We start from the raw sequence: 115,343 nt of genomic DNA, 5'->3' as shown, positions 1-115,343 counted from the left end.
GAAATTGTTCTTTGATTATGGTGATCGCTCCTTGATTTGGTAGCTGCTTGGCGATTTGCTGTGCTTGGCGATATTGTTGCTCTAACTTACGGTTAAAAAATTGACTGCGTTGTTTATCTTCTGGATTTAACCATCCTGTCAGTTCACTAATCAGGGTTAAAGCTGTTGCGGGTTGATTATCCCTACCACCTCTGCCCACTTCTTGAATATATTCCGTAAGTAATTCTGGTGCGTGATAGTGAATTACCCAGCGAACATCTGGTTTGTCGATTCCCATACCAAAAGCCGAGGTACAGACTACAAATTGGGTTTTCCCCGAAATCCAATCTTGTTCAATCTTTCTTCTTTGGCTAGTAACTAATCCTGCATGGTAAGGAGCAACGGAGTAATTTAAAGATTGAAACCATGCTGCTAAAGTTTGGCTATCTTGACGCGAACGCACATAGACTAATCCGGATTGATTGGCTCTCGCTTGAATAAACTTTAATGTCAACTGTTTTCTGCCTCTGGGAGTCCAAACTGTTTGGATATTTAAACTCAGATTAGAGCGGTAAGGACTAACTAGAAAAGTTTTTGGTTCCTTTAATTCTAAAACTTGAGCGATCGCCTTTTGGGTTTGGGGATCGGCAGTAGCAGTAAAGGCGGCGATCGCAATTTTAGTACCAGGGGGTTTATGTTGTAATAAACTGCGACGTACTGCGCCCAAACGACGATAAGCAGGACGAAAAGTAGTTCCCCACTGAGTTAGACAATGAACCTCATCTAAAACTAAGCCCGTAATTTTTATTTGAGGTTGAGAGATGAGTTCCCAGATTGGTTTACTGAGTAAAGTTTCGGGAGATAAGTAGAGTAATCTAAATTGCTGTTCTGCTATTCCCCTTAAATTCGCCTGCTTTTCGTTTCGAGATAATTCGCTGTGCAATAATGTTCCTGGTAAACCAAGCTTTTTTAATTGATTAACCTGATTTTCCATTAAGGCTACTAAAGGAGAAACCACGATAGTCAAACCCTGTTGTAATAATGCCGGTAATTGAAAGCAAATCGACTTTCCTCCACCCGTCGGCAAAATAATCACAGCATCTTTACCTGTTAAGAGGGTATGAATTATTTCTCCTTGAGGCGATCGAAAATCTTCATAACCCCAAATCTGTTTGAATTTCTCTTTAACTTCCTGCCAAGCAATATTCATCAACAAATATATCGATAAAAAAATTATCAAATACTTGTTACAACATAACCTTTGCTGGGGCGATTCGCGAATCGCTCCTACATTAAACTGATTGTCGAATTTTAAGCCACATATCGCGATATTGCTGTTCTGTTTCTGATGTAAGAGGTAATAAAAACTCGCTAGCTGAAGAATTTAAAATTTCTGAATTAAGAAAAACATTCTCTTGGAGATCTTGAGGTATGTCTTCTGACTTAAGTGATGACAAAATTGGTGAAATTCCGTTAGTAAAAAGAGATATTTGTTTAGCTGCTTTCGGTTGCCAGCAAAAGTTAATCCATGATTCAATTACAGCTTTAGATTCATTGCTATTTGTTGGTTCTGTTGAGTTTTTTGATACCTGAGGTTGAACCCAAATATCTGCCCATAAAGATGCTCCCGATTGAGGAATGATAAATTTAAGATCGGGATAACGTTTAAGTAAAGGTAAGATGTCTGTTGACCAGGCAACAGCAACCCATGTATCACCTAAAATAAGTGGTTCTAAATAATGATCTAAGCTATATAACTTTGCTTGTTGATGTAGAGCTAATAATTCCGTTTCTAGATTCGGTACGGAATCTAAATTTGCAGTATTGTAAGAATGTCCTAGTTTTTTCAAAGTTAAGCCAATAACTTCTCGAGGAGAATCTAATAAAGAAATGCGATCGCGTAAACTCTCTTGCCAAAGATCGCTCCAATCTGAGACATTTATTCCCTGCTGTTCTAGCTTATCGCTTCGATAAGCAATTACCGTACTACCCCAACGATATGGCGCACCCCAAATCATACCATTTGCTGTTAATTTTCCTTGAGGATTGCGCCGAACCAATTGTTGCCATTTAGTTGGTAGGTTTTGCCAACTAGATATGTCCTTGATCGATAAAGGTTGAATCAGATTTTGTTTGATTGCCGACTGTAACCAAAAATCTCCTAAAGTAGTCAAACCATGATTAACTATAGATTTATTAAAGATTTTATCGAATAACCCTTTGGTCTGTTGAGCTGTTTTTTCACTTTGCTGCCAATTAAGAAGAGAATCAAAGATTTGATATATTTGCGTTTGAGGTTTAAATTTAACTTGATTTTCTTTACCAATAGTCCTGCTAAAATCGCTAATTAACTGTGCTGGGATAGAATCTTCGAGAAATAATATTTGGGAAATTGTACCAGTATTGCTACAACCTAACAATAGTTGTGTCAACGCTATAGCAGCAGAAGTAGATAAAAAGGAACGACGAGATAGCTGGTAATTCATTACAGATCAAAATTAATTATTTAAAGTAGATATACCTAGGTTTAAATCAGTAGTTTCACTAACGTCAGAAGACATATTTTTACAGCTAAATCATGGTAAATTTTGGCTTAAAATTGGCTTTTATAAGTAGTATTAATATATTTACAAAAATAAGTTGAGCAATTATTAAATGAATCAGGAATAGTAGTTATTTTTGAGCATAATGCTTTTAGCATGAAAGCACAGGATAATTGATTGGTTAATAAAAATCTATGGATACATTACAGGTACAAATTATTGAGCTACGGGATAAAATAGATCGCCTGCACGGGCTAATTGAGCAAATTAGTAATCAGGTTAAAGAATTAAGTTCCCAAGCTCCGAAATGTTCAGAGCAAGATACCTATTCACTACCTAACTTTGCTTCAGGGCACTCCTACTATAAAAGTCATGACGGAGACTCAGACTATCAACTAACTCATAAAGATATTTTGGTAGATGATAATAGTAGTACTAGTAGTGCCAATTCTAGCAGCGAAAATCTCTCCCCCGATACCCAAATTCGTCGTTTAACAGCACAGCTTACTGCTGCATACAATCGTATTGCTGCTCTAGAAGAACAATTATTGACCTATAGAATTCATTCTTAAATGGCGATAACGAGCAAATAGAGTTTCGATGACAGTCAGCAAGCGAGTGGAAGTCCAATTTAATTTAAGGTGAGCTGCGATCGCGCAGCCTCCAGCTCCTACTCCTTCTTTGACATAACCTTGGGAATAGGCTCGAAAATTAGTATATCGAGAAGTAGCAAAACTAAGTCTAGTAGCCAAGAGAGGGACCCTACCGATACGTTTTGCCAAACCAACTGTATTGCCGGTAGTATCTTCTGCTACCCATCTAGTTGTACCTACAACAATCTGAGATAATTGAGCTGATACGTGATGATAGTTTATGAGCGCTTCAATTAGAGCATAAACTGCTAGCATTTGTGTACCACCTGCTAACAATACTCCCATATGTTTACTGGCGGTGATTGCCATGCCTGCTGCGACAATTTGCATCGGATCGCCGATTGCTGCCACTAACTTTAGGGGATCATGGAGATCGTTTGGCTGAGATGTTAATAAGTCTGCCTGCAATAGTCCAGTCTGAACCACCGACCATTTTTGGGTATGATTGCAACTAGGATGACTACTATTAACCATTCCCCTAGACTCAATTCCCAATGCCATCAATAGAGCTAGAGCCGTGGTTGTCCCCCCAACTACACATTCTCCAATAATCAAATAATCAGTCGTATTTGCCAGTTTTTCCCCCCATTTCTGACCTTGTTTAAATAGGTGTTGTACCGTCTCTAGGTGCATCGCTCGACCAGTAGTGATACAAGCAGCAGGAATTCCCCGCAGATCGATAGTATCTACCGTTGGCTGATGGGGTAAACCAGCATTAAAAATGTAGGTAGGGATCTGCAAAGCCTCTACTACTGCACGAGAAATAAACGTTGGCGATACTCCTGCGGTAAGTATTGGTAAAGGATGGTGATAATTTGCTTGTACACCTTGAGCCAAAAATTCCGCATCGGCGATCGCTGTATATTCTCGATCTTGAGGGGTTGCCCCTGCTGCGGAAATACCTGGAATTAATCCCGTAGCGGTAAAACCTAAAATACAAGCAAAACTAGGATTAGCACCACTATATTGTCTTAACCAACGAAATCCTGATTGTAACTGACTGTAAACGTAAATCATATTTTAAAGCTCTAAGCTTATGGGTCGCGGTATCCTCTAGGACTAAGTTCTAAGACGGGGCATATAAATTCTTGAGGCGACCTCAAGAAACAGCTACTCCTCTAAGCTTTTTATCTTAAAGCTTTTAGCCTTTAGCCTTTAGCCTTTAGCCTTTAGCTTTTAGCCTTGGTTTGACTGCTAAAAGCGTAATTGAGTTTAAGACTCCGACCTCTTAGGTCGTCGACAATCAGGTAGAGTTTAAGACTCTATTTGATTGAAGCTCTTAGCTAATAGCTAAGAGCTATTAGCTACGGCGTAGCCGTTTCTTTATTAGTAATCTAGTAAAACTCTGACCCATTCAGGAGGTCGCGAAATGGGATTATTCAAGCGATCTAGCAATATTAAGGCTACCAAGTGAACTGCAAATAGATAAACTAAATTATTAATAATAATCAAGCCAAAAGCCAGTAATTGAATCAAGAAAAAGTTAGGTTGTGCTAAGATTCCCAGCTTAAAAAATAACCAGTCTGTTACTTCAGTAATTTGAGTAATCACATATACCCATAAATTTTCTCCTACTAAAATAGAGGTTAACCAAAAACGAAAAAATATCCCTAGAGAACCAATCGCCGACCCCAACAAAATCGAAATTGACCAACTGACCTTACGCTGCCAACAGGCTCCTAACAAAACTCCCATAAGACCATAAGGCATCAAAAAAATAATACTTCGAGTAGGTCCCATCAAAACTAATAACAGTAATCCTGAAACAATCGCCGCCATCCAGGAAGCTCGATTACCTCGTCTCAAATAAATCAGGGCGATCGGAATGGGAAAGAAAATTTTTAAGACAGGTCCAAACGGAAAATAATAATTGATTAACCATACTAAACTAGCAGCACTAGCTAAGAAAGCAGTTTCTACCATGACTACTGTATCGGTAGGAACTTTAGTATCTTTTTTAGGTGTTCTTTTTGAGGATGTTATAGGGGAATTAACTAACTCGGAATCCTCCTCATCAACCCAGTTGATATCATCATCATCAATCTGTTTAGCAGTATCAGACAATGAATGTTTTCGATCTTCTGTAGCCATAAGCAATTTAACTTGTTAAATCAACTAAGATAATTAGGAGGTCTGAGTATATTAGCAGATAGTATCTTCTAAAGCAGGCACGTCAGGAATACGCATCGAGTCAGCATCTCTTTGAATTAAACCTTTTTTTTCTAACTTGGTTAAGACTCTGGTTACGGTTTCTCTAGCCAACCCGCTTAAACTACTAATTTCTCGATGGGGTACGTTAGGAATTTCTGTACCTTGAGCACCTTCCTTTCCTTGTCCCTCCACCAGGAATAGAATTGCATCTGCCACTCTTGAAATACTGCTTGCCTCTCGCAATTGAAGTCGTCGATTGACTTGACGTAAACGCTTGGCCATTAATTGCACCAGACGAACTCCTGCCATCGGTTCAGTATTAATTAGGTTGACAAAATCTTCTGCTGGTATTCTACCAATTAAAGTCTTGGTCAGGGTAATAGCATCTGTCGAACGAGGCATTTTATCCATAGCCGCCATTTCCCCGAAAAGTTCTCCTCTCCCCAGAATGTTGAGGGTAACTTCTTTTCCATCAAGATTGTAAGTACGAATTTTTACCCATCCTTCTAGGATGAAATATACTGAACCTCCCCAATCATTTTCTAGGAGAAGTACTTGATTAGCAGGATGAGATAGAGTCACAAAATGACCAGCAATTTTGTGAGTACTATCTTCCGGTAGTCCAGCCATAAATGGAACTAATTCCATCAGTTCTTTATGATTAATGTTGGACTCTAGATATCGAGATTGGTCTTCCATATGTAAGTCGAGCTTCAATTGATTATTAATATCTCCTTTGTATCATCTAAAAAAGCTAAGTAATGAAATTTAAATCCATTTAGAGATCAAATAGATTTTTTACTCAGCTAAAAATCTTACAAATTTTCGGCAATTATTATGAAAAAGTATTATTTTTAAACTATTTAAAAAGGTGGTTTGACTGAAATTTTCTGATTAAAAAAGCCACAACTAACAAAAATAATAAAAATACTTTTTGATTGGCAAATACTTTCAACTGGCTTATTTTATAACATCATTTAATTATTTTTTGAGAATAAAGAACTTAATTAAAGATGAGCTGTATATATAGCCGTACAAAGTTACGTTAGGACAAGTTTATTTGATTGCTCGTAAGTAATGAGTAACGAGTAACGAGTAATGAGTGTCCTAATAAAAGTTCGTATTGCTATAAAAGCTTTAAAGTTACTATTTTTTTTCTAAAGATTCAGTAAAGAGAGTCTTTGTTTATAGCTATCTAGGTTGTGAACCAAATAAGATTGCATAAAGACCATAATCAAACTGTATTAATAATTAGACCTGTTTAAATTTAGATTTATATGACTGCACCTATTAATCTTCAGCTAAGGGAAATGAAAGTTCTGCCATTACATATTGGACATCAAGTTCATCCCTCAGTAACTAGCAGAGCGAAAAGAATGTTAGACATATTGGGAGCAATTGTTGGTTTGGTAATCACGGGAATTATTGCTCTACCAATTGCGATCGCGATGCAATTTGATGATCCAGGTAATCTTTTCTATAGTCAAACTCGCTGTGGTCTGGAAGGAAAGCCTTTCAAAATTTGGAAATTTCGTTCCATGATTACCGATGCAGACCAGAAAAAGCATTTAGTAGAAAATAAAGCTAAAGGACACATCTTTAAAAATGACAAAGATCCTCGTATTACTAGAATAGGTCGTTTTCTGCGCCGCACTAGTCTAGATGAGTTTCCTCAATTTTGGAACGTTCTCCAAGGTGATATGAGTTTAGTTGGGACTCGTCCCCCAACTACTAATGAAGTATCTATGTACGACGACCACCATTTTCAGCGTTTAAAAGTTAAACCTGGTATCACTGGAGAATGGCAAGTTAGAGGACGTTCAGCAGTTCTCGATTTTGAAGATATTGTGCAAATGGATTTGGATTATCAAAAAAGATGGTCTATAGCGTACGACATAATCCTAATTGTACAAACAATTGTAGTAGTGTTGACTCGTAAGGGTGCTTGTTGAAGATTAGATCTGGAAAACACTATGATTAAGTGCGCCAGTTCCTCTTTTCAATTATTTCACTCTATTTCTATGAATCTTCCGACTTGGATAACTTTATCTCGTCTATTAGGACTTCCTTTAATTCTCTATTTACTCCAAAACCCCACTCCAGAAAATCGTTGGTTCTGTGTGGGGATTTTTGTCATTGCAGCAGGGACAGATTGGGTAGACGGCTATTTAGCTCGCAAATTAGACATGGTAACGGAATTGGGTAAGTTTCTCGATCCTTTAGTAGATAAGCTTTTGGTTTTGGGCTCATTACTAGCTTTGATTGAGCTACAGATAGTTCCTGCTTGGGGAGTATTTTTAATTTTAACTAGAGAATTAGCGATCGCAGGCTGGCGTGTCAACCCTAAATTAACAGGTAATACTAGCATTGCAGGGGCAAATATCTGGGGAAAACTGAAAACCGTAGTACAAATTATAGCGATCGCTTTTTTAATTGCGCCCCTATCGTCTCAGTGGGATACCCCAACCATTATTTTATTTTGGCTAGCAGTGGCAATAAGTTTAATCTCGGGCTGGATTTATATTTTGCCTAATATCTCTTCATCTAAAGCAAAGTCAATTTCTGATTGATCTCTACCCGATGCCAGATAATCATTTTGGAAAGAGTCTTTTAAGCCAGAGACTAAATCATACTTAGGTTGCCAATTAAGGTCTGTTTGAGCCTGGTGAATATCAGCAAAGAAATGTTGTTGACGCATCGGAAAAGCTTTTCTTTTGCCAAAGTCAAACTTAGCAGGATTGTAATGCTCTAGTTTAATATCTTCAGAGGATTTACCCGCAGCCTCAGCACAAGCATAAGCCAAACCGTTAAAAGTTACATAGCGATCGCCTGAAATGTTATAAATTTTCCCAATCGCAGTCTCGTTTCCTAAAACACTAGCCATCGCTGACGCTAAATCTTGGACATGACCAAACTGAGTAATATACATCCCATTCCCAGGTATCGGTAGAGGACGATTACGAACTATACGGTCAAAAAACCAAGCTTCGAGATCGTTATAGTTTTGAGGACCATAAATATAAACTGGGCGAATAGAAGTCCAAGGAATACCCGACTCAGCTAAATAAGCTTCGGTATGATGTTTACCCTTATGACGACTATTAGGATCGACCGCATCTCCTTCACGGTGAGGCATTTGGTGCGATTTTAAGTAGACTCCTGCCGAACTTACATAGACAAAATGCTTGACCTTACCATTGAAAATTTCTACTAAAGGTTGAGTATCGCTCAATTCCCGACCATTGTTATCAAAGATGGCATCAAAACTTTCTCCCGCCAGCTTCTCTTTAAGTTGACTTGCATCCTTGCGATCACCTTGTATCTGACTTACTCCCTCTACTGGAGCAGGATTGTTACCCCGATTAAATAAGACAACTTCATGCCCCTGGTCTACTAAAACCTTAGTCAGATAAACTCCAATAAAGCGAGTTCCCCCCATCATTAAAATTCGCATTGCCGATCCTCTTAAATATTTTTATCGTAATTTTCTCACCAACTTTCATCCTAAAACTTATCGGTGATCGGTAATCAAGAGTTTGTAGGATGTATTTCCTTGTTTGTGAGAAATCGCATTGCTTCTTGTTGTTGTGATTATAAACTTGTCACGAATGGTTCAATATGGCTTTGATTAAAACTTTTTCTTCCCTAGTTCATCTCTTTTCGATTTTAAATTGATATTCAGACAACTGATTTTACCGATAATCCTTTCACGGCGAATAAATGCGCCCGTTTTGAATTGAAGACCCATTCAAAAATACGGGCCGTGATTTCTCCCGCGTGCTTTTAGGTGTAAACCAGCCTAAACCCTGATGCTTATCGATTGTATTTGCTACAGCTACTAAAAGCCTGCGCTCACCACTCACCAAGTAGAGAAGTGTAGGTAGTTTACCTAACTTATGCCCAGATGAATGTCCTGTTTCAACAAGTACTATGACACAACTTTCTAGTTCTATTGATGTTCCTCAACTGACCAGACTAAAGGTGGAACATCACCACCATCATCATGGCGATTATACCCACACCCACGGGGTCATAGATCCGGAAATCGCTAGTTCTGCCCGAGGAATCTGGGCTGTGAAATGGTCTTTGGTGGGCTTGCTACTCACGGCCATTGTACAGGCTGCGGTATTCTGGCTTTCTGGTAGTGTTGCTCTCCTGGCCGATATGATTCATAACGTAGGGGATGCAATGACCGCCGTACCTTTGGGTGTGGCGTTTCTAGTATCCCGACGAAAGTCAACACCAAAATTTTCCTATGGCTTTGCTCGATTGGAAGACTTGGCAGGGGTAATGATTGTGGCAATTGTATTGTTGAGTGCAATCATTACCGCCTATGAGTCTGTAGAGCGATTTTACCATCCTCAGCCCCTGCATCATTTGGGAGCCTTAGCCATCGCTGGCTTCGTCGGCTTCATCGGTAACGAAATTGTGGCTGTTTTCCGCGTTCGGGTAGGGCGGGAAATTAATAGTGCTGCCTTGATAGCCGATGGCTACCACGCTATGGCAGATGGTTTGGTAAGTCTGGCGGTGTTACTCAGTGCCGTGGGTGTTAGTTTGGGCTATTCCTGGGCCGATCCAGTGATTGGTTTAGCGATCGCCGCCGTGTTGCTCAAAATCGTCTGGGAGTCGGGACAGACTATTTTTAGTCGCTTGCTCGATGGCGTGGAACCAGAGGTACTAGAATCGCTCCACCATGCAATCAGTCATGTGCCTGAAATTGAAACTGAAGCGATCGCCAATCTGCGGACTCGCTGGCTAGGGCATCGGCTCCATGTGGAGATGGATATTATGCTACCGCCTAACCTTTCCCTCCAGGAAACCCAAGGGATTACTGATACCGTAGAAAAGCAACTGAAAGCCCATGTGTCTTATCTAGGTTTAATAGTGGTTAGAGCTGTACCTTCTACCTGAGTATTCTCCTGGGGAATCTGTCAGGAAACAGCATTTAACCATGTCAAACACCTAAATGGGTAGTGTCATATTTATAGAATCACCATGCAGGAAATAGTAACAACACCGATCAATCGAGAAACTCTGCCGTCTGCAATCCTGGTTGATACTGACAATCAACCCAAGCCACCGATTCGCATCTTGCGAGAACCATTGCTGCATTTCCTAGTTTTGGGTGCCCTGCTATTTGGGCTGTATTTTTGGGTTGGCAGTCCTTCAATGATATCTACTTCCGCCAAACAAATTGAAGTCGGAGGTCCTGTAATTAGCTCTTTGCAAGCAACTTGGCAGTTGCAGTGGGGCAGAAAGCCAACGGAGCAACAGTTGCAAAAGTTAGTAGATAAGTATATTCACGATGAGGTTTTGTATCAGGAAGCCCTGGCATTGGGGTTAGATGATAAAGATATCATTGTGCGGCGACGACTCATTCAAAAAATGCAGTTTTTGGTGGAAAATGTGGCAGGTATACAGGAGCCGTCGGATGAAGAATTGCAAAGTTATTTAGACGCTCATGCCGATCGCTATACTATTCCCGGACGTTTTAGCTTTCAGCAAGTCTATTTCAGCCAAGAACTACATAGCGATAAGCCCGTAGGGCATGCGCTTCGCGATCGCACTGATGCCGATGCTGAAAATCTTCTGACTCAGCTACAAACCGACCCCAACGTGGTTCAACCCAAGGGCGATCGCTCCATGTTGCCTAAAACCTATACCCTGGCCTCGGCTCGAACCATCAATAACACTTTTGGGGGAACTTTGGCGACTGAGATCGCTGGAGTGACTGAGAAAGGTTGGCAAGGCCCCTTCCATTCTGCTTATGGTAGCCATCTGGTTAACGTCACTGAAATTGAACCCGGCCATCCAGCAACCTTGGTAGAGGTGAGAAAGAATGTGCGTCTGGACTACCTGCGAAAGCAGAAGCAAAAGCTGGATCAACAGTTCTCTGAAAAATTGCGTGATCGCTACACAATCTCGATTGATCGGGATGCCCTAAACCAAGCACTTCAGGAGGGCAAATCATGAACTGGATACGACGCTGGCTTGGCGTGATTCTCCTGATTGTTATAACTCTGGGATTTTCTCCCACTCCGGCTAAAGCTCATGGCTTTCAAACCGCTTACCTGGAATTAAGAGAACAACCCTCTGGTCAAATCAACGTACTTTGGAAAACCCCACCAACTTTTGGTTCTGGGGATGATGGCTATGGACCGCCAATCGACATTCGCCCAGTTTTCCCCAAACACTGTACTGTGGCGATTACGCCTGAAGCAATTGCCACTTCTGTTTCCCGATGGACGTTGGATTGTGGCGACAAAGGATTGGCTCAATCAACAATTGCTTTTCCTGGACTGGTGAAAAACTTTGTGGAGGTGCTGTTGCGACTGGAGTGGGCAGATGGGCATTCCCAAACGACCCTGTTGCCCAGTGGACAAGAAACCTTCGTCATTCCGGAAAAAACCACTGTATTTGCCGTTGGGCAGACTTACCTCAAACTGGGAGTCGAACACATCTTGAGTGGCATTGACCACTTGCTGTTTGTTTTGGGGCTGGTGTTGATTATTGCCCCCTCTTGGCGTTTGGTGAAGACCATAACTGCCTTTACCCTGGCTCACAGCCTTACCCTGGGGGCAGCGACCTTGGGTTTTGTGAATGTACCTCAAGCGCCTGTGGAAGCTGCGATCGCCCTGAGTATTTTGTTCTTGGCTTCAGAATTAGCGCACAGTCAGATGGGAAAACCGGGACTGACGGAGCAATATCCCTGGCTAGTCGCTCTCACGTTTGGGCTATTACATGGCTTTGGTTTTGCAGGCGCATTGACTGAGGTGGGGTTACCGCCCCAAGACATTCCCCCGGCACTGTTGTTTTTTAATGTTGGGGTGGAGATGGGACAACTAGCCTTTGTGCTGATGGTGGTTGCGTTGATGGAAAGCTTAAAACGATTTAGTTCCCAGAGCTATCCGCGCTGGTCGGAATGGGTGCCTACATACAGTATTGGCACTATGGCATCCTTTTGGTGTATTCAGCGAGTTGCTGCATTTTGGGGATAAAGCCGACTTGGCATCTCACAATTGAATGAGTGTAAGTCCAGCGAGCGCAACTAAAAGTGAACCAGCAGACATTTTATCTGGAGTTCAACAATCGAAAAAAAATAATTCCCACAGGAGTTAATCAACATGAATCAAAGGTTTTTGCGAATTCGCAAACTGTTTATCACAGGCTTGTGTATTTGTTTACTGATGGGGAACATTCTCATTCCCTCCAACAGTGCTTTAGCATTATCTTCCCTACCCCCTGGAGAGTACGACTTTCTTGAGAAACAATCCTCGACCCCTTTACCTGAAAGAGATTGCCGCTTTGACCCCAATAGTAAGTGTTACTCGCCCTATGTAGAGCGACCCCAACAGGTGTTATGGGGCGATACCCACCTGCACACCATTTATTCCTTTGATGCAGGAGCTGCTGGAACTCGTTTGGGACCTGCAGATGCCTATGAATTTGCTCGGGGCAATGAAGTCATAACCGATGCAGGACAACCCGTGAAGCTTTCTCGCCCCTTAGATTTTTTGGTTGTTACCGATCACTCAGACGGGTTAGGGGCTTTTTCAAAGTTTTTGTTTAATACTCCCACAGATTGCGGTGCCGCTCAAGAGCAGGTTGATACCTGGCATGAGATGGTTGTGGCGGGTGGAAATAAGGCAGTTAAAGCTTCATCAGAAATTATTGCAGCTTTTTCCCAAGGGAAATTACCCTCATGTCTGTCTCCCTCTGCCGAAGAGTTCCAAACTTTCTGGCAGGAAATAATTGATACGGCAGAAGCTCATAACGATCCGGGTAATTTTACCGCAGTGATTGGTTATGAGTGGACCTCGCTGCTGGGTGGCAACAACTTACACCGCAATATCATCTACCGTGATAATGGGGACAAAGCCAACCAACTGGTTCCCTACACCACAAACCAAAGCAGCAATCCAGAATACCTTTGGAACTGGATGCAAAACTATGAGGATAAGACGGGTGGGGATGTGCTAGCAATTCCCCACAATGGCAATATCAGCAACGGTCTGATGTTTGCGGAAATCGATCATAATGGTAATCCCTTGACCGAGAACTATGCCCAACGGCGACAGCTTTGGGAACCCATCTATGAAGTCACCCAGATTAAAGGCACCAGTGAAACTCATCCGGAGATATCTCCGGATGATGAATTTGCTGACTTTGAGGTTGCAGGTTGGGATTTAGGCAACCTAGATATGAGCTTCCCAAAACCCAGTGACCCCGAAGCCCGCAAAGCGATGTTTGAGCATGAGTATGCTCGTCCGGCTCTGAAAAATGGACTGAAATTTGAAGAAAGCCTTGGTGCTAACCCCTTCAAATTTGGTCTGGCGGGTTCTACAGATTCTCATATTTCCGTGTCGGCGGTGGAAGAAAATAGCTTTATGGGTAAATTCCCCAATCAGGCTCCCAGTACTGAACGAGCAATAGAGAAGGTCGGTCGTTTGGGATGGCAGTATGGAGCCTCTGGCTACATGGGGGTTTGGGCTACCGAAAATACCCGTAAGGCTCTATTCGATGCCATGGAGCGACGAGAAGTGTATGGCACCACCGGACCGCGTATGGTTGTTCGCTTCTTTGGCGGTTGGGACTTCAACGACTCGGATTTAGACCTGGATCTGGCTGAAGTGGGCTATGACAAGGGGGTTCCCATGGGTGGCGATCTGACCCCTATTCCGCCAGAAAAAACACCTACCTTCTTGGTGGCTGCCTTAAAAGACTCCTTGGGAGCAAACCTCGATCGCATTCAAATTATCAAAGGTTGGCTGGATGCTGAGGGCAACACCCACGAAAAAATCTATAACGTCAAGGGTTCGGACGGTCGCACCCCTCGTCCTATCACGGGCGATTTACCTGATGTTGGCAACACCGTGGACACCGAAACGGCAACCTATACCAACACTATCGGTGACAAGCAACTGGAAACGGTTTGGACAGACCCTGACTTCGACCCCAGCCAACGGGCGTTTTACTATGCCCGAGTGTTGGAAATTCCCACTCCCCGTTGGACGGACTACGATAAAGCTTTCTTCGGCGATGAGTGGTGTGCCAAACCCAAACGTCCAAAAGTTTGTAATCGTATTCCCCTAACCTTACAAGAGCGGGCGTATACTTCTCCCATCTGGTATTCTCCAGCTACGGTGGCGATGGAACCCACGTCCGAGTCTGCCCGGTCTGTTGAAAATGTGGGTCACTAAGAACTTTGAGACGGAATCATTTAGCAGCTCGAGAAACATTATTCAACTAAGCAGATGAAGTAAATCTATAATCCTAAGAAATACGATACAACTCGCGAAATGTGGGTTCAAGCTGCAGGAGGAGAAAATTGGCTAATTTAAAAGGCGAATGTTTATGTGGCAAAATTCGCTATGAATATAACGGTGCAACAGGAAATTTAGTTCACTGTCATTGTTCTAAATGTCGCAAGTGGCACGGAGCAGCGTTTAGAAGTCGTATGGTAGTCAAACAAGATGGCTACAAGCTAATCCAAGGAGAAGAGTATCTGGCTCAATATCAAGCTACACCCAATGTAATTCTGACTTTTCACGGTATCTTGGGTCGAAAAAAAACTAGGTAATAATGTTCGCTAACTTTTGTTCAATCTTGAGGTTTCCTCAACCAAATCTGACAAACCCATTGAAAGTGTACTCATCCCTCGCTCCAAAGCTTCAATTCGACCACGACGTGATAGAGCTTCAACCGCTTTCAAATAAGCTTGACTTCCAGCTTTATAGTCATTCTAAATAGGAAACATATGAAATAATATAAGCTAGATGAGAAATCAATCAGGTTAGATGACTTATAGTGTAGATTTGCGAAAGCGGGTAGTGGACTTTGTAGCGGCTGGAGGCTCCAAAGCCGAAGCATCAAGAAGATATGAGGTAAGTCTATGGTGTGTGAATGATTGGTGTCGAAGAAAGAATTTGACTCCAGCACCACAACTTGGAAGAAAGCGAAAACTAGACTCTCTAGCAATTGCCCAACATATTCAAGAAAATCCAGATGCTTTGTTAAGAGAAAGGGCGCAATATTTTGGAGTGCATACGAGTGCTATTGGGTATGCCCAGAAGCAAATGAAGTTAACTCGTAAAAAAAACGCTGAAATACACTGAACGTAAGCATAGTGAGCGAATCAGCTTTCTGAGAAATTTACGTAAAATTGTCATTCTTGACGGATCAAGCAATTTAGTTTACTTGGATGAATCAGGCTTTGAAGAATATGTCTATCGTCCTTATGGCTGGTCAAAACGAGGACAAAAAACTTACGGCGATTGCCCGAAGGGCAGTGGCTTCGCCAATCGCAATGGTAAAAGAGGAACAAGAACAAGTCTGATAGCTGGCAAAAGAGGCAAAGAGTTGTTAGCACCAGTTCTTTTTAAAGGAAGTAAATGGTGCTTTATGGTTTAATCAATGGCTCGAAGAGCATCTAATTCCCGAATTGAAACCAAACTCCACTCTAATTCTTGATAATGCGGCATTTCATCGCAAGGATGATGTGTTTCGCATTGCCGAACAAGCGGGTCACAAAGTTTTGTTTTTACCACCCTATTCACCTGATTTTAATCGTATCGAACAAGACTTTGCGACGCGAAGCTAATCCTTTAGGGCATCCTCAAAAAAAGACGTATTTATTCCGCTCCTGGTACTTCCTTGGATGACATCGTTAAATCATACGGAAATTATTTAGAATGACTATACCTAAATATTGATGACGAGAAGGATTGCCATTTTTGGTGACAAAAATCGGCTCATGGGACATCCATTTGTAATACCAATAACGACCACCCTTTTTTCCTTTAGCTTGGTAGCGCACAATCCAACAACCAGACGGAGCAATTTCACCTTCGTCCCTTATGTCTTGAATATCTTGTTGGAGTTGTTTAATAAGATGTTTAAGTTCATCTAGACGAGTGGCTAGATCCTTCTGTTGACGGGCATTAGCCATAGTTCAGCTCAGAAATAATCGGATATAGTTGTGTAACAAAGTTCGCCAACTATATTCTCATTCTAGTCCTCTCCAAAGTTACAATCAACTCGCTTCTAAACTTCAACCAGGGGAGCGTAATTGCCATCCTTCACATAAAGATTGCAGCTCTAAAAAGCCACGCCATAACACCGTGATGCCAATATTACTCTTTCGGCGATGACTCAAGTAACCGCCCAAACGAGCTACAGCTTGTATCGCCCAAGCTACCGTTAAATCTACTGCGGTGACTGATTTTCCAAATTTGGCAGCTAAAACCTCAATTTGTACCTGATTTAAAATTGAAGATGCAGGTGCATCTGGTTTGGTTCGATGAACATAGGTCATTTTTAACAATTGTGCAGCGATATTCGTTAAAAATCCCAGTAAAACTTGCATACTATCTCCAGATAGACGATAGCTTTCCGCTTTACACCCTGACTTGAGAATTTTATGATATTCTTCAATTCGCCAACGGTAAGTATACCATCGTAAAATGGTTTGTGCTTGTTCCCCATTGGTAACGGGTTCGGAGGTCAAGATCATCCATTCTACGGGTTCACAGCCTTCTGGGGGGTCAATTTCTACGGCATAAACCCCATAAACTTCAAAATATTCTGGTTCTTTCATTCTGGCAGGACTGCGAAGTTTGATGGGTGCATATCTAATTGCCAGAGTAGCGGTTCGCTCTTTTCGATTTGGGGTTTTGGCTAATTCTACTGCTACTTCCATCTTGATAGATTGAGATGGGAGCCATGACCATAAATAACTGTTTGACTCTGATAATGCCCTATTATGTGCTGCTCTTACCACTAACCCTGTATTTGCGGTTTGACTGACTTGTTCAAAGACTTCCGCGATATCTCCTTCTCGGTCAAATACATGAATTACTTTGGTGCTAATACTCTCTGGTTCGGATTTTTCTAAGAGTTTCTGGACGGATTGGAGAGCTTCTATCCATTTATAAGATTCTTTTTGTTCAATCGGACGTCTTCTTGCTTCCGCTTGCTTTTTCTGCTTCTGTTTCTGAGTTAAACTCTTACTTTCTTCATGATTTCGATGCCACAGTTTTTCTGTTAATAATCCTATGGGTTGTCCATTCTCCCCATTTACAGCTAAGGTGCTATGTAAAATTAGTCCATTCCCACCATTGCCAATGGGTCCATATTCGGCTCTTTTTTCGCGGATTTTCTTGTAATCGAGATAGGTTGTATCTCCTACTGCTAATACGATTGAGAGTTCTTTAATCTGCTCTGCTGTTTGAAGATGATAGGGTTGGCACACACTGTTTAGGCTAGTTTTCGGATTGGCAAAGAATTCATAAGCTCTTTTCAGGTCACTTGCTCTCTCAAAAATCGCGGAGAGTGGTTTGCCATATTTTAACGATAATCTCGATTCGATGAACATAGCCCTTTTGGTTAAACGCTGATCTCCAAAGTCACATTTTTCGGTTATTAAATTTTTGGTCTGATTCATTCACCACTCAAAATCTGCTCAATTATTTTGCTCTATCGAGAGGGCAGATTTCTCGAAATGGATAAAATTGTTAGCGAATATTGTTACACAACTTATATACCCTTCAAAAGATGCCGTGAAAAGTCAGAATGTAATTAAGACCTTTTGTAAAAATTGTGGTTCAAGTCTAGCGACTATTTATCCCTTGCGAGATAATTTACTCGGTTTGCCCATTGCAGGGTGTGAAGGAAAATTAGATCGCTATCAAGAGTTCCATATTTATACAGATTCCAAAGCTCAATGGTGGCAGATTACTGATGATTTGCCTCAGTATGAAAATATGCCCACAGATAAAGCGATCGTTCACTGCATTAACGAGTAAACAAGGATAAACTTTATTAATTTTGAGAACAAAGTGCAATTTGATTACGATTTGGTCAAAAGTTCTAGCAATAAGGTCAAGCATGGAATTGATTTCAATGAAGCACAAATATTATGGCAAGACTCTCAGCGAATTGAAATTAAAGCTCGCACTACTACGGAATTTCGTTTTATAGTTATTGGTAAAATTGATAATAAGCATTGGTCAGCAATCATTACTTATCGAGAAAATAAAATTCGCATAATTTCCGTTAGAAGGTCTAGAGATAACGAGGTAAAGTTATATGAAAGCTGAAGAATTAGATAAAAAGTTTGATGAAGGTGAAGATATTATTCAGTATCTCGATTTATCTACTTTAAAAAGACCTGAATTAGAACAACAACAAGTTAATGTCAGTTTCCCTTCTTGGATGATAAAAAAATTAGATCAAGAAGCCCAACGTTTGGGGATTGAACGTCAATCTTTAGTTAAGTTTTGGATTGCTGAACGTTTAGATAAACTTGCAACTAGATAATCTACCAAAAGGTAGCAGCTAACACCCATTAAGTAGGTAAGGGTAGAAAAGCTCACGTAGGTTTCAAAATGTAAACATAGCTAAATCCTATCTAGGACAAGTACTTTGACTCGGTTTACAAAAGTAAACGTAGTTGATTATTTCAAGCCCGACTTACTTAATAGATGGATTTTGTGCCAATTTAGAGCCTTTGATGTTTTAATTTCTTTGTTATCAGCTAGATGAGAACTTCACTTTGCTAAATTTTGAGAGCTGACAGCTGAGAGCTGACAGCTTAAAGATAGATATCTGAACCTTGACAAGAGATATAATATCTTAAACAGTTGTTGCTCCAGTAATTAATACTCAATGCCCGCAGAACTTCAGACTGAAATCGAACAGGCTGTATCCAGTCGTCGTAATTTTGCTATTATTTCCCACCCTGACGCGGGAAAAACAACCCTGACAGAAAAGCTCCTACTCTACGGAGGTGCAATCCACGAGGCAGGGGCGGTTAAGGCTCGTCGAGCACAGCGCAAAGCTACTTCGGATTGGATGGAGATGGAACAACAAAGAGGTATTTCGATTACTTCAACCGTGTTGCAGTTTATCTATAACAATTTCCAGATTAATTTACTTGATACCCCCGGACACCAAGACTTTAGTGAAGATACTTATCGTACTCTTGCTGCTGCGGATAATTCGGTGATGTTGATTGATGCTGCCAAGGGTCTAGAGCCACAAACCCGCAAGCTGTTTGAAGTATGTCAGTTACGATCGCTGCCAATATTTACTTTTGTCAATAAGTTAGATCGTCCAGGAAGAGAAGCTTTTGAACTAATTGACGAAATTGAGCAGGAATTAGGCTTACAGACCTATGCTGTAAATTGGCCGATTGGCATGGGCGACCGCTTTAAGGGAGTATTTGATCGCCGTGAACGGAAAATACATTTATTTGAACGTCGCTCTCACGGTAGTAAAGCAGCTCAAGATACTGTGATTGAATTGGGAGATCCTCGCATTGAGGAATACCTCGAACAAGAGCTTTACTATCAGCTCAAAGAAGAATTAGAAATACTGGATGAGATTGGCGCAGAATTCGACCTAGAACAGGTTCATGCAGGGAAAATGACTCCAATTTTCTTTGGTAGTGCCATGACTAACTTTGGGGTCGAGTTATTTCTTAAAGCTTTTTTAGAGTATGCTCAACAGCCAGAATCTCACAAATCTTCCATCGGCGTAATTGAACCTACCTACGAAGAATTTACGGGGTTTGTATTCAAACTTCAGGCAAATATGGACCCCAAACATCGCGATCGCGTGGCTTTCGTGCGAGTCTGTACGGGTAAGTTTGAAAAAGACATGACAGTACAACACGCTCGTTCTGGTAAAACCGTGCGTCTTTCTCGTCCACAAAAACTATTTGCTCAGGGGAGAGAATCCCTAGATGAGGCATATCCAGGGGATATCATTGGTTTAAATAATCCTGGGGTATTTGCGATCGGGGATACGATTTATAACGGCAAAAAAATAGAGTATGAAGGAATTCCCTGTTTTTCTCCTGAAATATTTGCTTATCTCAAGAATCCTAATCCTTCAAAATTTAAACAATTCCAGAAAGGGATTACCGAATTGCGTGAAGAAGGTGCGATCCAGGTCATGTATTCCACCGATGACTTTAAACGCGATCCCATCTTGGCTGCGGTAGGACAATTACAGATCGAAGTAGTTCAATTTCGTTTGCAAAACGAATACAATGTTGAGACGAGAATTGAACCATTACCCTATAGCGTAGCTCGCTGGGTTCATGGGGGCTGGGATGCCTTAGAAAAAGCGGGTCGAATTTTTAATGCGATCGCTGTCAAGGATAATTGGGGTAGACCTGTACTGCTATTCAAAAATGAATGGAATCTCCGTCAGATTGAACAGGATATGCCTGAGCTGAAACTAAACTCTATTGCTCCTGTAGGTTCTGGTTTACAGCCAGATTGATTAATGAAAAAATGATTGACCGATGATTCATGGCTATCAGCTATCAACTGTAAATATCAACCAATGAGTAAAGTATAAGAAATACTGTATGGATATAGATTGTGTATCTATTTTGCTTCATTTAATGTGTTAAAGGTTTAAAAACAATCTTTATTTTGCAAGGTATTACCTTTTATGTTTGACTGTATTATTGTAGGTGCAGGTCCTGCTGGAGCGAGTGCGGCTTATCACTTGGCCAAAAAAGGACATTCGATTTTAGTAATTGAAAAAAATTCTTTTCCCCGTGCTAAATCTTGTGGTGGTGGAGTTTCCCCGGCGATCGCTGAATGGTTTGATTTTGATTTTTCTCCTGTAGTGCAAAATAACGTCTCTGAGGTTAAATACACTTTTAAGATGGGCGATCCTGCTGAAGTGCGGCTGAAAAATGTGACCCCAATGTGGATGGTACAGAGAGATCAATTTGATAGCTTTTTGATGGAGCAAGCTACAAGTCAAGGAGTTGAATTTAAAGATGGCACAGAAGTAACAAATGTCACTTTACAAGGAGATAGTTGGCAAGTTGATACTAACAATGGAGCATTTACAGGTAAATATTTAATTGCGGCAGATGGTGCTAATAGTATGGTGGCAAAATTACTGGGATTTGATGCTCCTCAAACAATTGCAGCCGCAAGTTTACAAGTGCCTGGAGAAGTTAGCGATCGCCGCAAAACCATGGCATTTTTTGATTTTGGTTCGCTGAAAAATGGTTTTATGTGGTGTTTTCCCAAAGCCGATGGTTATTCCTTAAGTGCAGCTTATGTCCGTAATCCGAAAGGTAAAGCCGATGAACTAAAAAAGCAATTAACTAAATATGCAGAACTATTTGATTTAGATCCTAGCCAGGGTCAATATACAGAACATCCTCTCAACCTATGGCAACAAGATCGTATTTTACATAGCGATCGCGCTTTATTAGTTGGGGAAGCAGCGGGAATTGTCGATCCCTTAATTGGAGAAGGTATTCGACCAGCTATGTTTACTGGAATTAAAGCAGCAGAAGCAGTTAGTAGTGCCATTACAGGTAATGCCGATGCTCTAGGAGACTATACAGAGATTATTCAACAAGAATGGGGAAATAATCTTGCCAAAGCTGATTTTCTTGCCGGTTTATTTTTTAAAGCACCTAAAATTGCCTATAAACTTGGGGTAAAACGCCCTGCTGCTGGTCGATTAATGGGTAAAATTCTCTGTGGAGAACTAAGCTATGCTCAAATTGCCGAGACAGCCACACAAAAATTGAAGTTTATTCCTGGAATAGGCTAAAAAATGATTACTGATTACTGGTTACTGGTTATCTATAGTCTTCAGTCCTAAGTACTCCTTGAGTGAGTTTCGCATCACTGACACGGGAGGTGGCTGCTGTAACCAAATTTCTAGGGCAGCTACTCCCTGTTGAACCAGCATTTCTAGCCCATTGATCGCTGTTGCCCCCTGAGCTTGGGCTAGTTTAAGAAACTGGGTGGGGTTGGGAGTATAGATTAAATCATAAGCGATCGCCCTAGATTTCAATTTCTGCATTAAATTGGCATCAATCGGCGAAGCATCTACATGGGGAGACATTCCCACTGGAGTGGTATTAACTAATAAGTCCGTAGCAGGCAGTAAACTACTCAAGTTATCCCAATTATGGATTTTGAGGATAGAACGAATGGCAGGGGCATCTTGCCAACTTTCATAGAATCTGGCTAGCCTATCCGGGTTGCGTCCCACAACGTGAATTTCTTGACACCCCAGATTAACTAAACCAGTAACCACTGCTCTGGCTGCGCCTCCATTGCCTAGAATTACGGGGGTTAACTTAGACCAATCTTGGGACATAGTTTTTAAGGGAGCAACAAATCCTACTACATCAGTATTTGTTCCTTTCCAACCTGAAGCAGTACGCCAAACTGTATTAACAGCTCCAATATTGGCTGCATCATCGGAAATTTCCGTCAGCAGAGGAATGATATCTTGTTTGTGGGGAATAGTGATGCTGAATCCTACTAAATCAATAGCACTAAATCCGGCGATCGCTCTTTCTAAATCTCCCTTTTTTACGGGCAGAGGTACATAAACATAGTCTAAATTTAAGCTGGCGATTGCTGAATTATGCATCACAGGAGATAAAGAATGTTCTACTGGATCGCCAATAATTCCTAAGAGCTTAGTTTTGCCTGTAATTAACTGCATGCAAGTAAAGTATGTTAACGGTTAAAATGATTTAACTTTATCATTCTACGTGAGAAGACCCTCGCGTCCCGCGCAGGGATGAATCACGGGTTAGTTGTAAGTTAATCTTACTTTGTTTTACAAAACGGACAAGTATATTGTAAAATGACTAAACAATATAGCATCTTGGTCGAAATGCTTAATCTTACATACAACTACAAAATACAGCCAACAACCAAACAAATAGAAATAATTGAACACAATTTAGATGTTTGTAGAGCGGTCTGGAATCATGCGTTGTATGTGCGTAAACTTTGGTATAACAGTCGTAGCTGTAAGGTAAACCAATGTTCTCTGTTTCATGAGTATATTGTTGAACCATTTGATTACCCTAATTATCATACTCAGTCGGCTGAGTTAACTAAGGCTAAGAAAGCCAACGCTTTTCTGAAATCAGGTAATGCTCAGGCTATGCAACAAACATTGCGAAAGCTAGACAGAGCGTTCAATGATATGAAGAGCAAGGGTATGGGTTTCCCTCGATACAAGAACAAAGCCCGATCTTTTAACATTTTGGGCAAGATATCAGTAGAAGATAAGTACCTCAAGATGCCTTTGCTTAAATTAATTAAGTTTAGAAAGTCAAGAGATATACCAGAAGGATTCAAAATTAAGCAAGTACAAATTATTAAAAAAGCTAGTGGTTACTATGCCAATTTAATGATTGAACTAGATGTGGATATTGTCAAACCAATACCTCATGGTCATGCTATCGGTATTGATGCGGGTATTGAGAGCATGATTTCAACTTCCGATGGGCTAGTACTTACTCGACCCTCATTCTTAGATAAAGCTCTGCGTAAGATTAAATTACTACAAAAAAAGCTAAAGAATAAGAAAAAAGGTTCTAATAAATGGAAGCAACTAAACCATCGTATTGCATTACTTCATGAAGCTGTAGCAAACAGACGAAAAGAATATCACTTCAACTTGGCATATCAACTATGTGATGGAGTCGGAATGATATTTGTCGAAGATATTAACTTTGTCTTATGGAGTAGAGGCTTGTTTGGCAAGCAATCTTTAGACATGGGATTAGGTCAATTTTTCAAGATTCTTGAGTATGTTTGCTTGAAAACAGACACCTATTTTGCCAAAGTAAATAAAGATTTTACATCTCAAATATGCTCCAATTGTGGAACTCATACAGGAAAAAAGGATTTGAGCGTAAGAATACATTCTTGCCCTGAATGCGGATACGTTCAGAACAGGGATGTGGCAGCAGCAGAAGTAGTGAGAAATAGAGGTTTAGAAAATATCGCGGTAGGAACTACCGTAATTAAACAGCCCAGTGATGGCGTTCTGGCGGGTGCTTCGGCATAGTCGTGAGTCTATATGGGAATCCCTCGCGTCCCGCGATGGGAGGTTCAATAAATACTAAATTGTCTATGTCTGGGATGAGCCTTGCTGGTTAACTTATCGAAGGACGTATTTTATCTAAATTTACTAAAATTGCTTCCCCAAACCAATATTGCTCGAAATCACGATAGGTTTTGATTTGAATGCCATAGAGTGGGTTGCCAATTAAGATCAATTCTTTTTGCGGATTAATCGATAAGAAAGCAACAGCGTGAGAAAATCTGACACCTTTACCAGTTTTCTTTTTCTCTTTAACATGCAACAAAGCAGGTTTATTTAGAGCAATTAAATCATCGATAGTCAAATTATGGCGATATTGAGGATTTAAGCCTAACTTGGACATCGCTCTGATTTCCGATAGAGTAGTTGTGCCAAAACGATTCGTTTTCGTTAACTTTACTACGTTTTTCTCCGTGAGATTAGGATATCGTTTCGTATAACGAGCTAGGGTGGCAATACTGGCAGGAGAGCAAGTGTAGGGAGTAGTTTGCATTACAATGCCATTGATTATTTTTGGTTGAGCAACAAGTGCTTGCACAGGCTGAAGAAAAAAGAGCAAAATACTGAGGGAAAAAGAGATTGCGGCAACTGCGGTTAACAATTGAACCATTTTTGGTCGAAAACGTTTATTTCCTAGTTCTAAGAATAATAACAGTCCTAGAAAGAAACATCCCATCCCCACAATAATTTCGTGGAAATAACCTGCCAAATAAATCAATATTGTGGGTGGAAAAATCTTTGGTAATAGAAAAGTAAGATGAAATTTATCGAGAATTACTAATATACCTAAAACAGGCACGATCACGATTAGTAAGCCCACCAAAAGCTTTTGATGATTCTTGAGAGCATTATCGGATGTAATTCCAATAGCTGCAAGATATTTACCAGAAAATCCGCCACTAGCAAAGGCTAGGGCACATACTAAACTCAAAATAATCATTAATTATAAACAGGTATATAAATCGACCCTGCCCGAATTGTCTCGCTCTAGTATGGAATGGTATAGTACGTTATCGCTGTGATCGCTCGCTATAAATCTTCTTGTACCAAAATTGCTCTAATATTTAGAAAATGCTTTCATTTGAATATCCTAGAGTGGGTAGTAATTCTCCCAAAGCGCGACAGATATCTATAACAGTAATAATACCTGCCAGCTTACCAGCACTAATAATGACTGCAGCACCTATCTTACGCTTGGTCATTTCAAAAATTACAATTTTTAAAGGTGTATCAATTTCAACAACATAGGGATTAAGAGTCATGACATTACGAACGGGAATTTCTTCAGTAATAGGCACCACAGTTGCCGAATTATCTAACCTACAGAGATCTCGTTCTGAAATAATGCCTACAACACTCTCATTTTGCATGATCGGTACATGACGAATATTGTGGCTTTTCATCAATTCTCGAATCTGCACTACTGAACTATCGGATTCAGCAAAGTAGGGAAATGGCTGCATTAAGGCAGCAACAGAGGGCGTTTGTTTATAGTCTAATAGCTTCATTAGTGACAATAATTGGTTGAATAAAAATATGTGCCATAAATAACTATTCAACCTTAATTATCAACACTATTATTCTTGTGTGATCTGAGGCAGATTGACTAACTGATGTTACGCAGCTAAAAAAGATTTTAAGAGTTTTAGTAACTGGGTAACATCAGTGATTTTAAAAAATTACCGAAATAACTTTCAAATGCTTTTGGCAAAATACTACAGCGATCAATAATCTTAAAGTTACTCGGGTTCTACCCAACGATCATCAGCCTTAATTAGATTAATTAATTCTTTAACCCCCTGGTCTTCAGGGACTTTTTTAATTTCTTCGCGACCACGGTAAAGAGAAATATAGCCAGGTTGTTTACCTACATACCCATAGTCAGCATCAGCCATTTCTCCAGGACCATTTACAATACAACCCATAACGGCAATGTCTAAACCTGTCAGATGTTTAGTAGCTTCACGGACTTTGTGTAGCACTTCTTCCAAATTAAAGAGAGTACGACCACAAGAGGGACAAGCTACATATTCCACCATAGTTTTACGCAGTCCCAAAGCCTGGAGAATGCTATAGCAGACAGGAATTTCTTTTTCAGGAGATTCGGTCAATGAGACACGTATAGTATCGCCAATGCCCTGAGCTAACAAGGTACCGATACCAGCAGTAGACTTAATTCTGCCGTATTCACCATCTCCAGCTTCGGTAACGCCTAAGTGCAAAGGATATTCCATGCCTAATTCGTTCATTCTTTGTACCATGAGACGATAAGCTGCCAGCATTACAGGGACGCGAGAAGCCTTGAGCGAAAGAACGATATTGTAAAAATCAAGAGATTCACAAATTTTGATAAATTCTAGTGCTGACTCTACCATTCCCTCTGGAGTATCTCCATAGGTAAAGAGCATTCTTTCAGATAAAGAACCATGATTGACCCCGATTCGCATTGCTTTACCTTGGTCACGTAAGGAAACAACTAATGGTTCCAGAGTCTCGCGAATTTTATCGCCAATTTCGGCAAATTCAGTCGGAGTATATTCAGTGCGATCGCTTTTGGGTTTTTCAAAAACATATAATCCTGGATTAATCCTTACTTTATCAACGTGCTTGGCAACTTCCAAAGCAATTTTCATCCCATTGTGATGGACATCGGCAACTAAAGGAACTGGCTGATACGTCTGAGCTAGTTTTTGTTTGATTTCTGCCAAAGCTTTGGCATGAGCCATACTGGGAACTGTCACCCGCACAATTTCACAGCCAATCTCATGCAAACGCCGAATTGCTGCCACTGAGCCATCGATATCTAAAGTATCTTCATTAATCATCGACTGCACTACCACAGGATTGCCACCGCCGATAGTTATATCACCAACTTTGACAGCACGAGTTTTTCTTCTGTGAATAGTAGTATCAAAAGCTGTCGTATTAGTAAGATTAGGAGTATCCAGAGTTTGCATAAGGACTAACTATTGCTTAAAGCGAAAATTTTAGATTTAAATTTATTTACTATTTTACGGGCTAGATGTTGTCTAGCCCCAGAAAAAACTTACCATTTTAAAGTTCCGGCATTGTCTCCCTGCTCGCGCTTGATTTTGCTATCGTTTTCAAACCATTGAATAATTTGATGATGAGTTAGTTCTTCTACTGAAACTTGAGAGTCTTGAGCAATCTTCTGGAGTAGTCTTTGGGAAGAGATGGTCAAACGAGTGAGAAACTTCTCGGAAGATGAGAGCAAAGCAGCATCTACATCTGCAGATTCTTCTGGTGAAAGATATTGGTCAGGTGATTGGGACATTGTTCGGCTATTGGTATTTGATATGTAGTTATTTCTGATTAGCTTTTCTACGTTGAGCATCGGGACAAGGAGGGGAGGCTAAAGAGCCATCTAGCCATCCCACAGCCTGATTGAGACGTTCTAAAGCTTCTTGAGGTTGATCTTTTAATAAAAATACTAGTGCAGAAGCTAATTGTTGTTTAGCCTGTGCCTTACGATTTCCTTTCAGCCGATGCCAGTCTTGGTGAGCAATGAGATTTCTTTCTACTAAAGCCTGAGCAAGTTCTAGATCGGTTAGATCCACGGGAACTTTACTTTTGCTGCTCGATAAGGGCGTTACTTCAAACATAGGTTAATATCGTGACGATCTAAAAATTGCTTTATATTTAATTTTAACGATGTCATCCCCTAAACCTGACGATACGAAAGAAAATGATCTAGAACAAATTTTATTTGATGTAGAGCGATCGCTTAAACAATTGCAGAAGCGTTATACCCAAGTTAAGCAGGATCTAGAAAAGCGATCGCAAATAAAGGAGCGTCAGCAAGAATTAAAACAGCAACAAAAAGATAAATCTCTTCCCAATCCCTTAAAAACCGAACTACGTAGTCTACAACAAGAGTTAGATCAACTTGAGCTGAACTTAGAAAGTGTTCTTTTGCCTGATATTTTTTGGCAGGTTGTGCGCTTTGTTTTCCTAGGTATTGTAATTGGCTGGTTTCTAAATATTTGGGCAACTTGAAGCGGTCGCTCCTCACATCATATTGTAAATCAACAAACTGGGAGACAGTTTAAATGATACTGTTGGCGAAAGTAATCAGCAGGAGCTTCAAACGTAATATCAAGCAGGATGATTAGTCCAAAAACTCTATAAGACAGGAGGCAAATTCTCAACTAGGTGGGCTAACTATTCACACAAAACAAGAATACATTGCGCTTCACCATCGCCGTGAAGTTCAAAATACTCCTAAATTTTTGAAGACTTATAATCAGAGGGCAGGAATTGAAGGTACTATATCTCAAGGAGTTAGACGGTCAGCTTGGCGTCAATCTCGGGATCTTGGTTTAGCCAAAACTCACTTACAAAATAAGTCAGCCCTAGTTATACTTAGACATTCCGAGGCAATTCCCAATTCTTTCCAGGTACTGTCGGTTAGTCTAAGGGAAGGTACTTGACGGTAATCCGTTATTCAGCACCACCAGATGAAATCTTGTTGCATACCAATAAAACCAAGAATAATTTATGTCTGAGATACAAAACAAAGTCGTCATCATTACAGGAGCAAGTAGTGGTTTAGGTGAAGCTACTGCCCGTAGATTAGCCAAAAATGGAGCTAAATTGATGTTAACGGCAAGAAGAGAAGAACGTCTTCAGGAATTAGTAGCTAACATTGAGCAAGAAGGCGGTACTGCCAAATATCAGATAACAGATGTTACAGAGCGCTCGGCAGTAGAAGCCTTAGCCGAAGCTACCAAAGAAGCTTATGGACGCATTGATGTTTTAGTTAACAACGCAGGATTAATGCCCCTATCTCCCCTAGCAGCAACTAAGGTAGATGAGTGGGAAAAAATGATTGATGTCAATATCAAAGGAGTATTATATGGAATTGCGGCGGTAATGCCCCTAATGCTCCAACAAGAATCGGGTCATATAATCAACATCTCTTCTGTAGCAGGACACAAAGTATTTCCTGGAGGTGCAGTTTATTGTGCGACAAAATTTGCTGTCAAAGCAATCTCTGAGGGAATTAGACTTGAATCTGACGGAAAAATTCGTTCCACTAATATCTCTCCAGGTGCGGTAGATACTGAATTAACTAATACTATCTCTCACGACGAGACAGCAAAAAACGCAGACAAAATGTATGACGTAGCTATCAATGCCGATGCGATCGCCCGTGCCATTACCTATGTCATTGAACAGCCTGGAGATGTAGATGTCAACGAAATGATTATTCGTCCCACCAAGCAAGAACTTTAAAAACAAATTACCCTCAAACATTTGTTCAAGGCGATCAGCTTGAGGAGTGCGCGACGCGGAGCTAGTACATGCGGCTTAAGCCTTTGTTTAGGGCGGAGCGCAATCGCCCAAAGAAAAAAGTCGGCTTCAAAATACCTCAAAAGCTAAGAGCCGATAGCTGATAGCTAAAAACTGATTGACAAACAACACACCACCTTAACTTGTGACGAATGCTATGACTATAACAAAAGTCCCCCATCTCCTCAGTTCATTTGAAAAGAATGGTTTATCTTTAGACAACCGAGTTGTAATGGCTCCCTTGACTCGCTCTCGTGCGGGTAAGGAGAGAATCCCAAACGCTCTCATGAAAGAATATTATGCTCAACGGGCAGGTGCGGGTTTGATTATTACCGAGGGTACTACCATTTCTAAACAGGCAAATGGTTGGCTACATTCTCCTGGAATTTATACAGCAGAGCAAACTGAAGCTTGGAAACCAATTGTCGATGCGGTACACGCTAAAAATACGCCGATTTTTTTACAGCTTTGGCATACAGGTAGGGCATCTCACAGTAGCTTTCAAGAAAATAACCAGCTTCCTGTTGCTCCTTCAGCAATTAAATTAGAAGGTTCAGAAGCTCATACACCTGATGGAAAAAAGCCTCATGAAACCCCTAGAGCTTTAGAGACAGAAGAAATATCGCAAGTAATCGAAGATTATCGCACCTCAGCAGCTAATGCCAAAGAAGCTGGTTTTGATGGCGTAGAAATACATGGTGCTAATGGCTATCTTATTGATGAGTTTTTACAATCCAAGACCAATCATCGTACAGATAAATATGGTGGAAGTCTGGAAAATCGCTATCGGTTTTTAAAGGAAATTGTCGAATCTATTCTCACTGTCTGGGATGCAAATTGTATCGGAGTCAGACTTTCCCCTAATGGCAGTTTCAACGATATGGGGTCATCTGACTTCCGAGAAACCTTTACCTACGTAGCGCAGCAGTTAAATCAGTACGGACTAGGTTACTTACATATGATTGACGGTTTAGAATTTGGTTTTCATGAACTAGGAGAACCAATGACCCTAGCAGAAATCAAAAAAGTCTATGATGGTACTTTGATGGGTAACTGTGGTTACGATCGCACTGACGCTGAAAAAGCGATCGCTTCCGGTGATGCGGACTTAATTGCCTTTGGTAGACCATACATTAGTAATCCCGATCTAGTAGCTCGTTTTGTGAATAATTGGGAGCTAAATCCCGATGCAGATCAATCTGTTTGGTATTCTTTTGATGCGGAAGGATATACCAATTTTCCTACTTATCAAGAGTCTAAGATATCTGCATGAACCACATTTATTAGCTTTAGCTCATCCCACGTCATTTATGCGTGGGATTTCACTTTTCCTATACACTACAAGGCAATCTGTTGGATAGGAAGCTCACGCTTATCGCAAGCGGAAGCAATGGGTAGTTCACTTTCTTTTAAAGGTCATGACGGAAAGCGCTGGCACATTAATCTCTAAAGCATGGGGCCAGGGAGATGAGTTCCACTGTTTGGTTTCCAAGCTGGGATTGACCATTCCACTACCGCCATACTTGCGATCATCCGTATTAATTAGTTCCTGATAAGACCCTGGTTCTTTGACTCCTAACCAATAATTTTGATAAACATTGGGCTTGAAATTACAAACTACAAGCAGAACATCATCGGAATATTTATCCTTACGCAGATAAGTGATCATACCCCGAGCCATATCATTACAATCAATCCACTCAAATCCTTCATTGCTAAAGTCATCACTATAAAGCGCTGGTTCAGAATGGTAGATTTGATGCCAATCTTTGACTAGCTGATGCAGTTGTTGATGGGGTTCGGATTCGAGCAACCACCAGTCTAAGTCAGCATTGACATTCCATTCTCGCGTCTGACCAAACTCCATACCCATAAAGAGGGTTTTCTTACCAGGATGAGTAAACATATAGCTAAAAAGCGCACGCAAATTAGCCATTTTCTGTGGATCATCCCCGGACATTTTTTGCCACAGATGTCCCTTCCCATGAACTACCTCATCGTGGGAAAGTGCAAGCATAAATTTTTCACTAAAAGCATACCAAATACTAAAAGTCAGCTTGTTATGAACGTTGGAACGGTCTTGGGGGTGAACTTGAAAATAGCTTAAGGTATCGTTCATCCAGCCCATATTCCACTTAAAATTAAATCCTAAACCGCCTACATCTATGGGATGAGATACCTTTTCCCAGGTGGTAGATTCTTCAGCTATGGAAAGAACACCAGGGTGATCTTGAAAAATTGCTTCATTGAGTTGGCGGAGAAACTCTACTGCTTCTAAGTTTTCTCGACCACCGTAGGTATTAGTTACCCATTCTTGTCGTTCATAGTCCAGATAGAGCATGGAAGCTACGGCATCAACTCGAATTCCATCAATATGATATTTTTTCAACCAGAATAAGGCACTGGCGATGAGAAAATTACGGACTTCATGGCGTTCATAATTGAAGACCAAAGTTCCCCAACCTTTATGTTCTCCTTTGCGCCAATCGGCATATTCATAAAGATGAGTTCCATCAAATGAAGCCAAACCATGGGCATCTTTGGGGAAATGCCCAGGTACCCAATCGATCAGCACCCCGATCCCCTCTTGATGACAGCGATCAATAAAGTACATAAAATCTTGAGGAGTACCATAACGAGAAGTGGGCGCATAGTAACCAACTACTTGATAACCCCAAGAACCATCAAAGGGATGCTCAGTAATAGGTAACAATTCGATGTGAGTGTAGCCAATGTCTTTAACATAAGGGATGAGTTTGTCAGCCAATTCTCGATATGTTAGAAAGCGCGCACCAGGCTTGTGATGCACTGATACAGCTTGACCGCTTTCAAGCGGGTTTTCCATACTAGAATGCAGCCAAGAACCAAGATGGACTTCATAGATGGAAATTGGGCTTTCATGAGGATCGGTTTGGGAGCGTTTGGCTAGCCAAGATTCGTCCTGCCAGGAGTAGGACAAATCTGTCACAATCGAAGCTGTAGCTGGACGCAACTCCTGTTGATAGCCATAGGGATCGGTTTTCAAACAGTAATTACCCTGAGCATTTTTGAGCGCATATTTATACTTTTCCCCTGATTGCAGACCAGGAACGAATACCTCCCAAATCCCCATCTGCTTAAGCTCCATGGGACACCGACCAGTATCCCAGTTATTGAAATCTCCCACTACCCCAACTTCCTGAGCATGAGGCGCCCAAACAGCAAAATAAACCCCCGATCGCCCTTCTTTTTCAGTTAGGTGCGCACCGAGTTTTTCGTAGATGCTATAGTGTTTTCCTTCCCCAAACAAATGAAAATCGAAATCGGTTAACCAATTCGTTTGTTGAACTGCTGTCATTTTATAAAAATTTATTATGGTTGATACTTTGCCAGAATTCTGACCAAACAATCGACAACGAGGAGAGCGAGATTAATATAGCGGTTCTCATAGTTATGAGGTACACTCTAAAATCCTGATTTTGGCTAATGGCTAATGGCTAATGGCTAATGGCTAATGGCAATTGTCCATTGTTAATTTAAGATGTACCCACAAGTCTGAGAATTGTGATAATTAATTATCAATTATCAATTTTTGAATCCGCTTTCTACAAACAGTTCGCCTAAGTCTTTACTCATCAATTGATCTTGACGCAATATAGCTAGACAACGCTTGGCAAAATCATCATCTTTTTTAATCTTTTCCATCAAGAATTTTTTTACAGACTTGGGAGTTATATCTCTAGAAGCATATAAATCTTTAATTTCCTCAAAAGACCTAGTTAGAAAAATATTTTGCTCCTGAACTTCATCCTCGTAAACCACTTCTTTACTCATCCATTCCCAGTCAACTCGCTGAATCCAGAGTTTTTCCCCTGAATAAATCGAATTGATATTTAGGGTCAGATCTTCAGTTACATGCCAATAAGTTTCGGAATCATCGTAAATGTCTCCATGAAAGCTATTGGGTAAAGTGACATGATTTCCTGAAAAATTCCGAATATTGACGTTGGCATTGGCTGTCGTCCGATAAGCTAATTTCAACCGTAAATAAAGTCCTTCTTGTTCATATTTATTTTTTTGAGGCAGGAGATTAAAGAAGCTGATCGCTGCGCCAGCTTCATAAATTTCAAGCAAGCCCTTCTCTCGATCGCGATAACAATTATCACCATAAATAGCAGCATCCACAGCCCAAGCCGTTCCACTTTGACCTAAAACATCATTTTCTTGCGCGAAATAGGGACGAGGCATTACTGTTTTGGGCACACGATCAAAAAATTCTCTTTGTAATTTCATCGGCAACCTGATTGAATTAGTAGACTTAATAGCGACTTTTTACATTTCTTAATACGTATAGTAACCTAATTTAATTTTTGAGAAGATATGTGTCAAGCAATCTAGATATAAAACTTTCTTATTTTTAATGGCGTTTATTCCCTAGAAGCCAAAAATTATTTGATCTTTTCCGACTTAAATACAGGTAAAAACAACTTTTCAATCCATTCAAAGACAAACTGGCGCGATCGCGATGAGTCTAATAATGTTATGCAGTGGTGTACAAAAAACGATAGCCTACATCATACTGTTTCTGCTGGCGTAAATGCCCATACTTATGGTCCCATACTCCTATCTCTAAATCCTGATATAAGCTCGATAATCCTTGCTCTAATTCATCATCAGTCAGTTTTGAAAAGGTTGAAATTCCATTACGAATACTTTCCTCCAGATAAAGCTCTGGTCGTGACCAACCAACCGCAGCGAATGAGTCTGATAAATCATTTGGTAACGGAAAAGGAATTATATTTACGACTGCATTAATAATTAATTCAATTTTCGAGGTCAACGTTGCAATTGGTAAAAATGTAGACTGTACATCTGTAATAAACGAAGGAAAGTATTGGGTCAACCAAAAACTAGAAATCATTTTTGGGTCGTAAGTAAACATAACCACTGGTCCGCCACCTGTCACTCTGTGGATTTCTTGCAAGACTTTTTGATAATTATGAAAATGATGGAAAGCCAACATAATAATCGCTACATCAGCTTTTTGAGCGGGCAAGGGTAGTTTTTCTCCACAAGCATTGATCCATTGAATGCTAGGATGGGAGGCCGCCTGACTTCTCATCGTTGCTGATGGCTCAACAGCAAGAATACGATACCCATTTTCTGCTAGAGCAAAGGCATATGAACCAGTACCAGCCCCGATATCTACAATTGTAGATGCATGATACGGTGCCAGAATCTCTAGGAGTTTAGCAGCGATACGTGGATCGCTTCTTCTCGTTTGAGCGTAGGTTTTCCCAATCGCGTCATAAAGTGTCATTTCATCTCCTCCATTAGTTGCCACAAAACTACAATTTGTCGCACACTCAACATTCTATAAATAACCCAACGATGAGATCCTACTCAAACAGTTTTACTAGGTTGATTGTCATCATACTGGTGAACAAAATAGGAAGTAAGACGCACTGAATCTTAATTTTTAGCCAATTGAGCAATAGCGATCGCAGCTTGACCAAAAGATATTCCTCCATCATTGGACAATACTTGGATATGGGTTAATTATCTTTCCCCAAAGAATCAATCGCCAGCCAACTAGCAAAATCAGTAGCAAAAGTACCTTGAAAAATTGAGGATCGGATTTGTTGGGTAAAACGAATTAATTCAGTAACATTGTGGAGGGATAACATAATATAGCCCAGCATTTCTTGCGATCGCACCATGTGATTAAGATAGGCTCGACTGAAGTTTTGACAAGCGTAACAAGGACAAGTTTCATCTAGAGGTTGATAGTCTCTTTTATACTGAGCATTTTTGATATTAATTCTTTGACCTTGTACCAAAGCTGTACCATGACGACCAAAGCGAGTGGGAATAACACAGTCGAATAAATCTATACCGGCGGCGATCGCCTGTGTCATTTCTCGATAGGTTCCGACACCCATTAGATAACGAGGTTTATGGGCAGGTAATAAAGGAGCAGTGTGCTTGACCGTGGCATTAATTAATTCTGGGGCTTCCCCCACGCTTACGCCACCGATAGCATACCCAGGTAAGTCTAATTCTGTTAGCTGTTCAACTGCTTTTGTCCGCAAGTCGAGGTGTATTCCCCCCTGAACGATACCGAACAAAGCCTGTCGATTAGTATCTTGATGGGCTGTCAGACATCTTTTGAGCCAACGATAACTTCTATCTGTAGCTGCTGCCACTTGTTCTTTAGTCGCATCAGCAGGGGGACATTCATCAAAAGCCATAATTACATCTGCCCCCAAAGCATTTTGAATCTTAATAGAACGCTCGGGAGTGAGTTCGATTATGCTGCCGTCACGAGGAGATTTAAAAGTAACTCCCGTATCAGTAATCTGACGAAGTTCACTAAGACTAAAAACTTGAAATCCACCAGAATCAGTAAGTATAGGCTGATTCCAAGCCATAAATTTATGTAATCCCCCAGCCTCTTTGACAATGTCTTCCCCTGGCTGTAGATGGAGATGATAAGTATTGGCCAGAATCATTTGAGCCTTAGCTGCCTCAAGCTGTTGCGGAATGATTCCTTTGACAGTTGCTAGAGTACCGACAGGCATAAATCTGGGAGTCTCGACGATGCCATGAGGGGTATGAAAAACTCCTGCTCTAGCATTAGTATGATTACAGACTGCTTGACATTCAAATGAAAATCCCACTATTGATTAATTAGTCCTAAGTTAAAAATCTTCATCATCAAGCTGTACATCTAAACGAGCAGACAAAACCTCTGTAACCATTGCTTCTATAGTTTCAGCATCAATATTTCTTGATATAGTTTGAGGCTGAGCAATTCGAGAGACAGGAATGAGTCGTAGCTGAAGATTATCTTGAATCAGGTCAAAGCAAGCCTGATTGTCCGTGGATTTACTTAGCTGCAAATAATCAAAACTGTGAATATTTATATAGAGCTTCCTATTGGCGACTAAAGTAGCTTGACAAGAGTCACTAAAAATTTCTTGAATTAATCCTTGACCTTCGCTGCTTACTTGACTATCTATAGTATAAACGTAGTAAACCTGACATAAATCAGCTAATAAGCGTTTAATATCATCTTGGTTAATCACAATTCCCTTATCTACAATACAGGGGGCTGGTAAAGACTTCATACCGTGATGTTTACTCATAAGAAGTACATTTTCTCGAATTATCTAGCTCAATATTTTTGGGTTGTTAGCAATATGGCGTAAAAATAAAGTAGCTTATGAAACAATATTAGCCCAAGATTTCCCTAGTATTTAATGAAATTTTAATTACGTATTTATACATGACCAAAATATCTGTCAATCGTCTTGGATTGTGGATTAGTAATTTAATTGCCTCTTTTGGGTATAGTGTGATTTTTTATACAATACTCCCTTTGTCTCTTAAGTGGACTAGCAATTGGTCGCGGATTGCTCGCTGGTGTCCAATAGTAGGAATATTAATCGGATTATTATTGGCTTTATTAAACTTACTGCTGCAATTTTGTCGGTTGCCAATCATGACCCGCAGTGCCTTAATTGTGGCGTTGTGGATTGGGATAACTGGAGGATTGCATTTAGATGGAGCGATGGATACAGCCGATGGTTTATCAGTAACTGATAAAGAGCGTCAACTAGCAGTAATGAAAGACAGCGCAACTGGAGCGTTTGGAGCGATCGCCGCTGTAATTATTTTGTTATTAAAAACAGTAACTATTAGCGAAATGTCACTTCCTCTGTGGTTAGTTTTGCTTTCCGCAGCCGGTTGGGCTAGATGGGGACAAGTCATGGCGATCGCATTTTATCCCTATCTTAGAGAAACAGGTAAAGGCTCATTTCATAAAGAAAATCTGCGTCTACCCCAAGATATATTGCTAGGTCTGTCTGGTTTACTGGGGTGTGGCGGTTTTTGGTTGACTTCAGGATATCTTGATTGGTGGCAAGTTGGAATAATAGTTTTGGGTAATAGTGTGATCGCTTTGGGGACTGGATATTGGTTTTATAGACAATTAGGAGGACATACAGGAGATACTTATGGAGCAGTAGTCGAATGGAGTGAAGCTTTAATCTTATGTTGGTTAACGGTATTTTAGATGAATATTTTTTTAGAAACTTCAAGATTGATTTTGCGTCAGCTTTGTCAGGATGACGAAGATAATTTGGTCACTTTAGATAGTGATTCTGAAGTGATGCGGTTTATTAATGGGGGAATTCCCAGTAGCCGTGAAGCGATCGCCGAAAATTTTTTACCTTATGCAATGGGTTACTACGACAAAGATGAAAACCTGGGTTTTTGGGCAATAATCGAAAAATCAAGTAATGAGTTCATCGGTTGGATATTTTTGCGTCCCGAATCAGATTTTAAATTACTTCAACAACTGAATCTTGCAGAATCTGATGCCGTGGAATTAGGTTATCGTCTGCGTAAACAAAGTTGGGGAAAAGGTTACGCCACAGAATTAGCAAAAGCGTTAGTTAACAGAAGTTTTACCGAATCGAATATCAATAAGATAGTCGCTTGGGCTTTAAGCGAGAATAAAGCATCTATCAGGGTAATGGAAAAAACAGGTTTAGAACTAAAACAGAAATATGTTGTGACTGCCAATATGCTAACTGACAAAAGCTTACTGGAAAATATTTTAGTTAGAAATTTACTTGATCGCCAAATTGTTAAGTATCAACTAATACTAAATCCGATTGGTAAAGTGTATTTATGATCAGACTTCCTCTTAGGACTTGAGCTGAGAACCTATTATTTTGGTACGTTGTTGAATATTGCTATTGCACCTCACTTTTAAAAAATGAATATTTCTGACATAGTGGTTTTTCTCCAACAAAAAACTTGTTTAGGTAATTTATCAGCGGAAATTTTATCAGAGATCGCCTCTTTAGTCTCGGAGCAAACAGTTGCTGCCAATGAGGTCATGATTACTGAAAATACCGAACCTGATGGCTTATATATTATTCAAACAGGAACCTTAGCCAGTGATAGTCAATTGGAATCTCGTCAGAGTAGTTTGTTGTCGGGAACCGTACTTAATCTATATGCTTTGCTCTTAGAACAGCCGACACAATATACGATCAAAACTATTAGTGAAACTAAAGTTTGGTTTATTAATAGTTCTCAGTTTCAAAATATAGTTGAACAATATCCTGAAATCACTCAAGCTTTTTCTCAACAGTTAGCAGCAGAAATAAAAGAATTATCATCACAATTACAATTTGAACAAGAACGTCAAGAAATCTTAAGACCTTATCTAGTTAGTAAAGCCAAACGTGGGGTTATTGGCAAAAGTCGTTATTCAACTAGACTGCGATCGCAAATCAAACAAGCTTCAGAAACCAGAGAATCAGTGTTACTTTTTGGTGAGCCTGGGTTGGAAAAAGATAATTTAGCAGCTTTGATTCATTTTGGTTCAGCCTATCGTCGGCAACCAATTATTAAAGTCGATTGTGGCAAATTACAAACTAGTGGAGCAGAATTATTTGGTCGTAGCGGTGGTAAACCAGGATTTATCGCTAGCCTTGGGGAAGGTACCTTAATTTTAAATAATATTCAACAGTTGCCATCTGAATTATTACCAGCGATCGCAACTTTAATTGAAACTAAGCAATATACCCCTGTAACGCGCCCTGGGGGTGAAGTTGCTGAACCACAAACTTCTCAGGCAAGAATAATTCTTATTTCTGAGCAAACTGTTCCCCAAATTGATGCAGTGGTAGATAACTTGATTAAAGTACCTCCTTTAAGGGTTCGTAAAGCAGATCTAGAAGAACAGGTAAATTACTATTTAAATCTAATTGGTCGTAATAAATGTCTCAATAAAACGAGGATAACTTCCGAAGCAGTAAGAAAATTACAAGCTTATGATTTTCCCAATAATCTGAGCGAACTGGAAAATATTATTGAACGAGCCATAACTCAACTGCAAGGTTGTGATGACATTACCGAAGAAATTGTTTGGCAGTCTCAAAGCAAAAAGAAACAATATCGTTTAAATCTACTTAATAAATACCCCAAGTTACGCTATTTTCTACGCAGTGATTGGTTTCCAGACCGGATTAATTATGGCTTTACTTTCGGCTTTTTTGCTTTTATTGTTTTAGTTCTCTTTATTGCTCCTCAAAATCGTCAAGAAAACTTTGCTCTTAATCTGTTTTGGGCGTGGTGGTGGCCTCTAATATTAATTGGATTTCCCTTTGTCGGAAGACTTTGGTGTGCGGTATGTCCCTTTATGATTTATGGCGAAATCACTCAAAAACTCTCCCTAATTTTATTTCCCCGAAAGCTAAAAAGATGGCCCAGAAGTGCCGCAGAACTCTGGGGAGGCTGGTTTTTATTTGGTTTATTTGCTCTAATCTTGCTTTGGGAAGAACTCTGGGATTTAGAAAACACCGCCTATCTTTCGGCGTGTTTATTGTTACTAATTACCGCAGGGGCAATGATCTTTTCCGCCATCTTTGAACGTCGCTTTTGGTGTCGTTATCTATGTCCGATTGGGGGGATGAATGGCTTATTTGCCAAGCTGTCGATGACGGAATTAAGGGCGCAACAGGGGACTTGCTCAGCAGAATGTACTACCTATCAATGTTACAAAGGTGGCGCAGCCAAGGGAGAAGGGCAAGAAACAAACGGTTGCCCCTTATATTCTCATCCCGCACAATTAACTGATAATCGAGATTGTGTATTGTGCATGACTTGTCTCAAAGCCTGTCCTCATCGCTCGGTAGAATTTAATTTACGTCCTCCGGGGATCGAATTATGGACAACTCACACTCCCCGCAGTTACGAAGTAGCTTTATTATTCCTACTATTGAATGTAGTTTTTCTGCACCATTTACCCGAAATATCCACTCGTCTTGGTTTAGATTTTCACTTAGAGCAATTTAGCAATCATGCTTTAGTTTCTATTGTAGTTTTGAGTTTACCCTTGGTTTTGCCTCTGCTAGCTCAAAGCATTATTCAACTTATCGGAAAATTAAACCCTAAATACAAACCCCGCCAATTTATTGAATTAGCCTATGGATATTTACCTCTAGTATTGGCAGGGAACTTAGCTCATTATCTCCAGCTAGGGTTAGGGGAAGGAGGCAAAATACTTCCTGTTACCATGGCAACCTTTGGTTTAGATGGCACAAGTCTACCGGTATTGGTTGCCCACCCCGCGGTAATTGCTTTTTTGCAGGGATGTTCCCTAATTTTTGGCGTACTATTATCTATCCTCTTAACTCAAAAGATAGCTCGTCAGCAATTTAAATTTCTCTTACCCCAACATATGGCTATCATTGCTTTGGCTATAGGAATGTGGGAAATTATTGTTGGATTCTAATCTAGAGAAGCAAAGGCTAATAAATAATTTAATCAAAAATTATGTTCATCATTTAAGTTTCATTGCCAACAATTAAGGAAAATGTGAATATGCAGCTTTTGTTGGTTGGATACACTCTAATGGTCTTCAACATGCGATAGACCGAGCAATAGATTTTTTTTCGTGATTAAGTTGTTACTTTCTTTGTTGTAGTCTCAGTTCGTAGAACTCAAAAAGAGATATGAACATTAAGCAAATTGAAAACGAAAATGGTAACGAAAAGAGAGTTGCTTTGATCACAGGTTCAACATCTGGGATTGGATTGGCGATCGCCGAGCGACTGGCAGCAGATGGCTTTACGATCGCTTTTCATTCCAAATCATCAATAGTAGTTGGCAGGACGCTAGCACAGTCTCATCCTGATGCATCTTATACCCAAGCCGATCTTGCCGATCAGAAGCAAGCCCGTCGTTTGGTTGCGGATGTATTATCTCACCACGGTCGTTTGGACGTATTGGTAAATAATGCTGGCATTAGTGCTGTAATTCCCCATTCTGCTCTGAAAGAGGCTTCCGCTGAGATCTGGCGAAATTTATACGAAGTTAATGTAATTGCACCTTGGACACTAATTTCCGAGGCGGAAAACGCTTTGCGTCAGTCATCTTGTCAGGAATATTCTAGTTGCATTATCAATATTACTTCTCATGCCGGAGTTCGTCCCAAGGGAGCCTCAATTCCTTATTCAGTTACTAAGGCATCTCTTAACCATATAACTAAGCTGCTGGCTGTAAGTCTAGCACCATCTATTCGCGTTAATGCGATCGCTCCTGGTCTTGTAGATACTCCTATGAGTGAGAACTGGACAGAAGCACAAAAACTTTGGCAAGAGCGATCGCCTATGGGTCGGGGAGCGCAACCATACGAAATCGCTCAGATAGCATCTATGCTGATTGCTAATAGCTATGTGACAGGTGAGATTGTAATTGCTGATGGCGGACTAAATCTTACTTAATAAGATTAGTGCATTCACTTTCAATCTAATCGATACCATGCATGAAAACGCGCCCAAGACTATAAACTAGATCTAAAAGTCAGCACATCTTTAATAATTTCAAACTACTGTGACATCTTCGACTAATAAAATAAAACCAGATTGGGCTGGAGAGGATCTACTGTCTCGCTTCGTTAACCTGTTGATTCAAATCAAACCAATATATGGCATTATGCAAAGTCAGGCGCGGCAAGTATTAATTAAAACTGCCGAAAAAAACGGAATTCCCTGGCGCAAGAATTATCAAGAACTAGAACAATCTGGAGCAAAAAGCTTATTAGCTACTCTGACAAATCCCGACCTAGTTTATCCCGAATACTATCAAGTGCCTTTTCATGCTTATGATCGGGGAAATCTCTGTTGGCAAGCCGCTTTTGAAGCAGCTTCAGCAACTTACTCGATGGGCTTACGGGTCTGGAAAAACGAAAATCTTAGTTGGCAGGAAGCACAACAAAGGCTACGTCATAGTTGCTATCAGATATTGGAACAATATACCCCTACAAGAGTTACCGATATCCTTGATTTAGGTTGCTCGGTGGGAGTTTCTACTTTGGCTTTACACCGTTATTTTTCCCAGAAACAAGATAGTGCTATTAATGCGATCGGTTTAGACTTATCTCCCTATATGTTGGCAGTAGCCCAAACAACTGATACCCAACAGGAAATTTCTCAATGGCTTCATGGCTTAGGAGAATCGACAGGGTTAGCGGATAACTCACTAGATTTAGTAACTCTGCAATTTGTCATTCATGAGTTGCCACGTCAAGCAACAAAACAAATCTTTCGGGAGGTATTCCGTATTCTTAAGCCTGGAGGAGTAATCGGTATTGTCGATAATAATCCCGCTTCTCCCGTAATTCAGGGTTTACCGCCTGTATTGTTTACTTTAATGAAAAGTACCGAACCATGGAGCGATGATTATTATACTTTTGATGTAGAAGCTGCGATCCAAGAAGCAGGTTTTGATTATCAAACAACTGTCGCCAGCGATCCCCGCCATCGAACCATTATCGGGATTAAACCTAATTAACTTGAGTTCGGAGTACTCGCTACGCGTAGACGCTAGCAGAGCAGCTTCTCGTAAGAATTAAGCTAGCCTAAAAGCAAGGCTGACGACAACGCAACGAAGTTCGTAATTAGGAGTTCAAGTTTTAAGACATGGCTAAAAACTTGAACCTGGTTGAGTTAAAAATTCTTGTTCTGCTGGAGTTGATTCTCTCCCTAATATTTTGTTGCGATGAGGAAATCGTCCAAAGCGAGTAACAATTTTTTGGTGTTTAATGGCGAATTTGAGATTATCCTCCTTTTCCAAATTAGCGAACAGTTCCACACATTTAGTCTGGTTTTCTGGATTTTCACTGTGCATCAAAGGCATATAGAGAAATACTTTTTTTTCCGTGGATAGCTCTTGTTCATATTTTTTTTCTAAAGCATATTGAGTTAACTCAACTGCTTGCCGATCTGTTGCAAAAGCTTGAGGACTACTGCGAAACATATTACGGGGAAATTGATCTAATAAAATAATCAAAGCCAAAATACTTTCGGGATTGCTACGCCAATCATCTAATTTTCCTGCTTTAGCTAGTTGATAGGTATCAAAAAAACGCTGTTTTATTTCTCGATCAAATTCAGTATCTTTCTTGAACCACAAGGGTTTTACTTTCTCGGAAAACCAAAAACTCAAGATATCATCAGGATTACTAGATTTATTCATCACTTTGTACCTATAAGCAATTCATGACAAATTTTTTGGTTATTAATCTGTTGCCTAAAGTTTATTTTCCACTGGCAAATATGACTTTGTCTACTGAAACAATAGCTATAAATTGAGTGATTACTTACTCTGATTAGAGTGATTAAAAATATCTATCTAAATTTTGTTTTGCTTGCTACATCAGTATTAAAAATTAGGGGTTATTAATAAAATATTGAACCGATAAAATACAAATGTATTGATACTTTTAAGGTAATACTTAGTTTACAATAGTTAACTAAAGTTAGTATTAGTATATAATTGCTGGCAAATTAATTTTCCATCCTAGAAGTTCTCGATATTCAAGCAAATTTATTTTTATTAAGAACGCCATTTATCATACTTAGCTCCTAATTATTAAACTATGAACAGCACTCAAACTAAGCAGACATCAGTTCCTCACATAGTTATCGTCGGTGGTGGTTTTGGCGGACTTTATGCAGCTAAATCTCTTAAAGATGCTCCAGTGAAAGTTACTTTGATAGATAAACGTAACTTTCACTTATTTCAACCTCTGCTCTATCAAGTAGCCACTGGCACATTGTCCCCTGCCGATATCGCTTCTCCTTTGCGGGTGGTTTTAAGTAAACACAAAAATACAAAGGTGTTGTTGGATAAGGTAATAGACATCGATCCTGAAGCAAAGAAAGTTTTCCTAGAAGATAGAGATGCATTAGACTACGATGCTTTAATTGTGGCAACGGGGGTAAGTCATCACTATTTTGGTAACGAACATTGGCAAGATGATGCCCCTGGTTTGAAAACTGTGGAAGATGCCTTAGAAATGCGTCGTCGGATCTTTATGGCATTTGAGGCAGCAGAAAAGGAACCCGATCCCGAAAAGCGCCAAGCTCTTCTCAATTTTGTCGTTGTAGGGGGTGGTCCTACTGGAGTAGAACTAGCAGGTGCGATCGCAGAAATTTGTCATCAATCAGTTAAGGATGATTTCCGTGATATCGATACTACTCAGGCTAAAGTCTTATTATTTGAGGGAATGGAGCGAATTTTGCCTCCCTATCCCGAAGAATCATCGGCACAAGCACAAAAAGCATTAGAAAAGCTTGGTGTAGAGGTACAAACTAAGACTTTAGTAACTAATATCGCCGATAATTCTGTTACTTTTCGTCAAGGTGAAGAAACTAAAACCATTAATGCTCACACTATTCTTTGGGCTGCGGGGGTAAAAGCTTCCTTTATGGGTAAGGTCTTAGCCGATCGCACTGGAGCTGAATTAGATCGAGCCGGTAGAGTCATGGTAGAACCAGACCTAAGTCTCAAAAATTACTCTGATATTTTTGTCATTGGAGATTTAGCTAACTTTGCTCATCAGGGCGATCGCCCCCTACCTGGTGTTGCCCCTGTAGCCATGAAAGAAGGGGAATACGTAGCTAAGTTAATTATGCAACGAGCCGAAGGAAAAACTATGGCGCCATTTGCATATCAAGATTTTGGCAGCATGGCAGTAATTGGACAAAATAAAGCCGTAGCCAACCTTAACATTGGCAGATTTTCTGGTTTTATCGCCTGGATAATTTGGGTTTTTGCTCACATCTACTATCTAATTGAATTTGATAACAAACTGATAGTGATGATTCAGTGGGCTTGGAATTATATTACTTTGGGCAGAGGAGCGCGCCTGATTACGGAAAAATCTTCTTTACAGTTAGAAATAGAACCGCCCGAGCGGTCAGATAAAACTGCAACTAAACCTCAAGAACCAGTATCTGTTTAGCTCTTAGGGATACTTGTGAATATAGTCATTCGGCGTTGCTGATTTGAAGTATACTACAAGGGCACAATGTGAAACCGAAAAGTAATCTGCTATTAGCATTTTGATTGATTTGCTCAAGAAGCGAAAATCATAAAATCACACTTCGATTCAGCAACGCCAGTCATTCTAATTAATTTCCTTATGATTAATTGGTTTTAAGTCACAAAGCCTAAGTGCTTTATAACTTGCCCTAAATTTAAAGTGTTGTCTATAAACAGGACTTATACCAATTTGCATTCTAAAACGTAATTCTCAGATGGGGAAAGTAAGTCATGGATTTAAGCTGTTCAGGAACGGAATTGAAAAAGTTGAGACCTTCACAGAGGGTATCGATGACTTTCTCCAGGGAATCAAATACTTCGTTGTAGAAATAGTTTTCGCGAATAGCTTCCCAAAGGTGTTCAACAGGGTTGAGTCAGAAAGTTTTTTTCCTTAGTTAAGGACCTTCGGCGATCGCATTTTATAAGCATCCTAGATAAGTTAAAGCAGGTTTGTTCCCACGATCTCGCAGAAATGGCACATCTAGTTTGATCATCTCCAATTTCGGTAGAGCTTCTCAGCATAAAACATAATCTCTTCATCAGGCAATTTGATTTTAGGTGGTTGTCTCGGATATAGATTCTCTACCGCAACGATATCCTGCCTAACTAGCTCGGCTACTGAGCGCAACAGAAACTTCTTCAACACAGCGAGCAATATAGGATTCGACTGAGCATATACTAAGGTAAAGGTTTTGGTTCGATTTTCGGTTTCTGGATAGATAACAAGAACCTGCAAAACTTTACCGACGGGAAATTCCCCTATTAAGGTAACTAACGAGGGAAAAGAATATTCAAACCGATTTAAGTAAATCTGGGGGAAGATTCCCAAAAGCGGATTGATTAATAGCTCTTGAGATGAATTTCTTTGTCTAATAATTTTTTGGTCTAGCTTGATTTTGTAATCATTTGCTTCATAATTGTGAATCTCAATGGCTTGAATCTTAAATAACTCGCGATGAGTTCCTTTAAAGTGATTGTAGTCATAACTAATTAAAAGGTTACTCAAAAAATCTCCCCAAACGCTTTGGTGTCCAGTCATTCCCACAAAACGAAATCCCTGAGATCTTCTCTCAATCACGTCAGGAATGGGTAATCTAGACTCACATCCACCATAAGTCCAAACACAATCCCCCACCAAGTTGAGTTCTAAAGAATGAGCTAGAGCTTCAGCAGAAGGCTTCCTATCTCGGTAAAGTCTTCCTTCTCCGTCGAATTCTAGTGCATGAAAGGGACAAGTTATCGTATTGCGCTCTGCACACACCCAACCTTCTGAGAGAGGTGCTTGCATATGGGGACAAGTGTTATCAAGGGCAAAAACTTCTCCTTTTGAGTTCTTCCATAAGACGTAGTCTCGCCCATTTAGCGTAATTTTGTGGGGTCGATTCACGCTCAACATTGACTTGTGAGCAATTAACCAAGGAGCTCCGGGTAAAACAGGATGCATGTTTCTTTTATAGCCGTACAAAGTTGTGTTAGGACAAGTTTATTTGATTGCTCGTAAGTAATAAGTAAAGCGGCAGAGCCGCAGCTATAAGCTGTAAGCTGTAAGCTTATAGCCAATTAGAAGAGGCTTTAACCTCTCCTAATTGTAGACCACCAAACTTCGTTTGCTGGGGGCATTAAACCCGATAGCTATAAGCCCTTCGGGTACTCTTCGAGAAGGCTCCGCCAACGACAGTTTCTTCTTGATGAAGTTGTTCATGGGGGAAACCCCCGCCCTTATGCGAAGCGGTATCCTTTAGGGCGACAGTTCCTTCAAGCGGGACAAAGGCCAGGCGTATGGCCGCATCGTACCCCCTAAAGGGTTCAGCAGTGGCTTCAAGCGGGGGAACCCCGCCAACGCCCTGCTTCACCGCCAACGAACTGTCTCACTGTTAGCCGTTTACCAAGCGTAAACTTTAGAGCTTAAAGCTTAAGGCTTAGAGCTTAAAGCTTTTTAAGGTAATAAGTAATGAGTAATACTTGATTGATAGACAACAAGCAAAAAAATCAAACAATTATTTTTTTCGCTAAGCTTTCAAGTCTTTTCCCTAGGTGATTCCAAGATTGCTGTAACTAAGGAACTCGCGACTATTGGTGCAGTGACGGCACGGAGGATACGATTTCCTAGAGAAACAGGTTGATAACCAAAAGCGATCGCCGCTGCAACTTCTGTTTCTGTCCACCCCCCTTCGCATCCTGTGGCAATGACTATTTCTTGATGTTCTTTGGTCTTTAAGCAATTCCAGAGAGTCGGAATATTTCCTCGTGCGACGCAGATATATTTATCTTGAGTAGATTTTGAATTACCAATAGCCAAGGTAAACTTTTGTGGCTCAGAAATTATCGGTACAATCTGTCTTTCCGACTGTTCGGCTGCTTCGGTAGCAATCTTCCGCCAGCGTTGAACTTTATTAGAACTAGGTTTGATGATTGTGCGATCGCTAATTACAGGAACAAAATTACTAACTCCTAGCTCCGTACAACAGCGCACTATTTGCTCATAACCACTTCCCTTAGGTAAAGCGGTAATCAGGGTAAGAACTACAGGCAATTCTGTCCCTACATCTACTGATTCAATAATCTGTGCTGACTGCTCAACAATTTCAGCCATCCAGGAATTACCAACACCATCCATCGCGATAAAGCGATCGCCATTAACCAACCGCAATACCCGCAATAAATAGTGCCGTTGTTGAGCATCCAGAATAATCTGCTGCTTCTGTATTTGTTCTGGTGCAATAACTAAACGGTAAGTCAATTGATTATATTAATTGTCCATTATTTAGAAACCCAAATAGACATCGAGCCACCTTTACAGCTAAACTCTCCCCATCCATATTCATTGGTAGTCACTTGATCGGGTATATGTTCAGTGATGTCGTAGAAAGTAGTATTGGGTTTACCTACTTCCATCCATTTACTGCCTCCCCAGCCATTACTGAGAACTACAGCGATCGCCTGAGGATGTTCCGCATCTCCTAATCTAGTCCAGCCAATGAGATTGGCGTCATCAAAATAATCGTACTGCTCGCCATAAGCATAATTTTTGCGAACATAAAGTAATTTATCTATGATCCAATGATGATCATTGAGCCAAATTTCATATTCTTGACCATCTCTGCCTTTATCTTTATATTGTGCGCCAAAATAATCTCCGTAAAAGATACAAGGATAGCCTGCTCGTCTCAATAAAATCAAGGCATAAGCTAAAGGTTTGAACCAAGGCTCTACAGGAGATTCTAGAGCTTGCAACGGTTGAGAATCATGGTTCTCGACAAAAGTTACTGCTAAGCTAGGCTGCTGCTGTACTAAAGTATTGTCAAAGATTTGCCTTAAATCATAGTGTTCGCCACTTTTGCTAGCACGATGAAAGTTATAGTGCAGTGGCACATCAAACAAAGACATTCTACCTTCAGTATTCGTAATATAACGGTGTAAGGCCTCGATATCATCTGACCAATATTCACCCACAGCAAACATATTCCGATCAGTAGTAGGGAGTTCTCGCACATAATCTAACCAGCCATTAAAAAAGAGAAAGCTAATATGCTTAACAGCATCAATGCGAATACCATCTATTCCCGTAGTCTCGAAATACCATTTAGCCCAATCCCTTAACTCATCACGAACTTCTTGGCTGCGCATGTCAAGGTCACAAGCCATTAAAAAGTCATAATTACCGTGTCTAGGGTCAACATCAGTTTCAAAGTTTTTATCATGAATACGGTATATGTTATGGTCATTCCAGTCGTAGGCATTGTGATTAATAGAATCAAAATGCTTCGCATTCCATTTAAAGCTAGAATACTTATCTCCACGACCAGGAAAAGTGTATTTGGTGTAAACTTCTATTTCTCGATAGCCGCCAAGTTCATGATTGCGATTATCCCAGGCTACAGGTACAGCTTGAACCTTTTCCATTTCATCTCCACCATTACGATGATTTAAAACCACATCAGCATAAACTTGTAGTCCAGCTTTCTGTGTTGCTTTGATTGCTTGTAAATATTCTTGCTTAGTACCGTATTTCGTTCGAGTTGAACCTTTTTGTTCAAACTCTCCTAAATCAAATAAGTCATACACACCATAACCAACATCATAGCCTCCGCCACTGCCTTTATAGGCTGGAGGTAGCCACAACGCAGTTATACCTACTTTAGCTAGGTCTTTGGCTATAGTAGTTACTTCTGTCCACAAAGTTCCATCAGGAGGAATATACCAATGGAAATATTGCATCATCACACCGTTTACCTGAGACATAGCCATCGCAACTCCTATTACTCTTTTGCTGTAAGAATGCTATCAATCCCATAGCCAAGAAACAGTAAAACTATAGATTAATTTGCTTGGTTGTTGTTTGTAAAATTCTATATTCTTTTAGATCAAAGATTTTCTTCTCTTTCACAAAAACGTTATCTAAGATAAATATGACTTTGAGTTAGGAATAAGAATATGCACCCTATTATTGGCATATCTACGAACAAAGTATGATAAAAGAATCATACTAATATTTCTTAAATCATGGCTGCTAAGATAACTATAAGTTTAGATGAGAGTCTAATTGAGTTTATTGATCAGAGAACTAACAACCGTAGCAAGTTTATTAGTGAATTACTCTCACAGTTAAAACAAAAAGAATTTGAGGCTGAGTTAGAAAAAGCTTATATAGATCAGGAAAATGACCCTGAATTTCAGCAAGAAATTGCCGCTTGGGATTGTGTAGTAGGAGATGGGTTAAATGCCTAGCGGACAATTAACCTATCGACGCGGAGACATCTATTGGGTTGAATTAGACCCAACTAGGGGAACAGAAGCGAAGAAAACTAGAGCTTGCCTAATCATGCAAAACGACTTTGGTAACAAACAGAGTTCTTTGACAATTGTTGTTCCCTTTCTTGCACCCAAAAACTACCCATTTGTGGTCAATGTTCTACCTAGCAATTTAAATGGCTTAGATCAAGAAAGAGGATTACATTTAAGCCAAATTAGAGCAGTGGATGTCTCTCGAATCAAAACAAAAGTAGGTGAAATTGAAAAGACTTATTGGAAAGACATAAAAAAGGCAGTTGATATTCAATTAGGATTTAACCTAAGCTAGTCAAATCTTTAAGTTAAGCTATCTTGAGCTCAGGGGTGCTTGAGTCTTAAACTTGACCATAGCTCAGTTTACAACAAAGTGCACAAAAAGGTAGCATCCTCTGCAGCGTGTAGTTATGGCGACTAACGGTGTGCAGACATCCAGACACTTGCAAAATCCACAAGCTCTCTTTGCGACATCAATCGTGTCTCAGCATTGCCAACCTTACCAAAGCGCACCTTGTTCTGCGCCTCAAAAGCCATCCCTACTTCATTAAAATCATCCGAAATAGGTTCTAGGATATGGTAGGAAACCCAATGCCGCTGCCCGTCTTTCATAATTGCACTACTTTCAGTGATGTAACTTTTGTTGTCATAGGAAGCACGATCTTCGGCAAGGTGCAGTGATGTACTCTTATCATGCCCTACTCCTAAAAGAAACACTTGACCGTCAAGCTCATACAGTTTTGAAAGAGGTGACTGTTCTCCCGTAGGTGACTCTAAAAGATGGTCAGCAATGATTGCCTCTGCATTGGCACCTACAGCAGCAAAGGAACGGGCGGGATGTTGGCTGCGTTTTGCCTTGGGATGTGTGCGAATCAGTTCGGCAAGTGCGCCCATATTGAGAGAGGGTGTTACATCTCTGTTGTACGCAGGATAGTTTTCTCGAATGACATCCCACCATGCCTTTGGGACACCATGAACACCTGTACAAGGGTCAAGATTTTTCCAAGATTGAGTAGGGACAACGAGCGTACCGCTGTCACCAATAACGTCAAGTAGGGCATACAGTAACGCCTCCACGCCACCCACTACATAGCCAATACTTTTGAGCGAGCAGTGAATGATAAGGTTCGCTCCCTCTGTGATTCCACAAGAGGTTAAGTCATCTTTTAATGATCGCTGTGTAAATGGCAATGGTTGCTTTGGATAATCCATTCTAAGTATTAATTTTCGCGCAAATAAGCATGAGAGCTATAACTATTTATTATGCGGAAGCTTTCTGGATATCCACCCTTTGTAGCATGTTATAAAATTTCGGTATATTCGTCGTTTATATCAATAAAATTTCTGGATATCATGCCAAATAAGTATAATATCAAGAATTTTTCAGGATATCATTCCGTGGGAAACCCGCCTAAAAAACTCCTTGAACAAGTAAGCGATGTTATTCGTCTGAAGCATTATTTTTATTTAGTGAGTCGTAACTCACGGTTCGCTTAAATAAAATGCATTGAATCAAATAAAGAGGATAGAATCAAGTCACAGCAATTATTTGCTGGATTGGAGTCAATCAGGAACTAGCTGGGGAAGAATGTAAATCGATTCAGGAATCTTCATCAGATTTAAAATCTGTCTTTGAAGAGAATTAAGAGAACTAATTTCAGTAGAGCCATCAGGATAAAGATACAAAGTTAGATCGCCAAAAGCAGCTAGCAATTGTTCAGCAGTGGGACGAAAAGTAGTGCGCTTGGGATTGCCTGAATAAAGTCCAGGAAGTGATTGCTTTGTCACCGCTAGTTGGCGACGAACCACAAATTCCATCAAGGTAAACAGAGTCAGGGCGATCGTTAGTAAAAACATCAGCCCTCGAATCCGTTCTTCATCTTGAAAATAGATGGGTAAAGCGGGAAGACGACCTCGTTTAAAACGATGAAAACCTCTTTCAGGTTGCCATTGCTCCCGATAAGAGTTAACAGCTTGCTCAAGAGAAAGACGCTGTGAATTAGCATTAGTTACATACAATCTCCAACCAGCGATGGATTGTTGATGGGTGATAGCGGTCTCACAACGTTGATAAGTCAAGGAAAGAGTAGTTTGACGAACACGACGAGAGGGACGATTCTTACTTCCTCGACCAGCACCTTGATAAACTTTTTGATAGCCAATTTTCTTCTCAATCGCAGTTAAGATCTGCCCCGTAACTCGATAACGTTTCAGAATAGTCTCCACTTTGGTTTGTAGAGCTACCTCATCTTGTGGTGGTTTTTTAGCGAGTTTTTCTAGGGCAAGTTCCGCTTTACTCAGACGAGCTGACAAGCTTTTAAGTTGACGCTGTTGTAAAGCATAAGAACAAACCACTAACCATCGTTCTGACCAACGATGCCACTTTTGATGTTCTTTTTCATACCAGAGACTGCCCAACGGAACTTCAAAACCCTTACCAATGGGAGATTCTGACTCGGCTTCGGAGTTGAGACAAATTTCTTGCACTGCTGTTGGTGGATTAGCCACCCATTGCGATAACAGTTTGGGACGAGGCTGATGCATCGCTAGCGGAAAACAGTAAATTCCTCCTTGTTGATTAATTTTCCCCCGATTATTCCAAGTAGAGCCTTTAGAATCGGCGAGAAACAAGAAATCTTTGTGACCAATAATCTCCACCAATTGTTGCCATGTTGGTAGATAATGAGATTCATCTGTTCCATTTCCTGATAATGTAGCTCCCAATAGAGGCATTCCCATGGGGTCGAGAGTAGCTAACATTTGACGATATTGAACCAAATCAGGGCGGCGGTCTTTACTATAACCAAAATTCAGCAAGTTAGTTCCTTCTGTTTCTTTTGTGGGCTGATGATAGACACTAAAACTTGTGGTATCGCTTCTGGCTTTGTCCGTTGGTAATTCATAAGCTCGTATTGTGCTTTGTCCCAATTGAATTGCTACTTTCTCTCGCCCTTGATTTTCCGATGAACCGATGACACTTAATAAGTCAGCTAGTCGGTCATCTGTGGCATCTTTGCCCCCAATGTTCCATCCTGTTGCTATTTCTAAGGTTTGCCGATGTTTTTCTACCCATGGTTCTACGGCACATAATCGATGGTCTGATTGGCTCACTACATAACTTAGAAATAGGACTGATAATTGACCGTAGCTTAATCCTTTTCGATTCCCATGAGGAACAGGTAGCTCTCGATCAATTATTGATGCTATTTCCATTTGCTTTAGCCAATGAATAATTAGAGGAAGATCATCTGCTCTTTCTGAGTTAGTTCCTTTCAAGACGGGTTGGTCTCTCTATTCTTTCAACTTCTTTCTCAGCATACAGTTGAGCTGTTTTATTTTTCTAGCCATCTTTGATTTAAGCGAACCGTGAGTCGTAATATTGCTAGGTTGCAACAAAAATTTGAAAGCTTGGCGATCGCAACTCCTATTAATCTTTTGCTGTGAGAATGTTACCAAGTTTATGCTCAATAAACAGTGAAGCTAGAAACTATTCAGAATTTGAGAATTAGCTTCTATTGCTTAGTACGGAGTTCATAATACGCTTGGACTTCGCCAAATCTTTCCAGTCTTTTTATTTCTTTAAAACCAAGCCTTGCCAATAGCTTTCTAGATTTAAAATTTTTTACTTGTGTTTCAGCAACCACTAATGAACTTCCATTGTTTCTCAGTGCTTCTTGCACCGCTTTAAATGCTAATCCCTGACCTACGTATTCAGGAAGTAATTGGTAGGATAACTCTACCTCTCCTGAATCCACATGTTCTCCGAAAACGACCGTTCCAATTGGACTGTCCTTGACCTCAATAACCCAGTAACTTTTGGGTTTCTGATTCAAAAGAGTAGAAACTCTTTTTTTAGCTTCATTGAAAGGTACTGCACCACCCAAATACTCTCTTACCTCACTATCAGTAAGCAACCTCAATAAAAACTCAAAATCACTATCTGAAAGCTTCCGTAGTTTCATATTTCCATTTAGCGTTACTTGCAGCGTTTAGTTAAATTTTTTTCTAAAGACATTAGAAAATACTCACCATCTTCGCCTACTGCTGTTTCAGTAATTTGCCAACCTATCGCCAAATAAAAATCCACCGCATTTTGGTTTCTGGTAAGACACTTTAACTTAGCGGGTCTATCCATGACATCCAAACAAGTAGTCAATAGCTGATGACCGATTCCTTCCCGTAAACGTCTGGGATGAACATAAAGGAGATGGATAAAGTTCTTTTGTAACCACACCGAGGCAAAGCCAACTAAAATGTTTTGGTCTGAAGCGACAAAGATACTTTCTCCTTCAGTATGTTTATCGAAGTCTAAGAGTTTATAGCCGGAGGTATCTAACCACGAAAATGTATCTCTGCGAGCTAACAGGTATATTTCTCTGAGTGCAGCTAAATCTTGAAGTTTGCAGTGGCGGACTTCAATCATCAAATCTTCGCGCAGGATACCCCCGCTATAGCCCCAAGGATGTAGGGCTTAGCGGTGGGACGGCGTGGAACATGGTCGGGGAACCCGACCGTTTCCGCCTTTGGAATGCGCGCCTCCAATTAGATTTTTTACATTTGATATTGTATAATGTGAAGCATGACCGAACGTGCTTACAAATACAGATTTTTCCCCACTGCCGAGCAAGAGAATCTCTTGCGGCGGACAATGGGGTGTGTGCGCTTGGTATATAACAAGGCTTTGGCTACTCGAACAATCGCTTGGTATGAAAGACAAGAGAGGATCAGCTATAAAGAAACTTCTAGTCTTCTTACTGGGTGGAAAAAGCTTGAGGACTTGGATTTTCTTAATGAGGTTAGCTGTGTACCTTTGCAGCAATGCTTGAGACATCTGCAAAAAGCGTTTGCCAACTTTTGGGGAAAATGTGCCAAGTATCCAAGGTTTAAAGCTAAACGCTATGGTGGTTCGGCAGAATTTACTAAGTCGGCGTTTAACTATCGCAATGGTTCTCTTTGGCTTGCTAAGTGTAAGGAGCCGTTGAATATAGTTTGGTCTAGACTTTTGCCAGATGGATGCGAACCATCTACTGTGACAGTCAAACTTGATCCTAGTGGTCGCTGGTTTGTCTCGATGTTGGTAGATGACTACACGATTGAAACCTTGCCACCAACTAAGAAAAAAGTTGGTATTGATGCGGGTATCTCCAGACTGATAACTACTAGTGATGGCGAAAAGATAGCCAATCCAAAGCATTTTAATCGGCTGTATCAAAAGCTTGCATGTGCGCAAAAGGAATTGAGTCGGAAAACCAAAGGCTCTCTTAACCGATATAAAGCGCGACTTGAGGTAGCTAAAATACACGCCCAAATTAAAGATGCTCGTACCGATTTCCTGCACAAGTTGACTACTGGCTTGGTTCAAGAAAATAGCGTAATTGCTATTGAGGATTTGGCAGTTAGAAACATGGTCAAAAATCACAAGCTGGCTCGCAGCATTAGCGATGCTGCTTGGGGTGAAATGTTTCGTCAACTTGAATACAAATGCGAATGGTACGGGCGGAAGCTGGTCAAAATTGATCGGTTTTTCCCCAGCAGCAAACGATGCAACCATTGCGGGTTTGTCGCTGACAAAATGCCTCTTGATGTTCGTACCTGGGATTGTCCCAGTTGTGGAACTACAGGTATCGATAGAGACATCAACGCTGGGAAAAATATACTCGCCGCAGGGCTTGCGGTGATTGTCTGTGGAGCGGACATAAGACCTGATAACCATAATGTTAAAGGGCAGTTGCGAAAAACCCGTAGGGGAAGGAAACAGAAACCTAAGTCGTGAGTCTTAGGAATCCCCCGCTATAATCTCTGATTTAGCGGCGGGAGGATGTCAATATATGAGTATAGAATTCAACGAATTAGTTAAGCAGCGAATGATAAACTTGACTTTATACTAGTTTTTGTATTTTGCCGTTGCAAGGCAGTGTTATTTGGGTCGAATTCTCTTGTCGTCATTAGCTCTGAAATATTTATCTATAAAAGGCTCAACTATGTTATTCTCCCAAATCTGAAACTCGATGTACTTTTCAAAATCCCCTTCCCAGTAGTGTTCATAATTTCGAGAGTCATCATCACCAGGCATCCCATACTTGTCAATAAAACTTTTAAGTTCGTGAAGCAGAAATATCTTCCCGTGGTAAGGCTTTTTATTGTTGGTTAATGCAATATAACTGTCTGGAAAAGTAAAAGATGTTGTTGCTGAATTCAAATCGCAAATTGGTATTCTAACTTCTATTTGATTTTCAATGAGGTGTTTAAACCAGGTTGATGATCCAAGGACGAAATAAAATGGATATTTCCTGAGCGGATTTCCACCCCGCTCTATGAAAAGACGGCGCAAATTATTCTCAATTTTTTTTCTAGTGCCAATATAATAATTTCCATATCTTCTCTGATAACCAGCATTATTTTTATATCGATCTCTTAGCTCTTGAAATATAGGACTATCTTTACCATTTTCTAGCTCAGATAAAGTCAGGAATGGTTGACGATCTTCCATATGGTAATGAGTGATGAAGCTTGGTATTTTCATGTATTTTCATGCTCGCTCTTATAGGAAAACACTAGAATCAACCGAAAAAAACTCCGTTAACTGGATTAAACGCCATATCATATTCCATGATAAGAAGCATCCCAATGAAATGGGTGGAAAAGAAATTGAAGAATTTCTCAATTATTTAGCATTAGAAACAAATGTAGCTGCATCTAGCCAAAATCAAGCTTTAAATGCATCGTATTATTAATACCTTACAACACAGGTTCGCCATTTTGGCGGCTTTGCGATCGCAATATATTTTGAACTACATTTGCACTATCCGGCGTTCTTTACTATTTCATGTCATAGCCAAACAAATTAGCATCTACTTCAGTTAAATCAATATCCCCTAAACCATATTCTCTCCAACGTCTGCTAACCATTGCTGCTACATCTGCATCAGATTCTAAAGGTTCCCCCCATTCGTGATCGGTTTCCGGGGGGATTTTAGTGGTGGCATCTATACCCATGCGTCCACCCAAGCCAATTTTCTCGCTAGCAAAATCCAGAGTATCAAAGGGAGTATCAGGCAAAATGAAGACATCGCGAGAAGGATCTACTTTGGAACTGATTGCCCAGACTACCTGACGGGGATCGCGAATATTGATATCTTTGTCTACCACAATCACAAACTTAGTGTAGGTAAATTGCGGTAAGGCGCTCCAAAAAGCGAGAGCCGCTCTTCGAGCTTGACCTGGATAAGCTTTATCGATGGAAATAATCGCCGCCTTATAACTCAAAGCTTCCATAGGAAGGAAGAAATCAACAATTTCCGAGACTTGCTGTCTCAATATCGGCGTATAAATTCGATTCAGGGCGATCGCCATCATAGCCTCTTCTTTGGGAGGACGACCGCTAAAGGTAGTTAAATAAATAGGATCTTGACGATGGGTCATGCAATGGAAACGAACTAAGGGAGAATCTTCCACGCCACCGTAATAACCCATGTGATCGCCAAAAGGTCCATCAGGTAGCATTTCTCCTGGGGTGATGGTACCTTCGAGGACAAATTCTGAATCGGCAGGAACTTCTAAATTAACAGTTTTACATTTAGCGAGCTTGACTCCACTACCACCATATAAACCAGCAAATAACCACTCTGATAAATCTACGGGAATGGGCGTAGCTGCTGCCATGATAATCAGCGGATCGACTCCTAGGGCGATCGCAATTTCCAATTTTTTACCTGCTTCCGCTGCTTTTCGCAAATGTCTCGCACCACCACGAACGGAAAGCCAGTGGACGGTCATGGTATTTTTAGACTGTAGCTGTAGACGATATACTCCAACATTGGGTGTACCCGTTTCTACGTCTTTAGTAATTACCAAACCCAAAGTGATGATTTTGCCCGCATCCCCAGAATAAGGTCGAATCATCGGGACTTTATTTAGATCGACCTCTTCTCCTTCCAGTACTACCTGATGACAGGGAGGAAAGAAATCTCGTCCGGGTTTAGCCTTGAGGACATCAAACAGCACTTTACCAAAATCAACAGCTTGGGAAATTTTTTTCGGTGGTTTAGGCTGCTGCAACATAGCTAGCTTAGATCCCAGAGTTTCCAATTCTTCTGGGATTTCCATATTCATGGACCAACAGATACGCTCTACCGTTCCCATCAAGTTGACCGCTACAGGAAATGGCGAACCCTTAACGTTTTCGAATAATAGTCCAGGACCTCCTGCCTGCAACATCCGATTAGAAATCTCGGCAATCTCTAAATCTGGATCTACTAATGCTGAGATACGCCTTAGTTGACCTTTGGTTTCTAAAAGTTTGATAAATCCCCGTAAGTCTCTAGCCATATTAAGAAATATAAAGCGATAATATATTATCTAGTCTAGAAGAGTTGGGGAGCAATCAACAATCTATTTATGAACCAAAAGAGAATTAGCGGTCATCTCCTGACTCATAGCATCAATAATATTGTGTAACGCCTCCATAAAAGCTTGTTCAGAGTCTGAATTTAAAGCATTAAGCAGATAATTTCTACCACCCTGAGGCTGACAAAGAAATTGAAGCACCTGATTTGCATTATTTTGACTGCTCATAAAAATATTTAGTAAATATTATTTATAGATAGGGACGCTTGAAATTATGCATCTTTCATAGATAACATTTCCTCGGCATAATGGCTGATATAAAAGACAAATTAAACTTTTTTGGAGATAATAAATGTTTAAAATGAGCTAAATAATTTTTAATTGGCTTAGATACCACTAAGTATAATCTAGTAAATCGAGTCATAAATCATAAAGTAAAACCAAATTTACTTTTGCTGATTGATAATTTTGATACTAAATCAATTATTGGCGGATAAAAATAAAATTATGCTCGTCAGATGATGCTGCGTCATAAGCATAGCCAGAATCACAAAAATTCTTGATACCTTGAATATTTTGGAGCTGATTTTTGATGATATGGGCTGCCATCATACCCCGTGCTTTTTTGGCATAAAAACTAATAATCTTATACTTGCCGTTTTTCCAATCTTTGAAGATAGGAGTAATAATATTTCCTTGAAGTAATTTGGGTTTTACAGCTTTGAAATATTCATTAGAAGCTAAATTGACTATAGTTTTACTCTGGAGCTGTTCTAATTGCAGATTGATGGCTTGAGTTAATTTGTCCTGCCAATAATCATAGAGGTTATTAGCTGCTAAGTCTTTCAGTTTAGAATGAGCTAATTTGGTACCCATTTCTAAGCGATAGGGTTGAATTAAGTCCAAAGGTTTAAGCAAACCATATAACCCCGATAAAATTCTTAAATGGTCTTGAGCAAAATCAAAGTCTTGCGGTTCAAAACTATCAACATCCAATCCTTGATAGACATCCCCCTTAAAGGCTAGTAAAGCTTGTTTAGCATTAGTATTATCAAAAGATGGTTGCCAAGTCTGATATCGGGATGCATTAAGTTCTCCTAGTTTGTCACTAATTTTCATCAGAGAGGAAATTTCGGTTGCCGATAACTGACGTAGTTGCTCGACTAAAGTTGTAGTTTCTGATAAAAAATCTGGTTGAGTAAAGTGGTCAATACTGGGTGAACTTTCAAAGTCGAGGGTTTTTGCTGGAGAAATTAATATAAGCACAAGCTTTGTAGAGGATACAAATGGTAATACTGTTTAAAATTTGATCATAATTCGGAATTAAGATTTCAATTTTACCAAAGCAAGCGTAAAGCGGCAGAGCCGCAGCTATAAGCTGTAAGCTGTAAGCTGTAAGCCAATTAGAAGAGGCTTTAACCTCTCCTAATTGTAGACCACCAAACTTCGTTTGCTGGGGGCATTAAACCCGATAGCTATAAGCTGTTAGCCGTTTACCAAGCGTAAACTTTAGAGCTTAAAGCTTAAGGCTTAGAGCTTAAAGCTTTTTAAGGTAAAGCACAGTTCTTAAGAGGATCTTTGTTCCTAGAATCACCGTACCTTTTAGGGCGGTGAGTATGTCACATAATTATCTAGCGATCGCCTGATGCATTTTATTGACCGTTACAGTCTGCAGTAACTGGATTAGTAGGTTTATGCCATTCTTCTTGGAGCCAGTCACGAACAAAAAGACCCATTTTTTTACCTCCCAAGACTCGATCATTTTTATCGGCTAACCTGGGGGAACAATAGTGGTCATAAGTCCAAACTGTCCAGTTAATCTGAGGACGCATACTTAAAAATTCTTTCATTGGTTGACCAAATTCTGCGGTTGTTGCTCGACCAAATTCCCATTCCGCATCTGCTTGCCAACCAAATTCTGTAATAAAAATGGGAACCCTGTCAGCTGCTTTACCGAATACTTCTTCCCAATCGTAATCCTGACCCATCTCCCTCGGCCAACTTTCCTTCATTCCTTGATAAGTGTGATTAACATAAGCGAGATTGCTGCCGCGAAATGGATACTGGGGAGCAAATTGGGTAATTTGAGCCCACAGAGGAGAACTAATCAGAATAATATTTCTCGGTGCTTGTTCCCGAATTAAATCTACCCATTTTTGAGCCTTAGCACGCCAGTTAAGCCAATTTTCTGGGGTTACTAGTTTAGGATAGCCAGGCTCATTGTAGAGTTCAAAAATGACATTGGAGTAATTACTAAATCGAGGTGCCATATAATTCCAAAAGGCCTTCGTTTTTTGCTCCATTTCTGGCGATCGCCAATCTGCTCCTTCTTCTCCGTCTACTGGATGCCAATCAATAATACAGTAAACTCTTTGTTGAACACATTCCTCTACTCCAGCTTTTAAAGCTTGATAAACTTCTTCTAAGCTAAAATTATCCAAGTGATAATCCTTAATTGGTAGACGTAGTAAATTAGGATACCAACCTTTAACACCGTTAGTTACTTTAGGGATTTTTTGGGCAAAGTCTGGCAAAACCTTTTCTCCCCATTCACTATTAAAACCACAGAAACTCATCCCTCTCAAGGTCACGGGATTACCTGCTTCATCTTTGATCCATTTTCCATCTGCTTGAAGCCACGGTAGATTCCCGACCAGATCACATGATGTTGGCTGCTGTAGACGATCTTGATGATTAGAGTTAAGTAATTGGGTATTTTGAGCTATTGCTGGAGAAAATATCAACTTAACAATAGGTGAACTTTTCGTCAAAAACAATATAGATAATAAAGCGATCGCTAGAGCAATTAAGCTCAGCTTTTTGAGATTTTTGAAATTAAAGTGAAGCATAACTTTTAAACTACCCTTTAACGATCGCCCCAAAATCCGCTAATATCCTGGCATGATTACGGAGTAAACCCAGTAAATTCAAGCGGTTGCGCTTGATGTCAGGATTCTCCGCCATAACTAAGACGCTATTTTCGCCATCAAAAAAGTTACTCACAGCCGGGGCAATTTTAGCTAGGCTATCTACTAATAGTTGATAATTTCGTTGCTCTTGAGAAGCCTCAGTTTGCGGTAGTAACTCTAACAATGCTGCATACAATTCCTGTTCCGAAGACTGCTCGAATAATTTTGGGTTAACCACTTCTTTGGGGTCTAACGTTTGGGTATCCAGGTCTCCTTTAGCTGCTAAACGAGTAGAACGATTTATAGTTTCATAAATTTCGTTTAGCTGACCATTATCGCGAATTTCTTGCAGAAATAAAGCGCGATCGCGTACATCCAGTAAATCTTCTAAAGCTCGCTCAGCATACTCAGCATCGTTTTCGCCAATAATTGCATTGACCAAATCATAATCAATATTTTTCTCGTCCTGTAATAGGGTGCGAATCCGTTGAATGAAGAATTCTTGTAAAGTGGTGACAGGAGATTGGCGGTCAGGATGAGCCGAGACAAAATCAGCTGCACCCTGTTCAATTAGCTGGTTTAAATTAATTTCTAAATTGGCATCCCAAGTAATATTTAGGATTCCGTTAGCTGCACGACGTAGAGCAAAAGGATCGGAGGAACCACTGGGAATCATGCCTAAACCAAAAATACCGATTAAGGTATCCAAGCGATCGGCTAAACCGACTACTTGACCATTTAAGGTCGTAGGCATCAAATCATCTGCCCCCCTCGGTAAATAATGCTCAAAAATACCTTTGGCTACCGTGGGAGACTCACCACTGACGACAGCATATTTTTCTCCCATTACTCCCTGCAATTCAGGAAACTCATAGACCATTTGCGTAACTAAGTCCGCTTTGCAAAGGAGAGCGGTACTTTCGATTTCACTTTGCTGTTCTTCATTAGTATTAAGTTGTTCGGCAATAATCTTAGCCGTATCGATAATTCGATCTACCTTATCTCGCATAGTACCTAAATCTTCTTGAAAAGTTACTGTTTCCAGTTGCGGTAGATAAGTATCTAAGTGTTCATCACAATCAGCATGGTAGAAGAATTGAGCATCGGCTAATCTGGCACGAATCACTCTCCCGTTACCTTCAGCAATCAGTTCTTTTTTCTGGGGGTCGCCGTTGGAAATAGTAATAAAGTTAGGTAGGAGAGTATTCTGGTCTTTGCCGTCTTGTCTATAAACAGGAAAATAACGTTGATGGCTAACCATGACTGTAGTAATCACTTCAGTTGGTAGCTTAAGAAATTCGGCTTCAAACTTTCCTGTTACTGCCGTCGGATACTCCACCAAATTAACAACTTCTGCCAACAAATCAGGATATATTTCGGCTTTTCCTGCAAGATTATTGGCTTCGGCAATTATTTCTGCTTGTATTTTCTCTTTTCGGACTCTAGAATCTACATCTACGTAGGCTGTGCGCAGAGTTGACACGTAATCTGTAGCGTGGGGAATAGTGACCTGCTCGGGATATAAAACACGATGTCCACGGGATAAGCGATCGCTACTAATAGTTTCTGAGCCGTTAACCAACTCTAAGGGTAAAACTTCACGCTCCCATAATGCCACCAGCCAACGAATTGGACGGGGAAAACGTAAATCACCATCACCCCAGCGCATAAAGCGTTTCCCTTCTAAGCGAGTAATCCATTGGGGACAAAGCTCTTGTAAAATCGCTTGAGTACTGCGTCCTTTAATTTGTTTTTGGATAAAGACAAATTCTCCTTTCGGGGTCGGGCGAATTTCTAAGTCATCTAAACTTACCCCTTGCTTACGGGCAAAACCCTCTGCTGCTTTAGTGGGTTCACCATCTTTAAATGCTGCTTTGACAGGAGGTCCTTTCACTTCTTCTTCTCGGTCTGCTTGTTGACTGGGAAGATTTTTGATCAGTACGGCTAAACGGCGAGGAGTTGCATAATACTCAATCTTAGTAAAACTCAAAAACTCCTCGGACAGGCTAGCAGGGATTTTGGCTTGCCATTGTGCGATCGCGCTACTCACAAAATCTGCGGGTAATTCTTCTGTACCTACTTCTAATAAAAAATTAGCCATAAAAGAGTTTAACTTAATGCCGTACAGTTAAATCAGGATAGCAGTTTTCGGCGTTCAAGTGCGGATCAAATTATGCAACTAAATTACTTCTGAGGTTAGAGAAGTAGTTTGATTTAACTACAATAACCAGTTTCATTAATTTCAAGTTAGGAAATGATTAAAATTTATACAAAATTTCACTACACATTTGAAGATCTTGCTGCATAATAGTAGACGGCACTATGGGTGGAGTTTGACGTGCAAACAAAACACTTTCAACCGCTACATATAGTATATAGCCTCTATATCTAAATAATTGATTAGTACCTGTAATGAAACGATCTACTGTCGAACAAGCAGCCCAAACTAGACATTTGCTGCTAACTAAACTTAGAGAACATCAAACCCCAATCAGTTTACAAGAGTTAGGGCTTAACTTAGGTGGCGATACCGTCTTGTCCCAACGAACTCTCAAAGAAGCTGCTTGGCAATTGGTTGAAGAAGGCAAAGCCAAGTTTAATTCTACCTGGGATTTAGAAATTATGTGAATTTTGAGGTAATTACGGCTAATAAATTTGTGAGGGCGTACTATCGAGATGACAGTACGTCTTTATATTTAGTGTTGAATATTTATGTTGGAAAGAGATCAAAGACAACATAATCCCTTCGGTAATCGAGGCGATAAGCCAGGAGACAGTCGCAAATCTTTTCAGGTTGATCGCGATCGCATTCTCTATTCTTCGGCATTTCGACGTTTGGCACAGATTACCCAAGTAGTTACCGCCCAAGAAGGTCATGTATTTCATAATCGGTTAACCCATTCTCTCAAAGTAGCGCAAGTGGCTCGGAGATTAGCTGAAAGACTGGTTGCTGAACAGCCAAAGGTAGCCGAGGCGATCGGCGGAATCGATCCTGACGTAGTTGAAGCAGCGGCACTATCCCATGATTTGGGACATCCGCCTTTTGGTCATACGGCAGAAGAAGAATTAGATGCTTGCGCTCAGAAAGCGGGTTTAGCTGATGGCTTTGAGGGTAATGCTCAATCCTTCCGTATTTTGACACGATTAGCAATTCATCGCATTGATTATTATGGTCTAAATTTGACTAGAGCGACTCTCAATGCCATTTTGAAATATCCTTGGCTGCGATCGCCAGACATAAAATCTAAACAACATCGTAAGTATTCTATCTATAACTCAGATCGGGAAGCTTTTAATTTTGCCCGACCCGAATCGAATGCTTATCAGTCAATCGAAGCTAGCATCATGGATTTTGCTGACGATATCACTTACAGTGTTCACGATTTAGAAGATTTTTATTTAGCTGGTTTAATTCCCTTAGAGCTTTTGGCAACGGATTGGGACGAATTAGATCGCTTTGTCAGCCAATGGCTGCGGGAGTTTCCCCATAACCGTGTAGCAAGAGTAGTAAAAGCTAATCCCCATCGTTTTCAAAACTTTCTCGATGCTACTTACAACCTCAAAGGACAATATCCCCCTGGGTCTTTTGAACAAAAAGCTCAAATCAAACGAATTAGTTCGCAATTAATTCAAACTTATATTCATTCAGTACAGCTAAGCACCAAATACGGCGATCGCGGGCACTTAAAATATAATCTTCAGCGAGAAGAAGAACTCAAATTTCTTCAGCGGATTGTCTGGTCTTATGTAATTTCTAATCCCCGTTTAGCTACTCAAAGATACGGTCAAAAAAGGATTATTAGAACCTTATTTGAAATTTATCTCGAAGCCATTCGCGATCGCGACTTAAGTTTTATTCCAGCTCGTTTTGTCAGAGAATTCTTAGAAATTGAAGAAAATTCTCTTAGCGCAACTCAGATTGAGCAAGAAAAAACCCGTATGGCAGTCGATATTGTCTCAGGATTGAGTGAAGCTGAAGCTGTAGTTCAATATCGTCGTTTGATCGGCATTAGTCAAGGCTCTTTCCTGGATAATTGGAATTGATTGGTACGCTTAATGTTGATTAATGATGCATTATTATGAACTATTTTGTTAGTAATTCATTCTTCAAAACTAGATTTATTTCTGGGGGAACTTTCCCCCAGACCCCACTCTCGCGCATTCCCTTGCGTCTTACGCCGACGCGGGGTCGCTCGCCAGTTGGGGAAGTGACGGCTTCCCCAAGCCCCTTCGTAACTAAAGTTTAGTTAAAATATCTGTTTTGCTAGCTAATTTTACTTGAAATGGCGAGTTTGATTCACATGAGGCTTTTGGTATAAGTTGCAATCAAAATTGATACACAATAGTTATATATGAAACAAGAAAGTCAAAAGAACATCACCAGCACTATTTACTGAATAGGCTAAAAGCTAAAAGCTAAAAGCTAAAAACCGTTTAATGCGAACGTAGCAAATTCACATCAGACTTATAAGTGTCTGATCGGGAGACAAGATGATGGAAAATTTTAATGAGTACCATTTAGACCCAGAGCAATTTCCTTTTCTTCAATCTTTTCAGGAGCACTGGCAAGAAATTCGAGATGAGTTTACCAGCTTCCTCAAAAATGCATCTGATGAGGAGTTAGACTTCACCTACGATGTTTTGGGACCTAAAAGTGCAACCATCAAAACTAAAGGGAAGAAGAAATACTCAGCCTTCGGGATTTTATTTCAAGGTATCTTGATTGAAAAGTATATTCAATTGCATCAAATAAAATATCCAGATTACAATTCTAATGATGCAGCAGCTAAAGCCTTGGCATTAAGAGAAAAATATTTTCCCAATTTAACTAAAGCGATCGCCAAGGTGAATTCAGTCGAAGACAATATTGTCAGAAACGTTTATTTTGGTACTTTTCATCCAGGCTTAGATATTAAGCTTCATGTCAACTATAATCCCCATATGAATCGTGGCTATTTAGGGTTGATCGTCCCCCAAGGAGATGTGGCGATGAAAATCTGTCATGACAAGCTCTATTGGCATGAAGGAAAATTTATGATTTTGGATCATAGTTATCCTCATTGTCCCCACAATTACACCAACTATGACAGAACTGTTTTAATTGTCGACTTTTTTAAACCAGATTGGTCACGGGAGAAAGCAATTCAATTTGAAACAGAACAAGTCAGCCAAAGAATGCAAGATAATCCTCACAGTTTAGGCGTTTTTGGTCAAAGCGATCGCGCCAAGCAAGAAGATTTTATTAAGTATGGTTTAGCTCATCAACTTGAGTGGGATAAAGCTTTAGGTTAAACAAGCTCTTAGCCATAAGCTGTTAGCTTTTAGCTATTGTTTAAGTTAGAGCAGCAAGGAAAGTCTAGTAAATGAATGTCACAACCTACAAAAAGCTAGTTTGCCAGCAATTCGCTCAAGATTTTCAATCTGCCGTCACCATAGTCGAAAACCCTCTGGTTCAACCTGCTGCTAACGAAATCCTCATTCGTAATAAATTTGCAGGTATCAATAGTGGTTTTGACACCTTACTCTGTCAAGGTAAGGTTCCCTATGTAAACTTAACTCCTCCTTTTGATTTAGGTGTAGAAGCTGTAGGGGAAGTTGTAGCTGTGGGAGAGGATGTCCAAAATTTTCAAGTTGGAGATGCGGTGGTAACTACTATTCGAGGAGGAGGTTATCGAGAATACCAAGCGATCGATGCTCAACTTGCCTTCAAAGTTCGTTCGGCAATACCAGAAGTGTTAACCTTAATGCCCACAGGGATATCAGCTTTAGTAGCCCTGGAACAGGTAGGACAGATGACCAGTGATGAAGTTGTGCTGGTAACAGCAGCAGCAGGAGGAACAGGACATATTGCAGTTCAGTTGGCAAAGTTAGCAGGTAATCATGTCATTGGTACTTGTGGCTCTGAAACCAAGGAAAAATTGCTGCAAAAATTAGGATGCGATCGCATTATTAACTACCGCCAGGAAAGCCTCGATCAAGTCCTAAAACAGGAATATCCTCAAGGTATCAACTTAGTTTTTGATTGTGTAGGTAAACAAGTTTTTGATGCCTGTCTGGAAAACTTAGCAATTCAGGGGCGTTTAGTTATCGTTGGTTATATTGCTGAATATGGCAAAGAATTGGAAAAAGTCACCCAACCCCGTATTTATCAGCAGATTTTTTGGAAAGCTGCCTCTGTCCGTGGTTTTTTGATGCCTCTCTATCAAGAATATGCGACCGAAGCAGGCGATCGCCTGTTAAATTGGTTTTACTCTGGCAAACTTCAAGTTGCTGTCGATCCCACACAGTTTCATGGTATAAAATCTATTCCTACTGCTGTCCAATACTTACTCAGTGGTCAAAATTGTGGAAAAGTAGTAGTTAGGTACAAGTAGTTTTTGCTGTCTAGTCGAGGAGTTACTAATGACAGAAAGTTCAGAAAATACTTTAAAGGTTGCTCACCAAGCATTTGCCAACTTACAGCATGGTTTGTCAACAGGGGACTGGAATCCTATGCTAGATCTACTCACAGAAGACTTTACTTTTTGGTTTCCAGTGGGACCATATCATGGATTAAATGAGGGCAAAGCAAAAGCTCAAGATTTTTTTCAATACGTCTCGGAAGTTTTTGAGCAATCAATTAAATTGACCAGTCTAGATCGCGTTACCCACAATGAGACAACGGTTGTATTTGAATTCAGAGATGAAGGAAGGATGTGGCAAGAACCCTATAAGAATCGGATCGCCGTCTCCTTTGATGTACGAGGAGACAAAATTTGCGGCTATCGAGAATATTTTGGCAGCGATGGTAAATCTAATTGATGACACGCCCTAATCAAATAATTTGCAAACTAAATTTGTTTCAAAGTTGCGATAAGTTTGGTTAAAGTGTTTTGTGCAGTCTATTTCAGTCTTATAGAATTGCTTTAAAGTTTAAAGTAATACGTATATTCGCATATTAACTTCAAAAAACACCTCAATTATCAAAATTATGAAACTATCTCAGTCTGTCAAACTGTTCACAGCTATATCTCTGAGCTTGAGTGCGATCGCTCCTTTTCAAGCAGCTAGCGCTACTGAATTTGATGAATTTGCTGTGGATCAAAGTCAATTTGTAGCTGTTGCAGTTCCTTATAATTACCGAAGATTCAAGTTGGCAATTATTGAACAAGTTCCTGGACAGCAAGCTTGTTGGCGTGAGTCTGGTAATAATCCTACGACCATAGATTTATTGCTACTCAATTTTGACCATACCAAGAGTTGTCGTAAAGCAGTAGATACAAACGGTTACTCGTTAAGATTTAATGGCAAAGATGACAAAGTAGAATATACGCTAAATTTAATTAACAATAATGGACAATTAGAATTAATAGCCGATCACCAAGATCCCCAAAGACCGGATTTAGTTATCGGACGTACAAATGGTGTAGTAGAAGCTCCGATGAAAATTGTACTCGATCCTAATTGGCAGTTTACTAAGCGTCTTTACCAGGGCAGTGCAATTCAGCATATTTATATGAGTAATAACCCCAATCCCCAAGTATTAGGGAATGTGGCTACCGCACCCACTGCGAACCCTCCAGCCCAAACCAATCCTGTTCAAGTAGGTACACCCCAAACCCAACCTGTGCCAACACAACAACCCGTTGCTAATCAGCCTACTCCTGCTCAAACTCCTACGACTTCGGTGGAAGGTTTAATTACTAATATTTTGACTCCTTTAAGTCAGGCTGTTTATAACACTTATAATGATATGTTTACGTCTACTCCTACTAATCCCCAATCCCCGCCAAATACTAGTAATTAAATTAGTAATTTAATCTAATAGTTAACTAGATAGATGAAGTTTTTGTGTTAAAAGCTTCATTTTTTGTCTTTCAGAAAATTTTTGTTGGACTCTATAAATTTTTTTAGATCTTTGCTCTAGCTAAAAGCTAGTCTTTTACACTCCAATATTGAAAAATAAATGAACTAAAATCTATGTTAGTTTGTCTATACTATCTAGAGTTGGAGCGACAAAAATTGTTGTTATGAGGCAGAAACTGCAATACGGGATATTAATTTTAATTTGTAGTTCAATTTTATGGTTTGGTTGGACGCAACAAGCAGAAGCTAAGAGCGAATTGTATCAGCCTCAAATAGTCAACATTTTAGAGCGCCTTAGTTTTGGAACTACTTCAGAACAAGTACATCAGGTCGCAACTAATAGTATTGAGGCATATATTCAGTCTCAACTTAACCCACAACAAATTCCAGAGTCTCCCATAGTAGAACAGTTTTTGGCTGAACTGGATTTGAAGAATCAAGATCCACTTAAATTACATAAACAATTGGTGGAAAAGAGAAAGTTGCGTAATTCTTCGTCATCTGTTGCCCAAAAAGAAAAAGTACAAGAACAAATTTCACAGTTAAACAAAAAAGCTAGAGATCAAGCTACAGATGCTCGATTAGTAAGAGCAATCTATTCTTCTCGTCAATTACAAGAAGTAATGGTGGATTTTTGGTTTAATCACTTTAATGTATTTGCTGCTAAAAAGAACATAAATTTTTGGTTGAGTAGTTACGAAAATGAGATTCGAGCGAATGCTTTGGGGAATTTTCGAGACTTACTAGGAGCAACGGCAAGGCATCCAGCTATGTTGCTCTATCTGGATAATGTTTTAAATACTGCCCCTAATAGTCCTGGAGCAAAAGGACAATTTAAAGGTTTAAATGAAAACTATGCCCGAGAGTTAATGGAATTACATACATTGGGCGTTAATGGTGGTTATACTCAGGATGATATTGTTACTTTAGCCAGAATTTTTACGGGCTGGGGGGTAGATTATCAAGGCAAAAGAGGAGAGCAAAATGGATTTTTCTTTGATAAAAATCGCCACGATCGCGGTGAAAAAATATTTTTAGGTCACAAAATTACTGCTAATGGTATCGAAGAAGGTAAACAAGCTCTAGATATTTTGGCAACTCATCCTGCTACTGCAGGTTTTATCAGTTATAAGCTGGCTCAATATTTTGTTGCCGATCAACCTCCATCTAGCCTGGTAGACATGTTGACAGAGAAGTTTCTCGACAGCAATGGCAATATCAAAGTTATCTTAGATGCTTTAATTCATAGTCAAGAATTTAATAACCCAGAATATTACAATCAAAAATTCAAAACACCCTATCAATACTTAGTTTCCTTGGTTCGTACGGCTGAGATCGAACAGCCTGATTTTAAACGTATTCGAGGAATGTTAAGTCAGCTATCAATGCCAATGTATATGTGTGTCCCTCCCACTGGCTATAAAAATACTCAAGAAGCTTGGTTAAATCCTCAAGCTATGCTACAAAGAATCGGATTGGCTATGGCGATCGCCAATAATGCTTTAAACCGAGACTATTTGATTGAATATAAACAACTAGAAGCTAATTTTGGCGATCTTTCTCAGCGAACAAAACAGGTAATTGCTCAAAGTCCTCCTAAGTTGCGTTCAGCTCTAATATTGGGTAGTCCGGAAGCGATGTATCGCTAAAGTTAAAAAGTTAAGTTCACCAAGACATAATCGATACCTAAATTTATTACTAGACAAAATACTTTATTAAGTTGATGAAAAGAAGAAAATTTTTAACTGCTGCCAGCTTAGCAACCGTAGGAATGTTAATTCCAGTTGGTTTACATAGTTATATTGCTCAAGGAGTAACAGGCGCAACTAGTCGTAAACGTTTAGTAGTAGTTTTTCTGCGTGGTGCAATTGACGGTCTAAACATAGTGATCCCCCATCAAGACTCAGACTATTATCAGGCTCGACCCACTATTGCCATTCCCTATCCTCAGGAAAACAATGGTGCAATTGATTTAGATGGCTTTTTTGGCTTGAATCCTCAGCTCAGTGATTTGATGCCTATGTGGAAACAAGGTAGCCTCGCTTTCGTTCACTCTAGTGGTTCACCCGTAACTGAGCGTTCTCATTTTCAAGCCCAAGACTATATGGAAAATGGTACTCCAGGAATTAAAAAAACCACAGATGGCTGGATGAATCGCCTTCTTGGTGAATTGCCTCAGCAAAGAACTGCTCAAGCTTTGAATGTAGGAGTAACAACTCCATATATTCTGCGGGGGAAAATGCCCATAGCTAGCATGAAACCAGGAAGAAATTCGGCTGCGCCAACCCCCACAGATCGCCCTCAGATTAACAGCGCCTTTAGTAATTTGTATAGTGGGCAAGATGCTCTTAGTAAAGCTTATCAAGATGGACGTAAAGCTCGAGAGGTAATCCTGACCGAGTTAAAACAGGAAATGATGTATGCTTCTCGCGGAGCAAGCAATGTTAATGCTTTTGTTGATGATGCAGCGGAAGTAGCAAGACTGATGGTAGGAAATACTCAAACACAATTAGCATTCATGGAAGTTGGTGGTTGGGATACCCATATTAACCAGAACAATATACTCAAGCGATTACTACCTTCATTGGGTCTGGGTCTGGCAACACTAGTCAAAGGATTAGGAGAGGTTTATTCTGATACGACAATTGTTGTGATGTCAGAATTTGGGCGTACTGCCAAGGAAAATGGTAACAAAGGAACAGATCATGGATACGGTAATGTTATGTGGCTTTTGGGCGGAGCAGTTCGTGGCGGTAAAGTTTATGGCGAGTGGAAAGGTCTCAATCAGGCAGCGTTGCATCAAAATAGAGATTTATCTGTAACTACAGACTTTAGAGAAGTAATCTCTCTCATTTTGCAACAGCATCTATCTATTTCTAATGACGGCTTAAATAGAGTCTTCCCTGATTATCAATTTGCCAACAAAATTGATTTCTTAGTTTAGCTGAAACTTTTAGACCAAAACGATATCAGAAGTAGTTTAGCTGAAACTTTTAGACCAAAACGATATCAGAAGTAGTTCATCAAATACTACTATTCCAAATACTTTTTCCTTCATCTTCGTCGAAGCGATAGAATAGTGGTTCATCTTTAAATTGATGTTCATCAAGGACGTGATGACAAAGACCTTTATTAATCATTTGCTGCCCCAGTTTAATTGCATCTATTCGAGATACCTTAACTCTTTTAGAAATCCAATCTACAGCTTCATTACCTAAAAAACAACGCTGGTACAACTTTAATTTATAACGACGAGTTTTTACTTCTACACCATTTTCAGAACGCATTTCTGATGCTAGTTGTCTAACACTAATTCGATTTACATCTGTTTTAGATTTGACAGCAGTTGCAGATGCTGATTCTGAAGCAGAATGGTTTTCACCGTCTACAATAGAAGTCTTATCTAACTTATAGCTATTATTTTGCATCCAAATACCGACGCCATTTTTTTCTTTGATCAGCAAAGTTGGTATCTGAGAACGTTCTTCATGATCTAAATATTCTTCTCGACATTCTTTGATTGCCGCTTCTAATTCTTCTTTAGGAAAAGCTTTTACTCGCACAAAGGCTTTTCCATTATAGTTAATACCCGATATAATCTTGTCTTTGCCTTGTAACTTACAATACTGTACTTGTGTATGATCTAAGAAGAGCATTGGTAACCTTCTCCTAATCTTCCCCTATAGTTGATTGACCAACTGTCACAGCCGTACTCAGCGTAAACCGAGGGGAAAATCTGTGACAAAGTATGTGATCCATACTGTTATAAATTACGATCATCTTAATTGTTAGAATAATTAATTTTACTTGCGGTAAATAAAAGCAATTTCGGTATATTCAAAAAATAATAAGAACTATGTTTAACCAAAAGATAATTTTGCTGTTTCAATTGAGGTCAATTTACTTCAAAATATAATTTTGGAGAGTAATAGGCTAACACATATTTTTTACCAATGCTTAGCTCTTTTTGGGTCTTTAGCTCCCAGTAATACTAGGTTACGGCGACTTAAAACAGAACTTTCAGATTGAAAAATTAACAAAAGCCTTATCCAGAGGAACTTTCATCGATTTTGAAAGACCCTGTTACCGAGGACAATCTCTCTAAGGCTTATCTGAAGAGTGTTTTGAGACGATTACACCTATGTTTGGAGTATACCGCGATCGCTTTGTGGAAAAACGTATAGTGGCGGGTCTAATTCGCCCACTATGCCAGTTTAGCTCTTAGCTAAACGCGAAGCGGTTTTAATTTAATTATGGGTATTTAAGCGAAGTTGATATTAGACGTTTACTTTGGTTTGTATAATTACAAATAGTACGTTTGAAATAAATGATGACAATCAAAGGTAACTATCGGCAAATCACTCCAAAGTTGGCAAAAGCGTGTAAATTTAAACGTAGATTTGAAAATGATTATCCTGCTGGTGAATTAAGCAATTCAGATAATCTTAACCAGAATTATGCTATGCCTCAGATTGTTTTCTGGATTTGGTTTCTTGGAAGTGTTATGGGGTGGTGTTTAATTTGTAGTGATACTATTCAGGCACAGATTATCCCAGATGATTCCCTAGAAACACAAGTTAATGTTGCTGATAATGTGACTGAAATTTCTGGAGGAACTAGCTCAGGAAGTACTTTGTTTCACAGTTTTCAAGATTTTTCTGTTGCCACGGGGAATACTGCATTTTTTAATAATGCCGCGGATATTAGCAACATTGTGAGTCGAGTTACGGGAAGTAATACATCTAATATTGACGGTTTGATCAGAGCTAATGGCAATGCTAATCTAATTTTGCTCAACCCTAACGGAATTAATTTCGGTGCTAATGCCAGTCTAGATATTGGTGGTTCGTTTTTAGGTAGTACCGCAGATCAAGTAATGTTTGAAGATGGTACGGTATTTAGTGCCAAAGATACTCAAGCAGAACCCATGTTAACCATCAGTGTTCCGGTTAGTTTGCAATTGGGGCAAAATTCTGGGGCAATTCAGGTAACAGGTACGGGAAATATTAGTTTCGATGTTGAAGAGAATCCTGGTTTAGCAGTAACTCCAAGGAATACCTTCGCTTTAGTGGGAAATAACATTACTTTTAACGGTGGTGTGGTAACTGCCGAATCAGGAAGAATCGAGCTTGGTAGCGTTGCCAAAGGAGAAGTAAGTATTAGTGAGGTAACTGCGGGTTGGCAATTGGGCTATGAAGCAGTCACCGAGTTAGCTAATCTGCAGTTGTTAGCCGCATCTTCCCTGGGAAATCCGAATTTAGTTAATAATCCCGATGGTGGTATTCAGGTACAAGGCAAAAATATTACCTTAAAGCGATCGCAGATTTCAGCACCAACTCTAGCTGATTCACCAGGTGCTGGCATTAACATCAATGCCTCAGAATCACTTTCTCTTCATGGTGAAATCCAAGATGGCACAATTTCAGGTTCTAGGATACTCAACGAAGTCAGTCCAGAAGCGAGTGGAAAAGGTGGTGCAATCAACATCGAGACAGGTAGCTTGAATATCAGCGATCGCTCGTTTATTTCCAACACAACTTTTGGTGCCGGAGATGGAGGTAATGTAAATATCCTGGCATCAGATATAAATATCACTGGTACGGGATTTGCTGAATTTCAACAGACGTTTCAGCTTGCTCCTTTAAGCGGCGCTCTCCAACCAGAAGATCGCGGTACGGGAATATTTATCGGCACGACAGCAAATGGTCAGGCGGGAACTCTATCTATCAATACTAATTCCTTAAAACTTAATGAAGGGGCAATTATTTTTAGTCCGGTTTTCAGCTCAGGTATTGGTGGAGATTTAAACTTTCAAGCCGCTGACATTGAGCTTAATGCCTCAACAATGCAGAGCGGAGCGGTTATTGAAAGTAATACCAGAGGAAGTTTAGGAGACATCAACATTGAAACCAAGCGGTTAAATGTCCGAAATGGAGCAACCGTTATTAATGTTACTCTTGGTGATGCTGCTGGTGGAGATGTAAATATAACTGCTGATGAGTCTATAGAACTTATAGACAGCCCAATTGACACTATTGTTTTAACTGGAATCTACACAAATACTAATCAAGGTTTAGGAACGGGAGGAGATGTCAATATCAATACAGGAAAATTAAAAGTTGAAGATGCAGTTATTGGCAGTAATACAGGGGCTTTAGTACCGCCCGAGGGAATAATTACTGTAGGAGGTTTAGGAGGCAATATTAATATTCAAGCTGATGACAGCATTGAAGTAGGAGGAATACCCGCTAATCCAATATTTGATAGTGGTATTGGCTCAACTACTTATAGCCCATTTGACGCAGGAAATGTGACGATTTCTACTGATAAATTAATTATTCGCGATGGAGCGGATTTTGCCACAGCAACTGTAGGTGCAGGAGATGGAGGAACATTAACTATAAATGCCAATCAATCTATAGAATTAATTGGCACAACAAACCCTAATGGAATGAATCAAGGTGGTTTATTTGCGACTTCTGGAAGAGCTAACTTTCCTGATGTAAAAGCAACTGGTGCTTCTGGAGATATTGCCGTCAACACAGGGAAGTTAATCGTTCGAGATGGCGCAACTATTAACGTGCAGAGTTTGGCAACAGGAGATAGTGGAAATTTAGATATTGTTGCTGATTCTATTTTGCTTGATAACCAAGGAAATTTATCTGCTGGGACTCAATCTGGGGTAGGGGGAAACATTGAAATCAAGTCCAATACCTTGAAGATCGATCGAGGGTTAATCAATGCTTCTGTATCTGGCTCGGGAACGGGCGGTAATATTGAAATTGAAGCTAGAGACTCTCTAGAAGTTAATGCCTCTGGTTTTGAGTCGCTGTTAGAAACTTTTGACGATTTGAGGTTTCTGACTCCCGAATCGGCAACCATTATCGATCCCAGTGGGATTATTCAAGGAATCATTGCTGTTACTTTTGGAGAAGGTAATGCGGGCAACATCGCGCTTCAAACTTCCAACTTACAGCTTAATGATGGTGCTTTTGTAGGTACGGCTACATTAGGTAATGGTGCAGCAGGTTCGATGAAGATTGATGCCTCGGCAACTCTTACAGTAGATGCTTCCGTTATCACAGCTAGTACTATATTTACAGGTCCAGGTGGAAATGTTGATATTGATACTGGCTCCTTAGAGGTTTTGGCAGGGGGACAAGTTATTGCCTCAACTTTAGGTTCTGGAAATGGAGGTAACTTAACTATTGATTCTACAGACTCAATAACTGTAGAAGGTGAATTAGCCAACAATCTTTTATTAGCCAATACTGCCAGGGAAACTCAACCTTTAACTATAAATGGAGAAAACGAGGCAAATTCTACTGTCACACCTAATCGTCAGTTAAATATCACTAATGAAAGTGCGATTTCAGTTGCTTCTTCAGGGACAGGAGATGCAGGGACTCTCAAGCTCGATACCGATCTAATTTCCCTAGATCGACAAGGAACTATCTCCGCAGCTACTCAATCTGGAGAAGGCGGAGATATTGTTCTCAATGCTGAAAATTTTATATTGCGGAACGGGAGTACAACTACAGCAACTGCAGCAGAAAGCGGTAATGGAGGCAACATTATCATTAATGCTGATAATGTAGTTGTCTTAGAAGGCAGTCAAATTATTGCCGATGCCTTTAGGGGTGTAGGAGGAAATATTCAGATTGATACCCAAGGATTATTTGTCTGTGAGAAGTGTCAAATCAGCGCTAGTTCTCGATTAGGAATAGATGGGCAAGTCAACATCGAAACTTTACAGCCAGATCCTCAGTTAGAAATAGTTGACATACCTCAACAGCCTGCCCAAGCAAAAGAAGAGGTAGCTGTAGCTTGCCCCAGAGAAGGAATTTCAAATACCAGCGAGCTGACCCTTACAGGTAGAGGGGGATTACCACCCCGCCCTCAAGAACCTTTAAGCGGAGAATCTATCATTGCTTTTGATACTTCCGTTGATGGAGTTAAACAGTCAACGAATTCTACAACAAAAAGTCTCGCCACCTTACCACCTCCAGCCCGTGGGTGGTATAGGACTCCTCAAGGAAGGGTAGTTCTTACCGCTCAAGTTTCTGGGACTGTTGACAAAAATTCGAGCTTAGATGCCCTAGATTGCCATGCTCAATAAACAATAGTTAGGTGGATCAAGGAAAATGAGCGATTATTGAGCTAATCAAAACTTAAAGGGTATTTTTATTTCTTGTTCTATTCAATCTGTATAATTACTTACAGCTCGTTTGTAATAAAGATGAAGATCAAGATTGCTCATAAACTAAGCACTCCAGTGTGGATCAAGGCGCCTAAATTTCAGGGTGATTATCCTTTAGGTATACTCGGTAATTCCCATAGTCTTAGCAAGAATTTAGCTCTATCCCAAATTGGTTCCTGGGTTTGGTTTATTGGCAGCTTGACAGGATGGTTTTTGATTAATAATAGCTCTCTTAAGGCACAAATTACTCCTGATAGTTCTTTAGGAACTCAGGTTAATTCTGCTGACAATATTACAGAAATTACGGGAGGGGTGAGAGCGGATAGTAATTTATTTCACAGTTTTCAGGACTTTTCTGTAGCAACAGATAATAGTGCATTTTTTAATAATGCCTCCGATATTAGCAATATTATTGGTCGAGTTACGGGAGGTAATATTTCTAACATTGATGGCTTGATTAGAGCTAATGGTAATGCCAATTTAATTCTAATTAACCCTAACGGGATTAATTTCGGTGCAAATGCCAGCTTAGATATTGGTGGTTCTTTTTTAGGTAGTTCCGCAGATAGCGTTATTTTTGAGGATGGTACAGTATTTAGTACCAGAAATACTCAAGCAGAACCCATGTTAACCATCAGGGTTCCTGTGGGCTTGCAATTGGGACAAAACCCAGCTGCAATAAATGTTGAGGGAACAGGACACAATTTGAGTCTTGAAGCTCCAATTTTTTCACCATTTACCATTGGGGAGGTTGCGGGTTTAGAAGTTCAACCAGGTCGGACTTTAGCTTTAGTAGGAGGGAATCTCAATATTAATGGTGGAACTTTAACAGCAAAGGAGGGACGGATTGAGTTGGGCAGTGTGGCGGGAAGTATAGTTGATCTTAATCCTATTCCTCAAGGCTGGGAATTGAGTTACGATAACTCGCTTGTTTTTCAAGATATTAGTTTTTCTCAAAAAGCATTCGCTGATGCTAGTGGAATTAACAGTGGCTCTATACAAGTACAGGGCAAGCAAGTTTCGCTCCAAGATGGTTCGGCTATTTTAATTCAAAATCAAGGCGATCGAGTATCGGGAAATTTAGTCGTTAACGCTTCCGAGTCTTTAGAAATAAATGGAACTACTGCCGATGGAGGATTATCCAGTGGTCTGTTTACCGAAGCTTTGGGCAGTGGTAGTGGAGGAGAACTGGAAATTTCAACTCAGCAATTAACAATTCGAGATGGAGGAGTCGTATTATCCAGTACTTTTAGTGATGCCGAAGCGGGTTATGTAACGATTGATGCCTCAGAATCGTTGCAGATACTTGGGTTTTCAGCGGTGAACCCAAGTCGCTTCAGTATTATCTCAGGTCAAACGTTTGGTTCTGGAAAGGCAGGAGATATCAGCATATCCACCACGAAATTGACTGCTCTCGATGGAGGCAATATCGCTTCAGTAACTGGAGGGATAACTAGCAGTGGATCTGGAGGTCAGGTAAATATTAATGCCAGTGAATCTGTTGAATTGATCGGTGTTACTCCAGGGGTATTTACTCCAAGTCAAATAACAGCAGGAACTGGTAGTGCTGGTGATGCTGGAGACGTGACTATTGATACTCAGCAGTTAGTTGTGCGAGATGGAGGTCGAGTTGATGCTTCAACCACGGCAACAGGCAATGCTGGCAGTGTCACTATCAACGCTACTGATTCAGTAGAGGTAAGTGGTACTGTACCTGGCTCCATTAATCCTAGCTTGATCATTTCGTCAGCCAATATCCTAGATCCAGCTTTACAACAATTATTAAGACTGCCTCCAGTACCGAGTGGCAACTCTGGAGACATACAAATTAACACTTCACAGTTGAGTATTACCGATGGAGCTTTAATCACCGCTCGCAATGATGGATTGGGAAATTCAGGCAGTGTCAGAATTGATGCCGATTCTATCTATTTAAATAATGATAGTGGCATCACATCGGAGATAGGCATGATGCCGAATATATTTTTAAGTGATGAAAGCAGTCTTCCAGGACAACCTAGTTTTGGTAACAATTTCAGTATCGAATCTCCTCAAAACTCAGAAAATGTTCAAGGTGGAGGCATCGATATTTCGACCCAGCAGTTAGTCGTTGAAACGGGAGCCACTATCTCTACTAACACTTTCACAAATTATCGAGGTGGAAATATAACAATCGATGCAGCTGAAGATGTTCGTGTTCAAGGTTTTTCAGCGGTTAATCCGAGTATGCTGAGTTTTATCAGTACTTCCTCCTTTGGTACTGGGGATGCTGGAGATTTGAATTTATCAACGGAAAAGTTAACTATTCTTGATGGAGGGAGGGTAGGAGCTGGCACTTTGGGAGTTGGTTTAGGTGGAGATATCAATGTTAAGGCAACAGAATTGATCGAAGTTATAGGAGCTGAACCCAGCCAAGCTGTAGCTAGCCTTCTGGGAGCTTCTAGTTTGGGAGCTGGAGATGCTGGTAATTTAACTATAGACACTACTAGATTAGTCGCACGGGATGGAGGAAGAGTAGATTCTTCTGCTGCTGCAACAGGCTCGGCAGGCAATGTTAATATTCAAGCTTCTGAATCCATTGAAATTAGTGGGACAGTACCTGGAAGCACTGATCCTAGTCTCATTAGTTCGGGTGCTAATATCGAAGATGAATTAGCCCAACAGATTTTAAGATTGCCTGCTCTACCCAGTGGCAATGCAGGAAATGTAACCATCAAAACTGGAGTATTGAAAATTACAGATAGAGCTGAGGTTTCGGTAGTTAACGAAGGTTTGGGAGATGCGGGAACGCTGGAAATTGATGCCGATTCAATTATGCTCGATAATCAAGGTAGTTTGTCTGCGGCGACTAGGTCTGGTGTTGGAGGTGATATTACTCTATCGACAAAAAATGTTTTTTTGCAAGGAAATAGCACTGCTACCGCCAGAGCAGCAGGAATTGGCAACGGTGGTAACATCAGGATTGATGCCGATAATGTAGTTGTTTTAGAAGCTAGTCAAGTTATTGCCGATGCCTTTATGGGCATGGGAGGGAATATTCAGATCGATACTCAAGGATTATTCATCTGTGGAGAATGTCAAATTAGTGCCAGTTCTCGATTGGGAATCGATGGACAAGTAAACATCGAAACCCTACAACCAGATCCTCAGCTAGAAGTAGTCGATTTACCTCAACAGCCGGCTCAGAAACAAGAAGAGGTTGCTGTTGCTTGTCCAAGGGAAGGACAATCTAATACTAGCGAGCTGACTTTTACAGGTAGAGGGGGATTGCCGCCTCGTCCCCAAGAACCTTTGAGCGGTGAATCTATCATTGCTTTTGATACTCCTATCGATCAAACTAAACAGTCAACGAGTTCCACATCAAAAAGTGTCGCCACATTACCTGCTCCAGCCCGTGGATGGTATACAACTCCTCAAGGGAAAATAGTTCTTACTTCCCAAGTTTCTGGAACAGTTGCCAGTAATTCGATTCAAACTACCTCTGATTGTCACGTTCCAAGAAAAGAAGTTAGGTAAATGAAATCGAGAGGGATTATTGAATCCATAAAATCTTAAGCTGAAATTTAAATTCTCGATCGTTTAAGTCTCTGTAATTATTTAATACCTAATAGCTCATAGCTGATAGCTAAGATCTTTAACTACTAACTAAAACCCTCCGTACCGAATACTTGAGTCCAGTAAACATCGAAGTCTGGATTTTCGGGAGTTCCTGTTATATCGTCAGGAGCATCTTCATAGCCCACACCTAGATGAGTAAATTCGGGGTTAAGAATATTTTCTCTATGACCAGTACTACTCATCCATCCTTCCACTACTGCTTCGGGAGTGGTATACCCTGCTGCTACATTTTCTCCTAATCTCGTCCAATCATAACCTGTTGCACTAACGCGATCGCCTAGGCTTGCTTCTCCAGGAAGTTGATGAGACATTTGATCTGCTCGTACCATCTCGTCTGTATGTAAATTAGCTGCCTGATCTAACTGGCTATCTATTGATAAAGAATCTAGTCCTACATTTGCCCGTTCAATGTTGACTAATTCAAGTATTCTTTGGTCGAATTGATCAGAAGACATTAATAATCATTTTGATTCAGCAGTGCTTAAACTATCACAAATAACTTACCTATTCAAGTCAACATCAAATAATAGATTATTCAGTTAATTTCAAATATATATCAAGCTAATATTCTCTGCTTTATTAATAAATTAATAGTGAATAAATGTACACAATAATTATTTCGGGTATAGAACTTTAGTTATAGAGAGAAATACCTGATTAAGTCGGCGAAAGTCAGAGGATAGTTATCACTTTCGTTGAGGAGAGTTTCAAGACGTTTGTCAGATGTTTTTCCTTATTTGAATCTCTACGATAAAGACAGTAAATAGGAAAACCAAGGTTAGAGGATGTACGAAAAGTCAAAACCCTCACCAAGATAGAAATCTCTGGTCAAAAGCTATCTCATATGTCCATTTTTTCATGAATTTTTACCAGCGATCACTATATCTTAAGTGATTAATTATATTTTTTGGTACATCCTCTGAATACTCTCAAAGTGAAGATGGCTTAGACCCTTGTTTTTCCTTTATTTACGCAAATTCTGTCAGTTAAAACTTTTTGAAACAGAACCAAATCAACTCACTGCTACTTATTATTGGGAGATAATCGATGGACTTTGTAACACAAACACTTTTAGCTGTTATTTCTGCGATCGCGAGAAGCACCTTGTCGAGATTGGAAGTAAGAATAGGAGAATGGGCAGGAGATACAATTCTTGAGAGATTTTTAGAAACCCTCGAACAACACTCTCCAAATACTGCAATTGCTATTAGACAAGAACCTGTAGAAGCTTTGGATTATGGGCAATTATTTCAGGAAGTAAAGTCAGAAAGACAAAATAATACTGAATTTAATCGAACTGTCGAAGAATTGGCATCAGAAGCAAAAGAGCATCCACTACCAAGTATGGCTCGTGTACTTGATAAGTTTGCAGCCGTAGACGAATTGAAACCTCAAATTTCAGAACTTAAGTCTTTAATCAATATATGGAGTAAGAAGATGGTGAATATTGACGAGATTAAGAAATACTTACCTGATGCTACCGACGAGGAAGCACAAGAATATCTTAAGCATCTTAAGAGGTTAGGAGTACTAGAAAGCTTTTTTGCTGAATATCCTGAAGACCTTAATGGTTATGAAGATCTATTAGCTCGTGCCAGAAAAGCATTTAACTATAAACAACCGTACCGTATTGCTGTGGCTGGTATTAGTGGTGCAGGAAAAAGTACGATGTTGAATGCCATGCTAGGGCGCGAGCTATTACCAACAAAAGAGGGTAGTGCTGTAACAGGTGTAGCTTTAGAAATATTTCTTGATGTCTCGGAGAATGACAAAGAAAGAGCAGTTGTTACATATCGCGATCGAGACAATATATTCCAATTAATTTCTAAGAATTTTTTTCAACGATATGGATTTGATGAATCACAATTTAAAGGTGAAATTGATGACAAACTTAAAGAAGCATTAGAAGCATTAAAATCGTTAGATTATCCTGGTAATGATCATGAAGCTCAACAAGAAGAAACTCGACAAGAATTTAAAGACTTAACCCAGATGTTTATCGATCTGGGTGAGCAGTATTTTCGTAATGCCCAGAACACTCTAAAAACTAACTTCTCACTTAGCAATGACAACGATCGCAATGAATTGATGGAGCTTATTGATGAGAACAGCAATCTCAATAAAGACATTAAACAGCGCAGGATCGGCTTAGTGAAGTCCGTAACATATCATCTTGAGTCGAATAAAAACTCTAATGACTCGCAGACACTGCAATTACCTGGTAATGTATGCTTGGTTGATTTACCTGGACTCGGTGGCACCCTATTACACGACATAATTATTAGTGAAAGAATTAAAGATGCTGACGCAGTCATTTTCATTACGAGTCCATCACGTATTCGTGGTCACGGTGCTGAGGATTTGTTCAAAAAAGTACGCAAATACATAAGCCCTGAAGGAATGGAGAGATCGGGCGAACGTATTTTTCTTGTGCTAAACGCCTTTGACAAAATCCCAACTGACGAGGTACCGCCTGAGGTACGAGGAGAGTTAGAGAAATTAATCGAACTCCTACCTGCTTATGCAAATTCCTCGGAGTTAAGCAAGCGGGGAGGTAACAACCCATATTTCATGACATCCGCATTGGGAGCGTACTGTGCTCAGAAGAAGCTCAAGGGAGAGTCGATTGCTCCCTATCGTGATTTTTACAAAAGCCTCAATGATAAGTTTGGGGGTGATGAGGAAGTGCTTAAAGCAAGTCGAGTCCCGAAGCTGGTAGAAGAGTTAACTAAGTTTGCTCGCGATAAACGCATTGAAGGACAAATTCGTGATGGTAAGCAGGCTTTAAATAGCATTATCAACCCACTCCACAGTTGGTATGACAGTGAATACAGAAGAGTGATTGATAACCAAGGACAATATGCTTCTCAGAAGAACATAGAAATTCAGATCCAAGACAAAAGAAAGGTTCTTGAGAAGAAGTTGTTGGATTTCCGAAAAGAAATACTCAAAAAATTTGAGGAAATTAGCATAGAACTACAAAATAAAGCCAACAAAATTTGTGATGAAGCAGATGACAAGCTAAGGGAGAAGATGCCCCATATTTGGAAGAAACACTTTAAGACTGGCAACGATATTCTAGAAATTGAAAAGTTTGGCAAACCCCTAATTGAACCTGTGCTAAGTGATGCCCAAGTTGAGCTTTGGGAAAATCTCAATCAACGTATACCAAAGCTAGCAATATATTTGTCTAGTTTGTATGGGGAAGCATTTCAAAAGTTCGAAGTAGTTCAGAAAATTGTTAATCATTGCTTCGGCTTTAAGGAAATTGTAGAAATAGAAGCAAAAATTCAAAGGTTTATTGATGATATGAACCGCACAATGGCTCAAATCGCCGAGCGTATTGCCATGATAACAATGACCAATCGAGAGAATCATTTTTCTGCTCTTCAAAATAACAAACCAGAGAAGGAACAACTCTTTAACATTTTTAAGTCCGAAGATATGCGCAACGAGAATTTGTCTCCCGATAAGTTTGACAATTTTATTACTGAAGCGAGGAAGTTATACGAGAATTTCGTCTCTGAATATTGTGTTTCCAGTCTTTTGAATCTTTATCGATACGAAATGATTGTGGTTGAGCGTAAGTTATTTAAATATATTGACGATGTGTTTACCGAAATGGATAATCAGATTCCAAACCTTATAAACAATGATAGTGATAGTCCAGTTCCTGTTTGGCTATCTGAAATACTTATTTCCGATCCAAATTGGGAGTACGAGGTTTCACTAAAGAATAAAATCTCTATTTTATCGAGTATTAAGGAGTGATATTACATTTCACTGAGTAGTGGCTGTCATGCTCGACAAAGTGAAGCATCTCAAGAAGATTTCAACAACACAGATGCTTCACTTCACTCAAAATCTAATCAGGTGCAGTTAAAAATACAACAAAGCAGTTATTAATGATAAATATGGAGGAACCTTCATGACTAGTCCTAACTGGTCGGACTTCAGCAATCGTCTACAAAGCTACACGAAGATTTTCACTGAGAAGTTTAATGAGTTTAAGGAAAACTTACAAGCTTCTCCTAGAAATATACGTTTAGGAATTTGGGGAACTACAGGGGCAGGTAAAACTACTTACCTGACAATGCTTTACGATGCTCTAGAACTATCAGGCAATTGGTGGGTTGAAGTTAACCCAAATGCACGTTCATTTTTGGAATACAATCTTGACACTATCAAGGAAGAACGAAAATTCCCAGAGCCTACTGAACCAGGAGAGTTAGAGATTTACAGTTACATACTCAGACCTAAGTCTCCACGTGTTGCTAATTCCGAAATCATACTTAACTTTATCGATGCCCCTGGGGAATTTTATGAAAATATCCAGGATACCAAAGGCAAAGTTATTGAAGACGAGGAGTCTAGGGAAAAGGATATCGTGGACTATTTGATTGCTTGTGATGGAATTATCTTTTTGCTTGACCCCATAAGAAGCAAGAAAGATAATAAGACGTACTCAACTCTGTTGAGAAAGTTATTTCAAGAATTTCAAGAGCGATCTCGCTCTCGACGCCCTCGAAGCGAGTCCAATCTGCTAGAGCAATACATGGCATTTTGTGTGACCAAGTTCGATCGTGAAGAGCTTTGGAATAAGGGGGATGAATCTGATAAGTTAGCTGAAAATGTGATGGGTTGGGAGTTGCAGCGTCTTCAAAACTTCTGTCGGTTAGAGTTAGATAGAGAAACAGGAAAAAATAAGCCAAGCAAAGAAAACCGTTGCGAATTTTTTTCTGTATCATCTATAGGTCGTTATCAAGACAAAGATGGCAAGTCGCAAGTATCTGTAATTGAACCAGCACAAACGAGCAATTCCAATTCACAAGAAAAGAGTAAATCCAATCAACAGTTGAAGAAAGGATATGACTTTGATGACGATACACCCTCACAACCAATCAATACAAATCCTAGTAGTTCGTCTTCAAAATGCCAACCGACTATCAAGTCAGATGTGACATTAAACTCATATAATGTGCTCGAACCAGTTGAGTGGTTAATTCAGAGAATCCAAAATCATCCACCTTCCCGTCCTAACACTAGTAATTCACCAAAACAAAACTGATGATTTCAGGGTGAGTATAGGGTTCAGGGGATGTTTCAAAATATAAAAATCCTCTCCTCACTTATCATTTTCAAGACATATAGTCGTTCTAAATAGGAAACAGAGGAATGTTTATTCTTACTACTCGTTACTCGTTACTTCTAGTACAGATCAACCTGTGGGAATTAATTGGAATGACTATACAATGCAAACCCAAAATTACATTTATATACCTAACATGAATTTAGCGTCAGTGTATAATTCTTTTGTCTATGGCAAATTCGTCACAGAAACAGATTCTGGTTATCGCCTAGTTGCTCGTAGTACTGATTTAACGAATGAAGAACATCTTGGAACTATGGTGGAAACCTATCGCTTCTGGGGTTCGAGACCCCCTGAAAAGAATGCGGAGGCGATAGGCATCTTCTTGGAAGAAGGAAATAAAAATCTGGTGTTAGTGAAGGTTGAAACTGCTGTTGATGAAAGTAAAATAGAAGCCACAAGTGGCGGAAGAACATTTAGGCAACGTCACTATATTATTATCCCAATAGATTCGGTAACTAAGCAATTACAGGGTCGGACATTTCAATTATTGAATTGGATGAATACTCAACCTATTCGACTCTTTTCTAAATTTGAGGCTGACCTATCATCTCCACCAATTGAACCTCTCAATGAGCCATTGCCAACGGAGTTAAATCAAGAAGAAGTCAATAAGATAAAGTGCTACCTTAATGATACTAATAATGAAGGTCAGCCATTACTTCTCTTGGCTTTGGCTGTCTTGAACAATGATAAGCGTTTACTTTTAACAGACAATAACAGGATAGATTTTGTTGAGAGTCTGTTGCTATTGCTCCCTGCTTCGGTGCGTAGCAAAGTCTCAATTGCGCGAGGTATACTCGACGAGGAATATTGCAATTGGGCGAAATTGCTTATTAAAGCTAATAATTCCTCTAGGGGTAAACTTGTTGATAAGCTTATTCGACTCAATTACGGTAGTAAAAAGTTTGAGGGGCAGTTTAACAGAGATACTACATTTAAGTCTGATTACGTCACTCTACTTCAAGCTATCCTGAATATCCCAGATATAGACATAATTCCACGACTACTCAAGCAACTAGATTCCATTGAGGATAATAACGTCACACTAGAAGATCCTGCTACTGCCAACATCATTATCCGTCTCATTAAGGAGTTCCCCCAGATATTTCAGCAGGTGTGGAAGTCTCTTTCAAGCACCAAGCAAATCCAGTTTTTGAAAGAACTCCGAGATAATTTGCACCTAGCTGAGATATTGTTATTAAAGCAGAAGTTATTAGAACAGCTACCTTATGAAACTGAAGACAATGAATTTGTGCGGGAGTCGATCGCGCTTTGTCAGAGTGTAGTTGCTGATAAATCTCAGAAAGACTTCCAAAAAGCTTGGAATCTTGCTACTCATTTTGTGACAAACAAAATCTTTCAGGATAATATTACTGCACGCTTTGAGTTGTTAGATACTTCCCTTGCTGGTGAAATTAAAGTTGAAGACCTGTATAACTCCTTCAACTGCAAACTTGCACTTCTATTAGTTAATTTTGATGCTGTTAAAATTCACACTAGCAATTTGTATAGCCAGCTACAAACCAAGAATTCACGAGCAGCAGAATTGCTTAATACCTTACTCACAAAGCGGAATACAGCTTTAAAACACCTGCCACAACTGGCAAATTTAACAGGGATGGAAGAGTCCGAACAGGATAAGTTTTACCAAACAGTCCTTGACACTTGGTCTCCTTCTTATGAAGATGGACGGGAATTACTAATAGCCCTGATTGACCAGACTCAGGAATCGGGTAGCCAATTCAATGGTAATACTTTAGTAAAAACCCGTGCATGGTTTGAGGGCAAAAAGCCTGAATTCAGCAATATTTTCATTGCACTCCAGCAACCAAGCATTACCTGGGACAACTGGAAAGAACTAGCTAAAGCTCTATACGAAAATCAACAACACTCTGCTGCTTTTCTCGATAAAAGAGTCGGAACAATATTGCCTGCTGAGGTATTGGAAACTTGGCTGCCAATAATAGCCGAAGATGAGAATCTCAGGAGAGAATTTTGTCAAAACAGTTCGGCATGGGAACAGTTACGATCGCAACGGGAGCATTTCGATCAATTCGTCGTTACTCGACCAGAATATGCTACCACCTTATTACGCTGTTTGCGAGATAGCAACCGTTTGGACTGGATTAATAGCAATCTGATCCATAGCCTGTGCGATTATTGGAATCAACACAAGCAAGTTGATGATGACTTGAGAACTCTGGTAACTAACCCTGATGTCACCCAGAAATTCACATATCATGATTGGTTGAAACTACAATACGTCTGCTGGACAATAGGTACTGATTTAAATCTGCCTCCAGGTAGACCAGATTTAGGGGTAAAGGAAAAAATAGAGTTGCTGGATCGAGCAATAGAAATCGCTAATAATCTCTATACCAAACCTACACAAACGCGACGCTTGCTTCAAGCTTGTAAAGCTTGGCAGTTAGACTCTACTCAACTAAAAGACATTCTTAGAAGAGTAAACGATCAAGCCCGTGACTTTGAGTTAGTACTGGATTATATTAGCATTGACTTGGAAGCGATCGATCCGACTCAAGACATTCCACTACTATTTACACAGTTGAGCCGACTTCTCCCTAAATCCCTCAGCCAACTGTTAAATGATCGTCTCAAGCAAAATTTTCCTTTAGCTGAAAAATTGCTCGATCTCGGACTATACGAGCAACACTGTTTATTAAATAACAATGAAATTCAATCAGAACTTCGCAGATTCTGTCACATCGTTGTTCAATACAAATCCAAGCAAAACTGGTCTCAAGCATGGGAATTGGTTAAGAAACTCGATCTCAGTACAGCCTTTAAGGATGATAGCGATCGCCTTGAACTGCTGAATGCTGTCCGACCAACTTTTACAGTTCAAGAGAAGAAACTTCTGCAAGAATATGCAATGACAATAGTAAAGTTATACACTCAACCCCAACAAATGCGACGCTTGCTTGAGGATAGCTCTACTTGGGGGTTAAGTCTAACTGAACAAAAAGAAATTCTCAAAGCAAATCGCTTTGCTTGCGATTTTGACTTGGTATTCCAATATCTCTGAGAGGAAGCTTACAAGATCCTGTTGGCGAATCAAATAGAAGTTTCGAGAGCAGCAAAACGAGAAGTGCGAGTTGAGGCTAAGGGGATTTTTTGAAACCAATTACTTTGAAACCAATTACTGAGTCGAGATAAATTAATCGCAGCAGCAGTGGCAAGATGTTGTAAATGAGTTTTGGTCAAACCAATGTAACGCGAACGTCGCAAATCATTAACTCTAACACTTTGAGAAATAGTCCCTTCAATCCCAGCGCGAGGAGTATATTGAGCCTGAAATTTCACAATTGTTGGTTTTGTCGTGCTGCTTGTAAAGCTTGGTGTTGAGCCATTGGTCGCAGTTTTAGAACACAAGGGGCTTTCGCTGTTTTGGTACAATGGTGTCGCTGCTCACATTGAGCGCAAATAGCTTGATGAAAACGAACTTCCACTACCTGATTATCAGAATCATCCTGAAAACAACGCCAATTACGACTTGTTTGACCTAGAGGGCAAGTTGTTTGCTCTTGTTGCCAATCAATTTCAAAACAAGACAAATCAAAGGCTTGAGCGGATTTATTTTGCCAACTGTTATCATCCAAAACTCGACCGACTAATTTCACTTGATACGATGAAGCTGAAGTAACGATATTTTCAGCATTCCTCCTTCTCTATTTTCTTGCGCCGACCCTGAATATACAATGAGCGTCAAGTAATATTAAATCTTCTGTAGAAGATGCAAGACAAGGGGTGATTAATTCACTCATGATTGGCTTTTGTCCAGATTCTAAGTAGCTGATTACTTGGTAAGTTTTTGGTTGCCAAGAGGAATGATTTAACCATTTTTGTTTTTTAAGATATTCTGGACTAAATGCAGTTTTATCTAGCAAAAAAAAATTCACTTGGTATTTATTGATGAAGCTGACCAGATTTTGAATATCATCACTATATTGTGCTTGTATAAGGTCAACTGTACGTTGTTTAATTTGTTGATAATAGTATGGATGATAAGCTATAGCGAACTCTCTACTTACTAAAATAGAACGCTGAGAAAAAGCAGGAATATTACTTACTTCTGGAGTTAAAGATGCAATGAGAGTATCTTTAGGCTGTTGAGCTAAAAATTGATAGATTGTTATATCTTGTCCGATTTGCCAGCTTTGAAACCAATTAATAAAAACAGATGGCACAGCCGGGAAAATAATTACTGTCAGCGAAAATAAGCTAATTAAAATAAGTTTGAATTTATCTTTTATTTTGAAATGAGCTTGTTTGCTGTTCTTTTGTAACCATTTTTCAAAAAAGCGGCTCAAATTAGTGACAATTATTGCTGTAGATATCGCTAATAAAAATCTGATTGAATGATATGTATAACGTCCAGGCAAATGAATTTTAGGTAATACTAAGTGAGCAACAAAAAACATTAATAAAGAAGCGATCGCTACTTGTCTTAAGATAACCAGCTGTGAAGTGGCAATTTTAATGATCTTGAGTCGCTGGGGTACTAATAATGGGAAACAAAAACCCAGCCAAATAATCGGTGGAAATAGAGGAACACCCAAACCACTAGTGTCGTTCAACCAGAAATTAACAGGATTTACGCCAAAAAACGTACTTCTACCAGATAAATTAAACTCTGGCATTTGCTGCATTTGACTAGCGGTAACTGTAGTCGCTAATTCAGTTGGTTTTTGGGTTAAAGGTAATAGAACGATAATAGTTACAATTAACCCCAGTATCCACCAAAGATAGTCTTGTTTATCTTGAGTTAACTGAAGCTTATTCCAGCGTAACAATCTGACACTTAAGATGGCTAATTCTAGCAGTAATATCTGAGGATAAAATAAACCCTGAAAAGTCATTAGTATTAAGCATAAAATCAATTTGTTTTTGCTTAAATAATATAGCCAAGCAGCAAATAAAGGATATAAAAAAGCTCTGGGGGTAGAACTAATCAAATCATCATTCAACCAAATTAGTTGATTTAAAAATAGACTACTGAGAAAAGCAGTGCTAGGTAAAGCTAATATCTGTAAAGAGAAAAAATAAGTATAGATAGTAGTAACTAAGCCTAAAAATATTGGTAATATTTTGGCTAAAAATATTGGCTCAATGCCTATTTTAGCTGTTATCCAATAAACAGCTTTGTACCCCAATGGAGCAAGGCTCATGAAATAATCGGCAATTAAATCATCAGGGAAAAGTTGCGGATCGATGAATCTTTGTAACCAAACAACGTGTTGTCTAGCATCATCTTGCACCACATAATCTTGGTTTAAACAATAATGAGCGGAAATCAGACCATAGTAGAGACAGACAAGGATACTTAATCCCAACCATAATCTAAAATGACGGCGATTGTTGACTGTCTTCTGCATTGCGATCGCTAGATTGACATAAATTAGATTGCCATAAATTTAACTAAAAAATTTGATTTACTTTACTTAATAGCTTCTGCATCTTTCAAAGATTGAGTCAAGGTTTCTGTAATTTTAGTATTACCCTGAGGACTGGGATGAATATGATCGCGATAGAGGAATTCGGGTTGAGGGAAATCCGACCAGACTTTTAAAAAGTCAATAAATTCAATATTTTCGGTTGTAACAAATTCTTGGAGACGTTTTCTAGCTTTCATTTTGTTATCTCCCCCACCCTGTTTAAATTCCTGTAACAAGGGAGTCATCGCCAAAATAAATTTGGTATTTGATTTTTCGGCGATCGCTTTGATTTCTTTAATAGCTGCTAAATTTGCCTCAACTTTGTCGGTTTCTGATTGTCGCAACTGCTCTAACTCGGGAATTGGTCGAGGAGCAGCAAAATAAAATTGATATAGTTCAATCAAGGCTAAAGGAGGGTTTTGATCGGGGTAACTAAGCGATTTCCCGATAGCTAAGGATGTTGGCTTAGCAGCCAATAAATCATCAGTATTAATTATCAAAACTAAGACATCGGCATCAAATAACCCAAAACGCTTCAGGTAAGCTAGTTCGTTACGGGGACCCCAGGAATTTGCCGAGACGTTTAACACTTCAATTGATTGATTTCCCTTGGTTTTAGTTAGTTGATTAGCTACCAAGGTGGAAAGAGTTTGCGCTTGATCTGTCCACCAAGAACCATTAACTACGGAATCCCCTAATAAGACAATGCGACTATTATCATTGTCTTTTTCTGCCTGAATTGTTTGATTACGCATTGAATATTGATTTATTTCAATCAGATTACCAAAACGACGTAATTTTTGCCGAGGAGCAAGTAAGTAACCAATTTCCTCATCGGCAACGTACAATGTGGGGTTTCCGAATCCCATAGTTAGACGAAGACCAATTTCTGCTGCGACAGTTAGTCCAGCTACACTAGCTAAGACAATTAAAAATATTTTCATGATTAAGTTTGACTGACTTGAATTAGAGGTTCTAGGAAAAATTAGCAGAATTTTACTGAATGTAAATTTGTTTTGATACCATTTAATTAGTAAAAAACCCAGATAGCAAACAGATAATTTTCTGCTATGCTGATTTCCATTAAATAGTCCCTTAATCAAATATAGAAGAGCAAATTATTATGTCTGACTTAGATCGTGGAATTATGAAGTTTAAAGGTGCAGATAAACCGATTCTGGTTGCTGTATCGGCGATTTTAATTTTTGGTGGCATTATTGCTTTAATTTCCTGGGCCTTAAAATCGGCTTACATAGCGTAGCTTTTTGTGGCTAGTACTTAAAAAACTAAGTCAGAAATCAACCAAATGCTTTTTTCTTGCAAAAGTGTCAGAATCCTATGCTATGATTTATAACCGTGGCATAAATGGGTCGATGCCCGAGTGGTTAATGGGGGCGGACTGTAAATCCGCTGGCTATGCCTACGCTGGTTCAAATCCAGCTCGGCCCACTACATAATAAAAAAGAGGTTTAGAGCCTCTTTTTTTATTGGCTATTTTGAATCTTCAAGAATGTTCTTATAACTCCTGAAAACTTTTAAAAACTGTCAAACGCGACCTAAAATTAGATCACATTTAGATCGATATCCTTAGTTAATTGGACAAGATAGATAAACGACTAGATACAGCTAACAATAGGCTTAAACAGTCAAACGCTGGCATCAAAATATTTAGGCGTGGTCAGAAGTTATCATTACGGGGAATGCTGCCACCAAAGACAGGTAGAGATAAATCATCACAGCAAACTATAAGCCTGGGGATTTATTGTAATGCTGCGGGAATACAGAGCGCGGAGAAGCAAGCGCAAAAGTTGGCCAGTCAGTTGGCATTGAAAGAATTTAACTGGGATGATTGGACTATCCAAGAGAGTAGTATTGGCAGTGTTGGTTACTGGATAAAAGAGTTTGAAGCTGATTATTTTAATCGTAAAGAGAATAACGATCGCACGATGACTACTTGGAATACAGAGTATAAGGCGATGTTCAAACGGTTAAACAATACTGAAAGTTTGAGCGAAAAAGTGTTGATTGACTTAGTTTTGACTACTGACCCCGACACGAGACGGGAGCATCCCATTTCGGAAGAAAAACAGAAGAAGTAGAGAAATAAGAACAATGAAGGTCAAACTGAAAGAAGACTTGAGTTATAAGGAAGGTTAATGACTCCATCAGAGAAAGTACGTGTTCAAGAGTGTGTCCAAGAACTATCAGAGATTTTGTATCGTAATACTCCATTAGACAAATGCCAGACCTTGGAGGATATAGAGAAATCAGTTAGAGAACATCTCTTGGAATCAGTCGGATCCAAGATGGCATTTTTTTTATCGAACAAAAAACTCAAACAAACATTGGAAAAGAGCGAATAATCAAAAGCTCGGTCGGAAAATTACGTTTACGTCGTCGACAATTAGAAAAGCTAGGTGTAGAAGCAAGAACCCGTATTAGTCCTTTGCTTCAAAAATGTTGTCTATGTTTGAGTGCTAATGAATCATTTTCTCAAGCAGAGCAAGACTTGTTTCTACTGACAGGGATAAAAGTAGGACATAGCACCTTACAGAGACATGTCTATACAGAAAAAGAGCATTTAGATTTTCCTGATAGCCCAATAGCTATCAACGAGGTATGCCTTGATGGAGGCAAAGTGAGATTGAAAACTCCAAACCGTGGAGACAAATGTGAGTGGCGGGATTATCAAGCAGCACGTTTATCAGCAGTCTAAGTACCTAGACAAAATTAATTGTATATTCCGTACCAAAGTTTTTGAGAATATTTTCGACAGCATCTACTAAAGCAGAATAACTTTCATAAGCATCACTTTCTAACCACTTATACTTAATAAAACGCCAGAGAATTTCTATGATATTCAAATGAGGGGAATAAGTTGGTAGAAAGAAAATCTCTAGTCCTTTTTCTGACCACTCTGCTTCCTTATTCCAGAGAAAGTTATTTTGATGGATTGAAGCATTATCCATGATTAGAATGGTCTTTTTGGTGATTTTTTCACAAAATTGGTCTATACAGGCTACAATGACGTCACTATTAATACTGCATTTAAAAGTGTATACTTCTAGTTCATTTTGTCTGCTTAAAAAGCCTAAGACATTTAATCTTTTACTTTGTTGACTAGGGACTTCGATTTTTTGTTTTCTTTCTTGCCAGGCATAAGGGATATATGGAATTAAACAAAAACCACTTTCATCTACGTATCTAATTTCAATTTCTCCTGTTGACTCTTGTTCTTTTAATTTGTCTAATTCCTTGACTTTTCGGTCGTAAAATTCAGGGATAGGATTTCCTCCTACCCTTCTTTTGATTCTAGACCAACCCATATAAGCTGATTTGATTATTCTTTTTATAGTCTTTTTACTTACGGTGTTTCCCCATTCTCTTAAAATTTTTGATTGGACTTTTTCCAGATTTTTGGGCGTGTCTTTTACCCAATTTTTTATTTGTTGCTGTTGCTCAACAGTAAATAGCTTTTTTCTTCCCCGACCAGGACTATTATAAAGTCCCGAAAATTTAGATGATTCCCAAGCATTAAACCAATTGTAAATTGTATTGCGACTTACTTGAAATATTTCCCTTAATTCTGAGATTTTATAGCCTTGATAACTTAATTTAATACAATGGGCTCTCTGTCTTACTTGATAATATTTACTCTGCTGGTAAATTCTCTTTAAAAGTTTTAATGTATCTTTGTTTAAACCCTTAATATATCTCATCTTAATCTAGTTTCTTTTATTTAGGCGATCGCCGAGCACTTTGGGTTCTCCCGAACTTTCAGCGATTGCCTCAACTTCTCCTATAATGACCCCTTAATTTAACCTGAAAATAGTCACTTAAAACTTTATCTTAAAATATACAATTAATTCTGTCTTACTACTTAAGTCATCATGGTCAAAGTCAAAATAGACAAGACGGAATCGACATCTACAATTATTCCAACTCGTCCAGGTATTCAAATATCTAACTGTAAGAAAGGCGGGGTGGGGAAGACACTGTTATCTAAATTGAAGGCAGCTTATTGTCTGGAGTCAGGGTTAGATTTCTATGCGTTAGACGCAGATCGACAGGAGAGTTTTTTGAAAGCCTATCCCGATTTTGCTCTACCGACTCGCTTTAGTGAACTAGATAAAAATTGGAAGATACCAGATAAGATTTTGGATTTGGCATTAGAGAAATTGGTGTTGGTAGATCTGCCTGGAAATGTTGAAGAGGCATTTAATCATTGGCTGACGGCTAGCGATATTTTAGAAGCATCAAGAGACTTAGATGTAGAGATTCAGAATTGGTATGTGCTAGATGATTCGGCTGAATGTTATGAAGGGTTTTTGAGAACGCTGGAGTTTGTTGAAGATAATGCGACTCACATATTAGTCAGAAATTTGGGACGTTGTGAAGATTGGGAAAGCTTTGACCAGTTTATTACGACTAAGTTGATTGCAGAATATAAGTTGAAGGTAATTGACCTGCCAAAGTTGAGGTTTGATACAGCGACGACGGTTTATAAAAATGCTCTGAGTTTTACTGAAGCTAGAAGACATGGCGAGTTTAGTACGGCTCAGTTAGCGGGACTTAAACAGAAATTAAGCCCAAACAAAGCCCAAACTCTTTTTATAAGCCATAAATACGTCGCGATTATGATTGAGCCATTGAACAAAACGGAAAGATATAGCTGTACGAAAAGCCTCTAAAGCTTCAGGAAAGGTGTCTAAAGGTTTATTCGCCCAACGTCTTCTTAACCCACCAGTAAGCTTATGCCAAAGGATAAAAGTATAAGCGCAAAAGACTAAGATAAAATGCCTTAATAAACTTCTTTTTCCTCTAACCTGATATTCTTTTAATCCCAACCATCCTTTTACTTCGCGATAGAATACTTCAACCCAGTTTCTTTGAGAATAAGTATTAACTATCCACTGTGGAGTAACGATTGATGGGTCAATATTAGTTATGAAGTAATCAATATCTTCTGCATCTTCAAAGGTTGAATCATTCATGACGATAGCTATTTTTCTGATTCCTTCAAGACGCGATATTTCTACTTCAACGATAGCTATCCAAACTGTTCTAGGTTTTTCTAAGTTGATTATGGTTTTAGTAAAAGTCTTTTTGGGTAATGATTCTGCCAAAACATCTAATCTTATTTCTTCTGTTAGTTCATTTAAATTAACAACTTTAACTTTTCTATTTTTAGCTAGTCCTCCCAAATAGTTTAATTTTCTTTTTTCTAATTCAACTAGAAAAGATGTATTGTTTCCATATCCAGAATCAATTAATACTATCCCTGGTCTATGTCCTCTTTCAAGGGTCTTATCAATTAAACTTAAGGCTAAGGTAGGTTTTTTCTTAAACTTTGGGTCTTTTTTTCCTTCTGGCAACGAGTTACCATGTTGATATAATTCAATATCTAAAGGTAAGCTTTTTTTACCATCATAAAGGTGAGTTGTCACCACAACATTCCCATTATCAGTTTTACCTATTTCTCCTATATACTGACGACCTACTCCAGCAGTGAAATTTCCACTTTTTCTATGCCCTGAATCGTCAACAATTAGACTAAATCCCCGACTTATTCTGGTTTGGTTGCATTTATTCATCACCTCCAAACGACGTTCATTTATTTTCTGTGCCGACCAGGTTGCTTCAGTTAAGAAATGGTGTAATTTATGGTATGTGACTTCTACCGCATCTTTAGCCATTTGAGACATATTTTTTCGCTCACTTTCCCCCAGTAATCCCCCTAAATAATGCCTAAACCGTGCGTAACTCGGATTTAAAATCCGAGTTGACGCAGCACGGTGCATTCCGCACTCTCTTTTTTGTGCTTTATTTCTCAGCAAATCATCAAACTTTTGACACCATCTATCGAAGCAAGGAGGCATGGCTGCGGGAGTGGTTTCTTTCATCGCTAGCGATTGGCTTTGCCACTGCGCGGAGCGCAATCGCTATTTAGGATAATGTTAAACTTAATCAGCAAAAGTATTTTATCTCATTTTGACTTCTAAAATTGTTTAAGTCCCGTTAGCAGGATTAAGAGGATATATGCGACGAGTCTATCAAGTCTTTGATGATGCTGGGTTTAATGTTGAAACTTTGAGGTTGAAAGGGTGACTCATTTAAAAAAGCCAACTTTATCTCAGCAGCAAAACGAGCTAAGAGAATTTGTAGATGAACGTCTACACAATGAAGAGCCGAAAGTTAAAGAACGAGTATATCAATGGCTGAACGATAATCAGTATTTTGTTGATAATGAGTTGTTCGATTTTTATTTCTGTGTGGCACAAAATATCGCTGCTGTTGAGGTACTTGGTGGTTCTGGGAAGAAGATAATTAAGGCAAAAATAGGGCTATCTGAATCCGTAGAAGCTTATACGACTCAGATTGTTGATACTTCTAACTGGATTAATCAGCAGTTGAAAGGTCAGCTAGAAAATGTTCAGAAGAATCAACAGAAATTGGATACTAAACTAATTGAAGTCTTAGAGGGTTTGGCAAATGAGCATCAGAATTTACAAACCGTCTCAAATGGGTTGATTAACTCAATGTCAGTTTTGGTAAAAAAGCAGAAACATTTATTGGTTCAAACTGAAGCAGCTATAAAATATGCTCGTCGAACGGTAATTATCGCTTGGATTCTTCCTGTCGCAATAGTTTTGGGATTGGTAACTATAGTTTTCCTAAATCAAAAATTTTAGAAATACAAATCAAATTAAACGGAACTTTCAGATTGACAAAACAGCAAAAGCTATGCATCGTGAGGGATACAGCCCTGTTGAGCCAGTCATTTACTGGGTACAAATCAGGGAAACACCCAGTAAATCTAAGCATGATTGTTGTAGTGTTGTAGGTTGAGTTATCTTCTCAAATGTCACTCTCTCTCCCTGTAAATTGATTTGAATTTTATTTTGGGCAATTGTGGCTAAATCATTCAATAAAGTAGAAAAACTGTGAACAGGCAAGTTCTCTTGATTTCGCTTATTACCAGCTTTTTGCTTGGCAATTGGTGAGGGTTGATATCTCAATAATTCCTCTCTGTCTGAGGAGGAAATCTGTTCGATGTCTTCTTCTTCAAATAAAATGGGAGCAAGAACTTTTCTCATATGCCATTCGACATAATAAGCTAGAAAACAGAGAAAAATATGCCCTTTGACTCGATGGTCTAGATAGTGATAAATGGGACGTACTTTTAAATCAATTGTTTTCAGACATCGAAAAGCTTGTTCGACTTTTGATAGTCCTTTATATGCTCTTACTGTGGTTGCTACATCCATTTTTTCCAACTCAACAGAAGTACGAATAATATAGACTCCATCTAAGATTTTGTCTCTTTCGATTACTTCTGATTTTCTGCGATAAGCAAAATGAGAATCTGAGATCTCAATCTCAAATAGCTTTCCTACTTTAAATTTATTTAAAACTTTTCCTACTCTTAAGCCAATTTTATCTGCTCCCTTTAATGCTCTCTTTTCTCTAGTCATAGCTTGTTCTATTTTGTCTAGCTCTTTTTCTGTTGCGAGTAATAATTCTTCTCTAACTTGAGCATTTTTCTCAGCAATCAAAGGGTTACGACAAGCAATTAATCTTTCTCCTGGGTAATCATTACTTTCTATTTCTATGACATCTCTTTCATCAAATAATCCCAATTGAATCTGGTCAACTCCTGCCAGTTTTCTAATTTGACTCTTGGTTAAGGCTGTAATCCAATCTAATCCATCTTTGGCTTTTAGCTCATCTAAAATATTAGCGTTGGTAATCGTCCCTCTATCTCCTACCCACACTACTTGAGAGATGGCAAAACGTTTCTGTACTTTAGAAATTTGTTGTGCTAAAGTTTGACGGTCTAAACGATTCCCTTCAAATACCTCTACGGCAATTGGACAACCTTCTTGATTACATAAAATCCCAAAAACTATCTGAAGTTTTCCTTTTTTCTTGTCTCGACTATAGCCATAAGCTGCCAAAGAGCATTCCGTTCCTTCTACATAGGTTGAAGTTAAGTCATAGAGAATTAATGACCCGTTTTGCAGATGTCTTGATGCTAAAGCATTTTCAAGATCGAGCTGTTTTGATAGTAACCAATCTAGAGCTTCATAATATTCATTTCTGTCCCCATGAGATAATCCTAATAATTCCCCTAAACTGGAACTAGCTGTTTCGGCTCTGATGCCTCTAACTGTTCCTAGTTTTGAAGTTGGGTTGATAATTCTGGAGACAATCATTGCTACGGCTAAATCCCGTGAACGAGTTCTTTTTGATTCAATTAATTGGGGAATTCCTAATTTATTGATTGTTCCTAATACGCACGCTACATGACCATGAGGTAAACTCCTCAGTACTGTACATAACTCAGGCAATTCCTCTTGATTAACGACAGATGAACCCTTGAGAGACAGACGTAAATTATCTACTACTTCATCTGGCAATTTAGAGAGGTTGGCTAAGGTTCTTTTCTTGACTTTTTTTCCTTCTCGATAGGACTCTCTGAGAAGAACGGCAGGAGGAGAATTTCTGTTAGGAACTTTTTCTATATACATGACTACATTATGCCGAAAAATGTCCCACCACAACAATTAAAAAATGCTAAAATTACATGGCTACAAACCGGGAAACTCAATCCTCCAATCTACTTTTATATATAGCTTTGAGTATGTTTTAGTTCATTTGTATGCTGAAAGTTCCGATTAAAAACTAAAATATTGAAATTTACATACGGTAATATTATTCATTTTACTGAAACGATCGCATTTGTTTGGTTTTCAGGGAAATCGATTTCCAGGCAAAGAAGAATAAAGCGAACAAATTCAATGTTGCATATTTAAGACATGGGTTTAATCACAGAAGGTGTAATTAATCCTGCGGCTGAAAAATCAATAATTTGCAATTCTCCCAAACTTATAGATGAACTAATTTGGCTGGTAATTGCCATAATTATTAAGTCTGGTTTTTGTTGATTATTAAGTCTTGGAACTGATAATCACTGCTGGTCTTTTTTTGCTGGATGTTCGATCAGTATAAGGAAAAGGAACAAGCGGAATATTCCCAAAGTTATAGTTTGTCAACACGACGATTAGAGATGCTTTCTGATCGAAAGTCTCTCTCGTCGTCATAATCTGCATCTTCAGGATTATCCCAAATTTTGTTAAACACAGATTCAGATACTTTTGTGGATATAAGTGAGTGCTAGCTGTCGCTCTGTATTTTATTGAGTCAGGGAATCAATCAATTCTTCTACTTGTTGGATTTGTTCGACAGAGAGTTTTTTCACATTTTCCACGAGTCTATTTTCTAGGGTGTTATTGGCTGTCATCTTCTTTTCCCTTTTACTGTGACTATGAGCTATTTCACCTCAATCAATTTGCGATCGCTTTAATATAATTCACAGCGCGATCGCCTTTTCTCTAGGCTATATTAGCGATCGCGTAATGCACCGAGAATAAGCATATAGATAGATTAGCCCTCTTCTGTCAGACTCCGAGATTTAAGAGTAGGAAATAAGAAGATTTATCCAGAAAGAGGCAGTGTTGTTAATTGATTGATGCTATCAATTAAGTTATGTAATCCTAGCAATAAAGAAGAATTAGGAAATATCTCTAGCCAAGGAAAAATTAACCACAAAAGAAGGCTTGGTTGAATCAGAAGACGAAAATTATTCAAAACATTCTTCCATCCAGTTTGATAATTCCATTGTGGATGAGTAGTAAAACTAGCTGAGATTTCTGTTTGATGATTTTGACTATCAGATGTATTCAAAGATAAGAAAACTTGGGTATTTAAACTAATCATCAAATAGGTACTCATGACAATTTCCCACCATCTATTAATTTCAGCAAAATTAGTGGCGGGGATTTCGCAGGTTGAGGAATAAAGATAGGGTATTAAAATGAAGAGTTAAAATAACCTCTGAATGGATATCCAAGTTAAAAACTTAGACCACCTAGGTATAGTAGCAGGAATCGTTGACCAAATAGGATTAGTTGAAGAAATAGATAAGCAAATAGAGCAACATCCCCAACAAATCATCAGCACAGGACAAGTGGTGAAAGCTATGATTCTCAATGGATTAGGGTTTGTCAGTGCACCGCTGTACTTATTTAGTGAGTTTTTCGTTGGCAAAGCAACGGAACATCTTTTAGGAGAGGGGATTAAACCAGAACATCTGAATGATGACCGAATTGGAAGAGCTTTGGATAGCTTGTCGAATCAAGGATTAACGACCTTATTCACTAGCATTGCGATGTTAGCCCATCAAAGATTTAACCTTTTGACCAAGAGTCTACATCTAGATTCGAGTAGCTTTAGTTTGGAGGGAAGCTATGAAATAGAAACCGCAGATGAATCAACCGAATCAACCGAATCAATCGAATCCGTCAAGATAACTTACGGCTACTCCAAAGATCATCGACCAGATTTAAAACAATTCATGATGGATGTTATCTGTACAGGAGATGGAGATGTCCCCCTGTTTGTGAGGATAGGAAATGGAAACGAATCCGACCGTGCTGTTTTTGCTCAATTGATCGAGCAATTTAAACAGGAATGGAATCTGGATAGTATCTACGTTGCTGACAGTGCGCTTTACAGTTCAGCAAATATTCAACAACTGGGAGAGTTAAACTGGATTACCCTTGTCCCTCGAAGTATAAAAACCGCCAAAATCTTAGCTGAATCAATCGAAGGCGAGGTGTTGGTTGAGAGCAAAATTCCAGGTTATCGTATTGCATCATGTTGTTGCGATTATGGAGGAGTTCATCAACGTTGGCTAATTATTGAAAGTGAAAAGCGTCTTAATAGCGATCTCAAGCAACTCGAAAAGCGACTAACAAAACAACTTAAAATAGCGACAAGTGAACTTAAGTCACTGATGAGACAAGATTTTGCCTGTGCTGCCGATGCCAAAAAAGCGGCGGAAAAACTTAGCCGCAACTGGAAATATCATTCCTTAGAATTAATCGACATTGAGACTGATGCTCACTACACAAAGGCAGGACGACCTAGGAAAAATCAGTCTCCTGAACATTTTACCTATCGTATCAAGGCTCAAGTTGTTCCTGTAGATGAGGTAATTGAGATTGCCAGAAGACAAGCAGGAAGGTTTGTTCTCGCTACTAATGTTCTCGATGAGAAGATTCTGACTAATGATGAGATTTTAACTGAATATAAAGGTCAGCAAAGTTCGGAAAGGGGTTTCCGATTCTTGAAAGATCCTCTGTTTTTTACTTCGAGTGTCTTTTTGAATACTCCTCGGCGAGTGGCAGCCCTGGCAATGGTTATGGGTTTGTGTTTGCTAGTTTATACTCTCGGTCAACGTCAATTAAGACAAGTCTTAGCTCATTCCGAGCAGACTATTCCCAACCAACTCAAGAAACCCACCTCTACTCCTACACTAAGATGGGTATTTCAGTGTTTTCAGGCGGTTCATCTTGTTCATTTGAATCATCAAATACAAGTTTCTAATCTTACTGACACCCGACTGAAGATCTTACGGTTTTTTGGAAACCCTTGCCAAAAATATTATTTAATCTGCTGACTGACCTGCGAAATGTCCGATCGAATGGCTTATTTAAGAAAATATCCTGCCATAACTGCAAACGTTGCTCGGCATTTGGCATGGGAAACAGAATCATGGACTGGAACCGACGCGCAAATGCTTTGTCTAAATGAGTACGCAAATTCGTAGACAGAATTGCTAAACCAGAATAGTCTTCAATGCGCTGCAATAGATATGAGATTTCTTGGTTAGCAGCACGGTCGTTGGAATTTTGGGTCTCAATACGTTTTCCAAATAACGAGTCTGCCTCGTCAAAAAACAAAATCCAATCTTGATTTTGAGCGCGATCGAAGAGTCTAGCCAGATTCTTTTCAGTTTCCCCAATATACTTCGAAATAACTTTAGAAAGATCGATCCTATAAACAGGGAAACCTGACTTTTTCCCTAGCAAGCAGGCGGTCATCGTTTTGCCAGTTCCAGGTGGGCCATAAAAAAGGCAGCGAAAACCTGGCTTGATACGCTGCTTCAATTGCCATTTATCCATTAGTACATCTTTGTTTTGAACCCAGGTAAGGATATCGTCAATCTCTTGTCTTATGACTGGATTGAGTACAAGGTTATCCCATTCCAAGTCAGTTTTAATTAACTGAGCAGGAAACTCTGAGCTAAAGGGCGGAGCATAGGATTGTCCTGTTATAATTCGCTCGCGATATTCTGGACTCAAACATAACGCCGTAGCTAATTGTGGCTCGTTGACCTGTTGATGATCGAGGTAGAGGATTCCTTGGGCGAATAAGACGAGATCGCTCTTGAACATTTCATCATAACGAAGTCGAGCCGAGAGCTTATCACCTGCTAATAAAAACATAGCTGTTTCACCGGTGGGCAAGAATCCACCGTGGGAATTTCCGCTCAGACCACCAAATTCAGTATATCCGCGATCGAGGTTTTGATTGCGAATGAAAAATGTATCGAGTAGATGTGGTTTGATGTGAGGTACAACGCTGAGAATCAGTATAAGTCGCTCGGCTGGTAGCAGATTGAATTGGTGAACAATTTCGGAATAGGGTGCATCACTATGGGGCAGTTTTGGTGGCGGGATTGATTCGATTAAATCTTCTGATGTCTGAACACCTTCGAAATGAAGTTTTATCCGATGTTCTAAGATGCTGTTGAACCAGGTGAGTTCGCAATCGATGCAGTCTGCGTTTTTATCGAGTTGGGAGGTCATGAGGAATGAGTAACTATTAAGCAGGTAGACAAAATTAAATGTTCAAAAATTAATTACTTGCTTTATAGAACGATCGCACTACCGCCAAAAAGCGATCGCACCAGAGAAACAAAGCACTTCCGAGATTAAGTTCGCGATCTTAAAGCGATCGCCTAAGCCCCATTCTGTTCATCCTATCATCCTCTAAATCCTTATCCTGACAATGAGAGGTGATAAGGTCGCCCTTCAATTCCAAGTTCAAAATTAATCATTTTCTTAATAGAGCGATCGCGTAGTGCCAAGCTCCGCCTGATCGCATTTCCCTTCCTCTATTGCCAAAACGAGATCACACTTTTCTAATACCTAGCTGTTATAAGTATTTTATCTACTGAGACCTTCCTCAGCTTCTTCTTTCAAAAAAGGAAGATGATTGTGAATAATTGCCCATACCAATGTCTCATCTACTTCATCATAGTTATGGATGATTCGGTTTCTGAACCCAATGATGTCCCTGGTATTTGTCAGTTGAAATTCTAGCTCTATTTTGCGGAAGTTATTCACGGCTTCGCCAATAATCCCCAATTGTCTTTCTACAGCACTTTTTGTCTTTAGGTCATCAACATATTCATCGAAATCATCCACTCCATCCATAAAGATTTCGATCAGTTCAATAGCACGGATAATATCAGACAAATATTTTTTCGCTTTGTCTATCATAGATAAGGGATTTCGATTTTTCTACGCTTTTTCGGAAATAGGGATTAACAATGGGCTTATCAGTTAGAAGATCAACTTTTCTTTGAAAAAGACTTTCCAGTTCAGACCATAAAGACAATAATCGTTCTCCTTTCTCCAACGGAGATAGTTCCTCCAATTCTACGATGAAATCGATATCGCTTGTATTAGGATTGAATTTCCCTTTAGCGACAGATCCAAAAACATATAATCGCACTACTCCATACTTTTTACATAAGGCAACTAAGCTTGTAATATGTTCTTTGATAATTGGAGCGATCGCCATTCTTGAATTTATTTCTCCTATTTAATCTTCTTCTTTAAAATACTCATTGATTTTGCCACAATGCCTGTAACAATTGTACTAAATCCTGATCCTGACAATGGGCGGCGATAAGATCGCACTTCAATTCCAAGTTCAAAATTAACCATTAAAACAGAATTAAAAGCGATCACCCAAGTCCCAACCCAAGTCCCATCCTGTTCATCCTATCATCCCCTAAATCCTGATCCTGACAGTGGACGGCAATAAGATCGCCCTTCAATTCCAAGTTCAAAATTAATCATTTGCTCAACGCGCGATCACGTAGTGCCAGGCTCCGCCTGATCGCATTTCCCTTCCATACCTAAAAAACGCGATCGCTCCACCCCAACGATCGCCGTTTTTGTAGGGTGTGTTAGCGATCGCAAAACACATCGGGGATAAGCATATAGATAGCGATCACAAGTGAGAAAAGGAGAGTATGGAAATAAATTACACTATTTGCCGTCATCTTCCTTGTAGAGACAATTAACGGGACTTAGACATTTTTTCGGGCTAAAAAGGGAGGAAAGCCTTGCCAGACAACGAGTTTACCTCGTTCGAGGTAAACTCGCCTCAAACCTAGTTATATTCAGGGTTTAGGTATTTTTGACCTAAAAATATTGATATATAAGGCTTTCCCCCCTTTTTGCCATCATTTTTTGTCTAAGTCCCATTAAGGTAATGCGATCGCGAAGCGTACCCCTTGGGTAATCGCAATATCAATTTTAGGGACTTACCAAACACGATCGCATTATAAATAAGAGATAGTTCTAAATCATTAGCAAAGTTTCTAATTCTGGATATTGACGAACCAGACAAGAGTGATCGCACTATCCTTTTGCAAGTTTATCCTTGTAAACATCGGAAAGGAAATAATCTGGAAATTTACCTTCCGACTCAACAAGCACATTTCGCTCAATCTCTGACGTATCAAGCGGATCAATAAAATGGTAACCCAATGGGCCTGGAACATATTCGAGGCCCATTTCCGTCGAAGCTTGCATAATCTCATAGAACGTATGATCATGGGCAGGAAGCATCCATCCGAGGGCAGCCAACCTCGCATTATTAAGATCTGAAATCCCTAAGATCATTGCAATTTCTATGATCGCATACGCAGTTCCTGATATTCCTCCACCGGCCAGTACTTTTAATCGTTTAGCTTCCTTTATATACTCACTATGTTCCTCGTAATAAATTCGCCGCATACCTGAAACCCACTGTAATCTATCGTCTACTACACTGAATTCTCGTTCTCGATCGCTTAATGGTGGATTTTGTACAGAATCCACAGTCTCAGTGGTTAAGGTAGCCGATTTGTCTTCAACATTCTTCCTTTCTTGTCTATCTTTCATAATGCTTTCAGGACGGCTAAAGAGAGACTTTGGATCGGGATTTCCCCAAATTGCAGTTGAGATCAAAGGACTTAATTTTCTATTGCAGTAGGAGTTATAGATCAAGGTCATTTTTTCCCGAAAATTTCCCTCTCGAAGTACTTCTGTAATCTTATCCGCATCCATACCTACCCCTCCGGTTGTACCAGGATCTGTTGTTCCAAAAACTTCTGGAATTGATAATAGGGCTTTTTCAATTCTTGGTTGGGCAAGCTCTACAATCACACTCAACATATCACTGGCGGCAGCTATGGATTTTGGATGTCTAGCTGCGTACCAGCCGAGGTATTTTTCAAAAGCAGTAATTGCTTTATAATATCTCTCTTCACTTTCCTCATCAATAGCTACTTTCTTCTGGGCTTCTAGCTTCTTATATTCACCAGAAAATTGAATAATATTTTTTCTACTATCCTTGCTAACCTTTAGTTGCACAACTGGTGTTTTCAATTGGGACGCCGAAGGTTTTGCTAGGTCAGGTCTTTTTTTTTTTTTGAACTGAATAGTTACTTTCTCTGTATTCCGTAGCTGTGTGTATCGATCGTTTTTATCGCTCATTTTGAATCTACGATAATTATCTATGGGTGGCCCTTGAGCAACGATTTGAACCGTTACTTGGGGATCCTGAAATAGATCGACTCTTTCGTACTTGATCTGATTTAAGGAATAGTCATTGTATTGAGCAGCACTTGGTCCTTTTATTGCATCATAGTTCCAAGAAGTATTATCATTCGCCCCACCTTGCACGAATGCCTCGTCTCCGGCAATCTGATTCATACGTCTAAATTCTTCCACCCACATCTTTAATTTTATATTGCTAGTTGAACCCAGCATGGTAACGGCCATGTCTACGCTCGGTTTATTACTTGGAGTACCAAGATCTTCATCCTCAGCTATCTGCTCCACAATAGAAGGGAATTCCAATTGTCTGGTGATATGTTCATCGTAAACATCATTAGGAATGGATACCTCTATAACAGCCCAATCTTTGTTCCCGTAGTATGCAACAGCGGAAATCAAAGCAGCCTTTGGATTATCTTCCCAAAAATAAAGACCTTTTCCGAATTCGCCTGCGCCTACAGGATCAAGTGAGCCTTTATTATTGACTGCATCCCGCGCTCTAGCTAGGGTATATCCTCTGTGAAGTCTAATCTGCCTCTGAATAACACGACTATCTACATTCACGTTTTTGGTATTTGTCGGCCTCATGAGATTGCCTTCAGTGTTCATTACACTTCGCTCTGAAGACTGCATGTTCTGAACAGAGGCAAGTTGTACTGAGCGCTTATTTGCGTTTCCCTTCATCAAGATTGACTCTCTTAATCGGGTTTCTATTTGCTTTTTCGTTTGCTCAATTGCTTTTGGAAGATCATCGCTAAATTGAAATGTAGATTCTCTATTCTGCTTTTGAGTAACTTGATTAGTTTTTGGGTAGCCTTTGCCTATTTTTATAGATGCCGCTTTCTCTCCCATAAGGTCGGCTTCACGCTCCAACGCGTGGTCGTCATTAATCATCACCCCTCTTTCTTGCGTCGTAGTCCTCACACGACCCTGCATCTGCTGCACTACGTGCCATCCTTCATGAGGGAGATGTTTTTCTTGTCCTGGAGCAATATGAATATCAGTTCCCTGTGCATAAGCATGTGCTTGTAATTGAGCAGGCTTGTCAGAGTTATAATGCACTTTCACATCATCCATAGAATAACCAGAGAGGTGTTCAATGCCCGTTTTAAGGAGATCTGGTAAACCAGTGTTGTTGGTGGTTTCTGCTTGTTTGACTTGGATGAGTGCTGAGGAAGTTTCTTGTGTGCGATTCCTACGGAGCGTTTTGCGATCGCCTTGAGTTGCCGACAACCGCACATTGGCGATCGCAGATGACAAATCCCCTGTCGCTTCCTGTCGCTGTACAGATTGCCCTTGAGATGACTGAGTAGAAGCGGGGGCATTTATTTGTTGTTTTACCTGGGATGTTACCCGATCCCCTTGCTGCTTATAGAGATCGTTGGGTCTGCCAATAGTTAACTTTCTTTGGATGGCTCTGCCCGTTGATAAAGCATGTCCAGACGTTGCTTTGAAAGAAGTAGCTGAAACTAAGCTAGTATTGCTATTTGCTGTATTTGAGCCTGGAGATGATGCCCTTATATTCGCCATCATATTGCCTAACCGCAGTGGCTTTTCTCTTAACCTCTCTGATTCAGCATTTCCTATCTGTGCATTGAAACTATCATCCTCTTTTCTCTGAGAAACCTTTCGAGAGATATTCTTCGGATCTCTGGAGACAGCAGCAGCTTTTTTGAAAGACTTAGAAGGAGAAGCGTAAGTATTCATAGGACAACCCTAATTCCAGAGGTAAATTAAGGGGAATTTTGAGAACTGTTAGTATTCGAGAGCGAAAAAAATCTATTAAACCCGATTAAGGTAATATCTTATATTCTGGCAGTTGTTAGAGGAAAAATAAATGGCTTGGCTGTAAATGTTTGCATAGTGGCAATCTTTTTTCTGTTGATCGCCGTTTAAACATCAAAAACTATTTCATTTCTGTTAGAAGAGCTGTCATGGTGAGATAGAACAGATCTCAGATGACATTAGGCCTATGCCTAGCCTTCGAATTGCCTTTAGCTCGATCAGAAATGACAAATCCAACTAGTGAACTTTTCCTCAGTTTTCAGTATCTTAATGAAGCTTTAGAAAGCTACATCAAAGGGGAAACAGATTCTGCCACGGTAAATATATTATCCACAGAACCTAGGGCGATCGCCCTAATTGGCGAAAAATTTCGGCTATCCCCCTTTGAGCGAATTATTTTGCTGCTTTGTGCGGCAATAGAAATAGAACCTAATTTTCCAGCTCTCTGTGCCCAAGCCCACCAGGATGATACTGCGGGGTATGCCACCTTAGGGCTTGCTCTCTCGGCTTTTCCCGATGCTGATTGGTCTGTACTTTCTCCCCAAAATCCACTGCACTATTGGCAGCTCATCCACACCGAACCGAAGCGCCTACTGACCCATTCACCGCTCCAAATCGATTGCCGTATTCTTTGTTATCTGCTGGGAGAGCCTGGGCGATCGCCTCAACTAAGCAATTGGCTCCAACCTATTTCTGTCCAAGGCATTGACTCTTTACTACCTTCCCATGCAACCCTGACTCAACAGATTATTACGGCTTGGTCAAACTCGACATCCCAGCCCTCATTACCTCCGATAACCCTTTCTGGCATTGATGCTACTACGAATCAACAGATTGCGGTTGCTGCCTGTGGAAATCTTGGATTTCAGATCATGACTCTTCCTGTTGCTGTTCTTCCCACCAATCTTGATGACCTCAAAATCTGCCAACGCCATTGGGAGCGGGAAGCCATTCTCAGCAATAGCGTGTTACTGCTCGAATCAGATCTTCATACCTTATCCGATCCTTCAAAACAGGCAGCGATCGCTCTTTTTCTCGAAATAATTAGTACGCCAGTTATTTTCAGTAGTCCCGACTCGAAGGTTACATTACGCCGTCAGGCGATCGTCTTAGAAGTCCCCTCTCTACCCCATCAGGAACAAACAGACCTTTGGCATCAGCATCTAGGTTCTACCCCAAGAGAGTTAAATGGCTATGTGGATACCCTAGTCACCCAATTCAATCTCACCCCCACCGCCATTCAGAAGATTTGTAGCCAATTTAGGCTGCAACAAGATACTCCAGAAGATGAGCCAAATCTTTCAACATTTAAAAATGAAGACAAGAACAATTCCTCAAACCCACCACAAAAATCGAGGAAGCACCAAGATCGACTTTGGCATCTCTGCCGCCTCCAAGCCCGACCAAATTTAGATGCTCTAGCCCAACGCATTGAAGCCAGAGCAACCTGGGAGGAACTAGTTTTACCCGATCGCCCGCGTCAACTATTAGAAGATATTGCCACCCGTTTAAAATATCGTTCTCGGATCTATCAAGACTGGGGGTTCGCTAAGAAAGGCGATCGGGGTTTAGGTATTAGTGCCTTGTTCCATGGAGAAAGCGGTACAGGAAAAACCATGGCAGCAGAAGTTTTAGCTCAAGTTTGTCAGCTAGATTTATATCGCATTGACCTCAGCACTGTTGTCAGTAAATATATTGGCGAAACCGAAAAAAATCTACGGCGCATTTTTGACGCAGCCGAATCCGGTGGCGTGATACTTTTATTTGACGAAGCTGATGCCCTATTTGGCAAGCGCACCGAAGTAAAAGATAGCCACGACCGCCATGCAAACATCGAAGTTAGCTATCTACTCCAACGCATAGAAACCTACAGTGGTCTAGCGATACTTACCAGTAACCTCAAACAAAACCTGGATCGAGCATTTCTGCGCCGTCTACAGTTTATTGTTTCTTTCCCTTTTCCCGATGCAACAGCCCGCACCAAAATCTGGCAACATATCTTCCCCAGCCAAACTCCTCGCCAAGGGTTGGACTATAGTAAACTCGGACAGCTGAAAGTTGCAGGAGGCAATATTCGCAACATCGCCCTCACTTCAGCATTTTTAGCAGCTCAGACTAATAGTCCGATCTCGATGGAACAGATCCGCCTTGCTGCCCAACGGGACTATAGTAAACTCGAAAAATTACTCACCACGGAAGAATTGCAAGGTTGGACAGAAAAGTAGGCTTGTCCTATCTATAGCCGTACAAGGTTTAATTAGGACAAGTAAATTTGTTAGTTAGTAAGGATCGAGAATAAATTAGCACTGACTATAAAAATGTCCTAATCTATACATAAATAATGCTATATTTTTTTCTTAATTATTATTGCTTTCATTTTAGATTACAATTGTCCTTTGAAAATCGAGAAGTATCACAGTTAAATGCAGATTGTTACAAGATATAACGAGCTTTATCTTGATAGCAGTATTGACATGATAGGATTCTGATAAGTTTATTAGGACATCAAATAAATGAATTTGCCAAGTTTTTTGGGCTTATAAAGAATATTTAGGATTATATTAAATTTAAATTTCAAGGCTTTGTTCTCGTCCTTATTGTTTTAGTAGGTTGATCGCTATGTTAGATAGGGCTCTTGTCTTCTTTAAAGAAGAGCTAAGTAACTATATCAAGATCAAAACCGGTGGACAGAGGGAAGATGTTGTCCAGTTTCCTGAAATCCAACTCCCGAAAGAAATTGTGATGCAGAACAATGCCATTACGTCCTTGATGGTGAATTTGGAGGAGGAACGGACTTTTCGCTCTGGGGCAACTCGGATCAATCATTTGTCAAGTCAAGGCAACCAAGCAGAAATACCCCATCTCGATCTGAACTTTCATTTGATGTTTGTGGCTAATTTCAAGGACTATGCAGAGGGGCTAAGAATTCTTTCTCTGGTTTTAAAATTCTTTCGGAGTTATCGTCTGTTCACCCAAAAAAAATTCCCTCAAATCAGCCCAGAAATTCAACAGCTATCAACTGAGTTGGTTAATCTTACTTTTATGGAGCAAAGTGAATTGTGGCGATCGCTGGAAATGCCTTGTAGTCCCTCTGCTTTGTATAAAGTCAGGATGTTGATTTTCCAGGATGCTGAAATTGAGCAAGTCGAGACTGGCACTGCCCTAAGGAACATTCTAACGGAAACTTCTTTGCTGTAACAAATTGATGTATTAAAGGTTTAGTCTATGAACTACCAGCCTTATTTCAGTCTTCAGTTATTTCACGACTACTATCAACAGCAAACTTGTGCCGACTTGACGATTGAACCCACTAATGACTGTCAGCGAATTTTGCATAACCATCGCTTAGTCAGTAAACCCAAGAGAAATGGCTGGCAGCTATTCGTGCCTTTGCAAACCGATCGGCAGCCAGTAATTCCACTAGACTCGTCGGCAATTTTCACCTTTCTCCTCAAGCTGAATAATCCCCATTTTCTCAGTATTACTGACCTCGATCCTGAGTACCAACCCAACAGCCTGTATGTTTTTAGCGATGAAGCCGCCAATGCTACTACGGATTCATTCTCCCTGACCTCTACATTACTTCAGCGAGAAGAACTGGCTCTCGAACCATCTAAACAATCACCACTAGCAAAGAGTATTTGATGTACTATACGCTGCGTTTATTTTTTGAGAATGGTGGAGGTGCTTGTTATATCGTTTCGGTTGGTGACTATCCCTCTTCTGTCAGACTCCGAGATTTAAGAGTAGGAAATAAGAAGATTTATCCAGAAAGAGGCAGTGTTGTTAATTGATTGATGCTATCAATTAAGTTATGTAATCCTAGCAATAAAGAAGAATTAGGAAATATCTCTAGCCAAGGAAAAATTAACCACAAAAGAAGGCTTGGTTGAATCAGAAGACGAAAATTATTCAAAACATTCTTCCATCCAGTTTGATAATTCCATTGTGGATGAGTAGTAAAACTAGCTGAGATTTCTGTTTGATGATTTTGACTATCAGATGTATTCAAAGATAAGAAAACTTGGGTATTTAAACTAATCATCAAATAGGTACTCATGACAATTTCCCACCATCTATTAATTTCAGCAAAATTAGTAAATCGATAATCAGTCCAACCAAGTTCTTGTTTGCATTGTCGAAAAGCATATTCCACCCATGTTCTTAATCCATATAAGTTACCAAGAGTCTTTTTCATCTTACTTTTAGTGTCTTTGATATTGGTCATAACAAAAGAAGTAGAATTCTCTGGCATGGTTTCTGTATCAGTGGTTAATTGCCAATAAGTTATGTGATGTCTTTTACCATAAATGATTTCGCGAATATATCTATTTTCAAATTTTTGATTGCTAAAAGTTCTGGGAAAATTTACACCATTTATTAAGCTCTTACTTTTTGATTGTTAAGCATCCAGATTCCGTGATTACTTCTAATGGAGACAATCCACGGGTAATTTGTATTTATTCAAAGTTGAGAGAAAATTACTGGCTTCGCCATATAGACTATCTGCCAATACTAATTCGATATTGAATCCAAATTCTACTAATTCTGTAATAATTATTGATGCTAGTTCAATCTTCGTTTTATACTTATCTTCTGGTTTTAGTGTTCCTTTTGGCTTGAATATTTTAAATATTAAGGGAAAAGTAACATTTTCATAGACTCCATAAGCGTTTACTGAGACAATACCGCTATCTATTTTACCTACACTTCCTAAATACTGTTTGGCAACATAATCAGTTTTTTTTCCTTTCTTTCTATCTCCTGTTTCATCAATTATCACTGTAATTTTTTTCTCTTTTAAAGCTTTAATCGTCAATTCCAATCTTTTCTGCTTTAAATCTTCTACTGACCAAGGCGAGTTAGCTATAAAATGATGTAACGATTGGGGTGATGATATTCCCACTACCTTTGCTATTTCTGGCAATGACTTCCTTTTAATTGGTGAGATAATACCTTGATGTAAATATTTGAAACATTCGTAACTTCTAACTTCAGGAAATAGGTCATGATAAGCAAAGCAATATTGGTCAATGATTGATATTGTCGGGCGAGCATCTCGTTTCAAATGTTTGAGAATCTGTAGCTCCACATCCATTGCTCTGGTTACCTTTTACTTGTCTTCTGATTGATTTAATTATAATTCTTTTTTCGGAGTCTGACAGAAGAGGGCTATGAAACTACTCCCAGTAAGGATACTTTTGAGCAGGGATTAACGGCGATCACCAAAGAAGATGAACCGACTCTTCTGTTGCTGACCGATGGGGTGAATTTGGCTACTGAGGCTGACTATTACGGTCTATGCGTGAGTGTGCTGAGTCAATGCAATAAACTGCAAGATCGGTTTGGAATTTTTGATGTGTTGGCAGGGGATGGCAAAACCGCAACCAGTGCCATTGGGGGTAACTTTAGGAATGGAATTGGTACTAGCGATCTCAAGTATGGAGCAGCCTATTATCCCTATCTACAGACTTCTCTTAACTACCACTATACAGAAGATTCGGTGGCTATTCCTACTGGAACTGAGGTCTCCGAACCTGTTGGTAAATACAGCACGGGCGAAAATGGTCTGTTAGTTACTTATACTCCGAGCGGGTGAATAGTGGACTTTTTTGAGATGGGCTGAGGTGGGATAATGCGGCAGTATTCAACTGAAGAAGAGTGGCGAGATATGATCCAGATTGAGTTCAGCGAAGAAGAAATTCAACAGCTAAATTACGAACGCTATCATCATCCCCATCCCCGAGTACAAAAGAAGATGGAAGTGCTCTACCTGAAAAGTCGGAGGCTATCCCATCAAGAGATTCGTCGCTTATGCCAAATTAGTAAAACGACCTTAGTTAGCTATGTTCGACAGTATCAGCAAGGAGGAATAGAGCAACTGAAGCAATTGAACTACAAAGGGAAGCCCAGTCAGCTCAATGAGCAGGTCAAAACTATTGAGGTCTACTTCCAGGAGCATCCGCCGCGAAAGGTGGCTGAAGCCCAGGCCAAAATCGAAGAACTCACGGGAATCAAGCGCAATCCCACACAAATTAGGGCTTTTCTCTACCGTATCGGCATGGGCTGTCGAA

Annotated in this window: 100 protein-coding genes, 1 tRNA gene and 3 pseudogenes (1 of these 104 cut by a window edge); 55 read left to right on the top strand and 49 right to left on the bottom strand. The window is 39.7% G+C overall.

Translation table 11 applies throughout. The features are described from left to right. Nucleotides 1–1,189, bottom strand: the 5' portion of a protein-coding gene (locus PLEUR7319_RS0116720; protein WP_019506367.1) for an ATP-dependent DNA helicase RecQ. Its footprint begins 263 nt before the window's first position; only the first 1,189 of its 1,452 coding nucleotides appear in the window; the start codon lies at nucleotides 1,187–1,189; the stop codon falls past the left edge of the window. An 82-nt stretch (nucleotides 1,190–1,271) separates the two neighbouring features. After that, on the bottom strand, nucleotides 1,272–2,465 hold the full coding sequence (locus PLEUR7319_RS0116715) for an extracellular solute-binding protein (RefSeq protein ID WP_019506366.1): 1,194 nt from the start codon (nucleotides 2,463–2,465) through the stop codon (nucleotides 1,272–1,274). Nucleotides 2,466–2,716: 251 nt separating this feature from the next. Between PLEUR7319_RS0116715 and PLEUR7319_RS0116710 the strand changes: the two genes are divergently transcribed. After that, nucleotides 2,717–3,094, top strand: coding sequence for a hypothetical protein (locus PLEUR7319_RS0116710; protein WP_019506365.1), 378 nt, complete (start codon nucleotides 2,717–2,719; stop codon nucleotides 3,092–3,094). On the opposite strand, the gene cobT is transcribed toward PLEUR7319_RS0116710, so the two are convergent. The 3 genes from cobT to PLEUR7319_RS0116695 all read right to left on the bottom strand — a co-directional run bounded on the left by cobT (nucleotide 3,068) and on the right by PLEUR7319_RS0116695 (nucleotide 6,025). Further along, a complete protein-coding gene (gene cobT, locus PLEUR7319_RS0116705; protein ID WP_019506364.1) occupies nucleotides 3,068–4,192 on the bottom strand; it encodes a nicotinate mononucleotide-dependent phosphoribosyltransferase CobT in 1,125 nt (374 codons plus the stop codon). The two genes, PLEUR7319_RS0116710 and cobT, sit on opposite strands and share 27 nt — an antisense overlap. A 309-nt stretch (nucleotides 4,193–4,501) precedes the next feature. After that, nucleotides 4,502–5,266: a DUF2232 domain-containing protein gene (locus tag PLEUR7319_RS0116700; RefSeq protein WP_019506363.1), complete on the bottom strand. Its 765-nt coding sequence runs from the start codon at nucleotides 5,264–5,266 to the stop codon at nucleotides 4,502–4,504. A gap of 51 nt (nucleotides 5,267–5,317) precedes the next feature. Next, the gene (locus PLEUR7319_RS0116695; RefSeq protein WP_019506362.1) at nucleotides 5,318–6,025 is read right to left on the bottom strand and encodes a Crp/Fnr family transcriptional regulator; all 708 of its coding nucleotides are present in this window, start codon (nucleotides 6,023–6,025) and stop codon (nucleotides 5,318–5,320) included. Nucleotides 6,026–6,636: 611 nt separating this feature from the next. Here PLEUR7319_RS0116695 and PLEUR7319_RS0116690 point away from each other — a divergent pair. After that, nucleotides 6,637–7,278 (top strand): sugar transferase, encoded by a 642-nt coding sequence (locus PLEUR7319_RS0116690; protein ID WP_371265398.1) that lies wholly within the window; start codon nucleotides 6,637–6,639, stop codon nucleotides 7,276–7,278. Nucleotides 7,279–7,347: 69 nt separating this feature from the next. After that, on the top strand, nucleotides 7,348–7,896 hold the full coding sequence (gene pgsA / locus PLEUR7319_RS0116685) for a CDP-diacylglycerol--glycerol-3-phosphate 3-phosphatidyltransferase (RefSeq protein WP_026102579.1): 549 nt from the start codon (nucleotides 7,348–7,350) through the stop codon (nucleotides 7,894–7,896). Here pgsA and PLEUR7319_RS0116680 read toward each other — a convergent pair. Continuing rightward, a complete protein-coding gene (locus tag PLEUR7319_RS0116680; protein WP_019506359.1) occupies nucleotides 7,845–8,780 on the bottom strand; it encodes an NAD-dependent epimerase/dehydratase family protein in 936 nt (311 codons plus the stop codon). The two genes, pgsA and PLEUR7319_RS0116680, sit on opposite strands and share 52 nt — an antisense overlap. Before the next feature lie 476 nt (nucleotides 8,781–9,256). On the opposite strand from PLEUR7319_RS0116680, the gene PLEUR7319_RS0116675 reads away from it, so the two are divergent. From PLEUR7319_RS0116675 to PLEUR7319_RS43540, 6 genes and pseudogenes are all read left to right on the top strand, one after another. Then, complete coding sequence (locus PLEUR7319_RS0116675; RefSeq protein ID WP_019506358.1) at nucleotides 9,257–10,237, top strand: cation diffusion facilitator family transporter; 981 nt, start codon at nucleotides 9,257–9,259, stop codon at nucleotides 10,235–10,237. Nucleotides 10,238–10,321: 84 nt separating this feature from the next. Continuing rightward, nucleotides 10,322–11,299, top strand: coding sequence for a peptidyl-prolyl cis-trans isomerase (locus PLEUR7319_RS0116670; protein WP_019506357.1), 978 nt, complete (start codon nucleotides 10,322–10,324; stop codon nucleotides 11,297–11,299). Beyond that, complete coding sequence (locus tag PLEUR7319_RS0116665) at nucleotides 11,296–12,324, top strand: HupE/UreJ family protein (protein WP_019506356.1); 1,029 nt, start codon at nucleotides 11,296–11,298, stop codon at nucleotides 12,322–12,324. The genes PLEUR7319_RS0116670 and PLEUR7319_RS0116665 overlap by 4 nt, the downstream gene beginning before the upstream one ends. A 126-nt stretch (nucleotides 12,325–12,450) precedes the next feature. Continuing rightward, on the top strand, nucleotides 12,451–14,526 hold the full coding sequence (locus tag PLEUR7319_RS0116660) for a DUF3604 domain-containing protein (RefSeq protein ID WP_019506355.1): 2,076 nt from the start codon (nucleotides 12,451–12,453) through the stop codon (nucleotides 14,524–14,526). 128 nt (nucleotides 14,527–14,654) lie between these two features. Next, nucleotides 14,655–14,906, top strand: a complete 252-nt coding sequence (locus PLEUR7319_RS35740; protein ID WP_019506354.1) for a GFA family protein — start codon at nucleotides 14,655–14,657, stop codon at nucleotides 14,904–14,906. Between the two features lie 217 nt (nucleotides 14,907–15,123). Then, nucleotides 15,124–16,021 (top strand): annotated as a pseudogene (locus PLEUR7319_RS43540) (IS630 family transposase). On the opposite strand, the gene PLEUR7319_RS35730 reads toward PLEUR7319_RS43540, so the two are convergent. Both PLEUR7319_RS35730 and PLEUR7319_RS0116640 read right to left on the bottom strand, forming a co-directional pair. After that, on the bottom strand, nucleotides 15,993–16,274 hold the full coding sequence (locus tag PLEUR7319_RS35730) for a hypothetical protein (RefSeq protein ID WP_019503389.1): 282 nt from the start codon (nucleotides 16,272–16,274) through the stop codon (nucleotides 15,993–15,995). The pseudogene PLEUR7319_RS43540 and the gene PLEUR7319_RS35730 overlap by 29 nt on opposite strands. 102 nt (nucleotides 16,275–16,376) lie before the next feature. Further along, nucleotides 16,377–17,768, bottom strand: coding sequence for an IS4 family transposase (locus tag PLEUR7319_RS0116640; protein WP_019503390.1), 1,392 nt, complete (start codon nucleotides 17,766–17,768; stop codon nucleotides 16,377–16,379). A gap of 115 nt (nucleotides 17,769–17,883) precedes the next feature. Between PLEUR7319_RS0116640 and PLEUR7319_RS35725 the strand changes: the two genes are divergently transcribed. From PLEUR7319_RS35725 to PLEUR7319_RS0116615, 5 genes are all read left to right on the top strand, one after another. Then, nucleotides 17,884–18,129, top strand: coding sequence for a GFA family protein (locus PLEUR7319_RS35725; protein WP_144054327.1), 246 nt, complete (start codon nucleotides 17,884–17,886; stop codon nucleotides 18,127–18,129). Between the two features lie 33 nt (nucleotides 18,130–18,162). Beyond that, on the top strand, nucleotides 18,163–18,423 hold the full coding sequence (locus tag PLEUR7319_RS0116630) for a BrnT family toxin (protein WP_019506352.1): 261 nt from the start codon (nucleotides 18,163–18,165) through the stop codon (nucleotides 18,421–18,423). Further along, a complete protein-coding gene (brnA, locus tag PLEUR7319_RS0116625; protein WP_019506351.1) occupies nucleotides 18,413–18,643 on the top strand; it encodes a type II toxin-antitoxin system BrnA family antitoxin in 231 nt (76 codons plus the stop codon). The genes PLEUR7319_RS0116630 and brnA overlap by 11 nt, the downstream gene beginning before the upstream one ends. A 348-nt stretch (nucleotides 18,644–18,991) precedes the next feature. Continuing rightward, nucleotides 18,992–20,614 carry a peptide chain release factor 3 gene (gene prfC / locus PLEUR7319_RS0116620; protein ID WP_019506350.1) on the top strand — a complete coding sequence of 541 codons (1,623 nt, stop codon included), beginning with the start codon at nucleotides 18,992–18,994 and terminating at the stop codon, nucleotides 20,612–20,614. Nucleotides 20,615–20,788: 174 nt separating this feature from the next. Beyond that, nucleotides 20,789–21,919 (top strand): geranylgeranyl reductase family protein, encoded by a 1,131-nt coding sequence (locus tag PLEUR7319_RS0116615; RefSeq protein WP_019506349.1) that lies wholly within the window; start codon nucleotides 20,789–20,791, stop codon nucleotides 21,917–21,919. A gap of 21 nt (nucleotides 21,920–21,940) precedes the next feature. On the opposite strand, the gene PLEUR7319_RS0116610 is transcribed toward PLEUR7319_RS0116615, so the two are convergent. After that, the gene (locus PLEUR7319_RS0116610; protein WP_019506348.1) at nucleotides 21,941–22,828 is read right to left on the bottom strand and encodes a shikimate dehydrogenase; all 888 of its coding nucleotides are present in this window, start codon (nucleotides 22,826–22,828) and stop codon (nucleotides 21,941–21,943) included. Between the two features lie 144 nt (nucleotides 22,829–22,972). Here PLEUR7319_RS0116610 and PLEUR7319_RS0116605 point away from each other — a divergent pair, with 144 nt between their 5' ends. Next, on the top strand, nucleotides 22,973–24,190 hold the full coding sequence (locus PLEUR7319_RS0116605) for a transposase (protein WP_237743560.1): 1,218 nt from the start codon (nucleotides 22,973–22,975) through the stop codon (nucleotides 24,188–24,190). Nucleotides 24,191–24,278: 88 nt separating this feature from the next. On the opposite strand, the gene PLEUR7319_RS0116600 is transcribed toward PLEUR7319_RS0116605, so the two are convergent. From PLEUR7319_RS0116600 to PLEUR7319_RS0116580, 5 genes are all read right to left on the bottom strand, one after another. Further along, on the bottom strand, nucleotides 24,279–25,166 hold the full coding sequence (locus PLEUR7319_RS0116600; RefSeq protein ID WP_019506347.1) for a cysteine peptidase family C39 domain-containing protein: 888 nt from the start codon (nucleotides 25,164–25,166) through the stop codon (nucleotides 24,279–24,281). A 124-nt stretch (nucleotides 25,167–25,290) separates the two neighbouring features. Next, nucleotides 25,291–25,734 carry a CBS domain-containing protein gene (locus PLEUR7319_RS0116595; protein WP_019506346.1) on the bottom strand — a complete coding sequence of 148 codons (444 nt, stop codon included), beginning with the start codon at nucleotides 25,732–25,734 and terminating at the stop codon, nucleotides 25,291–25,293. Nucleotides 25,735–25,965: 231 nt separating this feature from the next. Continuing rightward, nucleotides 25,966–27,183, bottom strand: a complete 1,218-nt coding sequence (gene ispG / locus PLEUR7319_RS0116590; protein ID WP_019506345.1) for a (E)-4-hydroxy-3-methylbut-2-enyl-diphosphate synthase — start codon at nucleotides 27,181–27,183, stop codon at nucleotides 25,966–25,968. An 89-nt stretch (nucleotides 27,184–27,272) separates the two neighbouring features. Continuing rightward, a complete protein-coding gene (locus PLEUR7319_RS0116585) occupies nucleotides 27,273–27,521 on the bottom strand; it encodes a hypothetical protein (RefSeq protein WP_019506344.1) in 249 nt (82 codons plus the stop codon). 28 nt (nucleotides 27,522–27,549) lie between these two features. Further along, entirely contained in the window at nucleotides 27,550–27,849 is a 300-nt protein-coding gene (locus PLEUR7319_RS0116580; RefSeq protein WP_019506343.1) for a DUF6439 family protein, read from the bottom strand. A 49-nt stretch (nucleotides 27,850–27,898) separates the two neighbouring features. Here PLEUR7319_RS0116580 and PLEUR7319_RS0116575 point away from each other — a divergent pair, with 49 nt between their 5' ends. The 4 genes and pseudogenes from PLEUR7319_RS0116575 to PLEUR7319_RS0116565 all read left to right on the top strand — a co-directional run bounded on the left by PLEUR7319_RS0116575 (nucleotide 27,899) and on the right by PLEUR7319_RS0116565 (nucleotide 30,812). Next, nucleotides 27,899–28,243: a hypothetical protein gene (locus tag PLEUR7319_RS0116575; RefSeq protein WP_019506342.1), complete on the top strand. Its 345-nt coding sequence runs from the start codon at nucleotides 27,899–27,901 to the stop codon at nucleotides 28,241–28,243. Between the two features lie 128 nt (nucleotides 28,244–28,371). Continuing rightward, a pseudogene (locus PLEUR7319_RS43535) lies at nucleotides 28,372–28,530 on the top strand (hypothetical protein); the annotation flags it as partial. Nucleotides 28,531–28,744: 214 nt separating this feature from the next. Beyond that, nucleotides 28,745–29,482, top strand: a complete 738-nt coding sequence (locus PLEUR7319_RS0116570; protein ID WP_019506341.1) for an SDR family oxidoreductase — start codon at nucleotides 28,745–28,747, stop codon at nucleotides 29,480–29,482. 214 nt (nucleotides 29,483–29,696) lie between these two features. After that, on the top strand, nucleotides 29,697–30,812 hold the full coding sequence (locus PLEUR7319_RS0116565) for an alkene reductase (RefSeq protein WP_019506340.1): 1,116 nt from the start codon (nucleotides 29,697–29,699) through the stop codon (nucleotides 30,810–30,812). 126 nt (nucleotides 30,813–30,938) lie between these two features. Here PLEUR7319_RS0116565 and glgB read toward each other — a convergent pair whose 3' ends face one another. From glgB to PLEUR7319_RS0116540, 5 genes are all read right to left on the bottom strand, one after another. After that, a complete protein-coding gene (gene glgB, locus PLEUR7319_RS0116560; protein ID WP_019506339.1) occupies nucleotides 30,939–32,876 on the bottom strand; it encodes a 1,4-alpha-glucan branching protein GlgB in 1,938 nt (645 codons plus the stop codon). Between the two features lie 227 nt (nucleotides 32,877–33,103). Continuing rightward, nucleotides 33,104–33,811 carry a hypothetical protein gene (locus PLEUR7319_RS0116555; protein ID WP_019506338.1) on the bottom strand — a complete coding sequence of 236 codons (708 nt, stop codon included), beginning with the start codon at nucleotides 33,809–33,811 and terminating at the stop codon, nucleotides 33,104–33,106. A gap of 247 nt (nucleotides 33,812–34,058) precedes the next feature. After that, nucleotides 34,059–34,862, bottom strand: coding sequence for a class I SAM-dependent methyltransferase (locus PLEUR7319_RS0116550; RefSeq protein ID WP_019506337.1), 804 nt, complete (start codon nucleotides 34,860–34,862; stop codon nucleotides 34,059–34,061). 211 nt (nucleotides 34,863–35,073) lie between these two features. Further along, a complete protein-coding gene (gene tgt, locus PLEUR7319_RS0116545) occupies nucleotides 35,074–36,198 on the bottom strand; it encodes a tRNA guanosine(34) transglycosylase Tgt (RefSeq protein WP_019506336.1) in 1,125 nt (374 codons plus the stop codon). Nucleotides 36,199–36,219: 21 nt separating this feature from the next. Further along, nucleotides 36,220–36,666: a hypothetical protein gene (locus PLEUR7319_RS0116540; RefSeq protein ID WP_026102576.1), complete on the bottom strand. Its 447-nt coding sequence runs from the start codon at nucleotides 36,664–36,666 to the stop codon at nucleotides 36,220–36,222. 140 nt (nucleotides 36,667–36,806) lie between these two features. Here PLEUR7319_RS0116540 and cobS point away from each other — a divergent pair, with 140 nt between their 5' ends. The 5 genes from cobS (at nucleotide 36,807) to PLEUR7319_RS0116515 (ending at nucleotide 42,892) form a co-directional block, all read left to right on the top strand. Next, on the top strand, nucleotides 36,807–37,595 hold the full coding sequence (gene cobS / locus PLEUR7319_RS0116535; protein WP_019506334.1) for an adenosylcobinamide-GDP ribazoletransferase: 789 nt from the start codon (nucleotides 36,807–36,809) through the stop codon (nucleotides 37,593–37,595). Beyond that, nucleotides 37,596–38,219, top strand: coding sequence for a GNAT family N-acetyltransferase (locus PLEUR7319_RS0116530; RefSeq protein ID WP_019506333.1), 624 nt, complete (start codon nucleotides 37,596–37,598; stop codon nucleotides 38,217–38,219). Nucleotides 38,220–38,303: 84 nt separating this feature from the next. Further along, on the top strand, nucleotides 38,304–40,832 hold the full coding sequence (locus PLEUR7319_RS0116525) for a sigma 54-interacting transcriptional regulator (protein WP_026102574.1): 2,529 nt from the start codon (nucleotides 38,304–38,306) through the stop codon (nucleotides 40,830–40,832). A gap of 220 nt (nucleotides 40,833–41,052) precedes the next feature. After that, nucleotides 41,053–41,823 (top strand): SDR family NAD(P)-dependent oxidoreductase, encoded by a 771-nt coding sequence (locus PLEUR7319_RS0116520; RefSeq protein WP_019506331.1) that lies wholly within the window; start codon nucleotides 41,053–41,055, stop codon nucleotides 41,821–41,823. 109 nt (nucleotides 41,824–41,932) lie between these two features. Further along, nucleotides 41,933–42,892 carry a class I SAM-dependent methyltransferase gene (locus tag PLEUR7319_RS0116515; RefSeq protein ID WP_019506330.1) on the top strand — a complete coding sequence of 320 codons (960 nt, stop codon included), beginning with the start codon at nucleotides 41,933–41,935 and terminating at the stop codon, nucleotides 42,890–42,892. A gap of 132 nt (nucleotides 42,893–43,024) precedes the next feature. Here the strand turns inward: PLEUR7319_RS0116515 and PLEUR7319_RS0116510 are convergent, their stop codons facing one another. Continuing rightward, on the bottom strand, nucleotides 43,025–43,576 hold the full coding sequence (locus PLEUR7319_RS0116510; protein ID WP_019506329.1) for a DUF924 family protein: 552 nt from the start codon (nucleotides 43,574–43,576) through the stop codon (nucleotides 43,025–43,027). Between the two features lie 403 nt (nucleotides 43,577–43,979). Between PLEUR7319_RS0116510 and PLEUR7319_RS0116505 the strand changes: the two genes are divergently transcribed. Then, on the top strand, nucleotides 43,980–45,347 hold the full coding sequence (locus PLEUR7319_RS0116505) for an NAD(P)/FAD-dependent oxidoreductase (RefSeq protein WP_019506328.1): 1,368 nt from the start codon (nucleotides 43,980–43,982) through the stop codon (nucleotides 45,345–45,347). A gap of 570 nt (nucleotides 45,348–45,917) precedes the next feature. Here PLEUR7319_RS0116505 and PLEUR7319_RS0116495 read toward each other — a convergent pair. The 3 genes from PLEUR7319_RS0116495 to PLEUR7319_RS0116480 all read right to left on the bottom strand — a co-directional run bounded on the left by PLEUR7319_RS0116495 (nucleotide 45,918) and on the right by PLEUR7319_RS0116480 (nucleotide 49,669). Then, the gene (locus PLEUR7319_RS0116495; RefSeq protein WP_019506326.1) at nucleotides 45,918–46,871 is read right to left on the bottom strand and encodes a Rieske (2Fe-2S) protein; all 954 of its coding nucleotides are present in this window, start codon (nucleotides 46,869–46,871) and stop codon (nucleotides 45,918–45,920) included. 573 nt (nucleotides 46,872–47,444) lie between these two features. Further along, nucleotides 47,445–48,167 (bottom strand): 16S rRNA (uracil(1498)-N(3))-methyltransferase, encoded by a 723-nt coding sequence (locus PLEUR7319_RS0116485; RefSeq protein WP_019506324.1) that lies wholly within the window; start codon nucleotides 48,165–48,167, stop codon nucleotides 47,445–47,447. Between the two features lie 20 nt (nucleotides 48,168–48,187). Beyond that, nucleotides 48,188–49,669, bottom strand: a complete 1,482-nt coding sequence (locus tag PLEUR7319_RS0116480; RefSeq protein ID WP_026102572.1) for an alpha-amylase — start codon at nucleotides 49,667–49,669, stop codon at nucleotides 48,188–48,190. A gap of 261 nt (nucleotides 49,670–49,930) precedes the next feature. On the opposite strand from PLEUR7319_RS0116480, the gene PLEUR7319_RS0116475 reads away from it, so the two are divergent. Then, nucleotides 49,931–50,155 carry a hypothetical protein gene (locus tag PLEUR7319_RS0116475; protein WP_019506322.1) on the top strand — a complete coding sequence of 75 codons (225 nt, stop codon included), beginning with the start codon at nucleotides 49,931–49,933 and terminating at the stop codon, nucleotides 50,153–50,155. Then, nucleotides 50,148–50,507: a type II toxin-antitoxin system PemK/MazF family toxin gene (locus PLEUR7319_RS0116470; protein ID WP_019506321.1), complete on the top strand. Its 360-nt coding sequence runs from the start codon at nucleotides 50,148–50,150 to the stop codon at nucleotides 50,505–50,507. Before PLEUR7319_RS0116475 ends, PLEUR7319_RS0116470 begins: the two co-directional genes overlap by 8 nt. 122 nt (nucleotides 50,508–50,629) lie before the next feature. Here the strand turns inward: PLEUR7319_RS0116470 and PLEUR7319_RS0116465 are convergent, their stop codons facing one another. The 4 genes from PLEUR7319_RS0116465 to PLEUR7319_RS35715 all read right to left on the bottom strand — a co-directional run bounded on the left by PLEUR7319_RS0116465 (nucleotide 50,630) and on the right by PLEUR7319_RS35715 (nucleotide 54,635). Continuing rightward, the gene (locus tag PLEUR7319_RS0116465) at nucleotides 50,630–51,424 is read right to left on the bottom strand and encodes an aminoglycoside N(3)-acetyltransferase (RefSeq protein WP_019506320.1); all 795 of its coding nucleotides are present in this window, start codon (nucleotides 51,422–51,424) and stop codon (nucleotides 50,630–50,632) included. Between the two features lie 351 nt (nucleotides 51,425–51,775). Next, nucleotides 51,776–53,488 carry an IS1634 family transposase gene (locus PLEUR7319_RS0116460; protein ID WP_019503630.1) on the bottom strand — a complete coding sequence of 571 codons (1,713 nt, stop codon included), beginning with the start codon at nucleotides 53,486–53,488 and terminating at the stop codon, nucleotides 51,776–51,778. Nucleotides 53,489–53,724: 236 nt separating this feature from the next. Beyond that, nucleotides 53,725–54,174 (bottom strand): GNAT family N-acetyltransferase, encoded by a 450-nt coding sequence (locus tag PLEUR7319_RS38260; protein WP_019506319.1) that lies wholly within the window; start codon nucleotides 54,172–54,174, stop codon nucleotides 53,725–53,727. A gap of 14 nt (nucleotides 54,175–54,188) precedes the next feature. Continuing rightward, nucleotides 54,189–54,635: a GNAT family N-acetyltransferase gene (locus PLEUR7319_RS35715; protein WP_019506318.1), complete on the bottom strand. Its 447-nt coding sequence runs from the start codon at nucleotides 54,633–54,635 to the stop codon at nucleotides 54,189–54,191. Between the two features lie 156 nt (nucleotides 54,636–54,791). Here PLEUR7319_RS35715 and PLEUR7319_RS0116445 point away from each other — a divergent pair, with 156 nt between their 5' ends. Next, on the top strand, nucleotides 54,792–55,985 hold the full coding sequence (locus tag PLEUR7319_RS0116445) for an RNA-guided endonuclease TnpB family protein (protein ID WP_019506317.1): 1,194 nt from the start codon (nucleotides 54,792–54,794) through the stop codon (nucleotides 55,983–55,985). 144 nt (nucleotides 55,986–56,129) lie between these two features. On the opposite strand, the gene PLEUR7319_RS0116440 is transcribed toward PLEUR7319_RS0116445, so the two are convergent. Beyond that, entirely contained in the window at nucleotides 56,130–56,702 is a 573-nt protein-coding gene (locus PLEUR7319_RS0116440; RefSeq protein WP_144054326.1) for a hypothetical protein, read from the bottom strand. Nucleotides 56,703–56,715: 13 nt separating this feature from the next. On the opposite strand from PLEUR7319_RS0116440, the gene PLEUR7319_RS35710 reads away from it, so the two are divergent. Beyond that, nucleotides 56,716–56,946: a site-specific integrase gene (locus tag PLEUR7319_RS35710; RefSeq protein ID WP_083892498.1), complete on the top strand. Its 231-nt coding sequence runs from the start codon at nucleotides 56,716–56,718 to the stop codon at nucleotides 56,944–56,946. Nucleotides 56,947–57,031: 85 nt separating this feature from the next. Here PLEUR7319_RS35710 and PLEUR7319_RS0116430 read toward each other — a convergent pair whose 3' ends face one another. The 5 genes from PLEUR7319_RS0116430 to glyS form a co-directional block, all read right to left on the bottom strand. After that, nucleotides 57,032–58,540, bottom strand: coding sequence for a UbiD family decarboxylase (locus PLEUR7319_RS0116430; RefSeq protein ID WP_019506314.1), 1,509 nt, complete (start codon nucleotides 58,538–58,540; stop codon nucleotides 57,032–57,034). Between the two features lie 63 nt (nucleotides 58,541–58,603). Further along, complete coding sequence (locus tag PLEUR7319_RS0116425) at nucleotides 58,604–58,786, bottom strand: hypothetical protein (RefSeq protein WP_019506313.1); 183 nt, start codon at nucleotides 58,784–58,786, stop codon at nucleotides 58,604–58,606. A 255-nt stretch (nucleotides 58,787–59,041) separates the two neighbouring features. Then, entirely contained in the window at nucleotides 59,042–59,824 is a 783-nt protein-coding gene (gene yaaA / locus PLEUR7319_RS0116420) for a peroxide stress protein YaaA (RefSeq protein ID WP_019506312.1), read from the bottom strand. 386 nt (nucleotides 59,825–60,210) lie between these two features. Beyond that, a complete protein-coding gene (locus PLEUR7319_RS0116415) occupies nucleotides 60,211–61,407 on the bottom strand; it encodes a glycoside hydrolase family 5 protein (protein WP_019506311.1) in 1,197 nt (398 codons plus the stop codon). Between the two features lie 10 nt (nucleotides 61,408–61,417). Continuing rightward, nucleotides 61,418–63,568, bottom strand: a complete 2,151-nt coding sequence (glyS, locus tag PLEUR7319_RS0116410) for a glycine--tRNA ligase subunit beta (protein ID WP_019506310.1) — start codon at nucleotides 63,566–63,568, stop codon at nucleotides 61,418–61,420. Between the two features lie 311 nt (nucleotides 63,569–63,879). Here glyS and PLEUR7319_RS0116405 point away from each other — a divergent pair, with 311 nt between their 5' ends. From PLEUR7319_RS0116405 to PLEUR7319_RS0116370, 8 genes are all read left to right on the top strand, one after another. Beyond that, nucleotides 63,880–64,095, top strand: coding sequence for a hypothetical protein (locus PLEUR7319_RS0116405; protein ID WP_019506309.1), 216 nt, complete (start codon nucleotides 63,880–63,882; stop codon nucleotides 64,093–64,095). A gap of 84 nt (nucleotides 64,096–64,179) precedes the next feature. Then, nucleotides 64,180–65,511, top strand: coding sequence for a deoxyguanosinetriphosphate triphosphohydrolase family protein (locus PLEUR7319_RS0116400; RefSeq protein WP_019506308.1), 1,332 nt, complete (start codon nucleotides 64,180–64,182; stop codon nucleotides 65,509–65,511). Nucleotides 65,512–65,961: 450 nt separating this feature from the next. Beyond that, the gene (locus tag PLEUR7319_RS0116395; RefSeq protein ID WP_019506307.1) at nucleotides 65,962–66,759 is read left to right on the top strand and encodes an aspartyl/asparaginyl beta-hydroxylase domain-containing protein; all 798 of its coding nucleotides are present in this window, start codon (nucleotides 65,962–65,964) and stop codon (nucleotides 66,757–66,759) included. A 71-nt stretch (nucleotides 66,760–66,830) separates the two neighbouring features. Next, a complete protein-coding gene (locus PLEUR7319_RS0116390) occupies nucleotides 66,831–67,841 on the top strand; it encodes a zinc-binding dehydrogenase (protein WP_019506306.1) in 1,011 nt (336 codons plus the stop codon). Between the two features lie 28 nt (nucleotides 67,842–67,869). Next, the gene (locus PLEUR7319_RS0116385) at nucleotides 67,870–68,268 is read left to right on the top strand and encodes a nuclear transport factor 2 family protein (RefSeq protein WP_019506305.1); all 399 of its coding nucleotides are present in this window, start codon (nucleotides 67,870–67,872) and stop codon (nucleotides 68,266–68,268) included. Between the two features lie 169 nt (nucleotides 68,269–68,437). After that, entirely contained in the window at nucleotides 68,438–69,253 is an 816-nt protein-coding gene (locus PLEUR7319_RS35705; protein WP_019506304.1) for a DUF3747 domain-containing protein, read from the top strand. 223 nt (nucleotides 69,254–69,476) lie between these two features. Beyond that, nucleotides 69,477–70,961 carry a DUF1800 domain-containing protein gene (locus PLEUR7319_RS0116375; protein ID WP_019506303.1) on the top strand — a complete coding sequence of 495 codons (1,485 nt, stop codon included), beginning with the start codon at nucleotides 69,477–69,479 and terminating at the stop codon, nucleotides 70,959–70,961. A gap of 74 nt (nucleotides 70,962–71,035) precedes the next feature. Further along, complete coding sequence (locus PLEUR7319_RS0116370; protein WP_019506302.1) at nucleotides 71,036–72,256, top strand: DUF1501 domain-containing protein; 1,221 nt, start codon at nucleotides 71,036–71,038, stop codon at nucleotides 72,254–72,256. 79 nt (nucleotides 72,257–72,335) lie between these two features. Here PLEUR7319_RS0116370 and PLEUR7319_RS38255 read toward each other — a convergent pair whose 3' ends face one another. Then, nucleotides 72,336–72,968 (bottom strand): DEP domain-containing protein, encoded by a 633-nt coding sequence (locus PLEUR7319_RS38255; RefSeq protein ID WP_019506301.1) that lies wholly within the window; start codon nucleotides 72,966–72,968, stop codon nucleotides 72,336–72,338. Nucleotides 72,969–73,639: 671 nt separating this feature from the next. On the opposite strand from PLEUR7319_RS38255, the gene PLEUR7319_RS35695 reads away from it, so the two are divergent. Both PLEUR7319_RS35695 and PLEUR7319_RS0116355 read left to right on the top strand, forming a co-directional pair. After that, the gene (locus PLEUR7319_RS35695) at nucleotides 73,640–77,431 is read left to right on the top strand and encodes a filamentous hemagglutinin N-terminal domain-containing protein (RefSeq protein WP_083892497.1); all 3,792 of its coding nucleotides are present in this window, start codon (nucleotides 73,640–73,642) and stop codon (nucleotides 77,429–77,431) included. A gap of 120 nt (nucleotides 77,432–77,551) precedes the next feature. Further along, nucleotides 77,552–81,028 (top strand): filamentous hemagglutinin N-terminal domain-containing protein, encoded by a 3,477-nt coding sequence (locus tag PLEUR7319_RS0116355; RefSeq protein WP_019506299.1) that lies wholly within the window; start codon nucleotides 77,552–77,554, stop codon nucleotides 81,026–81,028. A gap of 125 nt (nucleotides 81,029–81,153) precedes the next feature. On the opposite strand, the gene PLEUR7319_RS0116350 is transcribed toward PLEUR7319_RS0116355, so the two are convergent. After that, nucleotides 81,154–81,585, bottom strand: a complete 432-nt coding sequence (locus tag PLEUR7319_RS0116350; protein ID WP_019506298.1) for a CAP domain-containing protein — start codon at nucleotides 81,583–81,585, stop codon at nucleotides 81,154–81,156. A 592-nt stretch (nucleotides 81,586–82,177) separates the two neighbouring features. Between PLEUR7319_RS0116350 and PLEUR7319_RS0116345 the strand changes: the two genes are divergently transcribed. The 3 genes from PLEUR7319_RS0116345 to PLEUR7319_RS0116335 all read left to right on the top strand — a co-directional run bounded on the left by PLEUR7319_RS0116345 (nucleotide 82,178) and on the right by PLEUR7319_RS0116335 (nucleotide 89,328). Next, complete coding sequence (locus PLEUR7319_RS0116345) at nucleotides 82,178–84,901, top strand: dynamin family protein (RefSeq protein ID WP_019506297.1); 2,724 nt, start codon at nucleotides 82,178–82,180, stop codon at nucleotides 84,899–84,901. 157 nt (nucleotides 84,902–85,058) lie between these two features. After that, nucleotides 85,059–86,198, top strand: coding sequence for a hypothetical protein (locus tag PLEUR7319_RS0116340; protein WP_019506296.1), 1,140 nt, complete (start codon nucleotides 85,059–85,061; stop codon nucleotides 86,196–86,198). Between the two features lie 217 nt (nucleotides 86,199–86,415). Then, on the top strand, nucleotides 86,416–89,328 hold the full coding sequence (locus tag PLEUR7319_RS0116335; RefSeq protein WP_026102570.1) for a hypothetical protein: 2,913 nt from the start codon (nucleotides 86,416–86,418) through the stop codon (nucleotides 89,326–89,328). A gap of 29 nt (nucleotides 89,329–89,357) precedes the next feature. On the opposite strand, the gene PLEUR7319_RS43165 is transcribed toward PLEUR7319_RS0116335, so the two are convergent. The 4 genes from PLEUR7319_RS43165 to PLEUR7319_RS0116315 form a co-directional block, all read right to left on the bottom strand. Continuing rightward, nucleotides 89,358–89,606 carry a transposase gene (locus tag PLEUR7319_RS43165; protein ID WP_019506294.1) on the bottom strand — a complete coding sequence of 83 codons (249 nt, stop codon included), beginning with the start codon at nucleotides 89,604–89,606 and terminating at the stop codon, nucleotides 89,358–89,360. Continuing rightward, nucleotides 89,603–89,923 carry a transposase gene (locus tag PLEUR7319_RS43160; protein ID WP_019506293.1) on the bottom strand — a complete coding sequence of 107 codons (321 nt, stop codon included), beginning with the start codon at nucleotides 89,921–89,923 and terminating at the stop codon, nucleotides 89,603–89,605. The genes PLEUR7319_RS43165 and PLEUR7319_RS43160 overlap by 4 nt, the downstream gene beginning before the upstream one ends. A 48-nt stretch (nucleotides 89,924–89,971) precedes the next feature. Then, nucleotides 89,972–91,678 (bottom strand): hypothetical protein, encoded by a 1,707-nt coding sequence (locus PLEUR7319_RS0116320; RefSeq protein WP_019506292.1) that lies wholly within the window; start codon nucleotides 91,676–91,678, stop codon nucleotides 89,972–89,974. Nucleotides 91,679–91,740: 62 nt separating this feature from the next. Beyond that, nucleotides 91,741–92,682 (bottom strand): SGNH/GDSL hydrolase family protein, encoded by a 942-nt coding sequence (locus PLEUR7319_RS0116315; RefSeq protein WP_192816069.1) that lies wholly within the window; start codon nucleotides 92,680–92,682, stop codon nucleotides 91,741–91,743. A 179-nt stretch (nucleotides 92,683–92,861) separates the two neighbouring features. Between PLEUR7319_RS0116315 and PLEUR7319_RS41655 the strand changes: the two genes are divergently transcribed. The 5 genes from PLEUR7319_RS41655 to PLEUR7319_RS35680 all read left to right on the top strand — a co-directional run bounded on the left by PLEUR7319_RS41655 (nucleotide 92,862) and on the right by PLEUR7319_RS35680 (nucleotide 94,454). Beyond that, on the top strand, nucleotides 92,862–92,999 hold the full coding sequence (locus PLEUR7319_RS41655; protein WP_019506290.1) for a hypothetical protein: 138 nt from the start codon (nucleotides 92,862–92,864) through the stop codon (nucleotides 92,997–92,999). Nucleotides 93,000–93,105: 106 nt separating this feature from the next. Beyond that, nucleotides 93,106–93,187, top strand: a tRNA-Tyr gene (locus tag PLEUR7319_RS0116305). Between the two features lie 146 nt (nucleotides 93,188–93,333). Next, nucleotides 93,334–93,837 (top strand): hypothetical protein, encoded by a 504-nt coding sequence (locus PLEUR7319_RS35685; protein ID WP_019506289.1) that lies wholly within the window; start codon nucleotides 93,334–93,336, stop codon nucleotides 93,835–93,837. Nucleotides 93,838–93,894: 57 nt separating this feature from the next. Then, nucleotides 93,895–94,101: a hypothetical protein gene (locus PLEUR7319_RS42735; protein WP_019506288.1), complete on the top strand. Its 207-nt coding sequence runs from the start codon at nucleotides 93,895–93,897 to the stop codon at nucleotides 94,099–94,101. Between the two features lie 83 nt (nucleotides 94,102–94,184). Then, nucleotides 94,185–94,454 carry a hypothetical protein gene (locus PLEUR7319_RS35680; protein WP_144054324.1) on the top strand — a complete coding sequence of 90 codons (270 nt, stop codon included), beginning with the start codon at nucleotides 94,185–94,187 and terminating at the stop codon, nucleotides 94,452–94,454. A gap of 4 nt (nucleotides 94,455–94,458) precedes the next feature. Here the strand turns inward: PLEUR7319_RS35680 and PLEUR7319_RS0116285 are convergent, their stop codons facing one another. Further along, nucleotides 94,459–95,457 (bottom strand): IS630 family transposase, encoded by a 999-nt coding sequence (locus PLEUR7319_RS0116285; RefSeq protein ID WP_019503786.1) that lies wholly within the window; start codon nucleotides 95,455–95,457, stop codon nucleotides 94,459–94,461. Between the two features lie 171 nt (nucleotides 95,458–95,628). Here PLEUR7319_RS0116285 and PLEUR7319_RS0116280 point away from each other — a divergent pair, with 171 nt between their 5' ends. Further along, nucleotides 95,629–96,429, top strand: a complete 801-nt coding sequence (locus PLEUR7319_RS0116280; protein ID WP_019506286.1) for a hypothetical protein — start codon at nucleotides 95,629–95,631, stop codon at nucleotides 96,427–96,429. Here the strand turns inward: PLEUR7319_RS0116280 and PLEUR7319_RS0116275 are convergent. Next, complete coding sequence (locus PLEUR7319_RS0116275) at nucleotides 96,322–97,641, bottom strand: IS701 family transposase (RefSeq protein ID WP_019506285.1); 1,320 nt, start codon at nucleotides 97,639–97,641, stop codon at nucleotides 96,322–96,324. The two genes, PLEUR7319_RS0116280 and PLEUR7319_RS0116275, sit on opposite strands and share 108 nt — an antisense overlap. Nucleotides 97,642–97,842: 201 nt before the next feature. On the opposite strand from PLEUR7319_RS0116275, the gene PLEUR7319_RS0116270 reads away from it, so the two are divergent. After that, nucleotides 97,843–98,430, top strand: a complete 588-nt coding sequence (locus tag PLEUR7319_RS0116270) for a hypothetical protein (protein ID WP_019506284.1) — start codon at nucleotides 97,843–97,845, stop codon at nucleotides 98,428–98,430. A 90-nt stretch (nucleotides 98,431–98,520) separates the two neighbouring features. On the opposite strand, the gene PLEUR7319_RS0116265 is transcribed toward PLEUR7319_RS0116270, so the two are convergent. Both PLEUR7319_RS0116265 and PLEUR7319_RS35675 read right to left on the bottom strand, forming a co-directional pair. Next, on the bottom strand, nucleotides 98,521–100,269 hold the full coding sequence (locus tag PLEUR7319_RS0116265; RefSeq protein WP_019503995.1) for an IS1634 family transposase: 1,749 nt from the start codon (nucleotides 100,267–100,269) through the stop codon (nucleotides 98,521–98,523). Nucleotides 100,270–101,236: 967 nt separating this feature from the next. Next, nucleotides 101,237–101,533: a hypothetical protein gene (locus PLEUR7319_RS35675; protein WP_019506281.1), complete on the bottom strand. Its 297-nt coding sequence runs from the start codon at nucleotides 101,531–101,533 to the stop codon at nucleotides 101,237–101,239. Nucleotides 101,534–101,639: 106 nt separating this feature from the next. Between PLEUR7319_RS35675 and PLEUR7319_RS0116245 the strand changes: the two genes are divergently transcribed. Next, entirely contained in the window at nucleotides 101,640–103,262 is a 1,623-nt protein-coding gene (locus PLEUR7319_RS0116245) for an IS1634 family transposase (protein WP_019505039.1), read from the top strand. Here the strand turns inward: PLEUR7319_RS0116245 and PLEUR7319_RS35670 are convergent. The 5 genes from PLEUR7319_RS35670 to PLEUR7319_RS38910 all read right to left on the bottom strand — a co-directional run bounded on the left by PLEUR7319_RS35670 (nucleotide 103,192) and on the right by PLEUR7319_RS38910 (nucleotide 109,191). Beyond that, nucleotides 103,192–104,454 (bottom strand): ATP-binding protein, encoded by a 1,263-nt coding sequence (locus PLEUR7319_RS35670; RefSeq protein WP_019506280.1) that lies wholly within the window; start codon nucleotides 104,452–104,454, stop codon nucleotides 103,192–103,194. The two genes, PLEUR7319_RS0116245 and PLEUR7319_RS35670, sit on opposite strands and share 71 nt — an antisense overlap. 360 nt (nucleotides 104,455–104,814) lie before the next feature. After that, nucleotides 104,815–105,126: a DUF86 domain-containing protein gene (locus tag PLEUR7319_RS0116235; RefSeq protein WP_202804241.1), complete on the bottom strand. Its 312-nt coding sequence runs from the start codon at nucleotides 105,124–105,126 to the stop codon at nucleotides 104,815–104,817. Further along, entirely contained in the window at nucleotides 105,119–105,454 is a 336-nt protein-coding gene (locus tag PLEUR7319_RS0116230; RefSeq protein ID WP_019506278.1) for a nucleotidyltransferase family protein, read from the bottom strand. Before PLEUR7319_RS0116230 ends, PLEUR7319_RS0116235 begins: the two co-directional genes overlap by 8 nt. Before the next feature lie 285 nt (nucleotides 105,455–105,739). Beyond that, nucleotides 105,740–105,865, bottom strand: a complete 126-nt coding sequence (locus tag PLEUR7319_RS43155) for a hypothetical protein (protein ID WP_256380642.1) — start codon at nucleotides 105,863–105,865, stop codon at nucleotides 105,740–105,742. 437 nt (nucleotides 105,866–106,302) lie between these two features. Next, a complete protein-coding gene (locus PLEUR7319_RS38910) occupies nucleotides 106,303–109,191 on the bottom strand; it encodes a DUF4157 domain-containing protein (RefSeq protein ID WP_019506277.1) in 2,889 nt (962 codons plus the stop codon). A 302-nt stretch (nucleotides 109,192–109,493) separates the two neighbouring features. Between PLEUR7319_RS38910 and PLEUR7319_RS0116220 the strand changes: the two genes are divergently transcribed. The 3 genes from PLEUR7319_RS0116220 (at nucleotide 109,494) to PLEUR7319_RS0116210 (ending at nucleotide 112,914) form a co-directional block, all read left to right on the top strand. Beyond that, the gene (locus PLEUR7319_RS0116220; RefSeq protein ID WP_158441844.1) at nucleotides 109,494–111,494 is read left to right on the top strand and encodes an ATP-binding protein; all 2,001 of its coding nucleotides are present in this window, start codon (nucleotides 109,494–109,496) and stop codon (nucleotides 111,492–111,494) included. A 394-nt stretch (nucleotides 111,495–111,888) separates the two neighbouring features. After that, nucleotides 111,889–112,467 carry a Pvc16 family protein gene (locus tag PLEUR7319_RS0116215; RefSeq protein WP_019506275.1) on the top strand — a complete coding sequence of 193 codons (579 nt, stop codon included), beginning with the start codon at nucleotides 111,889–111,891 and terminating at the stop codon, nucleotides 112,465–112,467. Between the two features lie 27 nt (nucleotides 112,468–112,494). Then, nucleotides 112,495–112,914: a hypothetical protein gene (locus tag PLEUR7319_RS0116210; protein WP_019506274.1), complete on the top strand. Its 420-nt coding sequence runs from the start codon at nucleotides 112,495–112,497 to the stop codon at nucleotides 112,912–112,914. Between the two features lie 118 nt (nucleotides 112,915–113,032). On the opposite strand, the pseudogene PLEUR7319_RS38905 reads toward PLEUR7319_RS0116210, so the two are convergent. Next, nucleotides 113,033–114,367 (bottom strand): annotated as a pseudogene (locus tag PLEUR7319_RS38905) (IS701 family transposase). A gap of 168 nt (nucleotides 114,368–114,535) precedes the next feature. Between PLEUR7319_RS38905 and PLEUR7319_RS0116195 the strand changes: the two are divergent. Continuing rightward, complete coding sequence (locus PLEUR7319_RS0116195; RefSeq protein WP_019506273.1) at nucleotides 114,536–114,868, top strand: hypothetical protein; 333 nt, start codon at nucleotides 114,536–114,538, stop codon at nucleotides 114,866–114,868. 36 nt (nucleotides 114,869–114,904) lie between these two features. Beyond that, the coding region (locus tag PLEUR7319_RS35650; RefSeq protein ID WP_019506272.1) for a helix-turn-helix domain-containing protein at nucleotides 114,905–115,343 on the top strand (439 nt) is incomplete at its 3' end.

Source organism: Pleurocapsa sp. PCC 7319, from assembly GCF_000332195.1.
Lineage (GTDB): Bacteria > Cyanobacteriota > Cyanobacteriia > Cyanobacteriales > Xenococcaceae > Waterburya.
The sequence above is the reverse complement of the archived record's forward strand: the minus strand, read 5'-3'. Positions and strand labels throughout refer to the sequence as shown.

Coding starts and splice junctions, on each gene's coding strand:
- PLEUR7319_RS0116715 (WP_019506366.1), bottom strand. CDS start 2,465: ATGAATTACCAGCTATCTCGTCGTTCCTTTTTATCTACTTCTGCTGCT.
- PLEUR7319_RS0116710 (WP_019506365.1), top strand. CDS start 2,717: ATGGATACATTACAGGTACAAATTATTGAGCTACGGGATAAAATAGAT.
- cobT (WP_019506364.1), bottom strand. CDS start 4,192: ATGATTTACGTTTACAGTCAGTTACAATCAGGATTTCGTTGGTTAAGA.
- PLEUR7319_RS0116700 (WP_019506363.1), bottom strand. CDS start 5,266: ATGGCTACAGAAGATCGAAAACATTCATTGTCTGATACTGCTAAACAG.
- PLEUR7319_RS0116695 (WP_019506362.1), bottom strand. CDS start 6,025: ATGGAAGACCAATCTCGATATCTAGAGTCCAACATTAATCATAAAGAA.
- PLEUR7319_RS0116690 (WP_371265398.1), top strand. CDS start 6,637: ATGAAAGTTCTGCCATTACATATTGGACATCAAGTTCATCCCTCAGTA.
- pgsA (WP_026102579.1), top strand. CDS start 7,348: ATGAATCTTCCGACTTGGATAACTTTATCTCGTCTATTAGGACTTCCT.
- PLEUR7319_RS0116680 (WP_019506359.1), bottom strand. CDS start 8,780: ATGCGAATTTTAATGATGGGGGGAACTCGCTTTATTGGAGTTTATCTG.
- PLEUR7319_RS0116675 (WP_019506358.1), top strand. CDS start 9,257: ATGACACAACTTTCTAGTTCTATTGATGTTCCTCAACTGACCAGACTA.
- PLEUR7319_RS0116670 (WP_019506357.1), top strand. CDS start 10,322: ATGCAGGAAATAGTAACAACACCGATCAATCGAGAAACTCTGCCGTCT.
- PLEUR7319_RS0116665 (WP_019506356.1), top strand. CDS start 11,296: ATGAACTGGATACGACGCTGGCTTGGCGTGATTCTCCTGATTGTTATA.
- PLEUR7319_RS0116660 (WP_019506355.1), top strand. CDS start 12,451: ATGAATCAAAGGTTTTTGCGAATTCGCAAACTGTTTATCACAGGCTTG.
- PLEUR7319_RS35730 (WP_019503389.1), bottom strand. CDS start 16,274: ATGGCTAATGCCCGTCAACAGAAGGATCTAGCCACTCGTCTAGATGAA.
- PLEUR7319_RS0116640 (WP_019503390.1), bottom strand. CDS start 17,768: ATGAATCAGACCAAAAATTTAATAACCGAAAAATGTGACTTTGGAGAT.
- brnA (WP_019506351.1), top strand. CDS start 18,413: ATGAAAGCTGAAGAATTAGATAAAAAGTTTGATGAAGGTGAAGATATT.
- prfC (WP_019506350.1), top strand. CDS start 18,992: ATGCCCGCAGAACTTCAGACTGAAATCGAACAGGCTGTATCCAGTCGT.
- PLEUR7319_RS0116615 (WP_019506349.1), top strand. CDS start 20,789: ATGTTTGACTGTATTATTGTAGGTGCAGGTCCTGCTGGAGCGAGTGCG.
- PLEUR7319_RS0116610 (WP_019506348.1), bottom strand. CDS start 22,828: ATGCAGTTAATTACAGGCAAAACTAAGCTCTTAGGAATTATTGGCGAT.
- PLEUR7319_RS0116605 (WP_237743560.1), top strand. CDS start 22,973: ATGACTAAACAATATAGCATCTTGGTCGAAATGCTTAATCTTACATAC.
- PLEUR7319_RS0116600 (WP_019506347.1), bottom strand. CDS start 25,166: ATGATTATTTTGAGTTTAGTATGTGCCCTAGCCTTTGCTAGTGGCGGA.
- PLEUR7319_RS0116595 (WP_019506346.1), bottom strand. CDS start 25,734: ATGAAGCTATTAGACTATAAACAAACGCCCTCTGTTGCTGCCTTAATG.
- ispG (WP_019506345.1), bottom strand. CDS start 27,183: ATGCAAACTCTGGATACTCCTAATCTTACTAATACGACAGCTTTTGAT.
- PLEUR7319_RS0116585 (WP_019506344.1), bottom strand. CDS start 27,521: ATGTCCCAATCACCTGACCAATATCTTTCACCAGAAGAATCTGCAGAT.
- PLEUR7319_RS0116580 (WP_019506343.1), bottom strand. CDS start 27,849: ATGTTTGAAGTAACGCCCTTATCGAGCAGCAAAAGTAAAGTTCCCGTG.
- PLEUR7319_RS0116575 (WP_019506342.1), top strand. CDS start 27,899: ATGTCATCCCCTAAACCTGACGATACGAAAGAAAATGATCTAGAACAA.
- PLEUR7319_RS0116570 (WP_019506341.1), top strand. CDS start 28,745: ATGTCTGAGATACAAAACAAAGTCGTCATCATTACAGGAGCAAGTAGT.
- PLEUR7319_RS0116565 (WP_019506340.1), top strand. CDS start 29,697: ATGACTATAACAAAAGTCCCCCATCTCCTCAGTTCATTTGAAAAGAAT.
- glgB (WP_019506339.1), bottom strand. CDS start 32,876: ATGACAGCAGTTCAACAAACGAATTGGTTAACCGATTTCGATTTTCAT.
- PLEUR7319_RS0116555 (WP_019506338.1), bottom strand. CDS start 33,811: ATGAAATTACAAAGAGAATTTTTTGATCGTGTGCCCAAAACAGTAATG.
- PLEUR7319_RS0116540 (WP_026102576.1), bottom strand. CDS start 36,666: ATGAGTAAACATCACGGTATGAAGTCTTTACCAGCCCCCTGTATTGTA.
- cobS (WP_019506334.1), top strand. CDS start 36,807: ATGACCAAAATATCTGTCAATCGTCTTGGATTGTGGATTAGTAATTTA.
- PLEUR7319_RS0116530 (WP_019506333.1), top strand. CDS start 37,596: ATGAATATTTTTTTAGAAACTTCAAGATTGATTTTGCGTCAGCTTTGT.
- PLEUR7319_RS0116525 (WP_026102574.1), top strand. CDS start 38,304: ATGAATATTTCTGACATAGTGGTTTTTCTCCAACAAAAAACTTGTTTA.
- PLEUR7319_RS0116520 (WP_019506331.1), top strand. CDS start 41,053: ATGAACATTAAGCAAATTGAAAACGAAAATGGTAACGAAAAGAGAGTT.
- PLEUR7319_RS0116510 (WP_019506329.1), bottom strand. CDS start 43,576: ATGAATAAATCTAGTAATCCTGATGATATCTTGAGTTTTTGGTTTTCC.
- PLEUR7319_RS0116505 (WP_019506328.1), top strand. CDS start 43,980: ATGAACAGCACTCAAACTAAGCAGACATCAGTTCCTCACATAGTTATC.
- PLEUR7319_RS0116495 (WP_019506326.1), bottom strand. CDS start 46,871: ATGCATCCTGTTTTACCCGGAGCTCCTTGGTTAATTGCTCACAAGTCA.
- PLEUR7319_RS0116480 (WP_026102572.1), bottom strand. CDS start 49,669: ATGTCTCAGGTAAACGGTGTGATGATGCAATATTTCCATTGGTATATT.
- PLEUR7319_RS0116475 (WP_019506322.1), top strand. CDS start 49,931: ATGGCTGCTAAGATAACTATAAGTTTAGATGAGAGTCTAATTGAGTTT.
- PLEUR7319_RS0116470 (WP_019506321.1), top strand. CDS start 50,148: ATGCCTAGCGGACAATTAACCTATCGACGCGGAGACATCTATTGGGTT.
- PLEUR7319_RS0116465 (WP_019506320.1), bottom strand. CDS start 51,424: ATGGATTATCCAAAGCAACCATTGCCATTTACACAGCGATCATTAAAA.
- PLEUR7319_RS38260 (WP_019506319.1), bottom strand. CDS start 54,174: ATGAAACTACGGAAGCTTTCAGATAGTGATTTTGAGTTTTTATTGAGG.
- PLEUR7319_RS35715 (WP_019506318.1), bottom strand. CDS start 54,635: ATGATTGAAGTCCGCCACTGCAAACTTCAAGATTTAGCTGCACTCAGA.
- PLEUR7319_RS0116445 (WP_019506317.1), top strand. CDS start 54,792: ATGACCGAACGTGCTTACAAATACAGATTTTTCCCCACTGCCGAGCAA.
- PLEUR7319_RS0116440 (WP_144054326.1), bottom strand. CDS start 56,702: ATGGAAGATCGTCAACCATTCCTGACTTTATCTGAGCTAGAAAATGGT.
- PLEUR7319_RS35710 (WP_083892498.1), top strand. CDS start 56,716: ATGAAGCTTGGTATTTTCATGTATTTTCATGCTCGCTCTTATAGGAAA.
- PLEUR7319_RS0116430 (WP_019506314.1), bottom strand. CDS start 58,540: ATGGCTAGAGACTTACGGGGATTTATCAAACTTTTAGAAACCAAAGGT.
- PLEUR7319_RS0116425 (WP_019506313.1), bottom strand. CDS start 58,786: ATGAGCAGTCAAAATAATGCAAATCAGGTGCTTCAATTTCTTTGTCAG.
- PLEUR7319_RS0116415 (WP_019506311.1), bottom strand. CDS start 61,407: ATGCTTCACTTTAATTTCAAAAATCTCAAAAAGCTGAGCTTAATTGCT.
- glyS (WP_019506310.1), bottom strand. CDS start 63,568: ATGGCTAATTTTTTATTAGAAGTAGGTACAGAAGAATTACCCGCAGAT.
- PLEUR7319_RS0116405 (WP_019506309.1), top strand. CDS start 63,880: ATGAAACGATCTACTGTCGAACAAGCAGCCCAAACTAGACATTTGCTG.
- PLEUR7319_RS0116400 (WP_019506308.1), top strand. CDS start 64,180: ATGTTGGAAAGAGATCAAAGACAACATAATCCCTTCGGTAATCGAGGC.
- PLEUR7319_RS0116395 (WP_019506307.1), top strand. CDS start 65,962: ATGGAAAATTTTAATGAGTACCATTTAGACCCAGAGCAATTTCCTTTT.
- PLEUR7319_RS0116390 (WP_019506306.1), top strand. CDS start 66,831: ATGAATGTCACAACCTACAAAAAGCTAGTTTGCCAGCAATTCGCTCAA.
- PLEUR7319_RS0116385 (WP_019506305.1), top strand. CDS start 67,870: ATGACAGAAAGTTCAGAAAATACTTTAAAGGTTGCTCACCAAGCATTT.
- PLEUR7319_RS35705 (WP_019506304.1), top strand. CDS start 68,438: ATGAAACTATCTCAGTCTGTCAAACTGTTCACAGCTATATCTCTGAGC.
- PLEUR7319_RS0116375 (WP_019506303.1), top strand. CDS start 69,477: ATGAGGCAGAAACTGCAATACGGGATATTAATTTTAATTTGTAGTTCA.
- PLEUR7319_RS0116370 (WP_019506302.1), top strand. CDS start 71,036: ATGAAAAGAAGAAAATTTTTAACTGCTGCCAGCTTAGCAACCGTAGGA.
- PLEUR7319_RS38255 (WP_019506301.1), bottom strand. CDS start 72,968: ATGCTCTTCTTAGATCATACACAAGTACAGTATTGTAAGTTACAAGGC.
- PLEUR7319_RS35695 (WP_083892497.1), top strand. CDS start 73,640: ATGATGACAATCAAAGGTAACTATCGGCAAATCACTCCAAAGTTGGCA.
- PLEUR7319_RS0116355 (WP_019506299.1), top strand. CDS start 77,552: ATGAAGATCAAGATTGCTCATAAACTAAGCACTCCAGTGTGGATCAAG.
- PLEUR7319_RS0116350 (WP_019506298.1), bottom strand. CDS start 81,585: ATGTCTTCTGATCAATTCGACCAAAGAATACTTGAATTAGTCAACATT.
- PLEUR7319_RS0116345 (WP_019506297.1), top strand. CDS start 82,178: ATGGACTTTGTAACACAAACACTTTTAGCTGTTATTTCTGCGATCGCG.
- PLEUR7319_RS0116340 (WP_019506296.1), top strand. CDS start 85,059: ATGACTAGTCCTAACTGGTCGGACTTCAGCAATCGTCTACAAAGCTAC.
- PLEUR7319_RS0116335 (WP_026102570.1), top strand. CDS start 86,416: ATGAATTTAGCGTCAGTGTATAATTCTTTTGTCTATGGCAAATTCGTC.
- PLEUR7319_RS0116320 (WP_019506292.1), bottom strand. CDS start 91,678: ATGCAGAAGACAGTCAACAATCGCCGTCATTTTAGATTATGGTTGGGA.
- PLEUR7319_RS0116315 (WP_192816069.1), bottom strand. CDS start 92,682: ATGAAAATATTTTTAATTGTCTTAGCTAGTGTAGCTGGACTAACTGTC.
- PLEUR7319_RS41655 (WP_019506290.1), top strand. CDS start 92,862: ATGTCTGACTTAGATCGTGGAATTATGAAGTTTAAAGGTGCAGATAAA.
- PLEUR7319_RS42735 (WP_019506288.1), top strand. CDS start 93,895: ATGACTCCATCAGAGAAAGTACGTGTTCAAGAGTGTGTCCAAGAACTA.
- PLEUR7319_RS0116285 (WP_019503786.1), bottom strand. CDS start 95,457: ATGAGATATATTAAGGGTTTAAACAAAGATACATTAAAACTTTTAAAG.
- PLEUR7319_RS0116280 (WP_019506286.1), top strand. CDS start 95,629: ATGGTCAAAGTCAAAATAGACAAGACGGAATCGACATCTACAATTATT.
- PLEUR7319_RS0116275 (WP_019506285.1), bottom strand. CDS start 97,641: ATGAAAGAAACCACTCCCGCAGCCATGCCTCCTTGCTTCGATAGATGG.
- PLEUR7319_RS0116265 (WP_019503995.1), bottom strand. CDS start 100,269: ATGTATATAGAAAAAGTTCCTAACAGAAATTCTCCTCCTGCCGTTCTT.
- PLEUR7319_RS35675 (WP_019506281.1), bottom strand. CDS start 101,533: ATGAGTACCTATTTGATGATTAGTTTAAATACCCAAGTTTTCTTATCT.
- PLEUR7319_RS0116245 (WP_019505039.1), top strand. CDS start 101,640: ATGGATATCCAAGTTAAAAACTTAGACCACCTAGGTATAGTAGCAGGA.
- PLEUR7319_RS35670 (WP_019506280.1), bottom strand. CDS start 104,454: ATGACCTCCCAACTCGATAAAAACGCAGACTGCATCGATTGCGAACTC.
- PLEUR7319_RS0116230 (WP_019506278.1), bottom strand. CDS start 105,454: ATGGCGATCGCTCCAATTATCAAAGAACATATTACAAGCTTAGTTGCC.
- PLEUR7319_RS43155 (WP_256380642.1), bottom strand. CDS start 105,865: ATGTGTTTTGCGATCGCTAACACACCCTACAAAAACGGCGATCGTTGG.
- PLEUR7319_RS38910 (WP_019506277.1), bottom strand. CDS start 109,191: ATGAATACTTACGCTTCTCCTTCTAAGTCTTTCAAAAAAGCTGCTGCT.
- PLEUR7319_RS0116220 (WP_158441844.1), top strand. CDS start 109,494: ATGACAAATCCAACTAGTGAACTTTTCCTCAGTTTTCAGTATCTTAAT.
- PLEUR7319_RS0116215 (WP_019506275.1), top strand. CDS start 111,889: ATGTTAGATAGGGCTCTTGTCTTCTTTAAAGAAGAGCTAAGTAACTAT.
- PLEUR7319_RS0116210 (WP_019506274.1), top strand. CDS start 112,495: ATGAACTACCAGCCTTATTTCAGTCTTCAGTTATTTCACGACTACTAT.